This window comes from Terribacillus saccharophilus (assembly GCF_046592895.1).
Taxonomy (GTDB): domain Bacteria; phylum Bacillota; class Bacilli; order Bacillales; family Amphibacillaceae; genus Terribacillus; species Terribacillus saccharophilus_D.
Genome location: NZ_JAWVPU010000002.1, coordinates 1 through 115,343, shown reverse-complemented (window position 1 = coordinate 115,343; position 115,343 = coordinate 1). Strand labels below are relative to the sequence as shown.

Annotated in this window: 111 protein-coding genes and 2 other annotated features (1 of these 113 running past the window's edge); of the genes, 24 read left to right on the top strand and 87 right to left on the bottom strand. The window is 45.9% G+C overall.

The window, feature by feature from the left end; genetic code table 11:
* The 7 genes from uvrC to zapA all read right to left on the bottom strand — a co-directional run.
* Nucleotides 1-1,060, bottom strand: the 5' portion of a protein-coding gene (gene uvrC / locus SFC66_RS06260) for an excinuclease ABC subunit UvrC (RefSeq protein WP_411217862.1). It extends 746 nt beyond the left edge of the window; 1,060 of the gene's 1,806 nt are visible here — the first part of the coding sequence; the start codon lies at nucleotides 1,058-1,060; the stop codon falls past the left edge of the window.
* 78 nt (nucleotides 1,061-1,138) lie between these two features.
* The gene (gene trxA / locus SFC66_RS06255) at nucleotides 1,139-1,453 is read right to left on the bottom strand and encodes a thioredoxin (protein ID WP_411217861.1); all 315 of its coding nucleotides are present in this window, start codon (nucleotides 1,451-1,453) and stop codon (nucleotides 1,139-1,141) included.
* A gap of 99 nt (nucleotides 1,454-1,552) precedes the next feature.
* Nucleotides 1,553-1,957: a DUF350 domain-containing protein gene (locus SFC66_RS06250; RefSeq protein ID WP_038562084.1), complete on the bottom strand. Its 405-nt coding sequence runs from the start codon at nucleotides 1,955-1,957 to the stop codon at nucleotides 1,553-1,555.
* A gap of 20 nt (nucleotides 1,958-1,977) precedes the next feature.
* The gene (locus SFC66_RS06245; RefSeq protein WP_411217860.1) at nucleotides 1,978-4,320 is read right to left on the bottom strand and encodes an endonuclease MutS2; all 2,343 of its coding nucleotides are present in this window, start codon (nucleotides 4,318-4,320) and stop codon (nucleotides 1,978-1,980) included.
* 24 nt (nucleotides 4,321-4,344) lie between these two features.
* Complete coding sequence (gene polX, locus SFC66_RS06240; protein WP_411217859.1) at nucleotides 4,345-6,060, bottom strand: DNA polymerase/3'-5' exonuclease PolX; 1,716 nt, start codon at nucleotides 6,058-6,060, stop codon at nucleotides 4,345-4,347.
* Between the two features lie 64 nt (nucleotides 6,061-6,124).
* On the bottom strand, nucleotides 6,125-6,691 hold the full coding sequence (locus SFC66_RS06235; protein ID WP_411217858.1) for a CvpA family protein: 567 nt from the start codon (nucleotides 6,689-6,691) through the stop codon (nucleotides 6,125-6,127).
* Nucleotides 6,684-6,959, bottom strand: a complete 276-nt coding sequence (gene zapA, locus SFC66_RS06230) for a cell division protein ZapA (protein ID WP_411217857.1) — start codon at nucleotides 6,957-6,959, stop codon at nucleotides 6,684-6,686. The genes SFC66_RS06235 and zapA overlap by 8 nt, the downstream gene beginning before the upstream one ends.
* 123 nt (nucleotides 6,960-7,082) lie before the next feature.
* Here zapA and rnhC point away from each other — a divergent pair, with 123 nt between their 5' ends.
* Nucleotides 7,083-8,054 carry a ribonuclease HIII gene (gene rnhC, locus SFC66_RS06225; RefSeq protein WP_411217856.1) on the top strand — a complete coding sequence of 324 codons (972 nt, stop codon included), beginning with the start codon at nucleotides 7,083-7,085 and terminating at the stop codon, nucleotides 8,052-8,054.
* Here the strand turns inward: rnhC and SFC66_RS06220 are convergent.
* From SFC66_RS06220 to SFC66_RS06200, 5 genes are all read right to left on the bottom strand, one after another.
* Nucleotides 8,051-8,356: an HNH endonuclease gene (locus tag SFC66_RS06220; RefSeq protein WP_411217855.1), complete on the bottom strand. Its 306-nt coding sequence runs from the start codon at nucleotides 8,354-8,356 to the stop codon at nucleotides 8,051-8,053. The two genes, rnhC and SFC66_RS06220, sit on opposite strands and share 4 nt — an antisense overlap.
* 51 nt (nucleotides 8,357-8,407) lie before the next feature.
* Nucleotides 8,408-8,896 (bottom strand): GNAT family N-acetyltransferase, encoded by a 489-nt coding sequence (locus tag SFC66_RS06215; protein WP_411217854.1) that lies wholly within the window; start codon nucleotides 8,894-8,896, stop codon nucleotides 8,408-8,410.
* A 584-nt stretch (nucleotides 8,897-9,480) separates the two neighbouring features.
* Nucleotides 9,481-11,907: a phenylalanine--tRNA ligase subunit beta gene (pheT, locus tag SFC66_RS06210; RefSeq protein ID WP_411217853.1), complete on the bottom strand. Its 2,427-nt coding sequence runs from the start codon at nucleotides 11,905-11,907 to the stop codon at nucleotides 9,481-9,483.
* A 14-nt stretch (nucleotides 11,908-11,921) separates the two neighbouring features.
* Nucleotides 11,922-12,956 (bottom strand): phenylalanine--tRNA ligase subunit alpha, encoded by a 1,035-nt coding sequence (gene pheS / locus SFC66_RS06205; RefSeq protein ID WP_411217852.1) that lies wholly within the window; start codon nucleotides 12,954-12,956, stop codon nucleotides 11,922-11,924.
* Nucleotides 12,957-13,294: 338 nt separating this feature from the next.
* Complete coding sequence (locus tag SFC66_RS06200) at nucleotides 13,295-14,035, bottom strand: TrmH family RNA methyltransferase (protein WP_411217851.1); 741 nt, start codon at nucleotides 14,033-14,035, stop codon at nucleotides 13,295-13,297.
* Between the two features lie 95 nt (nucleotides 14,036-14,130).
* Here SFC66_RS06200 and sspI point away from each other — a divergent pair, with 95 nt between their 5' ends.
* Entirely contained in the window at nucleotides 14,131-14,343 is a 213-nt protein-coding gene (gene sspI / locus SFC66_RS06195; RefSeq protein WP_411217850.1) for a small acid-soluble spore protein SspI, read from the top strand.
* 120 nt (nucleotides 14,344-14,463) lie between these two features.
* Nucleotides 14,464-15,054 carry a lytic transglycosylase domain-containing protein gene (locus tag SFC66_RS06190; RefSeq protein WP_411218702.1) on the top strand — a complete coding sequence of 197 codons (591 nt, stop codon included), beginning with the start codon at nucleotides 14,464-14,466 and terminating at the stop codon, nucleotides 15,052-15,054.
* A gap of 34 nt (nucleotides 15,055-15,088) precedes the next feature.
* Here SFC66_RS06190 and SFC66_RS06185 read toward each other — a convergent pair whose 3' ends face one another.
* Together SFC66_RS06185 and SFC66_RS06180 are read right to left on the bottom strand one after the other, a co-directional pair.
* Nucleotides 15,089-16,168 (bottom strand): M42 family metallopeptidase, encoded by a 1,080-nt coding sequence (locus SFC66_RS06185; RefSeq protein WP_411217849.1) that lies wholly within the window; start codon nucleotides 16,166-16,168, stop codon nucleotides 15,089-15,091.
* Nucleotides 16,169-16,186: 18 nt separating this feature from the next.
* Nucleotides 16,187-16,675 (bottom strand): dUTP diphosphatase, encoded by a 489-nt coding sequence (locus SFC66_RS06180; protein WP_411217848.1) that lies wholly within the window; start codon nucleotides 16,673-16,675, stop codon nucleotides 16,187-16,189.
* 113 nt (nucleotides 16,676-16,788) lie between these two features.
* Between SFC66_RS06180 and SFC66_RS06175 the strand changes: the two genes are divergently transcribed.
* Nucleotides 16,789-17,163, top strand: a complete 375-nt coding sequence (locus SFC66_RS06175; protein WP_411217847.1) for a hypothetical protein — start codon at nucleotides 16,789-16,791, stop codon at nucleotides 17,161-17,163.
* A 32-nt stretch (nucleotides 17,164-17,195) separates the two neighbouring features.
* Here SFC66_RS06175 and SFC66_RS06170 read toward each other — a convergent pair whose 3' ends face one another.
* From SFC66_RS06170 to infC, 5 genes are all read right to left on the bottom strand, one after another.
* Nucleotides 17,196-17,768 carry a TVP38/TMEM64 family protein gene (locus tag SFC66_RS06170; protein ID WP_411217846.1) on the bottom strand — a complete coding sequence of 191 codons (573 nt, stop codon included), beginning with the start codon at nucleotides 17,766-17,768 and terminating at the stop codon, nucleotides 17,196-17,198.
* 79 nt (nucleotides 17,769-17,847) lie between these two features.
* Entirely contained in the window at nucleotides 17,848-18,108 is a 261-nt protein-coding gene (locus tag SFC66_RS06165) for a DUF1294 domain-containing protein (protein ID WP_411217845.1), read from the bottom strand.
* A gap of 58 nt (nucleotides 18,109-18,166) precedes the next feature.
* Nucleotides 18,167-18,523 (bottom strand): 50S ribosomal protein L20, encoded by a 357-nt coding sequence (gene rplT, locus SFC66_RS06160; protein ID WP_411214511.1) that lies wholly within the window; start codon nucleotides 18,521-18,523, stop codon nucleotides 18,167-18,169.
* Nucleotides 18,524-18,562: 39 nt separating this feature from the next.
* Nucleotides 18,563-18,757 (bottom strand): 50S ribosomal protein L35, encoded by a 195-nt coding sequence (gene rpmI, locus SFC66_RS06155; RefSeq protein ID WP_411217844.1) that lies wholly within the window; start codon nucleotides 18,755-18,757, stop codon nucleotides 18,563-18,565.
* 26 nt (nucleotides 18,758-18,783) lie between these two features.
* Complete coding sequence (gene infC, locus SFC66_RS06150; RefSeq protein WP_411214513.1) at nucleotides 18,784-19,308, bottom strand: translation initiation factor IF-3; 525 nt, start codon at nucleotides 19,306-19,308, stop codon at nucleotides 18,784-18,786.
* A gap of 79 nt (nucleotides 19,309-19,387) precedes the next feature.
* Nucleotides 19,388-19,507, bottom strand: a sequence feature (ribosomal protein L20 leader region).
* A 189-nt stretch (nucleotides 19,508-19,696) separates the two neighbouring features.
* Here infC and SFC66_RS06145 point away from each other — a divergent pair.
* Nucleotides 19,697-20,188 (top strand): DUF1648 domain-containing protein, encoded by a 492-nt coding sequence (locus SFC66_RS06145; protein ID WP_411217843.1) that lies wholly within the window; start codon nucleotides 19,697-19,699, stop codon nucleotides 20,186-20,188.
* Nucleotides 20,189-20,644: 456 nt separating this feature from the next.
* Here SFC66_RS06145 and thrS read toward each other — a convergent pair whose 3' ends face one another.
* From thrS to SFC66_RS06060, 17 genes are all read right to left on the bottom strand, one after another.
* Entirely contained in the window at nucleotides 20,645-22,591 is a 1,947-nt protein-coding gene (thrS, locus tag SFC66_RS06140) for a threonine--tRNA ligase (protein ID WP_411217842.1), read from the bottom strand.
* 322 nt (nucleotides 22,592-22,913) lie between these two features.
* Nucleotides 22,914-23,723: a sporulation protein YtxC gene (ytxC, locus tag SFC66_RS06135; RefSeq protein WP_411218701.1), complete on the bottom strand. Its 810-nt coding sequence runs from the start codon at nucleotides 23,721-23,723 to the stop codon at nucleotides 22,914-22,916.
* A 112-nt stretch (nucleotides 23,724-23,835) separates the two neighbouring features.
* Nucleotides 23,836-24,771: a primosomal protein DnaI gene (gene dnaI, locus SFC66_RS06130; protein ID WP_411217841.1), complete on the bottom strand. Its 936-nt coding sequence runs from the start codon at nucleotides 24,769-24,771 to the stop codon at nucleotides 23,836-23,838.
* Between the two features lie 21 nt (nucleotides 24,772-24,792).
* Complete coding sequence (locus tag SFC66_RS06125; protein WP_411217840.1) at nucleotides 24,793-26,148, bottom strand: replication initiation and membrane attachment family protein; 1,356 nt, start codon at nucleotides 26,146-26,148, stop codon at nucleotides 24,793-24,795.
* A 29-nt stretch (nucleotides 26,149-26,177) separates the two neighbouring features.
* On the bottom strand, nucleotides 26,178-26,642 hold the full coding sequence (gene nrdR, locus SFC66_RS06120) for a transcriptional regulator NrdR (RefSeq protein WP_411217839.1): 465 nt from the start codon (nucleotides 26,640-26,642) through the stop codon (nucleotides 26,178-26,180).
* A 141-nt stretch (nucleotides 26,643-26,783) separates the two neighbouring features.
* Complete coding sequence (fabF, locus tag SFC66_RS06115) at nucleotides 26,784-28,019, bottom strand: beta-ketoacyl-ACP synthase II (RefSeq protein WP_411217838.1); 1,236 nt, start codon at nucleotides 28,017-28,019, stop codon at nucleotides 26,784-26,786.
* Nucleotides 28,020-28,192: 173 nt separating this feature from the next.
* On the bottom strand, nucleotides 28,193-28,567 hold the full coding sequence (speD, locus tag SFC66_RS06110) for an adenosylmethionine decarboxylase (RefSeq protein ID WP_411217837.1): 375 nt from the start codon (nucleotides 28,565-28,567) through the stop codon (nucleotides 28,193-28,195).
* A 238-nt stretch (nucleotides 28,568-28,805) separates the two neighbouring features.
* Nucleotides 28,806-29,837, bottom strand: coding sequence for a glyceraldehyde-3-phosphate dehydrogenase (locus tag SFC66_RS06105; protein ID WP_411217836.1), 1,032 nt, complete (start codon nucleotides 29,835-29,837; stop codon nucleotides 28,806-28,808).
* Between the two features lie 106 nt (nucleotides 29,838-29,943).
* On the bottom strand, nucleotides 29,944-30,540 hold the full coding sequence (gene coaE / locus SFC66_RS06100; RefSeq protein ID WP_411217835.1) for a dephospho-CoA kinase: 597 nt from the start codon (nucleotides 30,538-30,540) through the stop codon (nucleotides 29,944-29,946).
* A 13-nt stretch (nucleotides 30,541-30,553) separates the two neighbouring features.
* Nucleotides 30,554-31,378, bottom strand: coding sequence for a DNA-formamidopyrimidine glycosylase (gene mutM, locus SFC66_RS06095; protein ID WP_411217834.1), 825 nt, complete (start codon nucleotides 31,376-31,378; stop codon nucleotides 30,554-30,556).
* A gap of 21 nt (nucleotides 31,379-31,399) precedes the next feature.
* Nucleotides 31,400-34,036 (bottom strand): DNA polymerase I, encoded by a 2,637-nt coding sequence (polA, locus tag SFC66_RS06090; protein ID WP_411217833.1) that lies wholly within the window; start codon nucleotides 34,034-34,036, stop codon nucleotides 31,400-31,402.
* Between the two features lie 92 nt (nucleotides 34,037-34,128).
* Nucleotides 34,129-35,502, bottom strand: coding sequence for a two-component system histidine kinase PnpS (gene pnpS / locus SFC66_RS06085; RefSeq protein WP_411217832.1), 1,374 nt, complete (start codon nucleotides 35,500-35,502; stop codon nucleotides 34,129-34,131).
* Nucleotides 35,502-36,197 (bottom strand): winged helix-turn-helix domain-containing protein, encoded by a 696-nt coding sequence (locus SFC66_RS06080; protein ID WP_411217831.1) that lies wholly within the window; start codon nucleotides 36,195-36,197, stop codon nucleotides 35,502-35,504. The genes pnpS and SFC66_RS06080 overlap by 1 nt, the downstream gene beginning before the upstream one ends.
* A gap of 133 nt (nucleotides 36,198-36,330) precedes the next feature.
* Nucleotides 36,331-37,269, bottom strand: coding sequence for a malate dehydrogenase (mdh, locus tag SFC66_RS06075; protein WP_411217830.1), 939 nt, complete (start codon nucleotides 37,267-37,269; stop codon nucleotides 36,331-36,333).
* A 21-nt stretch (nucleotides 37,270-37,290) separates the two neighbouring features.
* A complete protein-coding gene (icd, locus tag SFC66_RS06070) occupies nucleotides 37,291-38,562 on the bottom strand; it encodes an NADP-dependent isocitrate dehydrogenase (protein WP_411217829.1) in 1,272 nt (423 codons plus the stop codon).
* Nucleotides 38,563-38,636: 74 nt separating this feature from the next.
* A complete protein-coding gene (gene citZ, locus SFC66_RS06065) occupies nucleotides 38,637-39,755 on the bottom strand; it encodes a citrate synthase (protein WP_411217828.1) in 1,119 nt (372 codons plus the stop codon).
* 174 nt (nucleotides 39,756-39,929) lie between these two features.
* Complete coding sequence (locus tag SFC66_RS06060) at nucleotides 39,930-40,394, bottom strand: DUF441 domain-containing protein (protein WP_411217827.1); 465 nt, start codon at nucleotides 40,392-40,394, stop codon at nucleotides 39,930-39,932.
* A 47-nt stretch (nucleotides 40,395-40,441) separates the two neighbouring features.
* Between SFC66_RS06060 and ytvI the strand changes: the two genes are divergently transcribed.
* Nucleotides 40,442-41,560 carry a sporulation integral membrane protein YtvI gene (gene ytvI / locus SFC66_RS06055; RefSeq protein WP_411217826.1) on the top strand — a complete coding sequence of 373 codons (1,119 nt, stop codon included), beginning with the start codon at nucleotides 40,442-40,444 and terminating at the stop codon, nucleotides 41,558-41,560.
* Here ytvI and SFC66_RS06050 read toward each other — a convergent pair.
* From SFC66_RS06050 to dnaE, 7 genes are all read right to left on the bottom strand, one after another.
* Nucleotides 41,557-41,949, bottom strand: coding sequence for an FxsA family protein (locus SFC66_RS06050; RefSeq protein WP_411217825.1), 393 nt, complete (start codon nucleotides 41,947-41,949; stop codon nucleotides 41,557-41,559). The genes ytvI and SFC66_RS06050 overlap by 4 nt on opposite strands.
* Before the next feature lie 96 nt (nucleotides 41,950-42,045).
* Entirely contained in the window at nucleotides 42,046-43,806 is a 1,761-nt protein-coding gene (gene pyk, locus SFC66_RS06045) for a pyruvate kinase (RefSeq protein WP_411217824.1), read from the bottom strand.
* Between the two features lie 33 nt (nucleotides 43,807-43,839).
* Nucleotides 43,840-44,799, bottom strand: a complete 960-nt coding sequence (gene pfkA / locus SFC66_RS06040) for a 6-phosphofructokinase (protein ID WP_411217823.1) — start codon at nucleotides 44,797-44,799, stop codon at nucleotides 43,840-43,842.
* 185 nt (nucleotides 44,800-44,984) lie between these two features.
* Nucleotides 44,985-45,938: an acetyl-CoA carboxylase carboxyl transferase subunit alpha gene (gene accA, locus SFC66_RS06035; RefSeq protein WP_411217822.1), complete on the bottom strand. Its 954-nt coding sequence runs from the start codon at nucleotides 45,936-45,938 to the stop codon at nucleotides 44,985-44,987.
* Nucleotides 45,935-46,792 (bottom strand): acetyl-CoA carboxylase, carboxyltransferase subunit beta, encoded by an 858-nt coding sequence (gene accD, locus SFC66_RS06030; RefSeq protein WP_411217821.1) that lies wholly within the window; start codon nucleotides 46,790-46,792, stop codon nucleotides 45,935-45,937. Before accD ends, accA begins: the two co-directional genes overlap by 4 nt.
* 153 nt (nucleotides 46,793-46,945) lie before the next feature.
* Entirely contained in the window at nucleotides 46,946-48,184 is a 1,239-nt protein-coding gene (gene ystJ / locus SFC66_RS06025; protein WP_411217820.1) for an NADP-dependent malic enzyme, read from the bottom strand.
* 100 nt (nucleotides 48,185-48,284) lie between these two features.
* Complete coding sequence (gene dnaE, locus SFC66_RS06020; protein WP_411217819.1) at nucleotides 48,285-51,554, bottom strand: DNA polymerase III subunit alpha; 3,270 nt, start codon at nucleotides 51,552-51,554, stop codon at nucleotides 48,285-48,287.
* A 125-nt stretch (nucleotides 51,555-51,679) separates the two neighbouring features.
* Between dnaE and ytrH the strand changes: the two genes are divergently transcribed.
* Together ytrH and ytrI are read left to right on the top strand one after the other, a co-directional pair.
* Complete coding sequence (gene ytrH, locus SFC66_RS06015; protein ID WP_411217818.1) at nucleotides 51,680-52,012, top strand: sporulation membrane protein YtrH; 333 nt, start codon at nucleotides 51,680-51,682, stop codon at nucleotides 52,010-52,012.
* Nucleotides 52,012-52,515, top strand: coding sequence for a sporulation membrane protein YtrI (ytrI, locus tag SFC66_RS06010; protein WP_411217817.1), 504 nt, complete (start codon nucleotides 52,012-52,014; stop codon nucleotides 52,513-52,515). Before ytrH ends, ytrI begins: the two co-directional genes overlap by 1 nt.
* Here ytrI and SFC66_RS06005 read toward each other — a convergent pair.
* The 3 genes from SFC66_RS06005 to SFC66_RS05995 all read right to left on the bottom strand — a co-directional run bounded on the left by SFC66_RS06005 (nucleotide 52,512) and on the right by SFC66_RS05995 (nucleotide 55,654).
* Entirely contained in the window at nucleotides 52,512-53,453 is a 942-nt protein-coding gene (locus SFC66_RS06005; protein ID WP_411218700.1) for a DHH family phosphoesterase, read from the bottom strand. The two genes, ytrI and SFC66_RS06005, sit on opposite strands and share 4 nt — an antisense overlap.
* A 21-nt stretch (nucleotides 53,454-53,474) precedes the next feature.
* The gene (locus SFC66_RS06000) at nucleotides 53,475-54,791 is read right to left on the bottom strand and encodes a DRTGG domain-containing protein (protein WP_411217816.1); all 1,317 of its coding nucleotides are present in this window, start codon (nucleotides 54,789-54,791) and stop codon (nucleotides 53,475-53,477) included.
* A gap of 182 nt (nucleotides 54,792-54,973) precedes the next feature.
* Complete coding sequence (locus SFC66_RS05995; protein WP_411217815.1) at nucleotides 54,974-55,654, bottom strand: metal-dependent hydrolase; 681 nt, start codon at nucleotides 55,652-55,654, stop codon at nucleotides 54,974-54,976.
* A 104-nt stretch (nucleotides 55,655-55,758) separates the two neighbouring features.
* Here SFC66_RS05995 and SFC66_RS05990 point away from each other — a divergent pair, with 104 nt between their 5' ends.
* The gene (locus SFC66_RS05990; protein ID WP_411217814.1) at nucleotides 55,759-56,856 is read left to right on the top strand and encodes a M24 family metallopeptidase; all 1,098 of its coding nucleotides are present in this window, start codon (nucleotides 55,759-55,761) and stop codon (nucleotides 56,854-56,856) included.
* A 40-nt stretch (nucleotides 56,857-56,896) separates the two neighbouring features.
* Here SFC66_RS05990 and SFC66_RS05985 read toward each other — a convergent pair whose 3' ends face one another.
* Entirely contained in the window at nucleotides 56,897-57,814 is a 918-nt protein-coding gene (locus SFC66_RS05985) for a LysR family transcriptional regulator (RefSeq protein WP_411218699.1), read from the bottom strand.
* A 131-nt stretch (nucleotides 57,815-57,945) separates the two neighbouring features.
* Between SFC66_RS05985 and SFC66_RS05980 the strand changes: the two genes are divergently transcribed.
* From SFC66_RS05980 to SFC66_RS05965, 4 genes are read left to right on the top strand one after another with little or no spacing between them, the layout of a single operon-like run.
* On the top strand, nucleotides 57,946-59,118 hold the full coding sequence (locus SFC66_RS05980; protein ID WP_411217813.1) for an iron-containing alcohol dehydrogenase: 1,173 nt from the start codon (nucleotides 57,946-57,948) through the stop codon (nucleotides 59,116-59,118).
* A gap of 10 nt (nucleotides 59,119-59,128) precedes the next feature.
* On the top strand, nucleotides 59,129-60,472 hold the full coding sequence (locus SFC66_RS05975; RefSeq protein WP_411217812.1) for a cytosine permease: 1,344 nt from the start codon (nucleotides 59,129-59,131) through the stop codon (nucleotides 60,470-60,472).
* Entirely contained in the window at nucleotides 60,469-61,566 is a 1,098-nt protein-coding gene (locus SFC66_RS05970; protein ID WP_411217811.1) for an S-methyl thiohydantoin desulfurase family protein, read from the top strand. Before SFC66_RS05975 ends, SFC66_RS05970 begins: the two co-directional genes overlap by 4 nt.
* Nucleotides 61,563-63,140 (top strand): hydantoinase/oxoprolinase N-terminal domain-containing protein, encoded by a 1,578-nt coding sequence (locus SFC66_RS05965; RefSeq protein ID WP_411217810.1) that lies wholly within the window; start codon nucleotides 61,563-61,565, stop codon nucleotides 63,138-63,140. The genes SFC66_RS05970 and SFC66_RS05965 overlap by 4 nt, the downstream gene beginning before the upstream one ends.
* Nucleotides 63,141-63,212: 72 nt before the next feature.
* On the opposite strand, the gene ald is transcribed toward SFC66_RS05965, so the two are convergent.
* Nucleotides 63,213-64,328 (bottom strand): alanine dehydrogenase, encoded by a 1,116-nt coding sequence (ald, locus tag SFC66_RS05960; RefSeq protein WP_411217809.1) that lies wholly within the window; start codon nucleotides 64,326-64,328, stop codon nucleotides 63,213-63,215.
* A 485-nt stretch (nucleotides 64,329-64,813) separates the two neighbouring features.
* Between ald and SFC66_RS05955 the strand changes: the two genes are divergently transcribed.
* Complete coding sequence (locus SFC66_RS05955; RefSeq protein WP_411217808.1) at nucleotides 64,814-65,011, top strand: hypothetical protein; 198 nt, start codon at nucleotides 64,814-64,816, stop codon at nucleotides 65,009-65,011.
* A 22-nt stretch (nucleotides 65,012-65,033) separates the two neighbouring features.
* Complete coding sequence (locus SFC66_RS05950; protein WP_411217807.1) at nucleotides 65,034-65,213, top strand: hypothetical protein; 180 nt, start codon at nucleotides 65,034-65,036, stop codon at nucleotides 65,211-65,213.
* Nucleotides 65,214-65,543: 330 nt separating this feature from the next.
* On the opposite strand, the gene SFC66_RS05945 is transcribed toward SFC66_RS05950, so the two are convergent.
* The 12 genes from SFC66_RS05945 to refZ all read right to left on the bottom strand — a co-directional run bounded on the left by SFC66_RS05945 (nucleotide 65,544) and on the right by refZ (nucleotide 78,266).
* A complete protein-coding gene (locus tag SFC66_RS05945) occupies nucleotides 65,544-66,743 on the bottom strand; it encodes an acetate kinase (protein WP_411218698.1) in 1,200 nt (399 codons plus the stop codon).
* A gap of 105 nt (nucleotides 66,744-66,848) precedes the next feature.
* Entirely contained in the window at nucleotides 66,849-67,847 is a 999-nt protein-coding gene (locus tag SFC66_RS05940) for a class I SAM-dependent methyltransferase (protein WP_411217806.1), read from the bottom strand.
* 113 nt (nucleotides 67,848-67,960) lie between these two features.
* Nucleotides 67,961-69,325: a 2-hydroxycarboxylate transporter family protein gene (locus SFC66_RS05935; protein ID WP_411217805.1), complete on the bottom strand. Its 1,365-nt coding sequence runs from the start codon at nucleotides 69,323-69,325 to the stop codon at nucleotides 67,961-67,963.
* Nucleotides 69,326-69,589: 264 nt separating this feature from the next.
* The gene (locus SFC66_RS05930; protein ID WP_411217804.1) at nucleotides 69,590-70,297 is read right to left on the bottom strand and encodes a response regulator; all 708 of its coding nucleotides are present in this window, start codon (nucleotides 70,295-70,297) and stop codon (nucleotides 69,590-69,592) included.
* Nucleotides 70,290-71,888 carry a DcuS/MalK family sensor histidine kinase gene (gene dcuS, locus SFC66_RS05925; RefSeq protein ID WP_411217803.1) on the bottom strand — a complete coding sequence of 533 codons (1,599 nt, stop codon included), beginning with the start codon at nucleotides 71,886-71,888 and terminating at the stop codon, nucleotides 70,290-70,292. Before dcuS ends, SFC66_RS05930 begins: the two co-directional genes overlap by 8 nt.
* Before the next feature lie 111 nt (nucleotides 71,889-71,999).
* Entirely contained in the window at nucleotides 72,000-72,437 is a 438-nt protein-coding gene (gene ytfJ / locus SFC66_RS05920; RefSeq protein WP_095217238.1) for a GerW family sporulation protein, read from the bottom strand.
* A gap of 14 nt (nucleotides 72,438-72,451) precedes the next feature.
* Nucleotides 72,452-72,997, bottom strand: a complete 546-nt coding sequence (locus tag SFC66_RS05915) for a DUF2953 domain-containing protein (protein WP_411217802.1) — start codon at nucleotides 72,995-72,997, stop codon at nucleotides 72,452-72,454.
* An 86-nt stretch (nucleotides 72,998-73,083) separates the two neighbouring features.
* Nucleotides 73,084-73,278, bottom strand: coding sequence for an alpha/beta-type small acid-soluble spore protein (locus SFC66_RS05910; RefSeq protein WP_095217236.1), 195 nt, complete (start codon nucleotides 73,276-73,278; stop codon nucleotides 73,084-73,086).
* A gap of 75 nt (nucleotides 73,279-73,353) precedes the next feature.
* Nucleotides 73,354-74,556, bottom strand: coding sequence for a tRNA uracil 4-sulfurtransferase ThiI (thiI, locus tag SFC66_RS05905; protein ID WP_411217801.1), 1,203 nt, complete (start codon nucleotides 74,554-74,556; stop codon nucleotides 73,354-73,356).
* Nucleotides 74,557-74,560: 4 nt separating this feature from the next.
* A complete protein-coding gene (locus SFC66_RS05900) occupies nucleotides 74,561-75,700 on the bottom strand; it encodes a cysteine desulfurase family protein (RefSeq protein WP_411217800.1) in 1,140 nt (379 codons plus the stop codon).
* Between the two features lie 80 nt (nucleotides 75,701-75,780).
* Nucleotides 75,781-77,472 carry a septation ring formation regulator EzrA gene (gene ezrA / locus SFC66_RS05895; protein ID WP_411217799.1) on the bottom strand — a complete coding sequence of 564 codons (1,692 nt, stop codon included), beginning with the start codon at nucleotides 77,470-77,472 and terminating at the stop codon, nucleotides 75,781-75,783.
* A gap of 155 nt (nucleotides 77,473-77,627) precedes the next feature.
* Nucleotides 77,628-78,266: a forespore capture DNA-binding protein RefZ gene (gene refZ / locus SFC66_RS05890; protein WP_411217798.1), complete on the bottom strand. Its 639-nt coding sequence runs from the start codon at nucleotides 78,264-78,266 to the stop codon at nucleotides 77,628-77,630.
* 119 nt (nucleotides 78,267-78,385) lie between these two features.
* On the opposite strand from refZ, the gene SFC66_RS05885 reads away from it, so the two are divergent.
* Nucleotides 78,386-78,871: a GAF domain-containing protein gene (locus tag SFC66_RS05885; protein WP_411217797.1), complete on the top strand. Its 486-nt coding sequence runs from the start codon at nucleotides 78,386-78,388 to the stop codon at nucleotides 78,869-78,871.
* A 34-nt stretch (nucleotides 78,872-78,905) separates the two neighbouring features.
* Here SFC66_RS05885 and SFC66_RS05880 read toward each other — a convergent pair whose 3' ends face one another.
* Complete coding sequence (locus tag SFC66_RS05880; RefSeq protein ID WP_411217796.1) at nucleotides 78,906-80,732, bottom strand: sensor domain-containing diguanylate cyclase; 1,827 nt, start codon at nucleotides 80,730-80,732, stop codon at nucleotides 78,906-78,908.
* Nucleotides 80,733-81,120: 388 nt separating this feature from the next.
* Between SFC66_RS05880 and rpsD the strand changes: the two genes are divergently transcribed.
* Nucleotides 81,121-81,723: a 30S ribosomal protein S4 gene (gene rpsD / locus SFC66_RS05875; protein ID WP_411217795.1), complete on the top strand. Its 603-nt coding sequence runs from the start codon at nucleotides 81,121-81,123 to the stop codon at nucleotides 81,721-81,723.
* Nucleotides 81,724-81,952: 229 nt separating this feature from the next.
* Here the strand turns inward: rpsD and SFC66_RS05870 are convergent, their stop codons facing one another.
* Nucleotides 81,953-82,156, bottom strand: coding sequence for a hypothetical protein (locus SFC66_RS05870; protein WP_411217794.1), 204 nt, complete (start codon nucleotides 82,154-82,156; stop codon nucleotides 81,953-81,955).
* 122 nt (nucleotides 82,157-82,278) lie between these two features.
* Between SFC66_RS05870 and SFC66_RS05865 the strand changes: the two genes are divergently transcribed.
* Nucleotides 82,279-83,142 carry a manganese catalase family protein gene (locus SFC66_RS05865; RefSeq protein WP_411217793.1) on the top strand — a complete coding sequence of 288 codons (864 nt, stop codon included), beginning with the start codon at nucleotides 82,279-82,281 and terminating at the stop codon, nucleotides 83,140-83,142.
* Nucleotides 83,143-83,186: 44 nt separating this feature from the next.
* Here the strand turns inward: SFC66_RS05865 and SFC66_RS05860 are convergent, their stop codons facing one another.
* The 3 genes from SFC66_RS05860 to tyrS all read right to left on the bottom strand — a co-directional run bounded on the left by SFC66_RS05860 (nucleotide 83,187) and on the right by tyrS (nucleotide 86,252).
* On the bottom strand, nucleotides 83,187-84,149 hold the full coding sequence (locus SFC66_RS05860; protein WP_411217792.1) for a DUF2382 domain-containing protein: 963 nt from the start codon (nucleotides 84,147-84,149) through the stop codon (nucleotides 83,187-83,189).
* 185 nt (nucleotides 84,150-84,334) lie between these two features.
* Nucleotides 84,335-84,847 carry a YflT domain-containing protein gene (locus SFC66_RS05855; RefSeq protein WP_411217791.1) on the bottom strand — a complete coding sequence of 171 codons (513 nt, stop codon included), beginning with the start codon at nucleotides 84,845-84,847 and terminating at the stop codon, nucleotides 84,335-84,337.
* 121 nt (nucleotides 84,848-84,968) lie between these two features.
* On the bottom strand, nucleotides 84,969-86,252 hold the full coding sequence (gene tyrS / locus SFC66_RS05850; RefSeq protein ID WP_411217790.1) for a tyrosine--tRNA ligase: 1,284 nt from the start codon (nucleotides 86,250-86,252) through the stop codon (nucleotides 84,969-84,971).
* Between the two features lie 49 nt (nucleotides 86,253-86,301).
* Nucleotides 86,302-86,507 (bottom strand) — a binding site (T-box leader).
* 188 nt (nucleotides 86,508-86,695) lie between these two features.
* On the opposite strand from tyrS, the gene SFC66_RS05845 reads away from it, so the two are divergent.
* Nucleotides 86,696-89,401: a transglycosylase domain-containing protein gene (locus SFC66_RS05845; protein WP_411217789.1), complete on the top strand. Its 2,706-nt coding sequence runs from the start codon at nucleotides 86,696-86,698 to the stop codon at nucleotides 89,399-89,401.
* Between the two features lie 34 nt (nucleotides 89,402-89,435).
* On the opposite strand, the gene ccpA is transcribed toward SFC66_RS05845, so the two are convergent.
* Nucleotides 89,436-90,431, bottom strand: a complete 996-nt coding sequence (gene ccpA / locus SFC66_RS05840) for a catabolite control protein A (protein WP_411217788.1) — start codon at nucleotides 90,429-90,431, stop codon at nucleotides 89,436-89,438.
* A 170-nt stretch (nucleotides 90,432-90,601) separates the two neighbouring features.
* The gene (locus SFC66_RS05835) at nucleotides 90,602-91,696 is read right to left on the bottom strand and encodes a bifunctional 3-deoxy-7-phosphoheptulonate synthase/chorismate mutase (protein ID WP_411217787.1); all 1,095 of its coding nucleotides are present in this window, start codon (nucleotides 91,694-91,696) and stop codon (nucleotides 90,602-90,604) included.
* Between the two features lie 165 nt (nucleotides 91,697-91,861).
* Here SFC66_RS05835 and pilM point away from each other — a divergent pair, with 165 nt between their 5' ends.
* Nucleotides 91,862-93,985: a pilus assembly protein PilM gene (gene pilM, locus SFC66_RS05830; RefSeq protein ID WP_411217786.1), complete on the top strand. Its 2,124-nt coding sequence runs from the start codon at nucleotides 91,862-91,864 to the stop codon at nucleotides 93,983-93,985.
* Nucleotides 93,986-94,013: 28 nt separating this feature from the next.
* Here the strand turns inward: pilM and SFC66_RS05825 are convergent, their stop codons facing one another.
* The 11 genes from SFC66_RS05825 to SFC66_RS05775 all read right to left on the bottom strand — a co-directional run bounded on the left by SFC66_RS05825 (nucleotide 94,014) and on the right by SFC66_RS05775 (nucleotide 104,009).
* Nucleotides 94,014-94,286, bottom strand: coding sequence for a YrhK family protein (locus SFC66_RS05825; protein WP_411217785.1), 273 nt, complete (start codon nucleotides 94,284-94,286; stop codon nucleotides 94,014-94,016).
* 6 nt (nucleotides 94,287-94,292) lie between these two features.
* Nucleotides 94,293-94,631 carry a bacillithiol system redox-active protein YtxJ gene (gene ytxJ / locus SFC66_RS05820; RefSeq protein WP_411217784.1) on the bottom strand — a complete coding sequence of 113 codons (339 nt, stop codon included), beginning with the start codon at nucleotides 94,629-94,631 and terminating at the stop codon, nucleotides 94,293-94,295.
* Between the two features lie 59 nt (nucleotides 94,632-94,690).
* Nucleotides 94,691-95,125, bottom strand: coding sequence for a YtxH domain-containing protein (locus SFC66_RS05815; protein WP_411217783.1), 435 nt, complete (start codon nucleotides 95,123-95,125; stop codon nucleotides 94,691-94,693).
* A 30-nt stretch (nucleotides 95,126-95,155) separates the two neighbouring features.
* A complete protein-coding gene (locus SFC66_RS05810; protein WP_411217782.1) occupies nucleotides 95,156-95,644 on the bottom strand; it encodes a DUF948 domain-containing protein in 489 nt (162 codons plus the stop codon).
* Between the two features lie 162 nt (nucleotides 95,645-95,806).
* Entirely contained in the window at nucleotides 95,807-97,111 is a 1,305-nt protein-coding gene (murC, locus tag SFC66_RS05805) for a UDP-N-acetylmuramate--L-alanine ligase (protein ID WP_411217781.1), read from the bottom strand.
* Nucleotides 97,112-97,356: 245 nt separating this feature from the next.
* A complete protein-coding gene (locus tag SFC66_RS05800; protein ID WP_411217780.1) occupies nucleotides 97,357-100,344 on the bottom strand; it encodes a DNA translocase FtsK in 2,988 nt (995 codons plus the stop codon).
* A gap of 177 nt (nucleotides 100,345-100,521) precedes the next feature.
* Nucleotides 100,522-101,121: a YtpR family tRNA-binding protein gene (gene ytpR / locus SFC66_RS05795; RefSeq protein ID WP_411217779.1), complete on the bottom strand. Its 600-nt coding sequence runs from the start codon at nucleotides 101,119-101,121 to the stop codon at nucleotides 100,522-100,524.
* 1 nt (nucleotide 101,122) lies between these two features.
* Entirely contained in the window at nucleotides 101,123-101,944 is an 822-nt protein-coding gene (locus SFC66_RS05790; RefSeq protein ID WP_411217778.1) for a DUF1444 domain-containing protein, read from the bottom strand.
* A gap of 18 nt (nucleotides 101,945-101,962) precedes the next feature.
* On the bottom strand, nucleotides 101,963-102,280 hold the full coding sequence (locus tag SFC66_RS05785; protein WP_411217777.1) for a thioredoxin family protein: 318 nt from the start codon (nucleotides 102,278-102,280) through the stop codon (nucleotides 101,963-101,965).
* Between the two features lie 110 nt (nucleotides 102,281-102,390).
* On the bottom strand, nucleotides 102,391-102,918 hold the full coding sequence (locus SFC66_RS05780; protein ID WP_411217776.1) for a DUF84 family protein: 528 nt from the start codon (nucleotides 102,916-102,918) through the stop codon (nucleotides 102,391-102,393).
* A gap of 23 nt (nucleotides 102,919-102,941) precedes the next feature.
* A complete protein-coding gene (locus tag SFC66_RS05775; protein WP_411217775.1) occupies nucleotides 102,942-104,009 on the bottom strand; it encodes a M42 family metallopeptidase in 1,068 nt (355 codons plus the stop codon).
* Between the two features lie 143 nt (nucleotides 104,010-104,152).
* On the opposite strand from SFC66_RS05775, the gene SFC66_RS05770 reads away from it, so the two are divergent.
* Nucleotides 104,153-104,470: a PepSY domain-containing protein gene (locus SFC66_RS05770; protein WP_093728778.1), complete on the top strand. Its 318-nt coding sequence runs from the start codon at nucleotides 104,153-104,155 to the stop codon at nucleotides 104,468-104,470.
* Nucleotides 104,471-104,509: 39 nt separating this feature from the next.
* Here SFC66_RS05770 and trmB read toward each other — a convergent pair whose 3' ends face one another.
* Nucleotides 104,510-105,148: a tRNA (guanosine(46)-N7)-methyltransferase TrmB gene (gene trmB / locus SFC66_RS05765; protein WP_411217774.1), complete on the bottom strand. Its 639-nt coding sequence runs from the start codon at nucleotides 105,146-105,148 to the stop codon at nucleotides 104,510-104,512.
* A gap of 86 nt (nucleotides 105,149-105,234) precedes the next feature.
* Between trmB and SFC66_RS05760 the strand changes: the two genes are divergently transcribed.
* On the top strand, nucleotides 105,235-105,519 hold the full coding sequence (locus SFC66_RS05760) for a YtzH-like family protein (RefSeq protein ID WP_411217773.1): 285 nt from the start codon (nucleotides 105,235-105,237) through the stop codon (nucleotides 105,517-105,519).
* Here the strand turns inward: SFC66_RS05760 and SFC66_RS05755 are convergent.
* The 5 genes from SFC66_RS05755 to pepV all read right to left on the bottom strand — a co-directional run bounded on the left by SFC66_RS05755 (nucleotide 105,516) and on the right by pepV (nucleotide 110,534).
* Nucleotides 105,516-106,301, bottom strand: coding sequence for a phosphotransferase family protein (locus tag SFC66_RS05755; RefSeq protein WP_411217772.1), 786 nt, complete (start codon nucleotides 106,299-106,301; stop codon nucleotides 105,516-105,518). The genes SFC66_RS05760 and SFC66_RS05755 overlap by 4 nt on opposite strands.
* 164 nt (nucleotides 106,302-106,465) lie before the next feature.
* Complete coding sequence (locus SFC66_RS05750) at nucleotides 106,466-107,380, bottom strand: NERD domain-containing protein (RefSeq protein WP_411217771.1); 915 nt, start codon at nucleotides 107,378-107,380, stop codon at nucleotides 106,466-106,468.
* 6 nt (nucleotides 107,381-107,386) lie between these two features.
* Nucleotides 107,387-107,938, bottom strand: coding sequence for an RNA 2',3'-cyclic phosphodiesterase (gene thpR / locus SFC66_RS05745; RefSeq protein ID WP_411217770.1), 552 nt, complete (start codon nucleotides 107,936-107,938; stop codon nucleotides 107,387-107,389).
* Nucleotides 107,935-109,119 (bottom strand): MFS transporter, encoded by a 1,185-nt coding sequence (locus SFC66_RS05740; protein WP_411217769.1) that lies wholly within the window; start codon nucleotides 109,117-109,119, stop codon nucleotides 107,935-107,937. Before SFC66_RS05740 ends, thpR begins: the two co-directional genes overlap by 4 nt.
* Nucleotides 109,119-110,534, bottom strand: a complete 1,416-nt coding sequence (gene pepV, locus SFC66_RS05735) for a dipeptidase PepV (protein WP_411217768.1) — start codon at nucleotides 110,532-110,534, stop codon at nucleotides 109,119-109,121. Before pepV ends, SFC66_RS05740 begins: the two co-directional genes overlap by 1 nt.
* A gap of 156 nt (nucleotides 110,535-110,690) precedes the next feature.
* On the opposite strand from pepV, the gene SFC66_RS05730 reads away from it, so the two are divergent.
* Nucleotides 110,691-110,909 carry a DeoR family transcriptional regulator gene (locus SFC66_RS05730; RefSeq protein WP_411217767.1) on the top strand — a complete coding sequence of 73 codons (219 nt, stop codon included), beginning with the start codon at nucleotides 110,691-110,693 and terminating at the stop codon, nucleotides 110,907-110,909.
* 60 nt (nucleotides 110,910-110,969) lie between these two features.
* On the opposite strand, the gene SFC66_RS05725 is transcribed toward SFC66_RS05730, so the two are convergent.
* Nucleotides 110,970-111,692 carry a pseudouridine synthase gene (locus SFC66_RS05725; RefSeq protein WP_411218697.1) on the bottom strand — a complete coding sequence of 241 codons (723 nt, stop codon included), beginning with the start codon at nucleotides 111,690-111,692 and terminating at the stop codon, nucleotides 110,970-110,972.
* A gap of 3 nt (nucleotides 111,693-111,695) precedes the next feature.
* Entirely contained in the window at nucleotides 111,696-113,342 is a 1,647-nt protein-coding gene (locus tag SFC66_RS05720) for a putative polysaccharide biosynthesis protein (RefSeq protein WP_411217766.1), read from the bottom strand.
* Nucleotides 113,343-113,448: 106 nt separating this feature from the next.
* On the opposite strand from SFC66_RS05720, the gene SFC66_RS05715 reads away from it, so the two are divergent.
* On the top strand, nucleotides 113,449-114,717 hold the full coding sequence (locus SFC66_RS05715) for a BaiN/RdsA family NAD(P)/FAD-dependent oxidoreductase (protein ID WP_411217765.1): 1,269 nt from the start codon (nucleotides 113,449-113,451) through the stop codon (nucleotides 114,715-114,717).
* A 50-nt stretch (nucleotides 114,718-114,767) separates the two neighbouring features.
* Here the strand turns inward: SFC66_RS05715 and SFC66_RS05710 are convergent, their stop codons facing one another.
* Nucleotides 114,768-115,298, bottom strand: a complete 531-nt coding sequence (locus SFC66_RS05710) for a GNAT family N-acetyltransferase (protein WP_411217764.1) — start codon at nucleotides 115,296-115,298, stop codon at nucleotides 114,768-114,770.
* Nucleotides 115,299-115,343 lie beyond the last annotated feature (45 nt).

The following is a 115,343-nucleotide window of genomic DNA, read 5'->3' as shown; positions in this document are numbered from 1 at the left end:
GCGAGAATTTTTCTTTGATAGCGATTTTTGCATTCTTATGCGCAAGCTCCACAAGTTCTTTTTTCCGGCCGCGATACGGAATGGCGACATCCGTTTCCAGGAGCTGCTGCAATCCCTCTACATTCGTGCCGATCGGTACAAGCACTTGTTTCGGCAGCAAATGATTCTGGTGCAGATAGAAACGTCCGACAAAGGTAAGGAAAGTTTCTTCCGGTTCATCGAAGAATGGGAACATGCTCACATCACGTTCGATCAGCTTGCCTTGACGGATGAAGAATACTTGGACACACATCCATCCTTTATCGTAAGCAAAACCGAATACATCGCGGTCTGTCTGATCTGTCAATGTCATCTTCTGCTGCTCCATGACAGACTCGATATGCTGGATTTGATCCCTGAGTTCCTTTGCTCGTTCGAAATCGAGCTCTTCAGAAGCTTCTTGCATCTTTTGCTGCAAGTCTTTCTTGATTTGATGATGCCCGCCGTTCAGGAATGTCGTGATGTTTTGTACGATATTCCGATTGGTCTCCTGTGAGACAGGATAGACACAAGGTCCAAGGCATTGATGCATGTGGTAATACAAGCAAACGCGGTCCGGCATCGTGTTGCATTTGCGCAGCGGATACAGTCTGTCCAGCAGCTTCTTCGTCTCACGTGCTGCGATGACGTTCGGATACGGACCGAAGTATTTGCCTTTATCTTTTTTCACTTTTCGTGTCACCAACAATCGTGGCTGTTCTTCTGCTGTGATTTTCAAATAAGGATATGTTTTATCATCCTTCAAGAGGATGTTATATTTCGGATCATATTTTTTGATCAAATTCATTTCAAGGATGAGTGCTTCGATTTCGGAGGAGGTGACAATATATTCGAAATCCACGATCTCCGCGACAAGACGCTGTGTCTTACGGTCGTGTGCACCGGTGAAATAAGAGCGCACGCGGTTGCGGAGGAGCTTGGACTTTCCGACATAAATGACCGTCCCATTTTTATCCTTCATCAGATAACAGCCAGGCTGCGGCGGCAGAACAGCGAGTTTATCAGTAATCGTCTTGTTCATTCGCTTTCCCCTTTTTCCAGTGCTTTACATAAAGGAACCCTTGCTGCAGGATTGCAGCAAGGGATCTGGAGTCTATGCTTACGCGTGTTTGTTAACTAGTTCTACAAGTGCTTCTTTTGGCTGGTAGCCGATCACTTGGTCCACAACTTCGCCATCTTTGAATAGAAGCAATGTCGGGATGCTCATAACGCCGAATTTACCGGCAGTTGCTTGGTTTTCATCAACGTCCAATTTAACGATTTTAACTTTATCGCTCATTTCGCCGTCGATTTCTTCCAATACAGGTGCGATCATTTTACAAGGGCCGCACCAAGTTGCCCAAAAGTCAGCAAGGACAAGTCCTTGACCAGTTTCTGTGTTAAAGTTTGCATCCGTAGCATTTACAATTGCCATATTACATTCCTCCTAAATAAAAGCTTTCATCGAGTATAGCACTGCTGCAGTCTGGAACGCTACTAGTTTGCTTAGAAGCACCCAATCCTAAACATTTTGCTAAATACTTGCTCCTATAACATAAGATAATCCTACCGAAATAACAAGCGATATAAATCCGACAGCGCGATTATCATTGGCTATCTCTGTATCGATTTTGTATGTTGGTGTCAGGAATTCAAAAATGAAATACCCGATCAGCAGCATGACAAAACCGATGGAGCTCCACATGATGCTTTGCAATATGCCGTCATTATGCTCATAGGAAAAGCGCAGTACATTTGCAATACCAAACATCTTACCGCCTGTTGCCATCGCAACAGACAAATTCCCGCGGCGAATTTCTTCCCAGTTCTTGTAGGAAGTCACCAGCTCGAAAATAGCCATGAACACGATGATGCTCAGTACAGCCACACTATAGCGTGCAGCTGTCAGCACGATCGTATTTTCCCAAAATGACTCCATCACCCGAATTCCCCCGCTCATCACTGAAATTCAAGCACAGTCACACCGGTTCCGCCTTCACTCATGCCGCCGGAACGATAATTTTTCACTGCACGATGACGTTTGGCGAATTCCTGCACGCCTGTCCGCAGTGCACCCGTTCCCTTGCCATGGATGATCGATACATGCGGGTACCCTGCCAAAAGCGCATCATCCACATATTTTTCGACGCGGCGCAATGCATCTTCGTATCGCTCCCCGCGTAAATCCAGTTCCGTGCTCACATGATAGGCGGAGCCTTTTACGGTTGCAACTGGCTTTTCTTTTAATACGTCCTGTCTCTTTACGAATTCGATGTCTTTTCGTTTCGCTTTTATTTTCATAATTCCAATTTGGAGCAAATATTCTTTGTCGCTGACTTTCTCGACGACGGTTCCTTTTTGTCCAAGTGTGAGCAGTAGTACTTCGTCACCAGGTAATAGCTGTTTGGATTCCTTCGTTTGCGGAGCTGCTTTTGTGCCTTTTTTGGCAAGCTCAGGAGAAGCATCTTCGAGCCGTTTGCGGGCTTCGATGATTTCGTGTTCTTTGACGCTTGCTTGGTTTTTCATCGTCCGCAGGGAAGCAACGATTTCTTCTGCTTCCTCCCTGGCTTGTTCGACAGCTTTGGCTGCTTTTTCTTCGGCTTTCTGGTACAAGCGTTCACGCTTGGCATCGAATTCCTGCCACTGCTGCTCCAAGTCGCGTTTCAATTTCTCTGCTTCTTCAAGCTGTGCTCTTGCAGTTTCATAATCGTGCTCTGCTTCCCGGCGTGATGTTTCCAGAGATGCGATCATGTTTTCCACACTTTTCGAATCGGTGCCGATCAATTCTTTGGCACTATCGATGATCGATTCTTTCAATCCGAGACGTCTGGAGATTTCGAAGGCGTTACTGCGGCCAGGTACACCGATGAGCAAGCGATATGTCGGCCGCAATGTCTCTACGTCAAACTCCACGCTTGCATTAACGACACGGTCGCGATTATAGCCATAAGCCTTCAGTTCGGGATAGTGTGTCGTTGCAACAACAGTCGCACCGCGTGTGATCGTTTCGTCAAGGATGCTCATGGCAAGTGCCGCGCCTTCCTGCGGGTCGGTTCCGGCTCCAAGTTCATCGAATAGCACAAGCGACCTGTGATCGACTTGCTTGAGTATATCAACGATGTTCACCATATGCGAGCTGAACGTACTCAGGCTCTGCTCAATGGATTGTTCATCACCGATGTCGGCAAATACTTCCGTGAAGACGGCCATTTCCCCACCATCCAGCGCTGGTACTTGAAGACCGGATTGTGCCATCAGAGTAAACAAACCGATAGTTTTGATTGTGACCGTCTTACCACCTGTATTCGGACCTGTGATGACGATTGTCGAATAATCCTCGCCAAGGTCGATGTCATTCGCCACAACTTGGTCCTGGTCGATCAGCGGATGTCTTGCCTGTTTTAAATGAATGATGCCTTTGTCGTTCATTTTCGGCATCGAACAGCGCATGACGGAACCAAGTTTTGCACGTGCCGAAATGAAATCGATCTGTCCGAGGATATCGATATTGGTCAAAAGGATTGCTTCATCTTCAGCGACACGCATGCTGATTTCCTTCAAGATACGCTCGATTTCCGCTTTTTCCTGTGACCTTGCTTCCTGCAGCTGGTTATTCAAATCAACTACAGCTTGCGGCTCCATGAAGAGTGTCTGTCCGGAAGAAGACTGATCATGGACGATTCCGCCGATGGCGCCGCGGTATTCCTGTTTAACCGGCAGCACATAACGGTCATTACGTATCGTGATGATCGAGTCCGACAGCATCTTGCTTTTGGATCTTGTATAGGACTCGAGTTTTTCCCTTACCCGGCTTTCGTTCGTACGGATCTTGGAACGAATCCCGCGAAGCCGTTCAGAAGCGCTATCCATCACACGGCCGTGATCATCGATGGCACTTTTGATATGGCGTTCCAAATCACTCAGCGAGACAAGCTGATCGACAAGGCTGCGGATGATCGGCAGCTCAGGCTCTTCCAGTTCCTCGATGAAATGCTTCAAGTTCTTTCCGCCATAAATCGTACTGGCAATATCCAAACACTCGTTGGCGTTCAAAATACCGCCGATGACAGCGCGCTTGACACTTGCATGGATATCATAAATGCCGCCAAGCGGTATACCGCCGTGCAGCCGGACAATCGAAGCTGCTTCATCAGTTTCTGCCTGCAGCTGTTCCACTGTTTCCAAATCCGTTGCCGGAGCTATTTGCAAGACTCTTTTCTTACCCAGAGTGGACGCTGCCTGTTCGCTCAATTTCTGTATGATTCTATCGAATTCCAGTACACGGAATATTCGTTTATTCATGTTTTCCCCCCACTTTTCAAGCTGTTATGTGCGCTGAAAAAGTTTCATCAATTGTTCTTTGGACCATGTATTGATGACAGTCTCCGGTTTCAGCCAGCCTTTACGTGCCATCGCCACCCCGACTTCCATGAAGGAAAGCGTAGCATAGCTGTGTGCATCGGTGTTCACCGCAATCTTCACACCAAGCTCCTGTGCTTTTTTCAAATAAGTCCATGACAAATCCAGACGGTTAGGATTGGCATTCAACTCAATGACTGTACCTGTCTCGGCAGCTTTTTCAATCAGCCATTCCGGATCTGCCGCATATCCTGCTCTTCTGCCAATCAAGCGTCCGGTCGGGTGCGCAATCACATTCACATTCGGATGCTCAAGTGCTGCGGTCAGGCGTTCTTTGATTTGATCTGCTGACTGTGTAAAGCTGGAGTGAATCGCTCCGATGACATAGTCCATCTCTGTCAGGAAGTCATCGTCAAAATCCAAACGGGCATCAGGCAGGATGTCCATTTCGACTCCTGCAAAAATATGAAAATCTGGATATAGAGCATTGATGCGTTCGATTTCTTCCCGCTGTTTGCGCAGCCGCTTCTCATCCAAGCCATTCGCTACTTTGAGATATTTGGAGTGATCGGTGATTGCGATATAAGAATAACCAAGTTCCATCGCCTGCTTTGCCATCTGTTCAATCGACTGGGCGCCATCGCTCCATGTCGAGTGCATATGCAAATCTCCCCTGATATCAGAAAGCTGGATGAGCGGCATTTCTTGTTTAAAGCTTTCCAGTTCACCCTGGGCTTCCCTGACTTCAGGCGGGATGAAGGTTAAACCGAAGTGTTTGAAGAAATCTTGTTCCGATTGGAATGTTGTCAGTTTTCCCGTCTCCACATCCTCTACACCATATTCACTGATGCGCTCGCCACGTTTTTTCGCCAGCTGACGCAAGGCGACATTATGGTCTGCAGATCCTGTAAAGTGATGCAGCGTTGTAGCAAATGCTGCTGGTTCGATCATGCGGAAGTCAACATTTATGTCATAGCCTTCTTCTAAAGTTACCGATACTTTTGTGTCACCTTTGGCTATGACCTCTTTTAAATTATCGATTGTGAGCAGCTGTTCCTGGACGCTGCTTGGATCATTGGTTGCTATGATATAATCCAGATCCTTCACCGTCTCCTGCATGCGGCGCAGGCTGCCAGCGCGGGCGTATTGCTCGATGTTTTCCAATGAATTCAGGAAGGTTTCGATTTTTTCGGCAAGCGGCAGCATGATTGCAACCGGGATACGTTCTGGTCTGGATCCCACATTGGCAAGGCCGTCCAATATCTTTTCAGCTGATTTCTTTCCGAATCCGCTCAACGATGCGACTTTACCTGATTCAACCGCTTCTTTCAAGCTTGCCGCATCAATCACACCTAGCTCTTGATACAACTTGGCTAGCTTCTTCCCGCCAAGACCAGGCAAGTCAAGCAAAGGAACGAGCCCTTCCGGCACTTCTTCCTGCAGCTGACGCAGCGTATCGGATTGTCCGTCTTTGATATATTCTTCAATGACAGCTGCAGTCCCTTTGCCAATGCCATTCAGTGCAGTGAAGTCGCTGATTTCGTCAATGGATTGATCATTTGCTTCCAGCGCTGCCGCTGCTTTTCGGTAAGCGGATACCTTGAATGTATTTTCCCCTTTTAGCTCAAGATAAATTGCGATTGTTTCAAGTAATTTCACAACGTCTTTTTTATTGATAGCCATTTGTCTCATCCCTCCAAAACAAGGTAGAAAACCCTTGCGCAAGATGCCGCAAGGGTTAAGCATTTTAGCCCATCAACTGGATGGGTAATTTATTTGCAACATGGTTCAGCCATAGATCCTTTATTTCGCCTGAAATATATGGTGTATGCTCGACGATCCACGCTGCGAGTATGGACTTGTCCAGTGCTTCCTGCATTGGCGTGATCGGCAGCAATACCGATAAATACAAAATCACAAATACAAGCAGGTAGATTTCAACGAATCCCAGTGCGCCGCCAAGAAGCTTATTGACAGAACGCAATATCGGCAGATCTGCTATGAAATCGAGCATCGATCCGATGATATGCAAAACTATCTTCGTCGCGAAGAAAAGGATTGCGAACGCAATCGCATTGTAGAAAACTTGATCAAGCGGCACAGCTCCGAATATATTGGACCAGACACCATCGGATGATACATCCGGATATGGGATCCATAACTCGAGCTTTGGTGCAAGTTGATCATAATAAACAGCTGCTACAATGAATGATACGATAAAGCTTGCCAAGTGGAACAGCTGCATGATGAAGCCCCGCTTCAAGCCGACAAAAACGCCGAATATGAGCAAGGCGATGATGAGTAAATCAATCATTATCCTTTCTTGCCTCTTTCCTTGTGATAGAGCCTAGCAATTGTGCATAGTCTTCTTTCAGTTTCAAATAATCATTCGTTGTATTGACAGCTGTCAAGACAGCCAGTTTAGCGGTATCAAGATTCGGGTTCGCTGCTGCGATCTCCGACATCTTCTGATCGACAAGGCTCGCCACCATGCGCATGCGATGTGCTGGCTCTTGTCCGACAATTGTATAGGAGCGGTTATGTATCTCCACCGTAACACGTGTTTTATCTGACTGGGACACGTTATCCCCCCTCACTTCTTCTATAATACTAATCTTAATATTAACATGAAGGTGTCGATTTAGGAAACTATTCTGTATACGCGGGCGGCATGCTATACTAATTGTCAGATTGGAGAGATGAACGTGGGACAAATCGTTTTGCAATTAGCGCTTGATACAATCCAGCAAATGAAGGAAACTTACAGATCCGCCGAAAAAGCAGCGCCTCCAGGGGCAGTCTTTTCAGCAAAGACGCCAGGCTGCTCCATTACCGCTTATAAATCAGGAAAAGTCCTTTTCCAGGGTAAAAATCCGGAAAAGGAAGCAGATAAATGGGGAAGTGCCCCAGCAGGTCCGAAACCAGGTGTCAAGGAGCACAAGCATCCTGGGCCTAAGGGACCCGCAGGCCCAAAACCAAGTGTTAATGATCACAGATACGCTCCTGCTCCGGCTTTATTCACTTCTTCTCACATCGGCTCGGATGAAGCCGGTACCGGAGACTTCTTCGGTCCGATCACGGTAGCGAGTGTGTATGTAGATCAAAGCCAGTTCGCTCTTTTGAAAGAGCTCGGCGTCAAAGACTCCAAGCTTTTGAAAGATGATGCGATTCAGCGTATAGCCAAAGATCTGATGCATGTGGAGCTTCCTTACTCCTTGCTTGTGATGCGCAATGAAAAGTACAATCAGCTGCAGCAGCGTGGCTGGTCACAGGGGAAGATGAAGACGATGCTGCACCATCACGCCATCCAGAAGCTGCTTGCCAAATTGGCACCGACAAAGCCGGAAGGAATACTGATTGACCAGTTTCAGCTTCCCGCAACATACATCAAGCATCTTGCAACGGAAGGAGAAAGACTGCAGCAGAATGCCTACTTCATGACAAAGGCAGAAAGCCATTCCCTTGCAGTTGCCGCAGCTTCCATCATTTCGCGTGCCAGCTTCATCAAAGAAATGGATAAACTGTCCAAGCAAGCAGGATTCACCATTCCCAAAGGAGCGAGTGCCGCTGTCGACCAAGCAGCCGGCCGCCTCATCCGGACACACGGGCGCCAAGCCTTGCCAGTATTCACAAAAATGCATTTCGCCAACAGCGTCAAAGCGGAAAAGTACGTTTAACGTCCATATCCGCGGCGACTATTGGATTTCCGGGTCCGCACCAGCCTGCCCGCCGGCTGCTTGCGGATCCATTTAATATATTTGGACAGTTTCTCATCCGTTCTGAGTGCTTCCAGTGAACAAAGCCGGGCCGCAAGCTCTTCATTCGTATACAAAGCATGGATTTGTTTATGACATGGAATACAGATCATAGCCGTATCCAAAAACGTTCCGCCCATTTCTTTCGGAACCAGATGATGCTCTGTCAAGGTGACCTCATCCCGACCGCATAGCTCGCATCTGCCTGTTTGCTGCCTTGCCATCTTCATCCCCTCGCTTGTTAACAGTATGGACAGGAATTCTGTCTTTTAACGTTATACTTCCCGATAATAGCGGAGTATCACATGAGTTTCTCCCGTATCCTTTACACTTTCCCTCTGCTCTTTACACAGGAAGCCCGTTGCTTCATAGAATGGTATGCCATGCTGGTTTCCTTCCTGGACAGATACCCATTGACAAGATGCACCTTGCTGCTTATGATCTTGTGTCAAAGCTTGAAGCAGCATAGTACCAGTACCGAAATAACGGTCTTTCTCATCAACGTAAAGTACAAACACTTCACTTGTATCAGGTGTCGTCACGCTGCCCCCAATGACACCGACGACTTCATCCGCTCTAACAGCAACGTAACCATAGCCGCCGCTGGCAATATCTCGCTTCACTCGAGCAAGGTTATACCATTGATCGATAGTTTGCTGTTGAGTTTCCTCACTTAACTTTTCTTCTACTGTCTGTTTCCAGCCTTCTGCACAGATACGAGCAATTGCTTCTGCATGCAGCAAATCAGCTTTGATAATACGCACGGACTCTCCCCCTTTATGGTTGCCCTCTATTCTAGATTATCTAAGTAAAACAATCATTTTAAGCGAGAAAGGAGATTAGGGAGAAAATACAAGGTCACTCTATATAAATTCTCTGGATACTGATAGCACAATACACCGAAATAGCCTCATACCCCTCTTGATTTTTCTTATTTATGTAATCCGAAAGCTTCAATTGAAACTCGATAGTGAATAGATTATCCATGAGATTCTCTTTATCATAGTCAATTCGTAGTTTTTTCTTCCACACTTTTTCTTTGTTTTATCCTACGAACTAATCCACCTAAGATACTAATGCCCGCTAAAATCATCAACCCCGGCCCAATCCTGCCTCCTTGAATGATACCGTATACACTAATAAGTAAGAATATGACCAACAGTACCAAGTATGTTATGTCTTTTAAAGTAAGACGCATTCCCATCCCTCCCTAGTACACTGCTAATAATACAATACCACACCCTTATGTAAAAAATTACATATAAGGGAATTAGCTAACAAAGATCCTTTAGCCTTCTTCATATAAAAAAGGGTAACAAAGCTTTTCAGCTTCATTACCCTTTTAAACTTAACTTCTTAATTCCGCACCATGCTTCTCTTTCACATTTTCAATGATGCTGTTATAGGATGCTTCCACTTCTTCATCTGTCAGCGTGCGTGTTGGATCTTGGTAAAGCACGGTGTAGGCGATCGATTTCTTGCCTGCTTCCATATGCTCTCCTTGATAGACATCAAAGATCTGTACTTGCTGTACAAGTTCTCCGCCTGCTTCGCGGATGGTGCGCTGGATGTCGCCTGCATGTGCTGATTCATCGACAACCAATGCGATATCCCTCGTAACAGAAGGATGACGCGGGATGGTGCGGAAGCTTGGTTCTTCCTTGTATTGACCCAACAAATACGCGATATCCAAATCGAAGGCATATGTTTCTTTCAGGTCGAACGCTTTTTGAACTGTCGGGTGCAGCTGGCCTACAACTCCGACGGTACGGCCATTATGGCTAACAGTTGCTGTACGGCCTGGATGGTAGCCATCTACTTGCGCTTGCTGGAAGACTGGTTCCAGATCCAGCTGTGCGAAAATGCCTTCTACAATTCCTTTTGCCACATAAAAGTCGACTGCTTTTTTCTCCTGCTGCCAAGGCTGTTCCATCCAAGCACCAGTCAGTGCACCAGCAAGACGCGCTGTTTCGGTCGGCTGCTCGGAAATTTGTTCCTCTTTGGAAAGGAAGACACGACCAAATTCGAAGTAGCCCAAGTTCTCTTGTTTACGAGCGACGTTGTAGGAAAGTGTATCCACAAGTTCTGGAATGATGCTGAGACGCAAATGGCTATGTTCCTCACTCATCGGCATTTTCAGCGCAACCGGATAAACTGTTTCTGCTTTCACATCCGGACTGACGAGCATCTCTGTGCGCGCTTTGCTTGTCAGGGAGTACGTGATCGTTTCCATCAGTCCTGCACCTTGCAAGTATTGCTTCAGCTGACGCTTCAAGTATTGCTTTGTTGTCAGTTTACCAGCGGATGCTTCCCCTTCAGGCAATGTGTACGGGATATTATCATAGCCATAAATACGGGCGATTTCCTCGAGCATATCCTCGAACAAGCTGATGTCACCGCGTCTTGTCGGGATAGAGACAGTGAATTCACTGCCATTCTGTTCGAATCCGAACTGCAGTCTTGTCAGGATGCTCGCGATTTCCTCATCTGAAATTGCTGTACCTAGACGGTTATTGACACTGGCAGTATCGATTTTGACTTGCTTTTCCTGACGATCAAGCTCATCAAACTCGACGACTCCTTGTGCAATCTTACCGCCCGCATATGCAGCAAGTAGACGTGCTGCATATGCACCTGCTCGTTTCACGCGATTCGGATCGATACCTTTTTCATAGCGTGCGCTCGCTTCACTGCGCAAGTTATGATGCTTGCTGGAACGGCGGATGGCACGTGCCTCGAAGTAGGCTGCTTCCAGCAATACTGTTTTCGTATCATCGGAAACCTCAGAATTAGCTCCGCCCATCACACCTGCAAGCGCGATTGGTTCAGAACCATTTGTGATGACAATCTCATCACCTACAAGCGTACGTTCCTGGTCATCCAGCGTCTGGATTGTTTCGCCCGGCTTAGCCGTACGCACAACAACCTCTTTGGTTGCTACTTTGTCGTAATCAAACGCATGCAGCGGCTGTCCGTAAACAAGCAATACATAGTTTGTGATATCGACAACGTTATTGATCGGGCGAATGCCTGCTGCCATCAAGTAATTGCGCATCCAAAGAGGTGATGCGCCAATTTTTACGTCTTCGATGACGAACGCGCCGTAATACGGGTTAAGCTCACCGTCTTCCACTTTCACAGATACAAGATCAGCCGCTTTGCTGTCGCTTGTCTGATATGTTTCTTCCGGCTGCTTGACTTCTTTGCCAAGGATGGCTGCCACTTCATAGGCAACACCAAGCATGCTCATCGCATCGGCTCGGTTTGGTGTCAAACCAAGCTCAAGGATGACATCATCCAGATTAAGCAATTCCGCTACTGGAGCTCCAACTTCCGTATCCTCTGGGAAAACGAAAATACCATCCGCAACATCTTTCGGAACGAATTTCTCATCGATGCCTAGTTCCTGCAGCGAGCAGACCATGCCATGCGATTCCACACCGCGCAGCTTCGCTTTTTTGATCTTCACGCCGCCTGGAAGACGCGCTCCAGGAAGTGCTGCTGCGATTTTCTGCCCTTGGGCGATATTCGGTGCACCGCAGATGATTTGATACGTCTCTGTGCCAACGTTGATTTGGCAAAGATTCAGCTTGTCTGCATTCGGATGCTGCTCACAGCTTTCCACATAGCCGACAAACACGTTCGTGCTTTCCGGTGCCACACGCTCGATACCTTCCACTTCTATACCTGAGCGCGTGATTTTCTCCGCCAGCTCCTCTGGTGAAATATTATCTATGTCTACATATTGTTTTAGCCAATTTAAAGATACATACATATTTTTGCCTCCCGTTATGCCTTATGGTATTGCGATAGGAATCGGACATCATTCGTGTAGAAGTGGCGGATATCATCAACGCCGTATTTGAGCATCGCAATCCGCTCCACACCCATACCGAATGCAAATCCGGAATATTCTTCCGGATCATAGCCGCTCATGCGCAATACATTGGAATGCACCATGCCCGCACCAAGGATCTCGATCCAGCCGGTATGCTTACATACGTTACAGCCTTTACCGTCACAAACCTTACATGTCACATCCACCTCGACAGATGGTTCAGTGAATGGGAAGAAACTCGGACGAAGGCGGATTTCACGGTCTGCTCCGAACAATTTGCGGGAGAATTCCAGCAAAACGCCTTTCAAGTCACTCATCCGAACGTTCTTATCGATAAGCAAGCCTTCAATTTGGGTGAATTGATGGGAATGCGTTGCATCATCGCTGTCACGTCGGTATACAATACCCGGGCAAATCATTTTGATCGCTTTGTCCCCGTTATACTCACGCATTGTGCGCGCCTGGACTGGGGACGTCTGCGTACGCAGGAGCAAATGATCGGTGATATAGAAAGTATCCTGCATATCACGTGCCGGGTGGTCCTGCGGCAAGTTCAAAGCCTCGAAATTGAAGTAATCGGTTTCCACTTCCGGACCTTCCTTGATTTCAAAGCCCATGCCAAGGAAAAGATCTTCCACTTCCTCGATGATGCTAGTCAAAAGATGCGGGCCGCCTGTCTTGACGGGACGTCCTGGAAGGGTGACATCGATTGCTTCTTTTTGCAGCTGTTCATTCAGTGCTGCTTCTTCCAGTAAATTTTTCTTGCTGTCAAGCGCAGTCGCAATCGCCTCACGGACTTTATTCGCCAATTCCCCGATGACTGGACGTTCTTCGGGGGGAAGTTTCCCCATGCCGCGAAGCACTTCCGTGATCGGGCCTTTTTTGCCTAAGTATGCGACACGCACATCTTGTAAACTCTGCAGATTATCTGCTTGCTGCACTTTCTCGATGGCTTCTGCTTGTAACGCTTCGAGTTTTTCTCTCATGCTTTTGCCTCCTATGATTTTTGAGCATAAAAAAAGCCCCTCCCTCCGAAAAGGGACGAGCTTTCATTCGCGGTACCACCCTTGTTGGTATATATATATACCCAACTTGAAGCTTGATAACGGATCTAGCAATCCGGTTACACCTTTACTTGTCATAAGACAAGGTCCCGGTGCCTGCTCCAGAGTGAAGGTTCATCCACTGCCGCTGCTGGCATGCTCTCAGTCAAGGCACACCTTCCTGTTGCTCGCGATCTGCAGGGATTACTGACTCTTTCCACGCATCTCAATATTGATCTTGTTTCATTATAGAAAATCCCGGGACATCTTGCAACCTGCTTTTACCTTTTCACCGTATGATACAGCAAAATTCCCGTTGCGATGCTCACATTCAACGATTCCGCTTTTCCGAAAATCGGAATTTTCACGGCCATATCACTTTGCGCAATCAAGCGTTTGTCGATGCCGGCACCTTCGTTTCCGACAAGCAATGCCGTTTTGTCCGGTGCTGTCAGATCGCGGTAATCAACTGCTCCTTCCAAAGCGGCAGCCCAAACCGTATAGCCGTTATCCTGCAGCTCAGGTAAAAGCAAAGCCAAATCCGCAGTCAGGACCGGTAAATGGAAAATGGATCCTTGTGTCGCGCGGATCACCTTGTGGTTATAACGGTCAGCTGACCCTTCGCCAACGTAAACAGCATCATAGCCTGCTGCATCCGCTGTCCGGATGATCGTACCCAAATTACCGGGATCCTGTACTGCATCAAGCAGCAGGATGCGGTTATGGCGTTTCAGTTTCTTATCCTGCATTTGGACTACAGCTGCGATTCCTTGCGGTGTCTCTGTTTCGGTGATCGATTTGAAGACATGATCGGACACGGAAACTGCCTCCAGATGTGACGCCCATTCCGGTTGTTCCGTTTCTTCCCGCAGTATGAGCTGATCGACTGTCCAGCCTGCTTTGATCGCTTCCTCTACAAGATGGAAGCCTTCTATCAGGAAAGTATTCGTTTTTATCCGGTCTTTTTTTCGTTTCAGTTTCTGCCACTGTTTCACTTGGGCATTTTGAGTTGATGTAATCAACGCACGTTCACTTCCTCTTTCTCGACATATCCTCTATCATACATAGTTTTACAAGCAGCGGTCAAACTATAAAAAAGTTGAGGAGGTGCTCATGCGTGGATATCAATATTCGCCGTGCCATTTATGCCAATATCAAAGACAATAATGAAGAACAGCTGGAAGCTACGATCTCAGACTCCATAGACGGAAGGGAAGTCCTGCTCCCAGGTCTCGGTGTTTTATTCGAGCTTATCTGGAAGAACGCAACTGATCAGGAAAAGCAGGAAATGGTCGATGCACTCGCTAAAGGCGTGCAATCACAAGCCTAAGAAATGGATTAAATAGGTCTTGTCCCCCAGGTACTTTTGAGCTACAATTGGACTATCAATATGTGACAGGAGATATGTTTTTTGGATACATCTTATCTGCTTTCCACACTTAGTCCGACGATGCTTGCTGCTTATCAGCAGCGTACAGCTCTTTCATCATCGTCAGCAGTCCCAAGCCAGTCTTTCAGCGATTTGCTCATGCAGTCGATGAATACTAGTCCGGTGCGACTTAATCCTTATGTATCAATGAGCACCATGACCCAGCCGCAAGCCTTACCGCAAGTGCAATCCGTTACAACGAACAGTGCGGACCGCACTCCCGAGAGTTCCGGCAATAAAAGAATCGATACTATCATCGCGGATGCTGCCAATAAATACGGAGTCGACGAAAAGCTTATCCGTTCCGTGATTAAAATGGAATCGAATTTCAATCCATCGGCGAAAAGCGGTGTAGGTGCACAAGGCCTGATGCAGCTGATGCCAGCTACCGCAGCTGGACTTGGCGTGACGAACAGCTTCGATCCCGAGCAAAACGTGATGGCGGGCACGAAATACCTGAAACAGATGCTCGACCGTTATAATGGCAATACAAGCCTCGCCCTGGCTGCATACAACGCAGGTCCTGGCAACGTCGACAAATATAATGGCATTCCGCCGTTTTCTGAAACGACGAAGTATGTAAGCAAAATAATGGGCAGTTATCTGGCTTAAAAAGACCAGCTTCCACTTGGGAGCTGGTCTTTCTTTAAGAATAAGTGATTTTTTCGACTGTATCATTATCCAATTTGCGGACTACGGCAGTCAAAAGCTTCACTGTATTATCATAATCATCTTCATGGAGCATGGCTGCATGTGTATGGATATAACGTGTCGGAATACCGATCGTCAGGCTCGGGACACCTTCCCCCGTCAAATGGATGCTGCCGGCATCCGTCGCACCGCCCTTGATTGTGTCATATTGATAAGGAATCGCAAGCTCCTCAGCTGTCTCTATGACCAAGTCACGTAATCCTTTATGGGAAATATGGGCTGCATCATATAATACGATCTGAGGACCCGCACCTAGCTTGCCTGTCGCTTCCCTATCACTGATGCCAGGTGTGTCACCTGCGATACCAGTATCGACTGCAAAAGCAATATCCGGACCGATTTTGTTGGCAGACGTCGTAGCTCCCCGTCTTCTTACTTCTTCTTGGACCGTTCCGACGCCATACACAGTCGCTTCTTTGTCTGTGTCATGCAGATTTTTCAGGACATCGATTGCGACGGCGCAGCCGATGCGGTTATCCCATGCTTTGGCCAAAAGCAGTTTTTCATTTTTCATCTTCGTGAATTCGAAGTAAGGCAGTACTGAATCGCCAGGGCGTACGCCGAATGATTCTGCTTCTTCTTTACTTCCGGCACCGATATCGATGAACATCTCCTCTATCGCAGCAGGTTTTTTCCGTTTTTCAAGTGACAGCAAGTGCGGCGGTTTGGAGCCGATGATTCCGACTAGCTCCCCATTTTTCGTATGGACTGTCACACGCTGCGCCAGCATCACCTGACTCCACCAGCCGCCGAGCGTCTGGAAATACAGAAAACCATTGTTGTCGATACGCGTCACCATGAAGCCAATCTCGTCAAGGTGGCCGGCAATCATCACTTTCGGTCCGTCCGCTTTGCTGCCTTTTTGTGTCGCAATCAAGCTTCCAAGATTATCTGTCGTTACCTCATCGGAATAAGGTGAAATATAATGTCGCATCACTTTGCGGATCCCTGCTTCATCTCCTGAAACACCTGGTGCATCCGTCAACCTTTTCAGCATCTGCAATTTTTCATTCATGATGTCATCCTCCTCGATTTAGTAGCCTTGGTCTTGTCTCGTATGATTCACTTCATTTTTTTGCTTATACGCTTCCAAGATTGACGCTTCGTTGAAGCCAAGCAGCTGTCCAAGCTTCAGGAAACTTTGGAAAAGTACATCATATGTTTCTTGGACCGGGTCGGCATAAAAAGCACCGATTGTTGAATACAGCTCCAAAAATGCATCCGTTTGATCCATTTCATCGCTGGATAACACTGCAGACTTATATGTAAGACCTTTATCAAGCCCGACTGACAGGATAAAATGCAGTCCATCGACATATTCCTCTAATACGACGCTTTGCTCGCTCGGACCTTTTCTGCTCCAAAATTTGAAACAGCGTGTCTCATTGGCCAGTTCCCCGACCTCGACTTGCAATGCCAAAATTTTCTTGCGGAAAAGATCATCACGATCCGCTGATTCCAGTTTTTCTTCGATATAAGCATCCAGCTCACGCTGTTTACTGAAAAGGTATTCGTAATCCATCGTTAAAACTCCTTCTTGCGTTATTCCTATGTAGGGAGGGTATAGTAAAACGGATGAAACTTCTTCTTTAGCGTAATCGTATCTATACAAAAAGTAAAGGAGGCCTGCTCGCTATGAAGATCATTTTTCTCCTTTTGCTTGCAGGTGCAGCAGTTCTATTGTTCTACACCATCATGAAAGCAAGAAATAACCCGGCCAATGACCGCTCCGGAACAGATGCCGAAGAAGTGGAATACCGGGAGCAATATGATCATCATTTCACCCTCTATTACCGTGGTTACAGGATGATCGGAAAGAAATATTTGCATCCGAGGGAGGACAGCATCGAAGTGACCAAGGTCGTGATGAACGCTGCCCAGCCAGATCGATTATCCGGCTTTTCCCGAAACGACTTATATAAAATGGAAGAATGTATCCTCAGTCACTTCCCTTATGCGCATATCGAATGGAAGCAGCCATTAAAAGATCTTGTCCTGACTGAAATATAAAAAACACTGGAGCTTGGTTAAGCCCCAGTGTTTTATGCGCTTTCCCTGAAAAACTCTTCCCATTTGATCGTGAATTCCTTTTTCCGCATCAAATAGATGCAGATAAGCAAGACGATCATGACCCCTGCAATCGCTGCTGGCGGCAGGTAACGAAGCCAAGTGCCGGCAAATGAATATGCCGCTGCCAATGGGATACTCGATAAAAAAGATGCTTTCCCATACGATTTCCAATTGCGATTCGTCTCCATCAAACAAACACTCGAGATGTGGAAGTGAATGAAAGGAACCAGCCGCATCAAAGCAACCTGTGATGTCGTAAAGCTCGTGTGTCTGCCGATCAATTTCTGTTTCAGCAGGAGGATCCTGTTCGCTGATCGCGGAAAACGCTGCGCGATGGCATAAAACAACATACTGGATGCCGTGATACCGATGATGGATAAAACGGTACCAGCGATGGCGCCGAACAGGATACCGCCTGAAATGCAAAGGAAAACGACAGGCAGAAACAAAGCAGGCCGCAGGAGATACAGTAGAATGAATAAAAATGGCGCAAACAACCCCCCGGTTGCGACGACTGTCAACATGACCGAACCTACCTGATCCATTGCTGCTCACTCCCTCTAAGTTGTCTCTAATACATATGACAGGAGACGAGCCTTTATGACAAGCACTTCGTATTTTATCTTACAAGAAGAAGAGAATGAGCAGGACATGCATGACGACAAGACATGGAAAGCCGAAGACGAACGCGTTATGCTTCGTTTTATGTCGGAACATCTGCATCCCGAGCCAGCCGCCAAGTGCACCGCCGATGATCGCTGTGATCCATAATCTCCGTTCACTGATGCGCCACTCGTGCGCCTTGGCTCGTTGTTTATCGATCCCCATCCAAGCGTACAGCAGAATGTTGACAACCAGCAGATAAACACTGATGAACAGATCCACTTATATCTTCCTCTCTATACAAAAAACCGCTATCGAAGGATAGCGGCTTTAAGAAAACTTATTTCAATGCGTCTTTTGCTTTAGAAGCAAGTTGTGCGAATGCTTTTTCGTCAGAGATTGCAAGCTCTGAAAGCATTTTGCGGTTTACTTCGATACCAGCAAGTTTAAGACCGTGCATCAAACGGCTGTAAGAAAGTTCGTTCATACGTGCAGCAGCATTGATACGTGCGATCCAAAGTTTACGGAAGTCACGTTTTTTCTGTCTGCGGTCACGGTATGCATATTGACCTGATTTGATTACTTGTTGTTTTGCAGTTTTGAATAGTGCATGTTTCGCACCGTAATAACCTTTAGCTAACTTAAGAACGCGTTTACGACGCTGACGCGTTACTGTTCCACCTTTTACACGTGGCATAGTATTCCCTCCTATAGGACAAAAAATTCTTTGATTTTATTATTTAGGTAGCATTTGTTTGATACGTTTAAGATCCCCAGCAGAAACAAGTGCATCTTTACGAAGTTTACGTTTCTGTTTAGTGGATTTGTTAGCAGCCAAGTGGCTTGTGTAACCGTGGTTACGAACTACTTTTCCAGTACCTGTTTTCTTGAAACGTTTAGCGGACCCTTTGTGGGTTTTCATTTTTGGCATCGTATTTCCTCCTTATATCCTTCGGCTTACTGTTTCTCAGCTATCGGAGCAAGCATTAGGAACATGCTGCGGCCTTCCATTTTCGGTTTCATTTCAACCGTTGCAACATCCTTGCACTCTCCAGCAAGCTTTTCGAGAACTTCTTGGCCTAATTCTTTATGCGTAATGGCACGTCCGCGGAAACGAACGGAAGCCTTTACTTTATCGCCTTTTTCAAGAAACTTACGCGCGTTGCGAAGCTTCGTGTTGAAGTCATGATCCTCGATTCCCGGGCTCAAACGAACTTCTTTTACGTTGATTATTTTCTGGTTCTTACGCGCTTCTTTTTCTTTCTTTTGCTGTTCGAAGCGGTATTTACCATAATCCATAATCCGGCACACGGGTGGTTTTGCGTTTGCAGCCACAAGCACCAAATCAAGATTTCTTGTTTGTGCAATTTCTAATGCTTCTTGACGGGATTTAACGCCAAGCTGGTCACCGTTTGAATCAATGAGTCGAACCTCACGTGCACGAATTTTCTCATTGATGTTCGTATCTTTGCTAATAATCATCCACCTCCAGGATATTTTGGGAAACTTATGATCGGGGACAAGATATCCGCCGCTTATCAGTTAAACATGGTTGTAAAAAAGCATAAAAAAAATGCCGGTACGCATACGGCACCCACACTTGTCCTAGAACACTGTTTTGTACCTGCCAACTGCCAAGCGGCGTCAATCAGGTGAGAAGTGGGTACTTCTGCTTGTCTCAGATCAATATTTATTTCACTTTTACAATCTTATCATAGCTGATGAATGCTGTCAATCATATTGAAGCCCAGTAATCCTGCTCAACTAATGTAACACATTCTTTGGATACTGACAACCTCTCGTTTCAAAATAATCCAGACGAAACATATTCCCCGTCTGATTCGTATGTAAACCAAGGGGTGATAAATGAATGCACAATAAGCTTGATATACCGAAAAGTCATGGCGAAAACGCCTGGGATATAATCGGGATCGGCAGTTATATTGCTACAGTCATATTTTTGATTACAATCTGGCGTACGCTGCCCGAGCAAGTTCCTCTGCATATGGGTTTGACTGGACATGTAGATGACTGGGCGGCAAAAGAAAGCCTGCTCCTCCTTCCCGCTATAAGTCTTGTACTTTTTATCCTTTTTCATCTATTGGAGAAATACCCTCGGATACACAATTATCCGGATCGTTTGAATGATCAAAACATGGCTGCTTTCTACCTGAATAGCAGAAAAATGGTGAATAAGCTGAAGAACATATGTGTACTGGTCTTTTGCTTCATCGATATGGAATTCAGTATGATCGGTTTAGGCTGGATTGATGATGGCAATGGATGGACGATGTTAATTATATTATCAGCAGTTTTTTATCCTATTGTGACAGGTATGATGAACCAGCGAAAAATAAAGTAATGAGAAAGGTTGAGTAAATGAAGAAAATGAGAAATGCACTTCGACCAGCAGCAGCATTCATTCTATTAGGTTCATTGATTCCAGCAACAATCTTGAAGCAATTCACAGAGATAAATCCTGAAATTTTAAATATGTGGATGTTCATCGCTATGATAACATCTTTAATATTAATAATTACATCATTTTTGTTTCCGGAAAAATGAATTTCCTAGTTTACTTTTTACAATTCAAAATCGCAGTTACACGCCTATACATTCCATGTATAAAGATAGCTAAAAAGCAGAAGCAACTATCTTCATCCTTACCACCGAATTAAGAACGTTAAAAGTCATGTGTAAGAAAAAAGTATAAATCCTGTCACCTTACAGCCACCTCGAACCATATAGTCTCTTCATCTACCTTATCAAACACAAAAAAATCCTTCCACCACAATAGTGATGAAAGGATTTTCTTCTCTTACTTACGCAATACCCGCTTCGCTACTTCATCCTTAATATCTGCAACGAAAGCTTTCAGATCTTTCGTTTCGGATTGTTGTTCTCCGTAACGGCGGATATTTACAGCTCCATCAGATACTTCCTGGTCGCCGACGACGATTTGGAATGGAATCTTCTGTACTTGCGCTTCACGGATCTTATAGCCCATCTTCTCATCGCGCTCGTCTACTTGTACACGGATACCTTCCATACGAAGGGCATCCTCTACTTGGCGTGCGTATGCCAAGTGTGCTTCAGGGGAAACCGGGATGATTTTCGCTTGGACTGGTGCAAGCCATGTTGGGAAGGCACCTTTGTATTCTTCGATCAAGAAGGCAACGAAACGTTCCATTGTCGATACAACACCACGGTGGATGACGACTGGACGATGTTCTTTCCCGTCTTCACCGATATATGTCAGATCAAAGCGTTCCGGCAAGTGGAAGTCCAACTGAACAGTGGAAAGTGTTTCATCTTTACCAAGAGCAGTTTTCACTTGAACGTCAAGCTTCGGACCGTAGAATGCCGCTTCACCTTCTGCTTCCACGTAATCAAGCTCAAGATCTTCCATTGTTTCTTTCAGCATTGCTTGTGCTTTATCCCACATTGCATCATTATCGACATATTTCTCTTTGTCTTCCGGATCACGATAAGAAAGACGGAAGGAATAGTCTTCGATTCCAAAGTCCTTGTACACAGCCTGTACCAATTGGACAACACGGATGAACTCATCCTTCAATTGATCCGGACGTGCGAAGATATGTGCATCATTCAATGTCATGGCACGAACGCGCTGCAAGCCGGCAAGGGCTCCGGACATTTCATGTCGGTGCATCGTACCAAGCTCGGCGATACGGATCGGCAGGCTGCGGTAGCTGTGCAATTCATTTTTGTACACCATCATATGATGCGGGCAGTTCATCGGACGTAGGACAAGGTCTTCATTGTCCATTTCCATCGGCGGGAACATATCATCTTTATAATGATCCCAGTGTCCGCTTGTTTTATAAAGATCTACACTGCCTAGTACTGGTGTGTACACATGGTCGTAACCCAGTCTTTCTTCCAAGTCGACGATGTAGCGCTCGATTGTACGGCGGATTGTCGCACCTTTTGGCAGCCAAAGCGGCAAACCTTGTCCGACTTTCTGGGAAACAGTGAACAATTCCAGCTCTTTTCCTAGTTTGCGGTGGTCACGTTCTTTTGCTTCCTCAAGCATTTTCAAATGGTGTTCCAATTCGTTTTTCTTCTCGAAAGCAGTACCGTAAATACGCTGCAGCATTTGGTTATCGCTATTACCTCTCCAGTAAGCGCCGGAGATGCTAAGCAGCTTGAATACTTTGATCTTCCCTGTGGACGGAACATGGATTCCGCGGCAAAGGTCGAAGAATTCGCCTTGCTCGTAGATTGTTACATCTTGGTCTTCCGGAATTGCATCGATCAATTCCAATTTCAAGTCATCACCGATTTCCGTGAACATCGCTTTTGCTTCTTCACGAGTGACAACTTTTCGGACGATCGGAAGGTTGGCGTCAACGATCCGCTGCATTTCTTTTTCGATTTTCGGAAGGTCTTCCGGTGTGATGCTAGCTTCCAAATCCATATCATAGAAGAAGCCATTCTCGATGACCGGTCCTACACCAAATTGCACTTTGCCATACAAACGTTTTACTGCTTGGGCAAGCAAATGGGCAGCTGAGTGACGCATGATTTCCACGCCTTGTTCTTGTTTCAGTGTCACGATTTCAATCGCTCCGCCATTTGGCAGCTCTGTGCGCAAATCGAATGCAACACCATCGACATTGACTGCGATTGCTTGCTTTTTCAAACCTGAAGAGATGGAGCCTGCAATATCTTCGCCAGTTGTTCCGACAGGGAATTCTTTCTTAGCTCCATCCGGGAAAATAAATTCTAATACTTCTGCCATTGTTTCTTCCTCCTAAATATAAAAAGCCCGTCCCTTTGCACACTGATCGTGTACAAAGGGACGAGCATTCATCACGTGGTTCCACCCTAATTCCCGGCAATATTTCACCGGCTCAAGGATCTATAACGCAGATCAGACGCCGCCGGTTTCACGTTGTCCCCCGGCAGAGCTGTAAAAGGCGGTAACAGCAAAGTTTGTGCAGGAAGCTTTCAGCCTGGGCTTCCCTCTCTAAAGCGCAAGTGGTTTTGCTATCATGTCCTTTATTGTCGCTTTTTCATATAAAATAAGTATAAGCGCTCATGCAGGAAAAAGCAAGGACATGCTAATAACGCGAGAAAGGAAATTGATGTAATGGAAGGTAGACAGCTCTTTCCTGGAAGATATTGATGACAGTTAGTGTTTTCGGTTCCGAAGGTTGATCTCCATATAGATAGATCTTTTGCGGAGACATGGCAATCAGCGGTGTAATATTCTTTTCTTGTTTGCCGATCCCTGCCAGGAATAGCGGTTCCTCTTCTGCATACGCATTGATTTCCTCATTTGAAAATCGTGTGCCCTCATCTTTATAGAAGGAAAAATCTTGCCCTTGTATGACATGGATCACTTGTGGCTGGACTGTTTTTTTTCCGATATATTCCCGCAAGTTTTCCACATATAGCTGATACTCTTCTTCCAGCTTATATTCTTCTATTGCATCCCCTACTATTTCGATGAGAGCTTCTTTGTATCCGCTGCTGCGAAATTGAATGACGGCATCATAAAATACCCGGAGGTGCTTAGCAGCTATTTCTTGAAAACTTTTAGTGATTCGCTGCCGCGGAAGGCTAGGTTCTTTAGCTTCTTCATACCTATCCCCCACGATCATCGTATGTGTCAGTTCAGCTATGCGCTTGATCGCTTCTTCATCCTTGAAATAATATACTTCCCTGGCAACTTGTTTGATCCAGTCTGTTTCCCGGTGATACAGGAATGTTTCAACCAGAGCCAACGCTATCCGCTGGTGGTAGCCATCGTGAATCGTCGCTGCATAGCCCCAGCGCTCATCTTCGTCCACATAAACCTTCTCCGTATTATCAAGCATGGTCAGGCACGAACAAAATGTATCCATTTCTTGCTTTGATTTGATAAACACTTTACGCAATATCAACCACCCTCGCCACTATCAACTGTTACAGTATATGGGCGAAAAATGGAATTATGAGCCAAAAAAAAGACAAGCCAGGTTTTGGCTCGTCTTTTATGAGTTAATCGTTTCTTCTGTTTTTCCCGAACAACGGAACCTCGGTTGCGACCCGCTTGATCCGTTCCATGATCCTGCCTGCCTTCACGCGCTCCACATCACCGCGGTTGGTCGTAGCAATCTGCTCTTCCAGCTGTGCGATCGAGTAGTTGGACGTGAAGAATACCGGCAGCCTTTCCATCATCCTGTAATGAAGGATGGAACCAAGTATCTCATCCCGGAACCAAGCCGATTGCGATTCGGCCCCGATATCATCAAGCATGAGGACCGGGGCTTTCTTGAACATCTCGACTTTCTCATTGACAGAGTCATCCTTCAGCGATGCTTTCATTTCACGGACAAACTCCGGCATATAAATAAGCATGCTGGATATATTCTTATCAGCAAGATCCTTGGCAATCGCTCCCAGGAAATATGTTTTTCCAACACCGAATGGACCATAGAAATACAAACCTTTCTCAGGAATCGCATCGTTCGTCTGCTCGAGGAACTGCAATGTCTTCATAATGGCTTGCTGACGTTCCGCATCACTGAGATCAAGCATCTCGGTCGATGCCTCCAGGATATCCTTCGGCATGTACAAGCTATTGATTCGTGATTGCTGCTTCTGACGTTCTTCGTGCTGCAAGCGCGAATGACATTTATCGTATGCAAGACGAATCGCTTTTCCTTCCACTTCCAACCTTGGTGTATAGCCGTTCAAAATATTGCGGCATTCATCAAGTGAAGGGCAATCCTGGCATTGCTTCGATTGTGTTGTATATTCATAAAGGCGCATCAGGTTCCGTTGGATATCCTGCTCAGTCAGCTGCGGGTTTGCTTCCAAAACGGACTTGACCTCGGGGTCTTGTCTCACCTGCTGCTGCATGCGCTCAAAATTCTCTTTGAAATTCTTATTTTCCTGCATCCATTTCTTTAATGACGCTTGAATGGGTTCCATACACACACCCCCTGCTATCACTTAAACCCGCTTTTTATTAGCATTGAATTTTTTAAGCATTTCTGCCACATCCACATCTGTCACAGCCGTACTGGCAGGTGCTTCCACCTTGCCTTTTTGATCGAACCACTCCGGTACCACTTCTTTACGCCCAGTATTTTTTCTTCGGGCAGCAGGCTGCTTGCTGCCACTTGCTGTGTTCCAAGGCTGGCTGCCGCTTTTTGCAAGCTCCATCGCTTCCTGTACGGTACTGACTTTTTTACGCGCCCAATGTGCCGCTATTTTCTCCATATAAGCCTTCGATAACTTCATATCGGACTTGAGCAGCACGTAATACACCAATACATTCATGATACCAGGCGCCATTCCTTGTTCGGCCATGACATCACGGATGATTTTCAAGTCCGCTGCGGCTGCTGTCCCATTGCCTGATATATCTTCCAGCAGCTGTTTTGGAGATATTGTCTCGAGCAGCTGGATGAGCTGTTCTTGCTTTGTTGTTGCTGTTATTTCTTGTTTGGCATCCTTTTGCGGAAGTTCCATCACTTTCGTTTCCGATGTTTTAGGACGGGCCAAAAACAGGTCGTGACAAGCAGCTTTGAACTCCGCAGGATTCAGCTCATGTGTATCCGAAACCGCCCAGAGCAATGCTTTATCCAACTCCGGCGATGTCAAGCTGTACAATACCGTCATCTGTTCCATCAGCTTCCGATTCCGCGGTGTAAGGATCAGTTCCGGTTCGAGCATCCGCTGTTTCAAGGATTGCTGCAGCCATTCGAAATCGACTACATCGGCTTCGATGGACGGTCCGCGCTGCTGATCGGAGCTGCTTGAAGCAGTCTTCAGCGGGGGAACATGGTGCTTAGTCAGCTGATCCGCCGAAAAAACGGCATCAAAGGACGCCGTGATTTCCTCTGCCTCTTCAGGAAGCTTTTCTTCTTTGATGAAAAGATCACGCATCTGCTTGAATCTACTTTCCCCTAATTGGTGATACAGCAGCTGGGACAGCATATCGTCCTCGAAAAAGCTATCGGGTGAGAAAGGCGCATACAAATCATACGTATACAAATTCTCTTCCCCTTGCTTTTGAAACGTGCGGATGAGACCAATCGCTTCCAGTTGCAGCCTTGCATCGTATAATTGATCCATTGGCATATCCAGCAATGTCATCAGCATATGATGCGTTTTCGGTTCACATGTACCGTGATGGACGACGAATTCGTTGACAAGTGTCTGGTATAAAGTCACCGCCTGCATTCCGAGCAATGGCTGATACAAATGAGTCAATGCTACCGAATATCCGTCTGGGAGCACCGACTTCATCCGTATCATATAACCATCAGCCGGCAGAAGCTTCCCGATATGCTGACTGTTCATACAATCTTTCCTTTCCTTCTTGCAAAGTCTTACTCTTTGTTATCGGTTTTGATCAAGTCTTTCAATTCATCAAGGAAGACACTGATATCCTTGAATTGCCGGTAAACGGAGGCAAAACGGACATACGCCACTTCATCCACATCTGAAAGACGTTCCATGACCATCTCGCCGATTTCCTTGCTTTGTACTTCTGATGTACCGCTGTTGCGCAGTTCTTTCTCTACTTCCGCTACGATATATTCAATTTGCTCCAATGCAACAGGACGCTTTTCACAAGCTTTGATCAAACCGCGCATGAGCTTTTCTTTGCTGAATTCTTCCCGTGTTCCTTCTTTTTTCACAACGATCAACGGTGTTGCTTCGATACGTTCGAATGTCGTGAAACGAAAAGCGCAGTCTTCACATTCCCTGCGTCGCCGGATGGAACGCCCTTCCTCGATGGGACGGGAGTCTAGTACTTTTGTGCTTTTATATTGGCAGTTTGGACATCTCATGCCGATCCACCCCATTACTTCCGCAAGCCTCGACAGGCTTCGCGCATTTGCGACACTTCTGTATCGTCTTTTTCCTATTCTACCACGATTGGAGCGAAAAATCGAAGCGTTCTTCCTTCAACAAAAAAAGGCAGCCGAGGGCTACCCTTTCCATTTTCGCAATGCAAGCACCGCGTTGTGTCCGCCGAAACCGAAACCATTCGACAAAGCAACTGTCAAATCCTTCTCCACTGCTTCGTTCGGTACATAAGATAAATCACAGTCAGGATCAGCATCCCGATAATTGATCGTTGGAGGCACGATGCCTTCTTGCAGTGCTTTAAGCGTGATGATTGCTTCAACAGCACCTGCTGCACCGAACAGATGACCTGTCATCGATTTTGTCGAACTTATCAGCACGTCACCGGCTGTTTCTCCAAATACTGTTTTTATCGCTTTAGTTTCAGTTTTATCTCCCTCTGGTGTACTTGTCGCGTGTGCATTTATGTAATCCACATCTTCAAGCTTCAAATCAGCCATCTGCATCGCCAATTTCATGGCACGGGCAGGACCAAGATAGTTAGGAGACGTAATATGATGTGCATCCGTTGTGGATCCATATCCAATTACTTCACCAAGGATGACCGCACCGCGTTTTTTCGCATGCTCCAGCTCTTCCAGCACTAAAATACCTGCCCCTTCCGACATGACGAAACCATCACGGTTGGCATCGAAAGGCGAGCTTGCAGTTTGGGGTGTATCGTTTTGCGTGCTCATTGCCCGCATTTTCGTGAAGCCTGCATATGCGAACGGCGTGATCGATGCTTCCGCTCCTCCAGCAAGGATGGCGTCTGCCAGCCCGTGCTTGATATTCAGGAAGGCTTCCCCGATCGCATGGTTCCCGGTAGCACAAGCAGAAACAGGTGCGAAGCTTGGTCCGCTGAATCCAGTCTTGATCGAAACGATTCCCGCTGCCATGTTTGAAATCATCATCGGCACCATGAACGGTGAAACACGTCTTGGACCTTTTTCAAGCATTGTGGCGTGATTATCCAGAATTGTATTCACACCGCCGATACCAGAACCGATATAAATCCCCACACGCTCCGGATCGACAGTATCGGCTGACAGATTTGCTTGCTCCATCGCCTGCACTGCAGCGCCGTATGCAAATTGGCTATACAAGTCATAGCGTTCGATCTCTTTTTTATCCAAATACTGCTCCGGATCAAATCCGCTGGCAGTTCCGCCGATTTGTGAAGCGATTCCGGCAAATTTCTCCGGATCCAATTGTTTGATGCCGGATTCACCAGCTTTGATATTATTCCAAAATGTCTCTACGTCCGAACCAAGCGGCGTAACAGCACCATATCCAGTAACTACGACACGTCTATTCAAAAACATACCTTCTTTCTAGCAGTAACTATTAGTACCTGCTATTATATCTGAAGTCCGATTAAATTGCGACCGTAAGCTTTTATCTCCATTATGTAGGCTTGCCATTTTCCTGGATGGAAATACAACATTAAAAAACCCCGCTCCTAAAAGGAACAGGGTTGGTTATACAAATATCAATGTGATTTCGGCTGTACTGCCACAGGACCCATGCCCCGCGGAAGCTCGGCTTTTTCACAAGTTTTGGCTTCAAGCGCGTCAACGATATAATCGGTTGCTACGTTCGGGTCAATGATGTTACCGCAAGTGTATACATCAATGCTGGCGTAGCCATGTTCCGGAAAACTGTGAATTGTCAAATGCGATTCAGAGATGATGACCACTCCGCTCACGCCATGCGGCGCAAATTTGTGGAAGGCAACCTCCCGTACTTCAGCTCCTGATTTCAATGCCGCATCGACGAAAATCTGTTCGATCAGCTGCATATCATTCAGCTTCTCTTCGTTACAATCCCATAGTTCCGCAATAACATGTCTTCCCATTGTATCCAATGTACTTCCCCCTTTAAATATTTACCTAAAAAATAGATGCGTGAATTGCCACGGGGGAAAGTTAGTCCAAAGAGGTCCTAACCCTTTAAGCAGTCACTTGATGCAAAAATCCTTCAGGAAAACAGTTTTGACTTTATGCTTGCCTGCACCAAAGATGCATGCAAAAAGAAGTATATAGTGTTTGTATCTGTTTGGCAAGCATACGTCCCAAAATTGATTCAAAAGGGGTAGTATTCATTCAGATGATTTCCGCTCGATCTTGTTGCAGGAGACTGCTCCCGACTAGCTGAGCCAAATCGACTACGCGGCAGGAATAGCCCCACTCATTGTCGTACCAAGCAATTACCTTTATCTTCTTTTCTTCCATGACGATGGTCGACAAACCATCGATGGTAGCCGATTGCGATGTTGTCGTGTAATCGATGGATACAAGCGGCTCTTCACTGAAGGAAATGATTCCTCGCATATCCGTTCCTGCAGCAGTCCGAAAAGCATCATTCACCTGCTCTGCTGTTACAGACTCCTCCACATCCACAACCAAGTCGACAAGCGAGACATTCGGAGTCGGAACACGCAAGGCCATGCCATGCAGCTTCCCCTTCAGATGCGGCAGTACTTCTGCCAAGGCTTTGGCTGCACCTGTCGTCGTCGGGATGATCGATTGTGTACAGCCTCTGGCCCTGCGCAAATCCTTATGCGGATTATCGATATTTTTTTGGTCATTTGTAAAGGAATGAACGGTTGTCATCAAACCATTCTTGATTGTAAAGTTCTCATCCAACACTTTGACAACCGGCGCTAGGCAATTCGTTGTGCAAGAAGCATTGGAAACGATGCTATGCACGTCACCTTGATAAACCTGGTCATTGACACCGATTACGATTGTAGCATCGACATTTTTTCCTGGAGCAGTTATGACAACTTTCTTGGCACCGGCATCCAGATGGGCAGATGCCGCTTCCTGTGAGCAGAATTTTCCTGTTGCCTCAATGACGACATCGACTTCCAGATCCCTCCATGGTAATAGCAGCGGATCCCTTTCCCCTACAACCAAAATCCTTTTCCCATCATATACGATTGCACCAGCTTCTGCCGTAATAGCAGCATCCAAATTTCCGTGGACGCTATCGTAGCGGAGAAGGTGAGCTAGCGTTTCTGCCGGGTAGGAAGCATTCACAGCTACTATTTCCATATCAGGCATTTCCATCGCCCTTCTGCATACCAATCGTCCGATTCTGCCAAATCCATTAATCGCGATACGAGTTGTCATCGAATTGCCTCCTTTAATGTGTCACACTATACTAATGATTTATGAAATAAGTATAACACATTAAAGGAAAAATGCGAATCAAAAAGGAGCCCTTTTTATAAGGCTCCTAGATGATGTTCCATTCTCTTAAAAGTTTTTCCAGCTGGACTTTCGTTTGCGCTTTACTCCCATTATTATCAATGACCGCATCAGCCCTGGCAGCTTTCTCTGATAGCGGCATCTGGCTGTTGATTCGGTCCAATGCCGCCTGCTCCGTCAAGTCATTACGAATCATCAATCTCTCCAGCTGCACTTGTGGATCGACCGTGACAACGACTATCTTGTCGACAAGATGCAGCTGATCCCCTTCAAATAAGAGCGGGATATCGAGAACGACTGCTGGGTGCTGCGTAAGCAAACGATCTCTGTCAGCAGTCATCCGTTCCCTGACAACAGGATGCACGATGGTATTCAGCTGCTCCCGCTTCTTGGGATCACGAAAAATGATGCTGCCGAGTTTAGGGCGGTCCAGTGAGCCATCCACCAGCAGGACATCAGATCCAAATGCTTCGACAATGGCAGCCAAAGCAGGTTCACCCGGCTCGACCACTTCCCGGGCGACTATGTCTGCATCAACAACCGGAATATTGCAGTCCCTGAATAAATTGCTCACGGTGCTCTTGCCGGATGCTATGCCTCCGGTCAAACCAATTACAATGCCCACGACTGGTTCCTCCTTAGTGCTGACATGCTGTGCAGATATGTGTGCCTCTTCCGCCCACTTTTATTTTGGCGATTTCACGGCCGCAGTTCGGGCATGGTGTTCCTTGCTGTCCATATACGAGCAACTGCTGCTGGAAGGTTCCGATTTTACCCTGGCTGTTCACATAACTGCGAATCGTGCTGCCGCCCTTTTCGACAGCTTCGAGCAGTGTCTCGGCCGCAGCCTGCTGAATGCGGATGAGTTCCATATCTTCCATGGAAGATCCGCGGCGTTCCGGATGAACGCCCGCTTTGAAAAGCGTCTCATCCACATAAATATTTCCCAAACCAGCCACCACCGACTGATCCAGCAAAATATTCTTGATCATGCGACTGCTGCGCTGCACCTTCTCCTTGAAGTAGTCCAGCGTGAACGATTCATCAAACGGTTCAGGTCCGACCAAAGTCAGCGGCGGAGTATCATATTCCTGTCCTTCCTTGAACAAATGCATCGTACCGAATTTGCGGACGTCGTTGTAACGAAGCTGTTCCCCATTCGTCAAGTGAAAGATAACATGGGTATGCTTGTCATCGGGCTCTTCCTCTGGTTTTACGGAGAACTTACCTTCCATCCGCAAATGCGATACAAGAACGTCTCCATCCAAATAGAACATAAGAAACTTGCCTTTTCGACCGATGGAACGGAATGTCTGCCCTTTGAGCCGCTCGACGAAATGCTCGACGCCTTCACCGAATTTAATTATTTTAGACCAGCGGACAGTCACATCAGCGATTGTCTTTCCGATCACAAGCTGTTCGAGTGTCCTCCTGGCTGTTTCAACCTCTGGTAATTCCGGCATTTCCTGTCCTTCTTTCCGTGCTTATTTCGCGTCGTACCATGTTTTGCCGTATGCATATTCCACTTTCAGCGGCACGTCGAGCTTCACCGCATGCTCCATGACATCCGGTACGACTTCTTTCAATTTCTCTATTTCGGATTCAGGTGCTTCCAAAATCAATTCATCATGCACTTGCAGCAAGAGCTTCGCTTCCATCTGCTCAGACTCGAGACGTTCTGCCAAATCGATCATCGCCTTTTTGATGATATCCGCCGCACTGCCCTGAATCGGTGTATTCATCGCTGTACGTTCTGCAAAACTGCGCTGGTTGAAGTTCCGGCTCGTCAAATCCGGTAGATAACGTCGGCGGTTCATGATTGTGGAGACATATCCTTTTTGCTTGGCATCCTGTACGATATCTTCCATATAAGTCTTCACACCCGGAAAGCTCTGCAAATAACGATCGATGAATTGCTGCGCATCTTTACGCGTGATGCCAAGGCTCTGGGACAATCCATAATCACTGATACCATAGACGATACCAAAGTTGACTGCCTTCGCTTGGCGCCGCATATTGCTCGTGATGTCCTTCTCTTCGACATGGAAAACATCCATTGCCGTCCGGCTGTGAATATCCATGCCTTCATTGAATGCCTCAATCAATTTTTCATCTTGTGCGATATGTGCCAGCACACGCAGCTCGATTTGGGAATAGTCGGCGGCAAAAATGACTGAGTTCTCGGTCGAAGGCACAAATGCTTGTCTGATTTTGCGCCCTTCTTCCAGCCGAATCGGGATATTCTGTAAATTCGGCTCCGTCGAGCTCAAGCGACCAGTCTGAGTCAACGCTTGGTTGAAGCGGGTATGAATTTTGTTTGTATCTTTATCGACCACTTTCAGCAACCCTTCGATATATGTGGATTGCAGTTTGCCCAATTGACGGTAAAGCAGTAGCTGCTGGATGATTTCATGCTTGTCAGCCAGCTGCTCCAGCACATCCGCTGATGTGGAGTAGCCTGTTTTTGTCTTTTTGATAACCGGTAAGCCGAGCTTCTCGAAAAGAATCGGACCAAGCTGCTTTGGTGAATTCAAATTGAATTCTTCTCCTGCAAGCTCATAGACTTTACGCTCGATCTCCGAAAGTCTTCCGCCAAGCTCTTCTTTCATCTCCTTGATTCGGTCGACATCCACTTGAACGCCAAAGTACTCCATCTCTCCCAAAATTGCAGCGAGCGGCATTTCCAGATTGGAGAACAGCTCCAGCTGCTCATTTTCCGACAGCTTTTCTTCTGCTTCTGGCTTCAGCTTGTATATGACCATCGCTTTCCGGCCAAGATGCTCACTGAAAGCCTCCAGATCCGGCACTTTCATTTTCGCGCCTTTTCCGTAAACTTCTTCGTCGTATAACACATCTTTCTTACCAAGACGATGTCCGATTGCCGGAATGTCATGGTGATTTTCCGATGGGTTGATCAAATAGGATGCCAATAACAAGTCAAAATCTGCATTCTCAAGCGTAATGCCATGATGCAGCAGCGCCACAACGGAACGCTTCACATCGAACACCCATTTTGCTTTGGAGCTGTCAGCAGCCCAAGCTTTGAAGACGTCGGATTTGTATGCCACATCCGACGGGATGAAATAAGCGCCGTTTTTATTGGCCAGACCGAAGCCTTCGATTTGCGCCGTATGGTAGTTATCCGTCAGCATTTCCACGACAAGCGCATCTTCTCCTGTGAACAAATCCCCCGTTATCTCATTGACGATTGTCACCTCCAGCGGCGTCAGCTCCTGGGATGCTTCTTCAGCTTCCCCTTCTTCTCCGATTCTTGCGAGCAATGACTGGAAGCCCAGGTCTTTGAAGAGAGCACTGACAGCAGCATTTTGATAGCCATCAAAATTGATGTCAGCAAGACTCACCTCGATCGGGGCATTCGTCTCGATCGTTGCCAGTTCACGGCTCATGAAGGCAGATTCCTTGTTGTCGGTAAGCTTTTGCTTGATGCTTTTGCCTGAAACATCATCAAGCTGCTCATAAATATTATCAAGCGTCTGGAATTGTTTCAGCAATTTGACTGCTGTTTTCTGCCCGACCCCGGGAACGCCAGGTATGTTGTCGGAGCTGTCACCCATGAGTGCTTTCATATCGATGATCTGCTCTGGTTTCACTTCCATGTTTTCAAGCAGGAAATCCGGCGTATAAGCGTCGATTTCACTGATTCCTTTGCGAGTGAGCTGAATCGTCGTCTTGTCGCTGACAAGCTGCAATAGATCTTTATCTCCGGAAATGACTTTTATTTCAAAATCACCTGCTTCAGCCTGCTTTGCAAGCGTCCCGATGATGTCGTCGGCTTCGTACTGATTCAGCTGATAATGCTTGATCGAAAAAGCATCCAGCAGTTCACGGAGCAGCGGGAATTGTTCGGAAAGCTCAGGTGGCGTCTTTTGGCGACCGCCCTTGTATTCTTTATACGTCTCATGTCGGAAAGTCGTCTTGCCTGCATCGAAAGCGACCAACAGATGCGTCGGCTTTTCATTTTCCAAAATGCGAAGCAGCATCGTCGTGAAGCCATAGATCGCATTGGTATGGATGCCTTTATCATTATTCAGCAGCGGAAGTGCAAAAAATGCACGATAAGCTATACTGTTTCCATCGATTAAAACCAATTTATTTGTCATACATAAAACTCCTTTGTCATCGTTCCTGTCCCTTTTCATTAGTTTACCATGTTTCTTTCCCGAAACAAAAAAGATCGTCCAGCTGGACGATCTTAGCCGAGTGCCTTTGGCAGACGGAGGGAAAAAGTTGTCCCTTTATTCACTTCGCTGCTCACCGCGATCGTACCGCCATGTGCTTCGACAACATGCTTCACGATCGCCAATCCAAGCCCCGTACCGCCGGTATTGCGGCTCCGGGCCTTATCGACTCGATAAAAACGTTCGAATATCCGATCGATGGAATCTTCCGGAATGCCGATGCCAGTATCCGTCACTTCCGCAAACACACTATCGTTCGATTGCGAAACCTTCAGCTTTACTTTGCCATTTTGCGGTGTATAGTTTACAGCATTGCTCAGCAGATTGATGACAAGCTGCTTCAGTCGATCCTCATCCCCGCGCATGACGGCGCTGTCGGGAAGTTCCAATTCCAAGTCAATCTGCTTGTTGAGTGCTTGTTGCTCGATCATCGGCATGATGGTATCGATCATGATCCGGAAATCAAGCCTTTCCACACGAACCTGCAATTCATCCTTTTCCAGGCGGGAAAGCTCAAGCAAGTCCTTCACCAATGCTTGCAGCCGCTGACTTTCATTATGAATGATGGTAATGAAACGCTCTGTCAGCTCTTTGTCTTCCAAAGCACCATCTTCCAAAAGCGTTTCGGAAAAGCCGCGTATGCTAGTGAGTGGTGTTTTCAGTTCATGTGACACATTGGCGACAAAGTCCTTGCGCATTTCTTCGACACGTTTCAGATCCGTGATCTCGTAAAATACGAGTACAGCTCCCTTTAAATCATAGGAGTCGTTAAAAATCGGCGCTGCCACAATTTCGAAGAAACGCTTTTCCTTTTCCCGCTGCAGTGTGAAAGCATCCCGCACTTTTTCTTCATAAAGAAAAGCTTCGGAGACGACATGGTGGATGTTGCTCTGTGAAATCGTATCATGATACACATGACCGATATAATCCTTGTCTTTGCCTCCAAATACAGACAGGAACTTTCTGTTGACCAAATGGACATACCCGCGTTCATCCACTAACATCAAGCCGCTCTCCATATTGTCGATCACCGTTTCCAGCTGATCTTCCTGCATCTTCTCAAGAAGTTCCAGCTCATGCAGATTGCGCGCAATCTGATTCACAGACCGGATCAATCTGCCGGCATCTCCGTAGAAGTTCTCATAATTCCTTGCTTTATAATTTCCCTTTACGAGCTCCTCCGCTACTTCAGCAGTCATGGAGACAGGTTTGATGTAGCGTTCCTGCAGACGATATAAAACCGAGATGATCAGCGCAGCGCCAATGAGCAAGGCGCTCCATAAAATGAACCATTCGGTCGTGATTTGCATAAGAATAAAACCGATTGCCGCAAAGATCAGCAGAATGAGCGATCCATAGACGGCAATCCCATAAGAGCTGCGATGCATTACTGCGGCTCCTCCATTTTATATCCCAAACCACGGATCGTTTTGATATACACCGGATGTTTGGAATCAGGTTCGATCTTTTCACGCAAATGACTGATATGCACGTCCACGATGCGTGTATCGCCGACGAAATCATAATTCCATACCGAACTGAGCAGCTGGTCACGTGACATGACCCGCCCTTTGTTCCTCGCCAAATATAGTAAAAGTTCGAATTCCTTGCGCGTAAAGCTCAAGGATTCCCCATTAATGGATGCTTCATATTGATCTGGGAAGATAGATAACCCCGAAATCTTGATTTCTCCGCTTTCCATGTAATTATCACTTTTATTGGTGCGGCGCAATATCGCTTTGATCCGGGCCACGACCTCTTTTGGGCTGAAAGGCTTTGTGAGATAGTCATCTGCACCAAGCTCAAGTCCAAGGACCTTGTCCAATTCTTCATCACGTGCGGTAAGCATGAGAATCGGTGTATCAACCTGTTTCTGCCGAAGCTGTTTGCACACTTCCGTCCCGTCCAATTCCGGCAGCATCAAATCAAGGACGATCATATCGTATGTATTTTGCAATGCTTTCTGAAGTCCGGTCATACCGTCGAAAGCTGTCTCCGTTTCAAATCCAGCTCTTTCTATATTGAATTGCAATAGCGTTACGATGGATTCTTCATCATCAACAATAAGTACTTTTTGTGCCATGGATACTAGCCCCCTCTATGCATCATCATACCTTTTTCCAACTGTAAAGTGAACCTTACGAATTCGCTTTCTCTGTTAAGAGTTTGTAAATATAAAAAAAACCTATCCATTTTTAGTGGATAGGCTCAAGCTTTTACTGCAAAACAGCCATGACTTTGCGTACCGAGTCTGCTGATTGATCAAGCTGTGACTTTTCTTCATCTGTCAGCTCAAGCTGAATGATATCTTCCAGCCCGCTTCCACCGATGATCGTCGGCACTCCTAGGAATAGATCGCTGTAGCCATATTCCCCTTCCAAGTACGCGATGGAAGGAATGACGCGACGCTGATCCTTCAGGATTGCTTCGACCATTACGAGAAGTGACGCTGCAGGTGCGTAATAAGCACTTCCGTTGCCCAGAAGGTTGACTATTTCGCCGCCGCCTTTGCGTGTACGCTCTACTATTGCTTGTAGGCGCTCTTGCGGAATCAACGTTTCCAGCGGAATGCCTCCAGCATAGGAGTAGCGAATAAGCGGAACCATATCATCGCCATGTCCGCCCAGAACGAAACCAGTGATATCCTTGACAGATAAGTTGAGCTCTTCGGCGACGAATGTACGGAAACGAGCTGTATCAAGTACACCTGACTGACCGATTACCCGATTGCGCGGGAATCCAGATGTTTTGTATACCGTATATGTCATTGCATCCACCGGATTGGTCAATACAACAATGATGCTGTTTGGAGAATACTTCACAACCTGCTCCGTTACGGATTTCATGATCTTGCTGTTTGTATTGACAAGATCATCCCGGCTCATACCAGGTTTGCGGGCAATACCTGCTGTGATTACGACCACATCGGAATCCTGCGTGTCTGCATAGTCTGCAGTACCTTTCACATGTGCATCAAATCCCTGCACCGGAGAGGCTTCCAGCATATCCAATGCCTTACCCTTGGTCGGGTCCTCCATATCCGGGATGTCGACCAAAACGACATCCGCCAGCTCTTTCTGTGCGATAAGGAATGCTGTCGTTGCCCCTGTGAAACCACTACCGATTACTGATACTTTTCTGCGTTTGATTGCCATGTTGTTTCCTCCTCCAACACATTAGTCCATATTTTTGATCAATTCATCCCCGAATTCGGACGTTTTCACTTCCGTAGCTCCATCCATCAAACGAGCGAAATCATAGGTGACGACTTTGGAAGCGATCGTTTTATCCATCGCTTTCGTGATCAAGTCGGCAGCTTCCCTCCAGCCTAGGTGCTCAAGCAAAAGCACACCGGAAAGGATGACAGATGACGGATTCACTTTATCCAAGCCAGCATATTTCGGTGCTGTACCATGAGTCGCTTCAAAGATGGCATGACCTGTTTCATAGTTGATGTTCGCTCCTGGAGCGATGCCGATTCCGCCGACTTGTGCTGCAAGTGCATCGGAAATATAATCTCCGTTCAAGTTCATTGTCGCTACTACATCGAACTCAGCCGGGCGAGTAAGGATCTGCTGCAAGAAGATGTCAGCAATTGCATCTTTGACAACGATCTTGCCCGCTGCCTCTGCTTCTTGCTGCGCTTTATCAGCAGCTTCACGACCTTTTTCTTCGACGATTTTATCGTACTGCTGCCATGTGAATACTTTATCACCGTATTCCGCCTCGGCAAGCTCGTAACCCCAGTTTTTAAAGGCGCCCTCGGTGAATTTCATGATATTGCCTTTATGGACCAGTGTCACACTTTTCCTGTTTTCTTGGATTGCGTAGTCGATCGCTGCGCGAACCAATCGCTGTGTTCCTTCTTCCGATACAGGCTTGATGCCGATACCGGATGTTTCCGGGAAGCGAATGTTATGTACACCCATTTCATTCTCAAGGAAATCAATGACTTTCTTCACTTCCGGTGAACCTTTTTGCCATTCAATACCAGCATAGATATCTTCCGTATTCTCCCGGAAGATGACCATATCCGTATCTTCAGGCTTCTTCACAGGTGAAGGAACACCTTTGAAGTAACGGACCGGACGTAAACAAGTAAACAAATCAAGCTCTTGTCTGAGCGCAACGTTCAAAGAACGGATACCGCCGCCGACTGGTGTCGTCAATGGACCCTTGATGGCGATCTTGTATTCCCTAATCACATCAAGCGTTTCTTCCGGTAGCCATTCGCCGGTTTTATCGAATGCTTTCTGCCCTGCATAGACTTCTTTCCATTCAATAGACTTTTCGCCTTTGTAAGCTTTATCAACTGCAGCTTCGAGCACACGGCTTGCAGCAGCCCAAATATCGGGTCCTGTTCCGTCTCCTTCGATAAATGGGATGACCGGACGATCCGGTACTTGCAGCTCTCCATTGGTTACTGTGATTTTGTTTGCTTCAGCCATGTTCTGATTCCTCCTAAGATAAAATCTGATACTCTATTAGTTTAGCAAAAAATTTCTTTGTTGTTGTAAAAATATTAGACTCTTTCTGCCAATGGTGTATACGTACGATGTGTTTCCCCGACATATTCTGCCCGCGGACGGATCAGACGGTTATCTGCATACTGCTCCAGGATATGTGCAATCCACCCAGAGAAGCGGCTCACCGTGAAGATCGGTGTGTAAAGATCATGATCGATCCCCAAGCTGTAATAAACGGTGGCAGAGTAGAAATCGACGTTTGCCGGAAGATTCTTTTCCCGCTTGACGACATCTTCCACTTTGACACTCATTTCATACCACTTTGTATGACCGGATAATTCTGTCAGTTCACGAGACATTTCTTTCAGGAATTTCGCACGCGGATCACCAGATTTATAGACACGGTGTCCCATACCCATGATTTTTTCTTTGTTTGCGAATTTCTTTTCCAAATAGGCTTCCACATTATCAATTTCGCCGATCTCAAACAGCATTTCCATCACTGCTTCGTTCGCACCGCCATGAAGCGGGCCTTTCAAAGCGCCGATTGCAGCCGTAAGACCAGAGTACATATCCGATAATGTGCCAACACAAACACGAGCTGTAAATGTAGACGCATTCAATTCATGGTCCGCATGAAGCACAAGCGCCTTATTCATTGCTTCGACTTCAATGTCTTTCGGCTCTTTTTCATTGAACATATAAAGGAAGTTCGCAGAATAGCTATAGTCTTCCCGAGGCGCTACCGGCTCCAGTCCGGCACGAATACGGGAAAATGCCGCAACCAATGCCGCAATCTGTGCTTGAAGACGAATCGCCTTGCGGTTGTTTGCTTCCGGTGTATTCACTTCTGCTTCCTCATCATATAAGCCAAGCAAAGAAACAGCGGTCCGAAGTGCTGCCATTGGATGAACCGCTTTCAAATCACAAGCCTTCAAATGTTCGATGACCGGCTCTGGAAGCTTCGATTGCGCAGCCAATTCCCCTCTTAGCTGGGCAAGCTGTTCCTCATTCGGCAGCTCATCATGCCATAACAAATAAATTACTTCCTCGAAACTTGAATTACTAGCAAGGTCATCAATGTTGTAACCGGCATATGTCAGTTGATCGTCAATGATTGAACTAATCTTGGATTCCGCCGCAATGATACCTTCAAGTCCTTTAACTACCGCCATGTTAATCTCTCCCCTTCAGTAAAAGTCAAATCGCTAACATGTGTAATAGAAACTTCAAAATTGCTAGATCTTTGAGTGAAGCACTTTCATTATAAACATAATTTTAAGGTTTGTGAAATGAAAACGTTTTATTATTTTTGTTTTCTTTATTGTTCGATTATTAATAAATTTTTGTCATTTTGTAAATAACCCGATGACCTGAAAGATTATATACGCAATACCCGCTCCGATAAGCGGCCCTACAGCAACTCCATTCAAAAGGACTACGGCGAGGATCGTACCGATTACAAGTGCCACGGTCACCTGTGGATCCGTTGACATCAAATTGACTCCGTACTTCCCTAGGACCGCAACCAATATACCGGCCGCCAATGCGACCCATGCATAATATGATTTCACGCTCGCATATAAATCTTTAAAGCCGATATCTCCGTTTGCAATCGGGACAAGCACGGCGATGGTGAGGACTGTTATCCCGATACTCAAGCCTTTGGAGGCAAGGAATGGAAACAGTTTGTCATCCAGCTGCAGCACTTTGATACCAAGCAGGATATACGCGGCAATCGTGATGGACTGATTTTTACCGATTATTCCCAATATGAGGATGATGACTAAAAAAATTGACGATGTGTTCAACAAACTAATTCCTCCAAACTTTCAGCTGACTAGATAAAGGATGTGAGCCAATGCAACTGACTACCCTTCATCAACTGCTCAGATTGTGTATTGTCCTGGGTTCTGCTGCCGGGAGCATTTTCGCGATTGTGCTGACTGCCCCTTATGTATATCCATTCATCATCAGCAGCATCCTGGCTATCCTGATGAATCCGATCATCCGTTTGATCGAGCAGAAGACGAACTTGAACCGGACGGCAGCAGTGGGACTGATTTTATTAACTTTTTTAGGATTATGTGTTGGCGGCCTTGCACTGGCGGTAAATGAAATTGCCCAAGGTGCAACGTATCTGGCTAAAAAGGTTCCTGTTCATTTCAATGATTTTGTGGGTTATATTCAAAGACTGGCAGAAATCTATGTTATTCCGTATTATGAAAAGCTCATGTCTTTTCAGCAAGGGTTGGGATCAGGTCAGCAAGAAGCATTCGATGAAAATCTACAGGCAGTCATACAGCACCTCTCCGCCACACTTGGAGATGGCATCCAAGCTGCACTGGAAGCATTCCCCATGATGCTTGGCAAAGCACCACTTTATATCAGCGTCTGCATCGTTGTCTTCCTGGGAACGTTCTTCATCTGCAAAGACTGGGAGAAGATCATAGCTCTTTTGGACCGTTTTCTTCCTGACTTGCTGGTTTCCTCATCAAAACAAGTTGGAAAAGGGATGGTAAGGGCATGCATAGGTTTCCTGAAGGCTCAAGCTTTGCTTTTAGGTCTCACATTCGTCATCATGTGTCTGGGATTCGCCATCCTGCGCATCGAGCATCCGATAGCCACGGCATTTTTCATCTCCCTAGTCGATGTTGTGCCGTATTTAGGGACAGGCATCGTCTTTGTCCCTTGGATACTTTACAGCTTCCTGACCGGAAACTTTTCTCTGACCATCGGACTGGCTATCCTTTATCTGGCCATCGTCCTGCAACGGCAGCTGATGGAGCCCAATTTATTGTCTGTTCAGATCGGGCTCCATCCGCTGGCAACGCTGATTGCCGTCTTTGCCGGTTTCCAGCTCCTTGGTTTCATCGGCCTGCTTGCCGGACCCATTGTGCTAGTCGTGCTACATACGCTCCACCATACTGGTGTGCTGCGTATCCTTTGGCTGTATATAAAAAATGGCAACCAGACTTAGCGGCGGTAAACCCGTATCGTATTTTTCGACACAAGCCGCATGAGAAGCGCCTGGACCCAATAACGAAGTCTTTTACGAGTGAAAGGCAGCAAAAATAATAAGCCGATCAAGTCGCTGAAAAAACCGGGCAGTAATAAAAGAAATCCGCCAATAAGTATGCATATTCCATTCAGGAGCTCATCTGTCGGCGGCTGGCCATTTTGCATTTGCTCCCTGGCCCTTTTATATGTCTGGATTCCTTCACGGCGGGCAAGCGCCACACCAAGCACACCAGTCGCTGCAATCAGAAGGAAAAGCCAAAGAAAACCGATTTTAGAACCAGCCCATATAAAGAAAATCACTTCTATGGCCGGAAACAATATAAAAAGAAAAAGTAACGCTTTTTTCATATGCAACGCTCCATTGATCAGAATAACTTTAGTTTAACACAGCATCATGGCAAATAAAAAAGGAGAGGACCGATGCCCTCTCCTTCCTTTTGTGCTTTATAGTACGCTCGCATGACCGTCGTAAATATCACCTTTGGCAGCATCGACTGTAACCAATGCACCGTTGGAGATTTTCGTTGTAGCTTCTGCCACGCCTACTACGACTGGAATGCCAAGGCTCAAGCCGACTACCGCTGCGTGCGATGTCAAACCGCCTTCTTCCACGATCAGGCCGCCTGCCTTCTCGATGGCAGGCATCATGTCTTTATCCGTACCGTACGTTACAAGGATATCCCCTGGCTGAAGAAGACGCTGCGCTTCGTCTGCATCCTTTGCAACGACAGCTTTACCATAAACACTGCCTTTACCGATGCCTTGTCCTTTGGCAAGGATGTCGCCAATCACATGGACTTTCATCAAGTTTGTTGTACCTGTTTCGCCTACTGGTACACCTGCAGCGATGATGATACGGTCCCCGCGTTGGAACAACTCGGTAGACAAACCAGTATCCACTGCAAGATCAAGCATGTCATCCGTAGATTCCACACGTTCACCCGTAACAGCTTGAACACCCCATACTAGGGAAAGTCTGCGGTTTGTAGCTTCATCGAATGTAACAGCTACGATAGGTGCTTTCGGACGATACTTGGAAATCATTTTCGCAGTGTAACCGCTGGAAGTAGCAGTAACGATCGCGCTGACACTCAAGTTGATGGCAGTATGACCGACAGACTGGCTGATTGCGTCTGTGATTGTCATATCGCTAGCCTTGGAGCGTTCGTCAAGAATCGCTTTGTGATCCAGCGCAGTCTCTGCTTTACGCGCAATGTTATTCATAGTGCGGACTGCTTCAACTGGATAGTTACCGGCAGCAGTTTCACCAGAAAGCATGATTGCGTCTGTACCGTCGAAAATAGCATTGGCCACGTCGGATGCTTCTGCACGTGTCGGGCGCGGGTTGCGCTGCATGCTGTCAAGCATTTGGGTTGCTGTGATAACTGGCTTTCCAGCGATATTGCATCGTTTGATCATTTCTTTTTGCGCCAATGGCACATCTTCTGCAGGAATTTCGACACCAAGGTCACCACGTGCAACCATCAAACCATCACTGACTTGCAAGATGCTGTCCAGATTATCGAAACCTTCTTGGTTCTCGATTTTAGGAATGATTTGGATATGACCAGCTTCGTGCTTTTCGAGCAATTCACGGATTTCCAAAACATCGGAAGGACGTCTTACGAAAGAAGCCGCAATGAAATCGACGCCTTGTTCGATACCGAATTCAATGTCGCTGGCATCTTTATCTGTGATACCTGGCAGATTCACGCTGACGCCTGGTACATTGACACCTTTTTTATTTTTAAGCAAACCGGAGTTCAATGCTTTTGTCTTGATTTCGTTGTTAGCTTTATCGATGTCCAATACTTCCAGTTCAATCAAGCCATCATCCAATAGAAACTTGGAACCGACATGCACATCGTTGATCAAGCCTGGATACGTTACCGAGAATCTTTCTTTGGAACCTTCCATCTCATTCATGGAAACGAAGATTTCGTCACCTTTTTCGATATGCGCTTCGCCGCCTTGCAAAACGCCAGTACGGATTTCAGGACCTTTTGTATCCAAAAGGATAGCAACTGTTTTGCCAGTGCGTCTTGAAGCTTCGCGGATATTCTTGATGCGGGCACCATGCTCTTCGAAATCTCCGTGGGAGAAATTAAGGCGTGATACATTCATGCCTGCCTCGATAAGTTCAACCAGTGTTTCTACGGACTCGGAAGCCGGTCCGATTGTACATACGATTTTTGTCTTTCTCATTATGAGAATCCTCCTTCAGTAGTGCAACAACTATTAAATCGATAATTCCTGGGACAGCCTGTACATGTCCATGTCGATCTCATGTTTTTGATCCAAGATTTCCAGAATATCATGATCCACAAGTTTATTATTCTGTATTCCTACCATGCGCCCGGATTTACCTTCCAGCAATATATCGACCGCTCTGCCGCCAAGTCGGCTCGCAAGCACCCGATCATTAGCTGTAGGGGATCCGCCCCTTTGCACATGACCTAGAATCGTCACCCTTGTGTCCATATTCGTAGCTTCTTCGATACGCTTCCCGAATTCAAAACCGCTGCCGACACCTTCTGCAACGATGATGATACTATGCTTCTTACCGCGTTCCTGCCCGCGTTTCAGACGGTCGATCACGTCATTGAAATCAGTAGGCTGTTCGGGGATCAGGATGCTTTCGGCACCGTCTGCAAGACCTGCCCAAAGGGCAATGTCACCAGCATGGCGGCCCATTACCTCGACCACATACGTACGTTCGTGGCTTGTAGCGGTATCGCGCACTTTGTCGATTGCCTCGATAACTGTATTCAGTGCTGTATCAAAGCCAATCGTAAAGTCGGTACCCGGGATATCATTATCGATCGTCCCTGGCACCCCGATACATGGATATCCTTTTTGCGTCAGCTTCTCTGCTCCGCGGAATGATCCATCACCGCCGATGACAACAAGTCCTTCGATACCGAAACGCTTCAGTTGTTCGATACCTTTTTCCTGTCCTTCATCCGTCTTGAATTCTTCGCAGCGCGCAGTATGCAGTATGGTACCGCCGCGCTGGATGATATCACCGACAGATCCGAGATCAAGCTGTTTGATATTGCCATCGATCAAACCTTGGTAGCCATTGTATATACCAAACACTTCCAAATCATGATAAATAGCTTTTCTTACAACTGAACGGATTGCCGCGTTCATGCCTGGAGAGTCTCCTCCGCTTGTCAGAACACCTATCTTCTTCATGCGCTCACCTCTGAGTAATTTCGATTATAGAACTTTTATACCCTTTCAAAGATAATCCTTATCAGACTTATTATCAAATAAAAACATATAATTTTCTTATTAAAAAAAGTAAGAGGAAAAAATCCGCAATAAAGCCTATGTAAATCGTTTACAGAAGTGGAAGATGAAGTCAGCTTTACACGCGCTTATTCAGAGAACGAACCCATATTACTGTATTTTTCCCATCTTTGTTCCAGCAATACTTGCTTGTCCAGTTTTTCAAGCTCCGTAAGCTGCTCTTCAATCACTTGATCCACAAGTTCAGCCTGTGCCGGCAGATCCCGATGGGCACCTCCGCGGATTTCCGGGATGATGGCATCAATGATGCCTAGTTCCTTCAAATCAGGTGCAGTGATTTTCAATTTTTCAGCAGCTTCCTTTGCTTTGCCGCCATCTTTCCAAAGAATGGAAGCGGCGCCTTCTGGTGATATGACGGAGAATGTGGAATTCTCAAGCATCAGCAAACGATCACCAACACCAAGTGCCAGCGCTCCGCCGCTGCCTCCTTCGCCGATGACGATACAGATGATCGGCACTTCAAAGCCTGACATTTCCATCAAGTTTCGGGCAATCGCTTCGCTTTGCCCCCGTTCTTCTGCTGCACGTCCAGGGAATGCTCCCTTTGTATCGATGAAGCAAATGATCGGGCGTCCGAATTTAGCCGCTTGCTGCATATGGCGCGCTGCTTTTCGGAAACCTTCAGGATGAGGCATGCCGAAATTGCGACGGATATTCTCTTTGGTCGTCTTGCCGCGCTGATGCCCGACAATCGTGACCGGGCGACCTTTGTATTTAGCAATGCCAGCTACGATTGCAGCATCATCGCCATAATAACGGTCCCCATGAAACTCCAGGAAATCAGTGAAAAGATGTTCCACATAATCGAGCGTCGTCGGACGCTCTGCATGTCTTGCCATCTGCACACGATCCCACGGTTTCAAATTCGTGTAAATATCATTTTCAAGCTTTTCCAGACGTGATTCCAGCTTAACGATCTCTTCTGATAAATCCAGATCGCTTTCCTTCGTGAATGACTTCAGCTCCGCAATTTTCTCGCGCAGCGCGATGACCGGTTTCTCGAAATCCAATACTTGTTTCATGATACGTTTCCTCCTGCTTGATGAATATCGAGGATGGTAGTCAGATATTTCTGCATATCATGGCGATTGATGACAGCATCCAGCTGTCCGTGCTCCAACAGAAACTCTGCGGTCTGGAAGTCTTCCGGCAATTTCTCCCGGATCGTTTCCTCGACAACACGCCTGCCAGCAAACCCGATCAAAGCACCGGGCTCGGCAAAGTTATAGTCCCCCAAAGAAGCAAAACTCGCGGAAACACCGCCATATGTAGGGTTGGTCATGACAGAAATCATCAGACCGCCAGTATCGCGGAAACGCTGTACAGCTGCGGACGTCTTGGCCATTTGCATGAGGCTCAAGGCGCCTTCTTGCATCCTGGCACCGCCGGATGCTGTAAAGATGATGAATGGTATGTTTGCTTCACGTGCTTTCTCGATTGCACGCGCAATCTTTTCCCCGACAACGGAACCCATGCTTGCCATGCGGAAGCGGGAATCCATGACTGCAACAGCAGTACGGAAACCGTTGATGGTACCCTCACCAGTTACGATTGCTTCTTTTAAACCTGTCTTCAGCTGGTCCTTCTCCAATTTCTGCGTATAGCTTGGGAATCCCAGCGGATTGTCGGTTTTTAATTCTGTATCATATTCCGTAAATGAACCTTCATCAAACAAGCTATTAATTCGCTCGTCAGAAGGCAATTGGTGATGGTGGCCGCAGTTCGGACACACATACAATTGTTTTCTCATCTCTTCTCGGTAGTAGATTTTTCCACAATCCGAGCATTTGAGCATGAGTCCCTCAGGAATATCTTGCTTCGCCTCTTCACTAGGCTTGGAAGCATGTTTCTTCTTGCTAAAAAAATCTTTAAGCAAGGTAATTCCTCCTTTTGAACAAACGCATCTAACTATTTATTGTACCATCATTTGCTTGGAAGTGCCCGTAAAATTCATCTATGTAAATACTTATAACCTGCTATAAGCAGACATTTTCCAACAATGGAAATGTCTGCTTGCACAGGTTGCCTATCAATCTTCGTCGATGATTGTCAACTGACGCGTCTTCTCCGCTACTTCTTCCGGATCAACTGTAATGCGGTTGACGCCAGTGTCCATCGCTGCTTTTGCCACTGCTTTCGCAACAGCTGGTGCAACGCGTGGATCGAATGGTGCTGGAATTACATAATCTTCGTTCAAGTCGCTTTCGTCGATCAATTCAGCGATCGCTCTAGCGGCTGCGATCTTCATTTCTTCGTTGATGCCAGTCGCACGAACATCCAAGGCACCACGGAAGATACCAGGGAAAGCAAGTACGTTGTTCACTTGGTTCGGGAAGTCGGAGCGGCCAGTACCGATTACGCGGGCGCCTGCTTCTTTTGCATCAGTTGGCAGGATTTCCGGATCCGGGTTCGCCATCGCAAAGATGATCGGATCTTTTGCCATTGTGCGTACGTCGTCTTTGGACAATAGGTTGGCCAAAGATACACCGATGAATACGTCAGCGTCTTTGATCGCATCAGACAGGCTGCCTTCCTGACGGTCACGGTTGGTGATTTTTGCTACGCGGTCCTTCATTTTGTTCATGCCCTCCGGACGACCTTCGTAGATCATACCTTTGGAATCACACATGATGACGTTGTTCACGCCAAGGCTGTGCAACAATTCAATGATTGCGATACCGGCAGCACCAGCACCATTTGCGACAACTTTGATGTTATCGAAGCTTTTACCAACCAATTTCAAGGCATTCAGCAAACCAGCAACCGTTACGATGGCAGTACCGTGCTGATCATCATGGAATACTGGAATGTCCGTTTCTGCTTTCAGGCGCTCTTCGATTTCGAAGCAGCGAGGCGCAGAGATATCTTCCAAGTTGACGCCGCCGAATGTTGGCGCCATCAATTTAACAGTTCGGACGATTTCGTCCACATCGTTTGTATCAAGCACGATTGGGAAGCTGTCTACTCCTGCGAAGCTTTGGAACAGGACGGATTTTCCTTCCATTACCGGCAGGGATGCTTCCGGACCGATGTTTCCAAGGCCAAGTACGGCAGAGCCGTCACTGACAACCGCAACCATATTGCCTTTCATTGTGTATTCATACACGTCATCCTTGTTTCGATGGATTTCTTTACAAGGTTCCGCGACACCAGGGGAATAAGCAAGGCTCAAATCCCTAGCATTGCGGACTGGGATCTTCGACTTCATTGTCAATTTGCCTTTATGTTCACGGTGTATTTTCAGAGCATCTTCTCGTAAGTTGGACATATTTTCTCATCCTTTGTGTAAGTTATAACATGACGGTCTATACAGACGTTTATACATTATAGGGACATCTTCCCACTGTGTAAAGAAAGGAGAATCATCACTATTCTGATACCGCGATGTTTTCCTTGCCGAATTGCTTCCTGAGCTCTCCGAGCATTTTTTGATTCAGCTCCAGGTGGTAGGACGCAGCTAATTGATAGCTTTTTCGCGTCTCCTTATGAACGACGATGACTGGCACATTGCCCGGATATTTTTTCGCACATTCGCGGACGATTTCCAAGACTTCTTCTTCATCGATGTCATTGTAACGGATGAAGAGCCGTTCCTTGCTTGGTTCCAATCTCTCTTCGGAAAACAACTGCCCTTCTTGCAATATCAGCTGTCTTTCCCCATTTCTTTCTTCAATCCGACCGACCAAGTCGAGCAACGCTTCTTCTTCCAAGAAACGCCCGATCTGCCGATGTAAATCCGGAAACACCACAGCTTCCATTTCGCCAGTCTCATCTCCAAGCGTCAGAAACGCCATCGGCTGCCCTTTTTTTGTCCGAATCGTCCGCTGCTGAAGCAGCACTGCTGCCACCCGGACTTGCTTTTTCAGCGGGAAGGATTCTGTCTGCTGCACTGTAATATGGCCGCTGCTGCGGAGATTACTACGATAGCTTGCGAGCGGATGACTGGAAATATACAAGCCGAGCACTTCTTTTTCGTACTTTAAAATGGCAAGCGGCGAAAAAGGTTCCTGTTCTTCATATGTGGCCTCGAATTCAACTTCTCCCAAGAGTGATGGCTGCTCATATAATTCCTTGAACAATTCCGCTTGCTCCATCGCTTTGTCGATGGTGGCCAATACTGCCGCTCTATTCTCATGGATAGTATCGAAAGCTCCAGCCAAAATGAGTTGCTCCAGTGCCGACTTACTTATGTTCACCCGTATGCAAAAATCAAAAAGATGCTTGAATGGACCAGCTTTGCGTGCTTGGACGATTTCCCGCACAACTTGGGCACCTATTCCCTTGATCGCCAGCAACCCCATCCTGATATGCTGATTTTCCACTGTATACTTGCCATAGCTTTTATTCACAGACGGGGCAAGCACCTTGATCCCGCTCTCTCCTGCTTCTCGCATATACTGGCGTATTTTTTCAGGCTGATTGGCGACCCCGCTCATCAATTCCGCAAAAAAGTTAGCAGGATAGTGCGCTTTTAAGTAGGCAAGCTGATATGCAAGATAGCTGTATGCAACGGCATGACTGCGGTTGAATCCATAATTGGCGAATTTCACGATCCAGGAAAATACTTCCTTTGCAGTATCGGCGCTGTATCCTTTTTCTATACTGCCTGCTAAAAAGCGGCTTTCTTCCTGTTCCAGTACTTTTGCGTCTTTTTTGCTTACTGCCCTGCGAAGCAGATCAGCCTCTCCCAGCTTGTAGCCTCCCATGGAAGCTGCAATTTGCATGATTTGTTCCTGATAGACGAGAACACCATACGTTTTCTCCAAAATTGGTTCAAGATTGGCATGCGGATAGCTTATTTTCTCTTCTCCATGTTTTCGTCGGATAAAGACTGGTATATAGCTCATCGGACCTGGACGATACAGCGCATTGACAGCGACGATATCCTCAAATGCCGATGGCTTCAGCTGCCGGAGCACTTGCTTCATGCCGCTTGATTCGAATTGGAACACACCATTCGTACGCCCTTCCCGAAATAGGCGGAAAGTCGCTTCGTCATCAAGCGGAACCGAATCCATATCCAATTTCCGCGGCAGGCCTTGCAGAACGTGATCCATCAATGTCAAATTACGCAATCCGAGGAAATCCATTTTCAATAAACCAAGCTGCTCCAGTTCCTTCATGGCAAATTGAGTCAATGCTACTTCTTCATGTCCGGAAGCGAGCGGCACTGTTTTCACTAGCGGGTCGGAGCTGATCACGACTCCTGCTGCATGCGTCGAAACATGCCGTGGCAGACCTTCCAGCTTCACGCCTATGCGGAATAGCTGCTTCAACTGATCTGATTCCTTGACATAAGCCGTCAGTTCTTCGGAAGACCGTAATCCAGCTGATAAGGATGAGGCATTATTCGGAATCAATTTGAGTAAGTAGCTTGCATCCGCCGGCGATATTTCCATCGTCTTGATCAGTTCCCGCAGAAGCGAACGGGCTGCAAACGTGCCGAATGTGATGATTTGCGCCACATGCTCCGCACCATATTTGTTTTGCACATAACGAATGACTTCATCCCTTCGGTAATCGGAAAAGTCGATATCGATGTCCGGCATCGAGATTCGTTCCGGGTTCAAGAAGCGCTCAAATAACAGACCGTATGCCAGCGGGTCGATTGCTGTGATCCCCAGTACATAGGCCACAAGGGATCCGGCTGCGGACCCTCGTCCCGGGCCGACGCGGATACCATGTTCCTTGCTATAACGGACAAAATCCCAAACGATAAGAAAATAATCACTGAAGCCCATTGTTTTGATGACACCAAGTTCATACGATAGCCTGTCTTTGGCATCTTGGCGGTTTCCGTACAGTTCCATCAGACGCTGCTCACATATTTCTTGCAGATATGTGTCTGCTTGTCCCCCATTTGGCACCGGAAAAGCTGGCAGATGACGCTGATCAAGTTGCAGCTGGATCGTACAGCGCTCCGCAATCATGCCGGCCTGAGCCAGCGCTTCTTCCCATAATGAACTTTCGGAGAGACCTTCCATTTCAGCCGCAGTGCGCAAATGATGCTTCAGTGCTCCCGTGTACTGCGATGGTTCCCAAACTGTACCTTCTTCCATTGCTGACAGACAATGATAAGCATCAGCATCTTCTTCTTGTACATAACGCACGTCTCCAGTAGCCGCAAACCGAAGCTGATGCTGCTTTTGCCAATTCATCAATGTCTGGTCATCCAGATTCTGTATCTCATCAGGACTGATTCCTGCGTATAAACGCTCCCCGAATATCGCCAGCCATGGATCGATTTGGAGCTGCATCAATGCGTGCGTCGGAACGATGGCAATGACGCCGTTCCGGTAATCATGCAAAGATGCAAGCGGCAGCGGCTTTGTCTCGTTTGTCTGTAAATATGTACTTAACTCCGCAAGTTGCTGATAACCTGTGTCATTTTCAGCGAGCAGTAATGTTTTCATCACTTGCCCTTCTGCCTCGACAGGTACATGGATACCGATGATCGGCTTTATACCCGCTTCCAAGCAAGCACGATAAAACGGCACGACAGCGTACATGACACCATCATCCGTTAAAGCGAGCGTCTCAAAGCCTGCTTCCTTGGCTTTTTTCACCAACTGAGGAATTTTGATCGTACTTTGAAAGAAGCTATAGCTACTCCTGATTTGAAGATGTGTAAATGTCATACATCATTACCGCCCTTTTTTCCACTCTCCCCATTATATACGAATTCCTTCAGACTTTGAAATGACTAACATAACTAGTCCTTTGCTGCCATAGGGTAGAAAAAGACTATTAAAAGGGGTTCAGTATGGAAGAACGCGTAATCATATCAATGATGCATTGTTACTTCATCGCACTCGGCGTTATGATCGGAGGCTGTTTCATCGGCAGCATCGGCGCATTTGCCACCGGCGAACCGCCGCTGACTGCCATCAAACGCATCTCCAGCGGTATCCGCATATGGGCAATCATCGCCGCAATCGGGGGTACATTCGATGCAATCAGCAACTTCGAAAAGGGGATCTATCAAGGTGCTACCTTTGATGTCATCAAACAAATCCTGATTATCGTCGCTGCAATGGGAGGCGTTAAAACGGCTCTTTTGATCATCGGATGGTTCATCCAGGAGGATGTCTCCTGATGCGGATACCGCCAATTTATAAACAAAGTGCTTGGCAGCGGTTCTTGGTTGGATTTTTTCTTGGAGGCATCGTTTCCTATTTTGTCTATTTGTTCATGTACGGAACACTATATGAAGAATGGGTGAATGAAAAAGCGGAAATGGAAGGTACGATTCACGATTTGGAACGGGATATCGAAGTGTTGAAAGATAATAATGAAGAAATGAACGAATTGAACCAAGAAGGGCTTATCATCGATGAAATCACCATTGATTTGGAGATGGATGAAAGCTTGGAGCTGGACAAACTGATCGAACATGAACTGAAAGAAGCAATCAAAGAGGAAGCACGGCACATGATCGGACGGAGTGTGAATGGCGCTGTGCAAAGCACACCATTATTATTGGGTGCAATTGAAAACAAAGTTTATAAACTGGATAATTTCCAATATGAAGTCACTGTCAAACAGCTGATCATCTCAGAGATCCTCTATTTGACAGTAACAGTGGAAAAAGCTATTTAGTTTGCATCGAAGTGACGGCAAATATCCTGTAGATCCTGTTCCAGCCTGTCTGCTTCCTCCCAGCTGTATACAGTGGCGCCAGAAGCAAATACATGGCCGCCGCCATTATATTTACCGGCCAAGCCATTGATGACAGGTCCTTTCGAACGGACACGCACCCGGATCTGTTCTTCTTCCTCGACAAAGAACAGCCATGCTTTGACACCTTCGATATTGGCAATCGTTCCGACGAGCTGACTCGTTTCCAAAGATGTCACCTGGTAGGTTTCCAGGATTTCTTTCGTAAGACGGATGCTGCTCACACCGGTTTCGTGCAAGGTGAGATTCTGCAGGATATATCCTTGCAGCCTAGCCAACTCCTGCCTGGAGGCATACATTTTCTCATATAATGCCGTGCGGTCGAATGGATACTTGACCAACTCACCTGCATAATGGAAAGTTTTCTCGCTTGTCGATGGGAATAAAAATCGTCCTGTATCACCGACAATCCCTGCATACAGCAGCATAGCTCCCCGCGTTGTCAGCTGCAGTTCCGGATGGGCTGCGTACAGCTCGTAAATCATTTCACTCGTGGAACTGGCTGTCGGAACAACCCATTGCACATCTCCATAACGATCCACTTCGGGATGATGATCGATTTTTATGATTTCTTTTGCCAACTTATACCGTTGATCGGAAATGCGCGGCTGGTTGGCTGCATCGCAGATGATGGCAAGCGCATGTTCAAATTCACTATTCTCTATCGTATCCATCTCTGCCAGGAAGGTTAAGGAAGGATCCGCATCCCCAACAACATATACCTGTTTTTCAGGAAACGACGCTTTGATGATCTCACTCAAACCCACTTGGGAACCGTAGGCGTCTGGATCGGGCCGGACATGTCGGTGAATGATGATTGTTTCATGATTTTTTATTCTTTCCAGGATTTTATCGTGCATCATATCCCCCTCCATCTATGCTCAGCGGTCCAATAGCTGTGCCATGAGCAGCGCTTTTGCAACTAATGTTTTCTTGTTACTATACACTTCGATATCCATTTTCGCCAGCTTCCGCCCAACTTCCAGAATGCGAGGCTTGATCAGGATGGTGCTATCCAGCTGGATGGGACGCAGGAAGTATACGGAGATATTATCGACAACCATATCCCCTTTTTTCATTTTCCGGACATAACGGCGGCTCGCCTCTGTGACAAATGTGTTCAATACACCTGTGGAAAGGCTGCCAAGCTGGTTCGTCATCTGAGGTGTCACTTTACCTTGGAAGACGATTTCCGGCGATTCATCTTCCAGTAAATCGATTTCCCTCGTAACCAAATCCTCGATGGTTTCCCCGATCTGCGGCTGCAGCTGGATTTGCTGCAGTGCTTTGAGCACATCCTGCCTGGATATCAGACCTTGCAGTTTATGCTGCTGATCGACTACCGGTATGATCTCGATGCCTTCCCAAACCATCATGTGCGCCGCGTAAGCAAGTGTTGTATGCTTTTGGACCGTTAGCGGATTTTTCGTCATCGCCTTCACGACGGATAACTGTCTGTCTTTGTTGATGATATCTTTAGACGTTACCATGCCTGTCACTTTATTCAAGCTGTTCGTGACCGGGTAACGTGTATGGGTCGTTTCTGCGTTGAAAGCATACCATTTTTCCAGGGTATCTGTTTCTTGTAAGAAGTATGTATGTTGTAAAGATGTATAAATATCTTCCACGACGATGATTTCTTTTTTTATCATCTGGTCATAAATCGCCCGGTTGATCAATTCGGCGACGGTGAATGTGTCATAGCTTGTGGAGATGACAGGCAGTTCCTTTTCATCTGCCAGCCGTTTGATTCTGTCATCCGTATCGAAACCACCGGTGATGAGCACGGCTGCCCCTTCCTTGATGGCTAGCTCATGCGCTTCGATCCTATTCCCGACAATCAGCAATGCGTCTTTTTGGGTATAGCGCATCATGGCATCGAGCTCCATTGCTCCGATGACAAATTTATTCAGCGTCTTATGCAGTCCATCCCTGCCTCCAAGCACCTGTCCATCAACGATACCGATGATTTCAGCAAAAGAAAGCCGGTCGAAGTTATCTTTGATTTTCGTCTCGATCCGGACTGTCCCGACACGCTCGATGGTGCTGACAAGTCCTTTGTTCTCTGCTTCTTTGATGGCGCGGTATGCTGTTCCTTCACTTACGTTCAATTCTTTGGCGATTGCCCGTACAGATATCTTCCCCCCAACAGGAAGGTTTTCTATATAACTGATTATTTGATTATGTTTAGTCGACATTCCTTCACCATGCTCTCATCTGTACTAGTCTTTTTTTATCTATTGTTATTGTACAGTTTTTAGGCGAAGGTTTCAATTTCCGAAAAAAATAGCTGCTCACTTAGTAAAAAACAATAAAAACATCTCTTGCATCACTATAACAGATCAAAAAAACAGCATCCCATCGACGGGATGCTGTTGCATTAGATTGTGATTGATTGTCCAGGTTCCAAATGGACGCCTTCACCAGGTTTCACTTTTTCAGCAAATGCCGCTCCATCTTGTTCAATCAACGGGAATGTATTGTAATGGATCGGAATGACTTTTTTCGCCTTGACCCATTCAGCGGCAATCAGTGCATCTTCCGGTCCCATTGTGAAATTATCCCCTATCGGAAGCAATGCCACATCGATGTCGTTCGTATCCCCGATCAGTTTCATATCCGAGAATAGACCTGTATCGCCTGCATGATAGACAGTCTTGCCTTCTGCTGTGAACAGGATACCTGTTGGCATGCCCATATAATGAGAGTTGCCATCTTCGTCTGTAATGGCGCTGCTATGGAAAGCTTGCGTCAGTTTCACACGTCCGAATTCGAATTCGTGTGCACCGCCGATACCCATCGGGTGCGTATTCAATCCTTGATTCCCTAAGTATACTGCCAATTCATTCGGCGCCACAACAAGTGCACCAGTGCGTTTTGCAATGGAAACTGTATCTCCTACATGATCATTATGTCCGTGTGTCAGAAGGATGACATCAGGATTGACATCTTCTGCTTTCAAATCACAAGTACCATTTCCAGTAATGAATGGATCTATCAATATCGTATGTTTATCTGTAACAATCTGTACGACTGCTTGTCCGTGGAATGAGATTTTCACGTCTCCAACCCCTTTTCATTTTTTCGCATATAGTGTACCACAGTTGCCACCGGAAGAAACGCAATACGTTTTTTGCTATACTGGAAACAAAGGAGGTTTTATTTATGCAACACAGAATCGATACATTATTACAACAGCTGAAAGGTAACAGCACAGACAGCGTGTTCATCACCTCCATGGAGAACGTATATTATGTGAGCAACTATTATACAGACCCGCACGAGCGCCTCGTCGCCGTCTTCATGGATCAAAAGGATGCGCCGCTGCTGATATTGCCGGCTATGGAAAAAGAAGATGCCATTCAAGCAGGCTGGAAGGAAGAAATGCTTACATACCAAGACCATGAGGATGTTTGGCAGCTATTCAAAGATTATCTGAAAGAGCGCGGCAGAACGCCTGCCTCCATGGCCATCGAAAAAGATCATATGTCGGTCATCCGGCTGGAACTGCTGCAGCGGATTTTGCCGGATACAGCATTCCCGAGTGCGACGGAACTGCTGCAGAACTTGCGGAATATCAAAGACAAAAAGGAATATACTCTGCTGAAACAAGCTGCTGTCCTCGCCGATTACGGTGTGAAGACAGGCATTGAAGCAATTGCTGCAGGTAAAAGCGAACTGCAGATCGTCGCTGAGCTTGAGTATGCACTGAAACAAGAAGGTGTGACCAGCATGTCATTTGCGACCACTGTTCTTTCCGGCGCAAAAACCGCTTCACCACACGGAGTACCAGACAGCAAACAAATCGCACCCGGTGACCTTGTCCTATTCGATTTGGGAGTCATTTTCGAAGGGTATTGCTCGGATATCACCCGCACTGTTGCCTACAAGCACGTAACGTCGGACCAGCAGCATATCCACGATACAGTCCGCATCGCACTCGAGAAAGCCACAGCAGCATCTCAAGTCGGAACTAGTATTTCCGAGATCGACAAAGCGGCCCGCGGTCACATCGAGCAAGCCGGCTACGGGGAATATTTCACACACCGCGTCGGACACGGCTTGGGTATCGGCGTGCACGAATTCCCTTCCCTATCCAGCAATAATACACAAGCTTTACAGGAAGGTATGTGCTATACCATCGAACCCGGCATTTACTTGCCAGGAGTCGGCGGCGTGCGCATCGAAGACGATATCTTCCTTACGAAGAATGGTCCTGATGTGCTTACGGCCTTTCCGCGTGAATTGCAAATCATCGGTTGATAGAAAAATGGGGCATCCAAAATGGATGTCCCATTATTTTTTAGCTGATATATAATGATGGATCCATTAAACTCCTTTCACTTCCCACATATTCCTCCGTCACTTCGATAAAAGCTTTCAATGCTTGAGACATGATTTTCTTTTTATGATAGCAAAGCTGCAAATCGATTTGAAAGTCTAGCTGACTACCTGCCAAAATAGCAATAGACCCTGCTTTCACTTCATCCTTGACGGCAATCAACGGCAGTGCAGCAATACCCAAACCTTTCTTTACACATTGTTTAATGGCTGCAATATCAGCTAGCTCCAATTTTTTTATGGCAGTTCTTTTTTCAGGATTCACAAATTCCTCAAATATATCACGGTAATCACATGGCTCGGTCAATAAAAGCTGCTCATGCTTCAACTGTTCATGCGTGTACCTACCTGCAGCCAGATTGCTATTGGGATGGCATACGATGACGATTGGTTCCCGCTTTAAATTTTTTATTACCAAAAGATCATCCTTCATTTTTTTCATCGATAACAATGCGATATCAATCTTGCCCTCGTACAGCAATTCTTGAAAGGATTTTTCGGAGATGCCGGGTTTGAATATGAGCTGTACATTAGGATAAGCCGATTGAAACCGATGCAGTATGTCAGGCAGACGATAACTGCATTGCGTTTCGGATGCACAAATCGTCAGCACCCCCTTTATACTGCTTCTTTTCGATTCAAAGTGATTCTCCGCTTCTTCAAGAGTATCGAGAATTTTATCAGTATATCCCAGGAATTCCTTGCCCACTTCAGTCAGATAAATCCTCTTGCCTACTCGCTCGAACAAATGAAATCCTAATTCCTCTTCCAGGCTTTGAATATTGGCGGAAACACTGGATTGTGCATAACCAAGCAGACGTGCCGTCCGTGTAAGATTAAGCTCCTTTGCTGCCGCTTGAAAGATTTTCAGCTGTTTCACTTCCAAGCTGTCTCCCTCCTTTATCGGCTCATCCGATTGGTCTTATCATAATTTCTCTATAGAATGATCATATCACGTCTGGTAATATATTTCTTAAGATTTTGATAATTCAGTTAAAGGAGGAACCAACTATGCATCCCTTATTTTCATGCCCTACTACAATAATGATGAAAAATGGTCTTTCACATTCTATTACTGCAATTCTTGCCGATTCTTATCCGGAAGTGAAAACTATCATGATAGTTAGCGACAAGGGCATTGTCCAAGCTGGTTTGATGGATGAAATTCTTTCTTCTCTGGAAGAACACGGATATGCAGTTCATCTTTTTACCGAAGTAAAACCGAATCCGCGTGAAGAAGATTGCGAGGAAGGATGCCGTCAATTCCGATTGACCAACCCGGAACTGGTCCTTGCCATCGGCGGCGGCAGTGTGATTGATACCGCCAAAGCAATCGCACTTGTTGGTCCGACAACTTACAACATTAATGATATGGTCCCAAAAATCCCCAAAGAAATTGAACCTGCCCATCTTGTCTGTATGCCGACAACTGCTGGCACAGGTGCTGAAGTGACAAGATCCTCTGTTCTTACTTTGGGAAAGTCATCTCATTTGAAGATCACACTTAAAAGCGAAAAAATACGTCCACAGCTGGCACTTATCGACCCCGTACTCTCTTATTCCGCACCAGTGCATGTAAAGATCTATGCTGGCGTCGATGCCTTCGTACATGCTTTGGAGAGTTATACCAATAAAAGGAGCAATCCTGTTTCTGACGTACTGGCAGTCCGCGCCATGCAGCTTGCATTTGAGAATCTGCCACTGATTCATCAAGACAAAGATGCAGAACCGGCACATGGAAAGATGATGGAAGCCAGTCTGCTGGCTGGTATGTCATTTGCTTCCTCTGATGTTGCCGCTATCCATTGCCTGTCCGAAGCATTGAGCAGTCTCTACGACACACCGCATGGTTTGGCCAACTCCATTCTTCTACTGCCTGTGATGACATATAATGCCGAAACAAGCAGTGATGTATACGGAAACTTATCAAGGGATCTTGGGATTGCATCCCCGGAAGAAACCGATGAAGAGGCAACTAGCAAGCTCCTAAGTAAGATTGCCTCCTTTGTCCAGCAATTGGAAATACCTTCCCTGCAATCATTGTCTTATGTCAAAGAGAAAGATTTTAAACAGCTTTCCGAAATTGCTTTTAAAAACGGTTCAAATATCAATAATGCTAGGGAGATGACGAAAAAAGATTATCTCACTGTTTTGGAGCAGCAGCTGACAGTGACGAAAATATAGGAGGGCCCACATGGCAGAAGATCAGAAAAAGAAGATCATTAATGATTATGAACGGGAGCCTGTACCAGAAAACGAACGTAAAGGCTGGCTTCGCCTCATGACTGTTTGGCTCGGTATTTCCATTGCGCTTTCAGCTACCGTCCTCGGCGGGACTTTGGGAAGCGGACTTTCCTTTCCCCAAGCTATGGCAGCTACTTTTATCGGCACCTTCATCTTAGCGGCCGGAAGCGCGTTATGCAGTGTGATCGGAAGCAAAACCGGTTTATCAACCAGTTTGATTGCTCGTTTTGCTTTAGGTAAGTATGGTTCTTATCTTGTTTCTGTAATCATCGCCATCTCCTTGTTTGGCTGGTTTGGAGTCCAGCTAAATCTATTCGGAACCAGTTTTCAAAATGTCATACAGAATATTTTTGGTATAACGCTGAACGCTCAGTTATTGGTTGTCGTTGGCGGCATCTTGATGACTACAACGGCGATGATCGGCTATAAAGCTATCGAAAAGCTCAGCATCGCCGCCGTTCCTTTGATGTGTCTCCTTTTATTCGCTTCTTTATGGCGAGTCATGCAAGAAAGAGATTTAGCAGAGGTCGTACAAGCGCCATTAATCGCAGAACCTTTGCAGCTCGGGGTAGCTATCTCTATGGTAGTGGGGTCACTGGCGGTAGGTGCAGTCATTGCGCCTGATATATCCAGGTATGCTAAGAGTTCCAAACATGCCGTATTCGGAGCATTCACCGGATTGTTCGTCGGATACAGTTTAGTACTCGTCATTGCAGCTATCCTGGCAAAAGCCACCCAAGAAACGGATATCGTCTCCATCATGCTTGGACTTGGCTGGGGAACGTCAGCTATGTTGATATTGATCCTGGCCCAATGGACGACGAATGATAGCAATCTTTATTCATCAGCTCTAGGTTTTGCTGTCATTTTCAAACGTGTACCAAAATTTGTCCTAACCATCATAGCAGGGGCAATCGGTACGATCCTTTCCATTCTAGGTATCTACGAGCACTTCACATCTTTCTTGAATTTCCTTAGCGTGCTGATACCACCAATCGGCGGTATATACGGTGCTGACTATCTTCTTAACCGAAGCAAATACCACTTCAAGAATCTCGACAAAATGAAAAATTTGATGTTCATCGGGATGACATCCTGGGTTCTCTCCTCAACGATTGCATTTATGACCACACCTGCACCTGTCGGATTTGGATTATTCGAAATCACCAAAGCACCTGGATTGGATGCCTTTCTATTAGCATTCGTTTTCCAATGCCTATTCATCTTTATGCATAGACGCTTTCAAAGGCAAACAGATCTACCAGAATATACCCCAAAGGAGAATGAAGCATGAGATATTTAGGAAAACAGGAAATAGAAGATATCGCAGTGGGCGCCGCTTTACTCGGCACAGGTGGCGGCGGAGATCCTTATATCGGAAAACTGATGGCATTGCAAGCGATAGAAGATTTCGGACCGATTAAATTATTAAGCTTGGATGAAGTTCCGCCCAGCTCTTTGATCGTACCATCAGGCATGATGGGAGCCCCCACGGTCATGATTGAAAAAGTACCGAACGGCGAAGAAGCGATTGCAGCTTTTAAATCTCTGGAGAAATACTTGGGTCAAGAAATTTTCGCTACCATGCCAATCGAAGCTGGAGGAGTGAATTCCCTTCTGCCGCTTGCTCTTGCTGCGCGACTGGGCTTGCCGGTGATCGATGTCGATGGGATGGGCAGAGCTTTCCCTGAATTACAAATGACAACTTTTTATCTGGATGATATTCCAGCCGCACCAATGGTCATTGCAGATGAAAAAGGTAATTCCGCTTTATTGACTACGATCAATAACGTCTGGGGCGAACGAATAGCACGTGTTTCCACGACTCAAATGGGCGGATCAGTCATGATGGCGATTTATCCGATGCAGATCGAACAGATTCGTCAAAGCGGTATCAAAGATATCCTTAGTTTTGAGGAGAAAATCGGCAAAACGATACGTCTTGCTAAAGCCAACAATCAAAATCCAATAGAAGAAGTTCTCCAGGCAACTGGCGGATTCGAACTTTTCCAAGGAAAAGTATCTGATATTGAAAGAAAGACAGTGACCGGATTTGCACGAGGAACTGCCAGTATAGAAGGTTATGGTGAAAATGCTGATGAGACGCTTACACTGCATTTTCAAAATGAACATTTGCTTGCCAAGACAGAAAAACGTTTATTATGTGTAACACCTGATTTAATTGCTGTACTGGATGCAGAAACAGCTCTGCCGATTACGACCGAGGGACTGCGTTACGGCGCCCGCTGTGTGGTGATCGGTATCCCAAGCCACCAGAAATGGCGAACACCTAAAGGAATTGCCACTTGCGGACCGGGTTATTTCGGATATGATGTCGAATTCCAGCCACTTGAATCACTCATTCGTTTGAAAGGAGCTGTAAAATGAAAAGCTATCGAATCGGAATAGATGTTGGCGGCACTCATACCGATGCAGTGCTTCTTGATGAGAACTACAGCGTATTGGCAAAAACAAAAGCTCCTACAACAGAAGAAGTATCACAGGGAATATATCGGGCAATGCAAACCGTGATAGCAGAAGCAGATGTAGATCGCTCCCTCATCGACTATGCCATGCTCGGGACGACGCATTGTACAAATGCCATCGTGGAGCGTAAACGTTTGAATGATGTGGCAGCGATACGGATTGGTGCACCTGCAACACTTGCAGTGAAGCCTTTGGTAGGAGTTCCTGACGATTTGAAAGAGATATTGGGAAAACACGTCTATTTAGTTAAAGGCGGACATGAATTCGACGGCCGGGAGATTCATGAACTGGATGAAACAGAACTATATCGCATCGCACATGAAATAGATGGAAAAGTGAATTCCATCGCCATCACTTCTGTCTTCTCCCCCGTATCTGATCAGCATGAAATGCGGGCGGCTGAAATCTTTAACGAAGTACTTGGCGACATCCCTATTTCCCTTTCAAAGGAAATCGGCAGTGTCGGATTACTCGAAAGAGAAAATGCGACCATACTCAATGCTTCTGTAGTAGCTGTTGCCACAGCTACAGCTGATGGTTTTGTACAAGCCCTTGAAGCGGAAGGTATATCCGCAAAAGTTTTCTTCGGACAAAATGACGGCACGCTCATGTCGGTGGAGTATGCGAAAAAATACCCGATACTGACGATAGCTTGCGGCCCTACCAATAGTTTGAGAGGTGCAACATATTTGACGGATGAAGCAGATGCGATCGTGGTGGATGTAGGAGGCACAACGACGGATATCGGCATCCTGATCAATTCCTTTCCGCGCGAGTCTTCACTTGCAGTCGAAATCGGCGGTGCACGCACGAATTTCCGGATGCCTGATTTGCTTTCGCTTGGTATCGGCGGTGGTACAATCATCAGACAGCAGGATGACGGGGAAATCACGATCGGACCTGACAGTGTCGGTTATCAGCTGTCTCAGAAAGGGCTTGTATTCGGCGGGGATACATTGACTACCACTGATATCATCGTTGCTTTGGGAAAAGCGGACATCGGAAATGCTGCATACGTCAGTCACTTGGATCCTCCGCTACTGGAAAAAGTATACAAAAAAATCATCAGCGATGTGGAGACAGCTATCGACAAGATAAAAACGAGCGCTGGTGATGTCCCTGTCATATTGGTCGGAGGAGGAAGCATTCTTTTGCCCGAGAAACTAAAAGGAGCTTCCAAAGTGCTGAAACCGGAAAATTATGAGGTTGCAAATGCCTTAGGGGCAGCCATCTCCCAAGTGAGCGGGCAGGTTGAACGGGTATTTTCTTTGGATAAGTTAGGCAGAGAGCAAACACTGCAGTCTGCAAAAGATTTGGCTGTCCAGGAAGCCATCTCGGCAGGAGCTGATCCCGAAAAGACATTCATCGTCGACTTGGAAGATGTGCCGCTTGCCTACTTACCAGGCAATGCCTCCCGTATACGCGTGAAAGCTGCTGGACCGCTGCTGCATCTGGCAGGAGCAGATGTGATATAATGCTGCCATCAAAAAGGCTGTCTCCCGAACACGGAAGACAGCTTTTTCACTTGCGATTATATATCAAACTGATCAGTTTAATAATACTTCGACTGATTGATATGTTAAATCATGCGCCTCTGCAACAGCTTCATAAGTCACAAAGCCGTCCAAGGTATTGATTCCTTTTGCCAGGGATTTATTTTCCTGACACGCTTTCTGGAATCCTTTATTTGCGAGCTGCAGGGCATATGGTACCGTCACATTCGTTAGTCCGATCGTGGATGTACGCGGCACAGCGCCCGGCATATTGGCAACCGCATAATGCAGTACATCATGCTTTGTGTATGTCGGATTATCATGCGTGGTTATTTTATCGGACGTCGCAAAAATTCCGCCTTGGTCAATGGCGACATCGACAACCACAGAACCTGGCTTCATACTGCTGATCATCTCTTCTGTTACTAGCTTCGGTGCTTTGGCACCTGGTATGAGAACGGCACCTACGACAAGATCAGATTCTCTAACAGCCTCGGCAATGTTCAAAGGATTGGAGACGACTGTATTGATCGAGCTGCCGAACAGATCGTCAAGCTCCCGCAAACGCTGCGGGCTCAAGTCCACTATCGTAACATCCGCTCCAAGACCAATCGCTATCTTCGCTGCATTCGTCCCGACGACACCGCCGCCGATGATCGTCACTTTTCCACGCTTCACCCCTGGTATGCCGGACATGAGGATGCCGCTGCCGCCATAGGGTTTCTCCAGAAATTGCGCACCGATTTGGGATGCCATCCTGCCGGCAACCTCACTCATCGGTGTTAGAAGCGGTAAGGAACGATCTTCCAGCTGCACCGTTTCATAAGCAATGGCAATGACTTTCTTCTCAATCAATGCATTCGTCAAGGAACCTTCCGCTGCTAGATGCAGATAAGTGAAAAGAATGAGACCTTCGTAAAAATAATCGTATTCCTCGGGGAGCGGCTCTTTCACTTTCATGACCATCTCATTGTTCCATGCATCTGCGGCTGCCGGTACAATCACCGCCCCTGCTTGTTCGTACTGCTCATCCGTGAAACCCGATCCAAGACCGGCCCCGGTTTCGATGAACACATCATGACCCGCATCATGCAGGAGTGTCACGCCAGACGGTGCCATGGCAACCCGGTTTTCATTATTCTTTATTTCCTTCGGTACACCAATCTTCATTCTGCTTACCTCCATTCCATATGTAACAGACTAACTTCCACCATCAGTATAGCACTTATCACAGCGATAAAAACGCTAAAAGCCGGTCCCCCTCGAACTTGGGACCAGCTTTTAGCGTTCATTATTTTGTTACTGTTTCAGAAAGACGAACAGTATCTCTCACAATCATGACTTCTTCGTTTGACAATGACCTTCACTGGTGAGTGAAACAGCATTATATCAACGTTTCTCTTATTAATTTAATGTAATCTACCATTTAGGTCATGGTTTGTCCAAGTATTATTTTTATAATTACATATATAGAAAGTTAGCAAAATTACAATTTTAGAGTACGTTATAATTGTTTGATATGCTTACATGAAATATTTCGACAAGATCCCCTAAGGATAAAGATACAATATAATTTCATATTTTATTATGTTATTTAGGTAATAACTCAAGCAATACTTAGTGCTATACCCAAAGTAGGTGTAGCAGCTGGTGCAATGGCAAACGTTTGGCTGCAATATAATCTTAAAACTGGTTACTTCAAAGTTAGAGATGGAACTGCTTTAGATACAGATCCAAATTTTATTTGGGGAAAGAGAACTGTTAAACTGTATAAAGAAAAATCCAGAAAACACTATTATCAACAAAAACTTCTAAAGCTTGGAGACAATACAATCCCGTTATTTAATGTGTAAGTCTAAAGAGGAGGCTAACAGCATGAACTACAAAGCACTTTGGATTACTGGATACATACTTTTCGTTTTAGCCCTAATTTTGGTGTTTTTCTTCGTGGCAGACGAACATAGATTTATCGGTTTTATTATTGCTGCTATTTGCTTAGGGATTTTTAGAATTGCTATATATCCGCTGAGAAAGAAATCTAAAAGTGTGAAGTAATTCAGCCTTTTAAAAGCTTTCATTATCAGACAACCGATGTATATTGGTTGTCTTTTTTACTTTCATTCAGTTTGGATCACGCATTAATATTCGTTTCAAATTCAGTTGTCTTATGCTTTAAAATATGGATCAGCAACCAGTTTCATTATGCTTCTAACTAAGCATTTAGGATTATTTTGCACATAAAAAACCTCCTCCTAATTATTAACTAGGAGGAGGTTTATCTAATTTAGGTCTTGGTTAGTCAGAGAGAAAATCAAGGTGAAAATCCACTTCATCTGCTTCTGATTCTGTCTAACGAAAACCCTATAAACCGTATAAAATCAAGGTTTATTTTGTTACTGTTTCAGAAAGACGAACAGTATCTCTCGCAATCATGACTTCTTCGTTTGTCGGGATTACAATGACCTTCACTGGAGAGTGTGGGTAAGTCAGGAATTGCTCTTTACCGCGAACATTGTTCAGGGATGGATCATAATAAACACCCATGAACTCCAATCCTTTTAGGACGCGTTCACGAACTGTCGTACTGTTTTCACCAACACCTGCAGTGAAGATGATGGCATCCACTCCGCTCATACGCGCTGCGTAAGAACCAAGATATTTATGGATTCTTTCAGCAAAGACATCAAGTGCAAGCTCAGCACGCTCATCGCCTGCTTCGGATTTGCTTTCGATATCGCGCAAGTCACTGGAGAAACCGGAAAGTGCAAGCATTCCGCTCTCTTTGTTCAACACATGCAATACTTCATCAGCGGTTTTGCCTGTTTTGCGCATGATGAATGGGATAAGAGCAGGGTCGATGTTACCGGAACGTGTACCCATCGTTACACCTGCAAGCGGTGTGAAGCCCATGGATGTATCAACCGATTTTCCGCCTTCGATTGCTGCGATGCTCGCGCCGTTTCCTAGGTGACAAGAAATCAAACGAAGCTGATCGATCGGACGATCAAGCAATTCAGCAGCGCGCTGGGATACGTATTTATGGCTTGTACCATGGAAACCGTACTTACGGATGCCATATTTTTCATAATAGTCATACGGCAAGCTGTAAAGATAAGATTCCGGAGGCATTGTCTGATGGAAAGCTGTATCGAAGACAGCGACAGCCGGAATATTTGGAAGAATTTCTTTGAATGCACGAATTCCTGTTAAGTTTGCTGGGTTGTGTAATGGTGCAAGCTCCGATACTTCTGCGATTTCTTCCATCACTTGTTCTGTGATAAGAACAGAATCGCTGAATTTCTCTCCGCCGTGTACAACACGGTGACCTACGCCGTCAATCTCATCCAATGAAGAGATTACGCCCGTTGAAGTCAGCTTTTCAAGCAACATTTTTACTGCTTCTTCATGATTTTCAATATCTTTAGTTGTTTCATCTTTTTCACCATTGAATTTGATAGTGAAGATGGAATCCTTCAATCCGATACGTTCTACGAGACCCACTGCCTTTACTTCTTCCTCAGGCATGTGGATTAGCTGGAATTTCAGTGAAGAACTACCAGCGTTGATTGCTAGAATATTACTCAACATGTTCAGCCCCTTGTAAACTTTTACGTACTTCCCTATTTTACCTGTGTCGACAAGCTGATTGCAAGATATGTCGAGGACTTGTTTTGCTTTTCATTAATTTTTTTAGTTTTTTAAAGCGGATAGCTCTTTCTCGAACCAATCATTGATCTGCTTCAGGACATTTGCCATTGCATTAGGATTTTTGAAGGATGGCAGTTGAACCAGCAATGCTTGCTTCGGAGCCGTAGTCAGCGATCCTTTTTTCTGCAGGATCAAAACACTTTTTGCCTGCGATTCATTTTTGAACATCGTATCCGGAAGCTGCAATAATCCCATGATATGGGCATGCTGCTGCAGGAATGTGTGAAGCGCACGAGCTTGATCGCTTTCGAAAAGGAAGTTCGGCACGACCAATAAGAGGTATCCGCCTTCTTTGGTGTAATGCAAGCTTTGTTCAATGAACAAATGGTGTGCATAAGAATGGCCTTCTTCTGCTTTCAATTCAAATTGCGCTGCCTGGATATCATCGGGATAATACCCTACCGGCAAATCACTGACGACAAGATCGACAGGTTCTAAAAGGAATGGACGCAAGCTGTCCTGATGGAAAAATTCCACTCGTCTTTCCTGCATATTGGCATTCATGACAGCAAGCTGGATCAACGTTGGATCGACATCGCTGCCATAAGCATGCACTTCCCTTTCCACTTGATTCAATACAGCAGTCAGCAAATTCCCTGTTCCTACAGCTGGATCGAACATACGGAAGTTTTCGTTATCTCCGACCAACTTATTCGTCAAATATCCAATCAGCATGGCTACGGTATCAGGTGTCAGCATATGCTGCTGCTGTGTTGCACCCTTCATGCCTTTCAAGATGGCCAACTGGATCCCTTTGCGGATTTCTTCTTTTTTATATTCCTGTTTATCGAATACTGCCGCTTGTGTATCAAGCTGCTGCTTCAAAGAAGGCTGTTCAGTGACAGCTTCCATGTCCCGATCCAATATATATTCCATTGCTGCACCAAGTGCATCAAGATAAGGTGTGTTATCATGCGTTTCCAGTGTCTCGGCCATTTGGTCAAGTGCTTGGTAAACCTTTTCGACATTCTGTTGTTCCACGTGTCTTTTCCTCCCATTTCTCTTACATCTGTCTTATTGTATCAAATGCTGCAGGCATAAGCGAGAACAGGCATCGCTGCACAAAAAAAGCCCAGCCGAAGCTGAGCTTTTCCTTAACCGAAGAAGTGCATCAATGCTGTCGCACCGATTACCGTAGCAGCGCCGCCAAGACGAGTGGAGATCTGCGCAAACGGCATCAATGCCATACGACCGGATGCAGATAGGATCGCAACATCCCCTGTACCACCAAGACCGCTGTGACATGCTGTAACGATACAAGCTTCCACAGGATACATCTTCATCAGTTTACCAACGAAGTATCCGGATGCAGCCATTGCAACTACAACAGCGATACATGTAACAGCGAAACCGATCGTGAACACACTCGCTACGTCTTCAAGCGGGATGAAGACGACACCCAGACCTACCATTAGCGGCCAAGTGAACGCAGTAGATACAAATTTGTATAGCTGCTGTGCACCATCTTGCATTTTTTGCGGCAGCAAGTTGCCGGATTTAATGATTGTAGCTGTCACAATCATTATGATTGCTCCTGACAATGTGAAGCCAGCAAGAACATGAATCCAATGCTCCACTACTTTACCAAAGACATACAGACTCATTGCAAGCAATACACCTGCACCCATCAAATTGAAGTTGATTGCTTTGTTTGTGCTTTGTTTTGCAGCTTCCAATACTTTATCGCCTTTATCGGAGCGGACAAGTTTATCATGACCTGCAAGGTCGGGACGTTTTTCACCAAGCTTCTTCATCAAACCAGCGATGATGATGGCACATACGTTACCAATGATGGCAGCAGGTACTAGCTGTGAAACGAATTCCCCAGCACTTCCGCCAAGAACCCCAGCATATCCAGCGGACAATGGCAAGATACCTTCCCCGATACCACCAGCTATGATTGGTACGACAATGTAGAAGAAAGCATGATGCGCGCTGTAACCGAACAGCATACCAACCAGTGTACCAGCCACTACTGCAGCAATCGTACCAGCCACAAGCGGTACGAACATACGAATGAAGCCTTGAATAAGAACTGTGCGGTTCATTCCAAGAATACTACCTACAACCAAACAAGCGATGTAGAAGTAAAGGAAGTTCGATCCGCTTGATGTCATTAATTTGTCAACAGCATCATACGCTGTTGTTGGTAAGGAATTGAAAAATACGAGTACGGATGGAACAAACAAAGATAAAATTGCTGGTCCTCCGATACTGTTGAAATACGGAATGCGATTCCCGATGTCCCCTAAAAGCATTCCCAGCACCATGATGACAGCGAAGCCGCCAATCATATCAGCAGGTATTTGATTTGTGTATGCAGCAATGATAACAATGATAGCTAATACTATATACACTGGAAGCGGCATAGGGCCGACAGTCCAATTCATGATTTTACCAAATCCTGACGGCTTTTGGTTGTTTGAATCATGATCGCTTGTATGCGATTTCATTTCCATTGATAATGCACCCCCTAAGTAGATACGACTATTCTAATTTAACTACAATTAACTGTGTTATTTTTTAACTAAACTAAATGATAGATAACTTTTGTAATCAAAAAAGAAGTTGTTATGACTCATTAAGAATATTGGCTTAAAGGGGCGAATTTATTCGTCTGAAAAGCAGTGATTGATTAATCCTGTCATGATAAAATTTTTCATGTCTATTACTCAGGATGATTTCCCAAGGCGACAAAAAAAGAAGCCTGAATCGGCTTCTCCTTAAATATACTGACTGATATGATGGGAAGTATTGGCATTCACCCTATATTTGAAGACTGGTCGTCCAATACTGCCATAATGCATTTCCACTTCCAGCAGCTGGACGTCTTCCAGGAACTTCAAGTACTTTCGGACAGAGACTTGGGACATTTCTGTTTCTTTTGCTATATCTTCTGTTGTGAAGAAATTATAACGGAAAGTAAGGATGCTGTTCCAGACAACTTTCAAGGTGCTCCTTGTCAGCCCTTTTGGCAGCTGTATCATCTGCTCCTGCTCAGGAAGCTGCAGCAGCTGGCTGTCCAGTTCTTGCTGTGTCATTTCTTCTTTATTGCTGAAGATCAGCTGACGCTTCCGGTAACCGCTCAATGCATGCTGGAAACGGTCGAACTCGAACGGCTTGATCAAATAATCAACAGCCCCATACTGCAGCGCCTCCCGGATCATCGGTTTCTCACTTGCAGCCGATATGATGATGGCATCCACTTTTTGATCGCGTTTGCGAAGCTCCTTCAGCAGTTCGATTCCGTTCTTCCCTTTCATATAGACATCCAGCAGCAAAAGATCCACCTCATTCTGCTGGATGAATTCCAAGGCTTCTTTATAATTTTGAGCCGCCCCGACGGCAGCGAATCCGCTCATTTGTTTGACATAGCGTTTGTTCAATTCGCTAACCATCGGATCGTCTTCCACGATCAGTACTTTAATCATTCGTTACATCCTCCTGTATATCATACGGCAGCTGGACGCTAAAAGTCGTTCCTTCACCGGGCTCACTTGTCAGGACAAGGAAGCCTCCCAGCTTATGCACGTAGTCCTCCACTTGATATAGGCCGAAACCTCGGTCGTTCCCTTTTGTGGAGTATCCTTGTTTGAAAATCTTTTCTTGCCGCTCTTCACTGATTCCTTTCCCTGTGTCTGTCAACTCAAGAAAGAGCAACCCATCTGTATACTTCATGGATAGCTGTACTCTTTTTTCAGGCTGCTGGTCGACGGCATCCACGCTATTATTCATCAAATTGCCGAGTATGGTGATCAGCATCTGATTGGTTTTTTCCGATGTATTCGGAATCGTGTCACGGCAACTAACTTCAAGCTGCACACCATTTTCCGCCATATAACTTTTCTTCCCAAGCAGGAAGCCTGCAAGGATAGGGTTTTTCAAGTGATGAATCATGGCAATGGTAGCAGACCGCTCCTTACCCGCGACGTTTTTCACATAGCGTTCCAGCTGATCGTAATCCTCCAGTTCAAGCAGCCCTAAAATCACATGCAGCTTGTTCATGAAATCATGCGTCTGCGCCCGTAGAGCATCGGCATACAGCATCGTGTCGGTGAGTTTCTCATTAAGATGGTTGTATTCGGTCCGATCAAGGAATGTGGCAATCGCACCTTCTGTCTTGCCTTTGATTTGAATTGGAATCTCATTCATGACCAGCGTCAGTCCATTATGTTCCACTTGCCGGCCAATCAGCGGTTTATTCCATGCGATAACCTGATGCAGCTTGGTAACCGGAAGCACATCATCCACATGGCGGCCTCTAAGTTCCCCTTTTATCCCCATTTCCTCCAGCAGTCTCTTGCCTTCCTTGTTGACCATCTGGATCTTCCCGTCAGTATCGACCGCTAACATACCGTCTTTGATCGATTCAAGCATGGCAATCCGTTCGCTTAATAGCGCCGCAATCTCATCCGGCTCCATGCCGTGCATGATTTGTTTGATTTTCCGTGCCAACAGGACAGCTCCGATGAGCCCGATGACCAAACTAAGCAGGGTAGCCAAATATAACGGGATGCGGTTGCTGCGAATGATTTCATTCAGCTCATTCATCGTGATGCCGACAGCCACGACTCCGACTTGTTCATCCTGTTCATTATATATGGGCGCAAACGCCCGTAAACTCAATCCTAATGTCCCTTTTGCCTTGGAGACGAATTCTTTTCCCTCAAGTGCTGGTTTTTCGTCACCGCCAGCGAATCGTTTGCCGATTTTATTCGGGTCGGGATGACTCAAACGGATGCTATCCATGTTCATCACAACGACAAAATCAGCGTCGGTGATCCCCATTGCTTGTTTGGTGAATTTCTGCAATGTTGCGGAATCCTCTTCGTCCGCAGCTTCCACCACTACTGGATCGACTGCTATCAGCTTAGCTGTCTGAAGGACACGATCCTGCTCTTGGGATTTGATATTATTACTCGTCTCGATTCCGATCATGACGAATGTTGTCGTCACCGCCAGAATCACGACAATGAACACCAATGCAGTCATCTGCGTCCGCAGATTTATCTTCTGTTTCAATTATAACCTTCTCTCTGTCAGCTTTCGACGTTGCAAGCTCAGTATCTTTAAATTATAGCGGAATAAAGTCAGATTACAAACTAAAAAAACCACCAACAGGCGGCCTTTTAGTCAATATATCGTTTCATCGTCGAATCGCTGCGATTTTTGCTGCTTTTTCTGTTTCGGATTTTGCTTCAGCATTTCCTGGATTTTCTCCACAGCAGCTGGTGCTGCTTCGATCAGTTTTTCATATAAGTGTGTCTGTTCATCCAAGTGGATCATCTTGACACCTTTATGGCCGACAATGAGGAAAGCAATCGGGGTGATGGACACACCGCCTCCGCTTCCTCCTCCAAAAGGCAGCTCCGTTTGCTCACTTTTACCTTGGGAAGCAGCATCAAATTCGCTCCCGCCTGCTGCAAATCCGAAGCCGACGCGGGAAACAGTCAAGATGATGCTTCCATCTGGAGTTTCCACTGGATCGCCGACTATCGTATTTACATCAATCATTTCCTTAAGGTTTTCCATTGCGGTTTTCATTAATCCCTGAATCGGATGATCCGCCATACTGCTCGCTCCTCCTATCTGCTTCTGGCATTGGATATGATAGCTTGCATAGCTTTCCCGGTACGAATGGACACTATGCATTGAAAGCTGGTACGGAAAAAGGAAGTATGAAAGACCGGCTCTACCTGTATATCAAAGGGCTGTCGTGATTGAAAATTCGACCTGATGACCTGATTCGCTATTCCCTTTAAAGTCCATATGAAACCGATCATTGTGCCAGTCGAGGCTGCATCTGACATACCTATCGTCGTGTGCCAACTAAATTGATCCACTTCTGCGTTTTTTCCAAGGCGCAGCAGATAGGGGAAAGCTTGCCGTATTTTTTGTAAGTCATCGAGGAAGCCGGTTACCTGCTCTCTTATCTCCTTGGCAGAAGCAGAAGCGGAATCGATGGAGGAATCCTGCTTCATTTGCCGGTTATGTACACAGATACCGAAAATTCGTATTTGGATGTTCCAATCTGGTGTATCATAGCGTATGAGTACCGTCACTTTAGCAAATAGCACCATGACAATGACCAACGCGATTGCAGCTATCCCGATACCGATGATCCACATCATTTCCGGCTCCTTTCCCCCACCATTTATACGTTTCCTTCACAGAAAAGGAGCAGCGTTTGCTGCTCCTTCATGCCATACTTATGAAATTATCTGCTTAATTGCTCTTGTGCTGTACGTACTAGACGTTTCGTGATTTCTCCTCCAACAGAACCGTTGGCACGAGAAGTTTCGTTTCCGCCAAGCTGTACACCGAATTCTTGTGCGATCTCATATTTCATTTGATCTAGTGCTTGTTGTGCTTGAGGTACTACTAGCTGGTTGCTTGAGTTGTTGTTAGCCATTGTGTGTCACCTCCTTGTACATGTAGCATGTGCCGACAAGGAGGTAAACATACAAATTTTCTTTATGGGAAGTTCTTACAATAAATCAGCGAATGGCGCCTTTTCTTCAGCAGCTGGAGATGCGGTGATGATTTCCGTTCCTTCGATTGCCCGCTCGAACTCAGCAGAGAAATCGATTGTACCTTCATACAAATGAACCTTTTCAAGCCGCGGTTTTGTTTTAGGCGCTTCCGGCACGAATACCGTACAGCAATCATCATATGGACGAATCGAAATATCATACGTATCAATCTGTTTGGAAATATCGATGATATCCGACTTGTCCATTGTGATGAGCGGCCGCAGCACCGGGTAATTCGTCACTTCATTGATCGTGTGCATGCTTTCCATCGTCTGACTTGCGACCTGGCCAAGGCTTTCTCCTGTAGCGAGCGACAGAATGCCATGTTTTTGGGCAATTCGTTCACTGATCCGCATCATCATCCGGCGCATGACGGTCATGCTGTAGCCGAAAGGTATTTCTTGGTGGACCTTCACTTGCAATTCCGTGAATGGCACCACATGGATCTTCACTTTGGCACCGAATTTGGATAGTGATTGCGCCAAATCGATCACTTTCTGCTTTGCCCGCTCATTGGTGTAAGGCGGGGAATGAAAATGGATCGCTTCAATTTCCACACCGCGTTTCATGGCAAGATATCCGGCTACTGGGCTGTCGATACCGCCTGAGAGCATCAGAAGTGTCTTGCCTGAGCTTCCTGCCGGCAAACCGCCAGGACCCTTTATCTTCTGACCCGTCACATAAGTTGCACGTTCACGTATCTCTACCATGATGTCCACACCGGGAGTCCGGACGTTGACGGGATACCCTTCACTGTTTTGCAGGACATATGCTCCGATACGCTGATTCATCTCTTGTGAATCAATCGGGAAGCGTTTATTGGTCCGGCGGCAGGAGATTTTGAAAGTCGTTCCAGCAGGATTGTCCAGCAGCAGCTGCAATGCCGCTTCCTTGATTGCTTGTTCTTCATTCTCTGTCCGAATTGCCAAGCTGAAGCTATGGATGCCGAAAATATGACGGCAAGCTTCCACGATCGGTTCGTGATTTTCCCCATGCAAATGGATATACATCCGATCACGTGTACGCTCCACTTTAGCTTTCGGGAAAGGTTTGATTTGGTCTTTCACGTTGTATTCCAGCTGTTTGGTGAAATGCTTCCTGTTTTTCCCTTTCAGTGCCATTTCACCATACCGAATCAATATATGATCATACTGCATAAATTCATCTCATCACTTTCTGTAAATGGGTTAATGTTTCTTCCAATACTTGCAGGAAATACACCACTTCTTCCTGTGTATTGTCATATGAAAAACTGACGCGGATAGCCGATTCCGCCTGTGCAGCGGGTACTCCGCAAGCTGTCAGGACGGCACTGGCATCACTATTCTTGGAAGAACACGCTGATTTGGTCGATACATAGATCTCTTTTTCGCCCAGTGCATGCACAAGCACCTCAGGCTTGAGACCAGGTACGGAGAAATTCACAATATGCGGTGCACCTGACGGCGGTGAGTGAAGGATGACACCATCGATTTTTTCAAGACCCGTCCAAAGCTTTTGTCTCAGCTCAAATAGCTTCGCAGGATGGTTCCGCAGTTCCTCCATCGCTAATCGCAGTGCTTTGACCATGGCGGTTATGCCGGGAAGATTCTCCGTTCCGGAACGAAGCGCCTGCTCCTGTCCTCCCCCGGATAATTGGGCGGCGATGTGTACATGTTTTGCCTTATAAAGCAGACCACTTCCTTTTACGCCATGGAATTTATGCGCAGATAGTGTACAAAGATCGATGTGGCTCTCCTTCAAATCAAGTGCGACTTTTCCGGCTCCTTGCACGTGATCGACATGATACGTGATTTTTGGATATTGTGTCAGCAACTTCCCGATCGTCTTGATCGGCTGAATCGTACCTAACTCATTGTTCACGTGCATCACACTGACAAGAATAGTCTCGTCCGTTATCGCTGCTTTTATTTTATCGGCAGTGACGTATCCGTACATATCCACATCCACGTATGTCACCTTGAAGCCTTGGGCCTCCAATTCCGCACATGTCTCCAGCACGGATGGATGCTCCACTGTCGTGGTGATGATATGGTTTCCCCAGCGTCTGTTCCGGTATGCTGTACCTTTGATCGCAAGGTTATTGCCTTCTGTGCCGCCGGAAGTGAAGAGAATCTCATCCTCCCCGACATGCAACAGCTGGGCAGCCTGTTTACGGCATGCAGTCAGCAGCTGCTCTGCACTGCCCCCCAGACGATGCAAGGAAGAAGGATTGGCGAAATACGTCTGAGCTGCTTCTGTATAACTGGCAAGTACATCAGGATACGGTTTCGTCGTTGCACTATTATCGAAATAAATCATCTTGCCATCTCCTTCTGTTCAAACTGTCTTTTACTAAAATAAAGCAATCCCCCACAAGTGGCAAGGGATTGCTTTATGTATCAGCTTGGAATCTTGATATGTTTCTCCAAACGCTCCAGCGCCTTTGGTTCGATATCTTGTAAAGCGCGGGCGGCGCGCTCCAAAGCTTGTTCATATTGATATTCTCGGAAAAGCTTCTCCGCCTCCGACATCTCCGCTGCCAGAATCGGATATTGGCTTCTATATCTGTTGGAATACTGAATCACGACTTCCGCCAAATAAGCTTGTTCAAGCAGCTGTTCTATCTTTTCGACAGTCATTGTGCTGATCTCCTCTGCCTGCAGCAGATTTGTCCGCACTTCAGCCATATCAAGCGGATGTGCTTCCAATACTTCCATGGTAAGCGACGTTTTCTCTTGACTTTCCTCCACCATGTTCCATACTTCTTGCGGAATGCCGGGGATGTTGCTCTTTTGCAGCTTTCGGCTGACGTCGTACAGATTCTGACGCATATCAGCAATCTTCTCTTTTGCTTCCAGTTCGTCTTTGCGCAAGGTCTTGATCTTTTCACGAATCGCTTCGTGTTCTTCTTCGATACCACTCAATTCACGGAATCCCGCTTCCAGCTCTTCTTTCAGCTTGGTATGGGATACGCGATCATCCCCGACCTCCTGCTGCAGCGTTTCAAGCTGTTTGATGAGCCTGGAGATCTTTGACTCAAGCTTCAAATGGAATTCGACATCATTATCCGTAAAGAAATAAGATTCCCGAAGCAAATCGATTTCTTCTTTTGTTTTGATGTATGCGTCTGTCTTTTTCTCGACGGCTTGGACATATTGCTCGAATTTAGAGTCAACATAATTCTTGGCAACAGCTTCATTCTCAAGCAGCTGGTACATTTCCTTTATTCGGTTCTCCAGCGCCGGAATGTAAATCGATGACTCTTCTGCATCTCCTGCTTCCAGCTGTTTGATGAGGAGATTCAATCGTTCTTTCTCTGCCTTCAGCTCATCTTCAAAACCTAGATGATGGATCCGGTAGCCCTCTTGCTTCATTTCACGGATGCCGCCCAATAAATCCGACACCTGTGCCGGCAGATCCTGCTTCACCTGCTTGTAAACTTGAGGGAAAGCCTCAATCTCTTCCTTCAGTGACTCCGTTCGCGCCTTCACGTCAGTGATGAGATGGTTGGCTTCGAAATAGTTGCCGGTTTCGATGAGTGAATGATAAGCAGCAAGCTGTGTACTTTGCTCAGCGATCGCTGTCTCGAAACGCACATCCGCTTTTCCGAATTGATGGCGATGCTGCGAAATCGTACGTTTCAATGTTTGAAGAGCAGGCTGCAAAGCCTCGGCTTGTTTCCGTGCTTCTTCTTCGGAAGCAAGCAGCTCGTCAAGCTCCCGGAACATCGCTTCTATCTTATCTTCCACCTGGGAGAGAGTGGCTTCCACTTTCTGCAGATGCTGTTTTGCCTTTTTGAACCGGTAACGGTCAGCACCTTCTTCCGCATCAAAAAGAGCCTCTTCTGTATCCGGAAGCTCTTTTGTGACGATATGATCCCAGCGTTCCTTCCACGATTCGAATTTTTCCTGCGTTTCACCGGACAAGTTCAACGCTTTCACTTTCGCTAACTCTTCCGACACATTGCGGGTCGATATATCCATCTTCCAGCTTTCAAGCCGGTCGACTTCATCATAAACTCGCTTTCTCATAATCAAGCCCAAGATGATCAAGGCGATGATTAGAATTATTCCTCCGACGATGTACAGCAATGTCCAGCCTCCTAACCAATACTCGGGAAAAAGGAGTAATACCCTAATAATCGTTATCTATTTTTTATACTAATATGATACCATGTAAACCGCAAATTTGGCTAAATTTTTTCAAATTTCTCAGGTATTTTCCATGTTTTTCCCTGCACTGTGCGTCAATTGGCTGATACTGCTTGCAAAGAGGAAGAGGGAACAGTCGCCAAAGTATCAATCCAATGGTGAATGCTCGATGTGTACATGCTGCAAAAATAGTGCTTGGACTCGTCCGTCAGCAGCATGCCTTTCATTTCCTTGCTCATCGAAAATGGTGCAGACAGCATGCCAGATAGCTGCATGTATAAATAAACGCCTTCCCGCTCCCGGATACCGACTGTTTCCAAGTAATCCCGGAAAGCCTGTTTCAGTGTGTGGCTCTCTTTGGCCAGGTACGTCACCGCCATTTCCCTGACGAACACCGAATCCAGCATCAGCTCCCGTTGTATGAAAGCCGTGAATTGATTCCGTGAGAGTTTATAATGTATAATTGCCTCAATTAATTGCTTCAGATAGGTTTTGGAAGATTCTTTTCCGCGCTTTTGAGCTGCTTTATCCAGTACAACCAGATATTCTTCGTAATACAGCACGACGGATGCTTCCAGAAGTCCTTGCTTACTTTTATAATAATAGTTGATCAAGGAGACATTGACCGAAGCTTTTCCCGCAATATCGCGGACTGATGTCCCATGGTAGCCTTTTGTGTAGAACAATTGACAAGCGGCGTCCATCACTTTCTGTTTCGTGTCATTTTTTTTCATTCTTCTCAGCTCCTTTACTTGTTGTATACGACGATGATTGCTGCTATCCTGCATCTTTCGCTCGCCAAATATCGCGCCTTCTGTCGAATTACCGAAATTATATAATGGGGGAAATGAATATGTTCGAAACAAAAGCTTACAGCGGTTCCCGTGAAAAAGATTATGAACTGCTTGTGAAACAACTCGATGCCTTGCTGACTGGCGAAGAAGATGAAATCGCCCACTTGGCGAATGCTTCCGCTCTTTTGAATCAGTTTTTGGATGATGTCAACTGGGTTGGTTTCTATCTTCATAAAGGAGAGGAATTGATTCTCGGTCCATTCCAAGGTCTACCTGCCTGTGTACGCATTAAAATAGGCAAAGGCGTATGCGGAACAGCTGTTGCCGAAAATAAAACACAGCTTGTAGCGGATGTCCATCAGTTCCCTGGCCATATTGCATGTGATGCGGCAAGCCAATCCGAAATCGTCGTCCCTATCGTCGTGAATGGCCAGTCTTACGGGGTGCTTGATATCGACAGCCCGTCCAAAAATCGTTTCGATGAGACAGACCAAAAATATTTGGAACAATTCGTCGGCATTCTTGTTAAGCATTTAAGCAAATAAAAAGACAGCTTCCGCTTGGGAGCTGTCTTTTTATTCATATGCAATATCTATTCTTGCCGAGCCGCTTGGCATCATACAGCTTGCTGTCCGCCTTGGAGAATAGTTGATGCACCGTTGGCCGGTCCGTATCCGTCCACGTGGATACCCCGCAGGAAACAGTGACCGCAGGACGTGTCGACCCTGCAATGCTTTTCACGAGGTGCTCCGCTTTACTGAGCACCTGAGCAGAAGACGCATGAGGCATGTAGATTGCCAGCTCTTCCCCGCCCCATCTTGCAGCTACATCAGCCGAGCCCATTGCATCCTTGACCAAATTGGACACTTGGATCAGCAAATAATCACCTGTATTGTGTCCATATGTATCGTTTACTTTCTTAAAGTCATCAATATCTATCAGAATGAAGCCTCCCTGGGCATCCTTCTGGATATGTTCCCTCATCCGTTCATCCAGATAACTCCTTGAACAAAGATTCGTGAGGTAATCCGTTATAACCAACTTCTCTAATTTCTCCTGCAGCATCGAATTGACGATCGATAGGGAAGAATGCTGCACAAGCGACTCGATGAGCCGGAAAGACTCGAAGGTGAAAAAGCTTGGGCTGCGATGCAGGACGAGTACAACACCTTGGAGCTGCTCCGATCTGATCATCGGAATCACCAGCAATGATCGAAATGGAATCTGCATTTCCGGATAACGTTCCTGGAAGTTGCTGATGAACATGGCTTCCCCTGAATTATCCCGGTAATGATGCGCAACTAGATCAAGGAACGGCTTAGACTCTTCATCAAAGAAAAAGCTGGTGCTTCCGTCCAAGACAGTATCTGCATCCTGGTCTCCCTTATATAAGATAAAACCGATTTCCTCTCCGCCAAATGTATCGCGAATCTGCTGATGCATCAGCGTGATGGTATCTGTCAGACGCAAATTGGCGTTCAGTTTTTTCGATGTTTCATTGATCAGCTGCAAATCACTGATCAGTTTTTTGGAATGCTGGTACAAGCGTGCATTTTCCAAAGCATTCCCTGCTGAATCAGCAAGCTTTGTTATGAAATCATGATCTGCTTTTGTATAGCGCATTTCTTTTGGCAGTGACACATGCAACACACCATATATCCCCTGTTTGCCATTCAGCGGTACATAATGATTGACCACTTGCCCCTCTCCGCTCATCTCCACTTGTACTTCCCCTGTCATATATGCCTTTGTACTGGCTTCATGGACAGAATAGTCATAAACGAGATTTTTGATCGGCAAGTCTGTATCTCCATGATAATCCTGAGCAAGCAGCAAAGCATATGCAAATTGGGGATACGTTCGCTGTAAAGTCGTAATCAAAACCGACAACACATCATGCATATCGATGCTTGCATGCAGATTGGTCGTGGCTTCATATAATTGGATAGCATGCTGCTCGTTTTCTTTTATTGATTGCAAATGAATCAATCGGTTGACGAAATTCCCTATTTCAAACGCCAGTTGCCTGCAATCGGGGATCCTCTCACCGCCTCCCCCGAGGTAAAGGAAACCTAGGAATTGTTCATCATGATGCTGCAAAGGCACAATCCGGTCCAGCGTATGCGGGGATTCCCTCAGCAGCTCCGGCATACAAATTTCTTGGCTCAAGTAACTGATTGACTGGCAGAACCCGCTTTGCCTCGGTCCCGCATAGCTAATGCGATCCAGTCGCTGCTGCCATTCATCATATATGTAGAGCGCCATGCAATCCGCCTGCAGAAGATTCTTCAGCTTATCTGTTATAAGTGCGAGTATCTCCCTGTAAGTATAGCTTTCTCCCGATACAAGGAGCTGGTAGAAATATAGCTTTGCTTGTTCAAGGTTGCTGTCCATTAGCCGCTCCATGTGCACCTCACCTAACATATTGGTATTTTTATTCTATTATATAAGATATTAGACTCAATTCTCAATGCATAACCTAGTTCTTTTTCCTTACAATGTACCACACTTCATCTTCTTTGCCGATTTGTCTTGACTATAGGCAAATAAAAAGCTTATAATACTCTTTGTGTAAAATAAATGGCGGCCTATGTGAACTCCCATTTGTTTTGATTTTGTTCCTTTCTTGGCAAGGCGATTTAAAGAAACGCATATGTTTCTCCTTGTTTCAGAAGGTGTATCGTGTAACTCTCTGCTGTCGGAGCGATGGTACATGAAAACATAATCGGCAAGTGAATCGAGCACACTCTGTTTTTATTTTATGCAAATAAAATAATAAAGGTGGAATTTATCCATGGCACGTTATACAGGTCCATTATGGAAAAAATCCCGTCGTCTTGGTATCTCCCTAAGCGGAACAGGTAAAGAGCTTGACAAACGCCCTTACCCACCAGGTCAACACGGTCCAAACCAACGCAGAAAGCAATCCGAATACGGCTTGCAGCAAGCAGAGAAACAAAAACTTCGTTACATGTACAACATGAACGAACGCCAATTCCGTCGTGTATTCGAGGAAGCTGGCAAAATGAGAGGTATCCATGGTGAGAACTTCATGATCCTTCTTGAATCTCGTCTTGATAACCTTGTATTCCGTCTAGGCTTGGCTCGCACTCGCAGACAAGCTCGTCAGATCGTTGGCCACGGCCACATCACTGTAGACGGCAAACGCGTAGATATCCCATCTTACCGCGTAAAACCTGGTCAAGTTATCGGTGTTCGTGAGAAATCACTTAAACTTGATATCATCGCTACTTCTGTAGAAGCGAACAACTTCGTACCAGATTACATGACATTCGATGCAAGCAGCCTGCAAGGAACTTACTCTCGTTACCCTGAGCGTTCTGAGCTTCCTGCTGAAATCAACGAAGCACTTATCGTTGAGTTCTACTCCCGTTAATTGCTTGCGAAACTCCGGATTGCCAAAAGGCATTTCCGGAGTTTTTTTATCCAAAGAAGCGCCTCGCTTTTAGCAAGGCGTTTTTTTTGTGTTTTGATTCTCACCATAGGTACGAATTACTTCCGCCCCTCCTGCTAGTTGCTGCTATCCTAATCTGAATTACCTCCGAGGCATGCATTATATTTTCTAATCATATAAGAACTTACAAAGGTACTATACTAATTTCTCCTTATTTATCCAACACCCATTCCCCTACGGCATTCTTAAGTGAATGGGCTGTATGAAATCCTTTGTTTTGTTCTTTCTGTGTTTCTACCGCTTCGGAATTCTTCACCGCGTATACACCAACCGTCTTGTCTGCTGCATACCATTTCTCTGTTATCAGCTCTATGTTTTGCAGAAAATAATGATGTAATTCCTGGCGATATAGCATTTTGTCTCATTTACCTTTTATACATAAGAGCAAAGGAAAAACATTAGTATATCTTCATTAAATTAAGTATGGGCAGCTTACATTTGCACATACTAAGGACAACTTTTGGGAGGTGCCATATAATGTATTATTACAAGGAAGAATTGATCAATATCATCAAACCTGACAAACCAGATCCTGCTGCGGCAAAAGTACTGCAGGAAATCCTGGGTGGACATTACGGAGAAATGCGTACTATGATGCAGTTCTTCTTTCAAAGTTCGAACTTTCGCGGTAAGCAAAAACAGTTCCGCGATTTGCTGCGCGGTATCTTTTTGGAGGAAATTGCGCATGTGGAGCTTGTGCAGAATACGATAAACGCATTGTTGGATGAATCTGGTGAGGGCGGCGCAGGAAACACAGCACCAGACGGAGCTCCGCTGTCTGGTCCGATCGAAGATACCCCGAATGTGAACCCGCATCATTACATCATCGGGGCACAATCATCAATACCATTCGACGCAGCAGGAAATCCATGGAATGGCTCCTGGGTGTACAGCCACGGAAACCTTGTTGCCGATTTATTGAACAACGTGGTTCTCGAATCAACTGGTGTACTGCAAAAGACACGTATCTACGAAATGAGTTCCAATGCTACGTTCCGTGAGACATTAGGTTTTCTTATCGTCCGTGACAATGCCCATCAAAATGCTTTTGCAAAAGCATTGGAAACACTTGGCGTCGATTGGGGAAAAACTTTCCCGATTCCGAATTATGATATCAATAAATACCCGGAATGCAAAAAGTTCGTCGATATGGGCTTCCATAATACACAATTCAATTTCCGTCTGGATCAGACCCGCATTGCCGAAATCATTCAAGGCACTGTACCAAGCCGCAATGGCGGCGAATTCAGTGTTTCGCAGCCGCCTGCTGGATTCCCTGTACCTGAGTTACCAGAACTTCCAAACGAGCATAGTACAGGATTATCCGATTTGAACCGCTGATTACATGTAAAAACCTCACCGGGAGCTTCCGGTGAGGTTTTGTATTATTTCAAGCCATTATTCTTTTTTGTGCTGTCTTTGATTTCGGCTTCTTCACGTCTTACTTTTTCATTGACGTGGACATTTTCTTGTACGTCTTTTTTGTTCACGACGATTTCTTCTTTGATGATGTCCTTTTTATCTACATCCACTTTCTCTTCATATACTGGAACATGGATGCCGTCTTTGCCTTCGTAAGCACCTGTTGATTTACCAGGCTCGCTCACTTTATTCACTGGGCGGCGCTCAATGTTGACTTCTTGTTTCGTTACAGGTACATCAAATTGTTCCTGATCGGTAACCGTGCGTTTTTCAACGTCCACTTCCCCGGATTTGACTGCATTCTTATCAACATCCACTACTTCTTCATGCAGTTCCATTTGCTCTGTCTGGGAAGCATTTGGCTTGGTTGTTTTATTTTTGTTCACACCAGTGAATGCTGTGTTGCCAGGCTGATTATTTGCAGCTTCTTTCGCTTGGCGATCTCCGCCTGCTCGCAATGTGTCATCCTCGCCTGTTGTCTTATCAAGACCAGGTTGAGCTGTCGTATCAGGTTGTACGTTACCAACTCCTGCCACTGGGCGGTACTTGTCTGTTACTGCTGTGTTAGTGCTTGTTTTAGCTTCCGACTGCAATTTGTCATTGACGGAAGGATCTACAAACAAGAGGATTTTACCGTTTTTCAATTCTTCTACATATTTATCTGTTTCTGTTTGATTCAAGTTCAATTCCTGCAGTGTTTTTTCTTCTGGATCATCTCCGGAGAACAAAGCGGATACCTTATCACCGAAGGAGCCTTTAGCTTCCTTGTACTTGACGCTCAATCTGTCAGCAAGGATGCTAGTTTCAGGTTTCTTGTCTGTAATGACAGTTAACTTGTTTTCTTGGATTCCCCTGGATTTCAATTCATTTACTCTTACAATCACGTCGTTTTCGTTTTGGAAGGTTTCGATTTTATGAGCTAGCATGTTGTCATTCCTCCTAATAAGTTGTTGATGTGTTGTATGGTATATGTGTTCCCGGTTGGAAATCATATAAACATAAAATTTTCAAGTGTTATTTTTATATTCTATGATTCTTTATTGGAAATACTGTTTTAAAAGTCTTTTAAGAACATATTTTCAGCATGGTGAATAATTTCAATAGATATACTTTATCTTCTAGTCTTATTCAATTCATTCGCATTTTGCTCATTCGTATTCGGTTCTGCATGAAGGCCGTCATTTGGTTTGTCCGCTGCATATAGTCCATCTGCAGTCATGCCTTGTTCCGCTTCTGACGCATGATCGCTGCGATCTTTCGGAGCAGATGCGGATTGTGCGGAAGTTCCTGCTGCCGCTGGTGCATTTTTTGCATATACTAGTACCTTTCCTGCTTTCAGTTCTTCAGCGTAGCGGTCTTTCTCAGTTTTTGACAAATTGAGATTTTTCAATACTTTATCTTCTGGATCGCCACTGGAGAAAAAGGATGCGAACTTTGTGCCGAAGGATCCATTCGCTTCTTTATAGTGAACATCCCTTTTGTCGCCAAGGATACTATCGGCGGGTTTCTTGTCGACAATGATCATGATGTCTTCTTCCGGTACCCCGGCTGAAATCAGTTCGTTCACTTTTACTATTGCTTCATTTTCGTTCATGAATGTTTGGATTGTATTTGAATTAGCCATGTTTTCTCCTCCTAATCGATTTGCTTGTTGTAAATGCTGAAGTGCTGCATGGTTTTTACATTCCCTTTGCCTTTTTTATGAAACATAAAAAGCACTGTCCGGCTGGGACAGTGCTTTTGGATTATGCGAATTTCAGTAGTGTATATTTTTTCTTTCCGCGGCGGATGATGATGAACTTTCCGTCGATACGATCTGTTTGTGTCAGTACGCGGGAGACATCTTCTGCTTTTTCACCATTGATGCGGATGGCACCATTGGTGATATCTTCCCTTGCTTGACGTTTGGAAGGAGAGATACCTGCTTCCACGAGCATATCCACAAGCGATTTATCTTCATCGGCTGCTGTATGGGACGGAACATCTTTGAAACCTTGTTCTATTTCTGCACCATTCAGAGTTGCAATCTCACCGCTGAACAAAGCCGCAGATATCTTGATTGCTTGATCCAGAGCTTCCTTGCCATGTACTAGCGTCGTCATTTCTTCAGCAAGCTTTGTTTGAGCCAGTCGTTTCTCTGGTTCTTTTTCGACGCTTTCCTCAAATGATGCAATCTCTTCAAGGGACATGAAAGTAAAGTATTTCATGAACTTGATGACATCGCGATCATCTGTATTGAACCAGAATTGGTAAAATTCGTAAGGTGTCGTGCGTTCAGGACTGAGCCATACTGCGCCGCCAGCTGTTTTACCGAATTTCGTTCCGTCTGCTTTCGTGATTAGCGGTACCGTCAGGGCAAAAGCCTTATCTTTGTCTTGATCTTCTTCATTATTACCAGCATGCGTCCGGCGAATCAATTCCATGCCAGCTGTTATATTCCCCCACTGATCGCTTCCGCCGATTTGCAGCGTCACATTTTCTTTTTCATACAAACGCAAGTAATCCAAAGACTGCAAAATCATGTATGTGAATTCAGTAAAACTAATACCGTTTGCCAATCTGGATTCAACCGAATCCTTTGCCAGCATATAATTGACACCAAAATGCTTCCCGATATCACGAAGGAAATCAATGATGCTCATAGCTCCGAGCCATTCCCCGTTATTTACCGCTTTGGCAGCATTATCGCCTTCATCGAAGTTCAGGATATTTGCCAGCTGCTTTTGGATAGCTTGGCTGAAACGTTCCACCGTTGCAGCATCGTTCAGATTACGCTCATCGGAACGTCCGCTTGGATCTCCAATCATACCAGTGCCGCCGCCGATAAGCGCGATCGGACGGTGACCTGCCTGCTGGAATCGTTTCAGCATCAGCATCGGCACCAAGTGGCCGATATGCAAGCTGTCTGCTGTAGGGTCGAATCCACAGTATAAGCTCACTTGATTCTCAGTCAGGTGCTTCTCCAATCCTGCATCATCACTTGTCTGCTGAACCAGACCTCTGTCTTTCAAATCTTGTAAAATCGACATGATTACCACTCCTCACTTCTAATTGAACACAAAAAAATCCCCGCCCCAAAAAAGGGACGAGGAATAACTCGCGGTACCACCCTTGTTGCAGTATGAACTGCCACTCGGTTTGCTAACGGATATACATCCGTCTCCTGCTTGAACAGGAGAAGCTCCAGCCTGTACTTGGCAAAACAACTGTATACTGACTCGCACCGGCCGTCAGCTCTCTGCAACAGGGAATCGTTCCGCTACTATAACCTTCAACGCAATATTTTATTAATGACTGTTCCTACATTATTACCATAATCGCAAGCAAAACGCAACACCCTTATTACCATATGCATCAAAACATTGCAACATTATTGCTTTTATGCTCAATATAAACATATAACAAGGATTATGGACTCACTACGAAAATTGACTAATATGGTATAATAGATAAACCAATTCGGGGGTGAAATATGCAAAACAAAGCATTATGGACGAGAATGAAGGAACGAATTGCCGAAGCTTGGAAAGCTGGGCGTATCCAGCGAAATTCTCGTATCACATATGACGTCATCTGGAACTTATTCCTCTTTTTCCTGCTATTAGCTGGCGTCGGGATCTTCTTTGCTGCCGGGGCGGGTGCAGGCTATTTTGCATCGCTTGTAAAAGATGAACCTGTCCGATCCTACGACTCTATGAAAGAAGAAATCTATAACTACGAAGAAACTTCTTCCATTTATTTTGCAGACAATGTGTTTCTCGGGAACATCAAGACAGACTTATACCGGGAAGATGTGAAACTTGATGATATTTCACCATATGTCATCAATGGCATCATCGCTACGGAAGATGACAATTTCGAGACCCATAATGGAGTTGTCCCGAAATCGATACTTAGAGCAGTGATGCAAGAAGCAACGAACTCAGAAACAAAATCAGGCGGCAGTACACTCACACAGCAGCTTGTCAAAAACCAAATACTGACGAATGAAGTGTCTTTTGAACGAAAAGCCAAGGAAATCATCCTGGCGATGCGCTTGGAAAAAGTGCTGAACAAAGATGAAATACTGGAAGCTTATATGAATATCGTACCATTCGGCAGAAACGCTTCCGGAGATAATATCGCTGGTGTACAAACGGCAGCGCAAGGTATTTTTGGCGTTGATGCCAAAGATCTGACTTTACCTCAAGCAGCCTTCCTGGCAGGATTACCGCAGAGCCCCTCAGCATATTCACCGTTCACCAACAGCGGAGAACGAAAAGAAGACACTGCACTGCAGCCTGGTATGAACAGGATGAAACAAGTTCTGAACCGGATGCTGGACGAAGGGTATATCGACCAAAAGGAATATGAGGATGCAATCGCGTATGATATCACGAAAGATTTCGCAGAAGCAAAACCGAAAACGATTGATGATTATGGTTATCTGACAACCGAAGTCGAACAGCGTGCAGCAGATATCATCGCCATCCAACTCGCTGAGCAGGATGGACATTCCGAAAAAGATTTAAATAATGATAATGATCTGAAGAACGAATATCTGGATAAAGCTGAACGCGATATCACGCAAAAAGGTTATCAAATCCACACGACGATCAATAAAGATATGTATGTCGCACAGCAGAAAATCGCAAAAGACTATGCGTATTACCAGCCGGATCACTGGGTGGAACGGACAAATAGCGATGGCGAGACAGAGACTGTTTCCGAGCCAATCGAAGCTGGTGCCATGATGATCGAAAACAGCACCGGCAAAATCCTCAGCTTTGTTGGTGGGCGGGATCACGATAAAAACCAAGTGAACCATGCCACCGATACGAAGCGATCAAACGGCAGTACGATGAAGCCGCTGCTTGTGTATGCTCCGGCCATGGAAGAAGGTACATTGCAGCCTGGTTCTGTCATTGCTGATGTGAGCAAGAAATTCTCCGTTCCAGGTCAATCGGCATGGAACCCTGGTAACTATGGCGGTACCTATCACGGACTGGTCTCGGCGCGAAAAGCCTTGGAACAGTCTTATAACGTACCAGCAGCGAAAGCTTACTTGAATATCCTGGATACAGACCCTGCAAGTAAGTATCTGGAGAAAATGGGTGTTACGACTCTGACAGAGGGAGATCATATCCAGCCGGCTGCTTCGCTTGGCGGTCTGGACTATGGTATGACAGTGGAAGAAAACGTCAACGCCTATGCAACCTTTGGTAATAATGGCGAATTTACCGATGCGTATATGATCGACTCCATCACGACAAAAGATGGGAAAGAAATCTTCAAACACAAATCCAAGTCGAATAAAGTGTTCAGTCCGCAAACAAATTATCTGATGCTTGATATGATGCGGGGTGTGTTGGATAGCGGTACAGCAACTTATGCGAATTCGCAGCTCTCCAATAAGAATGTCGATTGGGCAGGTAAAACCGGTACTTCCCAGGATTATCATGATGCTTGGTTCGTCGCTACCAATCCGAATGTAACCGTCGGTGTGTGGATGGGCTATGATAAACAAGACTCCATCCAAACATCAGGAATGGGATATAGCCAGCGAAATCAGCTTCTGTGGACGCAGCTAGTCAACAGTGCTACCAAAATCGATCCCGGATTGATGGCCCCGAGTGCATCATTCAAACAGCCGGATGGATTGACGAAAGCTTCTTACTGCGCAATCGGGGGCGGAAAACCGACTGACCTTTGTAAACAGGCAGGAATGGTCAAAACCGATTTGTTCGATGTAGATCGTGTCCCAACAAAAGCAGATGATAGTCTGATCAGACAGAATGGCAAAATCGTCCTCAATCCTGATTTTGTGAAAGCAAATGAATTGCAGGGTGTCAGTGTTGCACAGTTATTCCCTAATAATGAAAAAGTACAAAAAATGATTGGGAAAGCTTCAGGCGGCAGTGCAGCTGCCAAATCTGATGACAAAAAAAATACTGTCAAAACGAGTTCAGGTGCACCGCTTCCGCCGACTAATGTACAAAAAGCGGATAAGAAATTGACTTGGGCGCAATCAAAAACAGGAGACGTGAAAGGCTATCGCATCCTTCAAAAGCAAGGAGATTCATTCAAGCAAATCGGATTCAGCGATCAGTCTTCGTTTAACCTTCCTGATAATGATTCCACTTATCAAATCAAGGCAGTCGGCAAAGATGATAAGGAATCAGAAACCATCACATTATAAAAAAACTAGCGTATCCGATTGGATACGCTAGTTTTTATTTTGTCGAATTCCGTTCGATGATGCGATGCGGAAGGATGACATTCTTGTCTGATACTTCTTCTTTATTCATTAGTTTAGTCAACAGACGCATGGCAACGGCACCAATATCGTAAGTAGGCTGTACGACAGTGGAAAGAGTCGGACGCACCATCGTTGCCAGTCTCGTATTGTCGTAGCCAACCACTTCGATATCTTCCGGTACACGCAATCCACTGTCCTGGAAACCGTGGATGACACCAAGCGCCATTTCATCGGAAGAAACAAATACTGCAGAAGGACGTTCATTCAGAGCCGCAAGCTGTTTGGCAGCTTCCAAACCGGAATTATACGTATTGTTGGCTTTAACGATATATTCCTGTTTCACTTCAGCATTATTCTCGGTTACAGCACGAAGGTAACCTCTGTATTTCTGGTTATTCGTTTCAGCTTCTGCTGTCCCTGCTACAAATGCCGGATGCTCATTATTATGGTCGATCAGCAATTTCGTTGCCTCATATGCTGCTTGCTCATAGTCGATTGCAACAGATGGAGTGTCACCGATTCCTTGTACATTCGCCGCAATCACGATCGGTACAGGTGACTTCTCGAACTGCTGCAGCAATTCGTCACTGATTTTGCCGCCCATGAATACAATACCGTCCACTTGTTTTTCCAGCATGCTGTTGAATAATGTCAATTCTTTGTCTGGGTTTTGATCGGAATTGCTCAGGATCATATTGTATTTATACATTGTTGCAATATCCTCGATACCGCGTGCAAGCTCGGAGAAGAAAATACTGGAGATATCCGGTATGATTGCTCCGACCGTTGTCGTTTTTTTACTTGCAAGGCCCCTAGCTACTGCATTCGGACGATAACCAAGTTGCTCTATAGTACCAAGTACTTTTTTCCGAGTTGCAGGTTTTACGTTCGGGTTGCCGTTTACCACACGGGAGACAGTTGCCATCGATACGTTCGCTTCGCGGGCAACGTCGTATATGGTTACATTCATTGTGTCATTTCCTCCTATATACCTTACACGATTCCAATCATCTAAAGATGATAATAACGATTTGTATGTTTATTCACATATTCTTTACCCATTATACCAGAGTTTTGAACATTTCAGTAGAAAGAGATATAAAAAACCCTTGTACAACTGGGCAATATGGCTTACGGCGGTCATTCCCCGGACGGGACTCTGCTGGCATAACTGCTGTGTGCGGTTAGCTCTTGATAAAAGGCATCAAATCGCGGCAAATCCATCTGCTGGGCTGCATCGGAAAGAGCAACAGCCGGGTCCGGATGGACTTCGGCCATGATACCGTCAGCTCCAATCGCAAGCGCGGCTTTCGCTGCCGGTAGCAGCAAATCGCGGCGGCCAGTGCTATGCGTGACATCGACCATAACCGGAAGATGCGTCTCTTGTTTCAAAATCGGGACAGCCGTGATATCCAAGGTATTGCGTGTGGCAGTTTCATATGTGCGTATTCCCCGTTCACAAAGAATGATGTCATTATTTCCGCGGGAACTGATATATTCGGCTGCATGAATGAATTCAGAAATGGTGGAAGACATGCCGCGTTTCAATAGGATGGGCTTGTTGACATCTCCGGCCGCTTTCAGCAATTCGAAGTTCTGCATATTGCGGGCGCCAATCTGGATGACATCCAAATACTCGGCTGCCTTTTCAACGTCCTCTGGAGCTACAATCTCACTTATGACGGCCAAATCATATGTATCGGCTATTCTTTTCAAGATTCGGAGTCCCTCTTCCCCCAAACCTTGGAAATCATAAGGCGAGGTGCGCGGCTTGAAAGCTCCGCCCCGAAGCAGCTTCAAATTTTTCGCTTGCAGTGCCTCTGCAACTTTGGCAGTCTGCTGGTAACTTTCCACCGAACAAGGCCCGAAGATGAACTGAGGCACATCGCCTCCTATTTTTGTACCTTTGACATCAATCACGGTATTTTCCGGCTTCCGGCGCCGTGAGACAAGCATTGCTTTATGCATATCATCTTCTTGCAGTTCAAGGCTTGCTTTAAAGATTTCCTTGAACAGATGCTGCAGTGTGGCATCCTGGAAAGGTCCTTGATTATTATCGGCTATCACATTCAGCATATCCCGTTCACGCACTGGATCAAAACGCTTCGTACCCTGCTTTTTCTTCACTTCACCAATTTCCTGGACGAGCTTGCCACGTTTATTTATCATTGCCAAAAGCTCTAGATTCACTTCATCCAATTTCTTTCGCAAAACAGCTAATTCATCCATCTTCATCGCTCTCTCCCACTTTCTTTCTATTATATCCAGCTCAAGTAATTAGCAATCATTATAGCTAAAAGTTTACGCGCTGTCATCCATAAATAGTGTAGAATGAAAGAAGGAGTTTCATGTGGCATTAGCATTAAGTTAAATCTAATAGTTCAGTCAGAGAGGAATATTGTGTTGAAGGAACGAATTTTCGCCTTGGATATCGGAACAAGATCAGTAGTCGGCATGCTTTTGGAAGCAGATGCCGATGTTTATACAATGATAGATTACGAGATGGTGGAACATGATGAGCGGTCGATGCTTGATGGACAGATCCATGATGTAGTGGCTGTCGCCAAAGTCATTTCGGAAGTGAAGCATAAGCTCGAGGAAAAACACGGAAAGTTATACAAAGTATGTGTGGCAGCTGCAGGACGATCCTTGCAGACAAAACGCGTCCTGATACAACACGCAATGCCAGAAGGTGTATTGGACAATGAGCAGGTGCAGCATCTGGAGCTTAGCGCAGTCCAGCAGGCACAATATGAGATAGCGCAATCAAAAAATAAAAGCACAGACTACCATTGCGTCGGCTATTCGGTATTGCATTATCAAATCGACGGGCAGGAGATCGGTTCCCTGGTCGATCAGCAAGGCAGTGAGGCAAGCGTGGAAATCATCGCTACTTTCCTGCCAAAGGTTGTCGTCGAATCCTTGCTTTCGGCATTGAAGCGCAGTGATTTGGAGATGGATGCATTGACATTGGAACCGATTGCTGCAATCAGTGTGCTCATCCCGCCGTCCATGCGCCGTCTGAACGTAGCGCTTGTGGATATCGGCGCTGGTACAAGTGATATTGCCATCACCAATGAAGGGACGATCACAGCGTATGGGATGGTGCCTAAAGCAGGCGATGAAATCACCGAAGCCATCAGTGATCATTATTTACTTGATTTCCATGTTGCAGAAGCAGCCAAGCGGGATTGGGCTGAAAAAGGCGAAATCACGACAATGGATATACTAGGTTTCGAGCAGCAGCTGCTGGCAGAGCAAGTCGAACAAGACGTAGGTCACGCAGTCGAACGGCTGGCAAACGCCATTGCAGAAAACATATTACAACTCAATGCAGCTGCACCGAAAGCTGTCATGCTCGTCGGCGGCGGCAGTCAGACGCCAGGACTGGCTGTAAGGTTGGCGAAATTATTGGAACTGCCGGAGAACAGAGTGGCCATCCGCGGTACAGAAGCAATACAGCTGCTCAAGAAAACGGATAATGTACCCGAAGGCCCCGCTTTCATCACGCCGGTCGGTATTGCTTTGGCAGCAAAACAAAACCCGGTTCATTATGTCAGCATCCAGGTGAATGGACGCACTATTCGTCTTTTCGATATGAAGAAACTGACAATTGGGGATGCATTGCTGGCTGCAGGTACGCAAATTTCACGTCTTTATGGAAAGCCCGGAAATGCCTGTATGATCACGTTCCAAGGAAAGCCGCTTACATTACCAGGCTCTATGGGAAATCCCCCAAGTATCCTGCTCAATCAAAAGCCGGCAAACCTGGATTCACCGATTCAAAACGGTGATGAAGTGATCGTCGAAGCCGGAACGGATGGATTGCCAGCACAAGTGACAGTGCGTGATATCATCGGTGATATAGAACCAATCACTGTTTTTTATAATGGAACTGCATATCAGTCTAAACAGGTTGTACTAGTAAACGGACAGCCTGCTCACCAATCGCGCAGTCTCAACGATCGAGATGAGCTTTTAATTGAACGCACGACAATCATGGAAAGCTTTCTGCATGAGCATAAGCTGCCGCTGCCAGCATCAGCGGATGATGCGGATTATGATGTCTACATAAATGACAAGCTTATGCAGATCGAATCATTCAGTCAGGTGTTCACCATCAATGAAGTCCCGGCTCGTCTGCGTGATCAAGTGGGTGACGGAGACAGCATCCGTTTACAAGAGCGAAGAGACCCGACAGCTGCTGAATTGCTTGCTCATATCCAAACAGACAGCCAAGCAAACATGATTGTTCTGTTTAACGGAAATACGATCAAACTCACACCACCAGCAGCACAGCTTTATATAAAGGATGAACCTGTTGGGCAGGATGAACGGATTCCTAGCGGCACCAGGCTGCAAATGCGTGTTTCATCCGATCCTTTTATCATTCAGGACATCTTCCGGTTCGTCGATATTGATTTAACCAAGATCAGCGGTAATTTCAAGCTTTATAAAAATGGTTCACATGCATCCTTCCATGATGTCTTGTCCCCCCATGATAAAATTGAACTAACCATGTAAAAAAGCTGTACGCATTTGCGTACAGCTTTTATTGCTTTCCACTATATCGCTTATAGTGGATATCGTGAACGAGGCGAATTGTCGGGCGTATCAAGAGCAGTAAACTGCCTGCTGCAAAGAGCCAACAGCCTGCTGTTTTCATTGACTCATAAAGGAAAAGAAAACTGCCGACAAGAAAAATCAATCCGATCAAAAAATCATTCAGCATATATAATACTTGGTATGGCCGCTTAAAGAAAATACCGTATTGTCCGATTTGGATGACTTCTTCATTCTTTTGGTGTCTGTGTTCCTCTTTCATTTGAACTTACCTGGCATCCAATCTTGCTTCCTGTTCTTTTAAGGCGGCTTCTGTAATGTCGTGATGCGATGTGTGCCAAATGACTTGATTATTTTCAAATAATAGCGCTTGCGGTGATTCATGTTTCACGTCGTATCGTTCCGCAACCGAATTGGACAGTTCCCGTGCTTCTTGTACATACAATGTATAAACCGGCAGCTGCGTATCAAGGCTGTAACGGTCATATTCCTGCTTTGCCCTGGCACTGATCGGACATGTCAGGCTATGTTTGAGTAAGTAAAAAGCAGCTTCCTTATTGAGGACATCCTGCAGTTCTTCATCGTTCTGAATCACTTTCGCTTCCATTGTCCAATCTCCTTTCCAAATAAACAGACTCCTAAGCAAGCTGCTTAGGAGTCTTCGGTTTAAAGATCCTTATTTCGTTCAATCGTGGATTTCTGCTGTTCCATTTCTAACTCACGGGCAGCTTCCTCAATTGCACGAGCTACTTCTTCGGCAGCGTCGTCTGCTTCTTTGTCGTTTGAAGCTGTGTCATCTGCTTGATCTTTGGATTTCATGTTTTTCACTTTGTCTTGTACAGTTTGTGAAGATTCCTTCACCTTATCCGCTACGGCACGGGATTTTTCAGTGACAACATCTTTCCATTGCGCACCTTTTTCACTGTACTGTGTTTTCATCTCGCCTGCGCGCCCTTTCAGGGAGCTAGCTTGTTCCGTAATGTCACCGCGTAGTTCCTTGCCTGATTTCGGTGCAAGAACAAGAGCAGTAACTGCTCCGACCACGCTGCCGATGATTGAACCAATCAGAAAGTCTCTTCCGTTCGTCTTTTTCGTTGACATAGTGCATTGCCTCCTATCGCGTCGCTTGGTTTAATGGGATGTTTCTTTTACTGGTAATGGCTGCTCTGTCGGCTGTACTACAGGTACAGAGGCAGAAACAGCCTCATTTGCTTCATTCTGCTTCTTTTTCTTCCATAAGTCAAGTATAACAGAGCCCCACTTCAATACCTGACCAGTTTGTTCTGTATGCTGTTCTGCAGATAGCGCAACTTTGTTGGAAACATTGCGGATTGAATTGTTCAAACTGTTCACCGTATCGCCGATGCCTTCGATTCCGTCGACAAGTGTGTTGAGCTTTTGTGCTTTTGCGCCGATATCTTCTGCAAGATGATTTGTTTTGCTGAGCAACTCAGCTGTCTCACCTGTGATGCCCTGCATCTGTTTTTCGACGCCTTCCAATGTGCTTGCAACATCATTCAGTGTGCGGGAAGCAGCTTTCAATGTTTTTGCGAGGTAGATTACTAAGACTGCGAATGCGATTGCTGCAATCAATGCAGCGATGTACCCTAGAATTTCCATAATGATTAGTCAGCTCCTTCTGGTATGTAGTATGAGTAGTTCAAGCACATCTCATGCTTTGTACTCCTTTGTCTAACTACGTTATTCCCCCGATATACGCTGTTAAACATAAAAGTACAAATAAAAAAAGGGAGCAGGACTCCCTTTTTCAAGTGTAATGTATTATTGGACAGCTTGCAACGACTCTTCATAACGGGCCTGGAATTTCTGGATATCCCCAGCTCCCATGAATAGAAGAATGCTGTCTTCATACTTCTTAAGTACATGGACATCATCAAGCTGCAGCACTTCACAGCCTGGGATGAGCTCTTGCAGATCCTGAATTGTCAGGTTCCCTTTCGCTTCACGTGCAGAACCGAAGATATCACATAGATAAACGGCGTCCGCTTGCTTCAGACTATCTGCGAATTCCTGGAGGAAAGTCTTTGTCCTTGAGAAGGTATGCGGCTGGAATACAGCGACAATCTGCTTATCCGGGTATTTCTTTTGCGCGGACTCAATCGTCACTTCGATTTCCTTCGGATGATGCGCATAGTCATCCACCAAGACTTGGCTGCCCGCCTGCTTTTCGGAGAAACGGCGTTTTACACCTGTAAAACCGTACATCTCCTCCATTTGTTCAGGCGTCATTCCTTCCTGGTGGCATACAGCGACGACCGCCAAGGCGTTGAGCACTTGGTGGTTCCCAAAACCAGGAATGGTGAATGTATGATAGAAGCTGCCTTCGATATAAACGTCGAATGTCGTGCCGTTAGGCTCTTCGCGCACATCCTTCGCTTTATATGTGTTGGCATCATCAAAACCATAATAATGGATCGGAACATGCGCCTGTAAATCACGCAAATACGCATCATCTCCGCAAGCTATGATGCCGCGCTTCACTTGATTGGCCAGTTGCTGGAATGCCTGGAATACATCCTCGATATTCTTGAAATAATCAGGATGATCGAAATCGACATTCAGCATCACCGCATAATCCGGCTTATAAGCAAGGAAGTGGCGGCGGTATTCACAAGCCTCGAACACGAAATAGTCGCTTTTCGGCTGGCCGCTGCCAGTGCCATCACCGATCAAGAATGAAATCGGATGGGATTGCTCCAGTGTATGTGCCAAGAGCCCGGTCGTCGACGTTTTGCCGTGAGCACCTGTCACAGCGATGCTGCGGAACTTATCCGCATAAGCACCCAAGAAATCATGATAACGGTAAATCGGCAGACCCAATCTTTCAGCCTCCACGATTTCTTCATGTTCATCAGGAAATGCGTTTCCGGCAATGATCGTCAAACCGGATTTGATATTGTTTTTTGTAAACGGCAATATTGGGATATTTTTATCTTTCAGGGCCTGATCCGTGAAGAATACCTTCTCCACATCGGAGCCTTGGACTTTCTCTCCTGCATCATGCAGGATCTGCGCCAATGCACTCATACCAGATCCTTTAATACCAACAAAATGGTAAGTTGTCATAATAGGAACCTCCACGTAGTAATATATCGCATTTGTATGGTGTTAGTATAAGTATGTAATTTGTAGTGTGTCACATATACATGAAAAAAAGCATACTAGCAACAGTATAGCATTTTGTCTTCATAAATTGAATCCACAATCTTTTCTACCTGAGCTTTTTACAGTATATACAGTCTGCTTGCTGGTTGTGTCTGGAAATAGTAGAACAGCCTGGAAGGTCCCAAGGACAACATCCAGGCTGTCTTTCATTCCGCTTGGAGCTGAGCCAGCGAGACGAGGACATCCCGCGGCTTACTGCCTTTTTGTTCAGAAATGACACCACTCATTTCCATATGATCGATCAATCTTGCCGCACGGTTATATCCGATTTTGAATCGGCGCTGCAGCAAGCTTGCACTTGCACTGTTATGTTCGATGACAAATTCGACAGCTTCCCTGTACAGCTCATCCTCTTCTTCTTCGGTTTCGCGGCGTTCCAATAGGTCTTCATGCTGGAACAAGTATTCCGGAGGAGCCGTTTGTTTCACATGTTGCACAACCCGTTCGATTTCTTCATCCGATACAAAGGCACCCTGGATGCGCTGTGCTTGGCGTGCGCCATTTTCAACAAAGAGCATATCGCCTTTGCCGAGCAGCTTTTCGGCACCGTTGTTGTCGATGATCGTCCGGGAATCAACAGCGGATGAGACACTGAACGCAATCCGTGTTGGGATATTCGCCTTGATCAAACCTGTGATGACGTCCACGGAAGGACGCTGTGTTGCCAACAATAAATGGATTCCCGCAGCTCGTGCTTTCTGTGCGATCCGGCAGATGGCATCCTCCACATCTTGCGGTGCAACCATCATCAAGTCGGCGAGCTCATCGATGACAATGACCAAATATGGCAGCTTGTCAGCATAACGTCCTTGCTTTGTAAGCTTCTCGTTATAACGTCCGATATCCCGGACTCCTTCGCCGACAAATTTCACATAACGCTCTTCCATTTCATTTACCGCCCATTTCAAAGCAGCTGTGGCTGCCTTCGTATCGGTGATGACAGGTGATACAAGATGCGGCAGGTCGTTATATGGAGCAAGCTCGACCATTTTCGGATCGATCAGCAGGAATTTCACCTGCTTGTGATTGGCTTTATAAAGCAAACTGAGCAATATGGTATTGATACATACACTTTTACCCGACCCTGTTGCTCCAGCAATCAGTCCATGCGGCATTTTCTGCAGATCTGTGACGATAGGGTTACCGGAGATGTTCAAGCCAAGCGCTACTGATAGCGGCGACTCATTGTCCTGGAAATCCCCTGTATCCAATATCTCTTGCAAACCGACCATTTTGGAAACAGCATTCGGCACTTCGATTCCTATCGCATTTTTCCCTGGAATCGGCGCTTCCATACGAATATCCTTCGCTGCCATATTCAGTTTGATATCATCGGTCAGGCTCTTGATCTTACTGACTTTCACACCCATTTCAGGCTGAACCTCAAATCGTGTGACAGACGGTCCTTGCATCGCATTGACCACATGCGCATTGACATTGAAATGTTCCAAGGTAGTTTCCAACAAGTTGATCTGCTGGTCGACCCACGCATCATTTTCGATGGTCTGCTCCACGGGATCATTGAGAAGATGCATCGGCGGACTGATGAAATGCGGCTCTGTCTGCTCTTCTTTGACTTGTTCAGCAGATTCTTCTGTTATTCGATCCACCGTCGGTTTCGTTTTTTCCAAGCTCTTCCGTTTATCACGCGGCGTCATGAACACATTAAATGGCACAGGCTTGCGAATCGCATTACCTGACTCGCGAATATTCTCATTGCCTTTGTACGCTGTGCCCTTTGTTGTTTCCTGCTGTTCTGCTGAGTGTTCCGTATCATTGTGCTTTTCATCCGTCTGCTTTACTGCAGCTTGATATTCCGCTGCATTATCCTGATTCACAACATGCAACGCTTCCGGCTCATGATTCAGTTTTGGGGCTTCCGCTGGAACATCCCGCACTACGACTGAACGTGTATCCTCCATGTCTTGTCCATTTGAGATACTCTGTTCTGCTTCAGGCTCAGTCTCCTGCGATGCATCAAGTGACGTTTCAGGCTCACGATCCAGGATTGGAGCTTCTGCTGAAACCTCCCGTACTTGCTCTTCAAACGATGTTGGCGTATCCGCTATATCTCTATCTTCTGAGATACTCTGTTCTGCTTCAGGCTCAGACTCCTGCGATGCATCAAGTGATGTTTCAGGCTCGGGATCCAGGATTGGAGCTTCTGCTGAAATTCCATGCACTTGCTCTTCTAGCGATCCAGGCATATCCACTATGTCTAGTTCCGGTTTACCTTGTTCAGCAATAGGCTCACTTGCTGTCTCCTGTTGCTCACTATCCGGTGCTGTGATTTCCATTTCAGAAGCTTGGGATTTGTTGAGTTGCTCTTGCCCGATAGGATTTTCTTGCTCAACTGGGAGCTCAGGTGCAACTTCCTTCATAACCCCGAAAGCTTCATTTGTCTGATCCAATTCTTTTCCCAGCCTTGGGGCTGGTGTTGCAGCTGCTGATTCCTCGGCACTAATTATCGATTCCGGTGCTACGGTGACAGTTTCTTCCCTTTCGACTGTTTCCCGTATCTGGGCTTCCCCGGTTTCGGCTGATATAGGTTTCTCAACTTGTTTATCTTGGTGCAGATTGACGCTGATTTCAGAAGCCTGGGCTGCAATACGTTTCCAATCCGAACGTTCCTTGATCGAAGCCAACGTAACGACATCCTCAGCATCTTCTTTGCGCTTACGGAAACCATACACAGGAGATGGTACTTCTGTTGGCTGGAATGGTTTCTTATCGTCCTTTGGTTCGGGTCTTGGTCTTTGATGCGTCTGCCGCTGACGATAAGAAGCAGGCGCCCCTTCGGAAGCCTTATGTTTTTCAGCTTTCTGATCCGGTCTCGCTTGCTGCTGTGAGTCTCGACGCTGACGCTGTGTTTGCGGCTGTTCCGAGCGGCGCACCGGCCGCAGGTTTGTAACTGCTGGTTTGCCATTTTCGGATTCATCCGGAATCATCGGAAAGCGGAAAGCTCGTTCTTTCGGGTATGTATAAGCCATCTTTGCTTGTGGCTGCTGATTAGATTGATATTGTTTCTGTCCGTTTTGTTCAGAAGCGTTCCGTGATTTCAGCTCTGGTTCTTCGTCCACTACTACTTCGGTCATAAAAAAGTTGCTTAGAGCTTGCTTTAGACGCTCCCACATAATGAATCTTCCTTTTTCAGTATAATATCTTTATTTTAGCAGGTTTTCACAAACCGTGAATAGCTTTACCCTAAAAACATTCTGTCTACACTTAAAAAATAAGGCGGTCATACGCAAATTAAGTAAATTTTACCTAAAAAAACACCGAATACCATAGTATCCGGTGTTTTTCCTGTATTAAAACTCGAAAGCTTGACCAATTTCGTAAGAATCTTCCAGCACGTAAATCCCTTTTTCTTCTGGTGCATTCGGCAGACCCAATTCTTTTTGGGAGCAGATCATGCCGAAACTATCTTCCCCGCGCAAATTACCAGCTTTGATTTCCAAACCACTAGGCATGATGGCGCCAACTTTTGCGACTACCACTTTTTGTCCGGCATCGACATTCGGTGCACCGCAAACGATCTGGACTGTCTCATCACCAAGGTTGACTTGGCAGACACTAAGCTTATCTGCATTACTGTGTTTTTCTTTTTCTTGTACATAGCCGACCACGAACTTCGGAGTCAAGTCCACTTCGAATGTATCATCCAATTTGTTCTGACCGAAGATATCGCGGATTTTAGCTACGAATTCTTCATCGACTTGCACTTTGCCAGCAGTAGTGATCTTTAAGTATTCGGAAGCTTGGAATAGATTGTATCCAACCAAACCTTCCTTATCCGTGATTCGGACAATATCCCCGAAACGCTCTTCTTTGATGCTGTGACGATCTCCTTGCTTCAGAGCGATCAGCAGTACGTCACCGATACCTTGCTTATTGTAGAATGCTTGCATCTTACTTTTCCTCTCCCTTGGCAGACTCCGGTCTATTACGCGCCATAATGAACACTGGCTCCAATTTCTTGTCTTCATAAATGAATGGTAAAGATGTGATTGGTACACGGCCTTCTGCGAAATATTTCATGGTTACTTGTGCTAATATATCATAACCAGTCTTATTTTCAATATCCGCCAAGATGAGAACATCCTGATGGGGAACCGCTACAAGTACATCTCCTTTAGCATTTGCACGAAAACTTTCGAGTAGGGATTCATTCAAAATGCGGCTGGCATCGTAACCATCCTGTGTTGCGATGAAGTTGAACGAATTTCCCGCCACTTTATCTTCTTTTAGCTCAGTAGAGAGACTTCTGGCATTGAAGGCTGCGATTTCACGAAGACGCTCCACTGTCCAGCCTTGCTCTTCCATCATCGCCTCATCGATGAGCCGATATGATTTACCAAGATCCAGCGCATAATAAACCCTTGTTTCTGCTGTATGTTCGGAGTATACCATCTTCAATCCCGATTTGGTTTTCGAAGGGAAAGAAGTTGCCCGGATGACAGGGAAGACATGCTGCTCATTGCCTTCCAAGTGCTGTTCCTCGTGCATGACACGCAATGCCTCTTTTACATGCTGTTCCAGTTCATCGAGGGCTTTTTCGCCGCTTGTCTCATACTTGGCGATGATATTGGGAAGCGCTAGCGTCACACCTTCCTTCGTATCCTGCCATTCCACTCGGAATTTACTATTTTCCCGGTCGTAAGATGTACGCCAAGCAGGATCCTGCAGCCGATCTTCCAATTTTTGTTTCATTTTCAATGCCGTCATTTTCATAAGCTGTACTCCTTGCAGTTATTGCGGTAAAGAATCGATGAAGGATTGTATTTCTTCTTTCGTTTTACGATCTTTCGATACGAAACGACCGATTTCTTCACCTTTATTGAATGCGACGAAGCTTGGGATACCGAATACATCATATTGCTGACATACTTCGATGAATTGATCGCGGTCTACATGGATGAATTCAAAGTCGCTGTATGCTGCTTCGATTTCAGGCAGCTCAGGCTCGATGATGCGGCAGTCCGGACACCAATCGGCAGAAAACATCAAAATTGTTTTGCCATCTTGCAGTCTTTCTTGTAGTTGTGCTTCTGATTCTAAGTTTTTCATTTGTATTGCCCCCATTGATCGTTTTCTTTCATTTTATCAAAGCCCTGTGTCAAAAGCGAATATACTGCGTTGGAACTATTCTCGTCTTGTGATAAAAAAAGAAGCGGAAATCACGATTCCGCTTCTTTCTTTTGATTTGCCCTATAAAAGGCGTACTGACCTTTCAATAACAGACAAATATGTTCAAACATTGCTGTCCGTGACATATGTCCGTCCGTGAAAACACCGACCGCTCCCTCAGTTGTCGAAATATCCTGTTTACTTGTGAAAGCCCGCATGACAGGACCGAGTTCTTCCCCTGCCCGCACTGGCTCTGCAATGAATGCAGGCAGAAGCAGCTTCGCCCCGCTTGCACTCCATATATCATCACCAACTGCCAAAGCGCCCCAATTGCAAATATACAATCCGTCATCCATCTCCGTGACGCCGCCTTCAAGACCGATGCCGGCTTTTGCTCCTTCAAGTTTGCTGCAAGCGATCGCTCGTTTCATAGCACCCAATCTTGTTTCTTCATCGCTCATCGGCTGTGCGCTCACCCCAGAATCGACAGCCGCACTTTCCAATGTCCAGCCATCGCTGAACACAGCTGAAACTGCGTTCACTTTAGCAGGATTTTTTGATCCGATCATCATTTTCATTTGTCATGCTCCCCTTCCGGCTATCAATCGTTCGACGTGATTGTATCCACTGTCGACTGATCTGTCGCACGGACAAGCTTGACCAAAAGCTCTTTCGCAGCTGCATAATCATCAACATGGATGATGCTCGCGCTTGTATGCACATACCGGGAAACGATACCGATGACAGCAGATGGAACGCCTTCATGAGCCAAATGAACGCGACCGGCATCGGTACCGCCTTTGCCGACATAATATTGATAGTTGATATCATTGGATTCCGCTGTATCGAGTATGAACTCGCGCATATTCCGGTTCATGATCATCGTACCGTCGAAAATACGCAGTAATGCACCCTGTCCCAAATGACCGAAAGCCTGCTTATCTCCGCTTACATCATTGGCTGGCGATGCATCAAGCGCATAAAAAATATCCGGATTGATCATATTGGCAGCCACTTGCGCACCGCGAAGACCGACTTCTTCCTGCACTGTTGCGCCAGCATACAGCTGATTCGGCAGCGTCTCCCCGGCAAGCTCCTCCATCAATTCAAGTGCCAAGCCGCATCCATAGCGGTTATCCCAAGCTTTGGCCAAGATTTTCTTTTCATTGGCCATCGGTGTAAACGGCATGAATGGCACAATCTGCTGGCCGAGTCTTACCCCAAGCTCATGGACATCGCGCTCATCATCTGCTCCGATATCGATCAGCATGCTATCGATGGAAGCGGGTTTGCTGCGCTGCTCCGGTGTAAGCAGATGCGGTGGTGTGGAGCTGATGACACCTGGTATCGGTCCAGCCTCTGTCATGACTTGCACGCGCTGTGCCAGCAGGACTTGACTCCACCATCCACCTAGAGTCTGGAATCTGAGCAAGCCATTCGGTGTGATACCTGTCACCATGAAACCAACTTCATCCATATGTCCTGCTGCCATCACTTTAGGTCCAGTGCCTTTTTTCACGCCGAAGATGCCCCCAAGCTTATCCTGGATGATTTCATCTGAATAAGGTTTCAACCGTTCCTTCATGAACGCACGCATCAGCTGTTCATTACCTGGTGCTGCCTGAAGTTCTGTGAGCTGTTTGAATAAATCCAATGTTTTTTGATTCATGTATATGTACTCCCTTTTTGTCAGACTATTGTATATCCATTGTAAACTATCGGCCTTCAACATGCCATAAAGGTAGTTTCGTTTTATATTTCTTCGGTTATAAGCTATAATAGAACATAACTTATGTTGAAGAGGTGACCAAAATGGGCGTAAAGAAAACAGTGGCAATCGTAGGAGCTGGCCTTGCAGCTGGTTATTTGCTGCAAAAGCAGATTGCAAAACAACAGAAAGTGACTCCGGAAAAAGCACTTAAATTCGCTAAGGAAGCATTCAAGAAAGAAGGTCCTATCAGCGGGTCTTGGATTTATATGAAACCTGAAGAAAAAGTGAAGCACGGCCTGACATATACTGTTTACCGTGGCGGTATCTCACGCACAATCGACGGAAAACCTGCTCAATACGAATTCTTCGTTGATGCAGAAACAGGTTCAGTGATCGATGCAGTAGAATCAGCATCTTAATTTAATGGAAAAACCCGGCTAAATGGATTAGCCGGGTTTTTATTTGAATGTGGCCACACTTCGATAAATACGGTAGCCACGGGAGGAGAATTTCTCTTCATATTCCGTTTTTACATTAAGCGGATCGTTTTCTGCATGCAAATCAAGCTTCACTTCCTGCAGTACCATTCCAAATCGGGAGAAACTCGATAAGCTGTATTCGAATAGTTTCTGGTTATCCGTCTTGAAAATCACTTCGCCATCATCTTTCAAAACACCTTTGTATTGTTCCAAAAAGCTTTTATAAGTCAAACGGCGCTTTTCATGCTTATTTTTCGGCCAAGGATCAGAGAAGTTCAAGTAAATCGTATCCACTTCGTTTTCCTCGAACAGCTCCCTGAAGTCGGCAGCATTTTCATTGAGCAATCGTACATTGGGAAGTTCTGCCTCGGCAGCTTTCTCCACAGCTGTTACGATGATGCTTTTTGCCAACTCGATTCCGATGAAATTGTATTCAGGATGCTGAGCAGCCATGCCTGTGATGAATTGCCCTTTTCCAGAACCAATCTCTACTCGCAAAGGTTTATCATTACCGAATACTTCACACCATTTGCCTTTATGGTTCTTCGGTTCTTCGATGACAATATGATTGTTTTCTTTCAAATAATCGTCTGCCCAAGGTTTATGGCGCACACGCATATATCTCACTCCTATATCTGCCCTGTCCTTCTGCATAGTTTGATGCGAAAAAGCACACGCTATGCTTAAAGAAGGAGGGATAATCAATGTCACTTTCCGTTCAGAATCAACTTGGTCTGCTGCGGGATATCCTGAGCGAACATTGCGAATCATGCTGCGGGAGCAAGTCCGAATGCGAGCAAATATCCCGTTTGGCGCGTTCCATCTTGTCCAATAAATCAACTGATCAAGACGAGTTGCTCGCACTGCTTCCAAGTATCCATTCCTATAGTACCGCCGGTGAAAAAGCTGCCGATATCAATGCGCACATCACAACGAACCGAGAACAGCTCGAGGATTGGGTAGAGACAATCGACAGCTTTCAAGGTTAGGATATGAGCTGTTTGACTTCCATCATCAGCTGCGTCAGTTCTTTACCTTTACGCTCCAAGTTATCATCGCGCAAAGACATGATCACACGACCAGCCTCATACCAGTAAATTCGTCTGAGCAGTGCATCATCAAGCGGTTTCCCATATGCCTTCATCCAGTTTTCCCAATCAGGATACGGAACGTACTTCCTGAGCAGCATCCCGATGTCGGCTGCTGGATCCGCTATGAGTGCGCTGTCCCAGTCCACCAGATACAGCTCATCATGCTGACTGATCATCCAATTATTATGATCGATATCAAAATGACAGACAGCCAGCAACTGATCCGGCATTTCAGGCAAAAAACGCTCCAATCGCTCCAGTGTTTGCTCCAAAGCAGGCAGTCGATCTTGGAAACCAGCTGCTTTCTCCCGCAGCTCTTCCATTTTCGTTTCCGGCTGGAGCGGTTTTTTCCCCATACGCATGAGCATATTGAGCATTTCAGAGGAATGGTGGATTTTGCTGAGCAGTTTTGCCACGCGCGGACCGCTCATTTCGGCAATCGTAAGTCCCCGCCCGAGTAGCCATTCCTGCGCAGTAATGACGTCACCATTTTCCATCCGCTTTGTCCACACCAGTTTTGGCACAATACCTTCTGCTGAAAGAACTGCCAAAAATGGAGAAGAATTGCGCTTCAGAAATAACTGACGATCTCCGCTTTTTGCATAATATGCTTCTCCTGTCACACCGCCAGCAGGAGCAATCTTCCACTCATTTCCCAGTATGTGTTCTAACCAATTCACCGTTCATTCCTACTTTCCTAGTGCAATCGCTTTGCATTACTAGCTGTAAACAAGCCCAGCGTGACACAAGGCAAGTACATTCCCGAACAAATTCGACAGACATACTTAAGATTACAACATTTTCTATGGTTTTATCAATAAGATAGTGCTTAAAAACCATTTATTTAACTAAAAAATTCTTCCTTTTCTTCGGCTTCCCATTCTGGACGGGCAACCGCCTTTGTAAAGCTGTGCTCAAGGAGCACTTCACTTGCACGGAGCTGAATATGTTTCAAAGCCATTGGCTCTTGCCGCTTTGCCATCAGCCAAGCTGTATGTTTTTGACTGCCGATGAACTTCGTATTCCTTGGTTCACTGACGAATCTGATTTGGTTTTCCCTGCTCAAAACAGTTTTTTGGATAGGCAGATCGATGTCATATTTCCTTAAGATGCCCTGAACTAGCTTCTCCGTCCTGTTCAGGGATAACATTGGGTTGAGAAACGTGGTGAACCGCCCTTTTGCTTCCCTTTTCCATGTCCTCTCATCCGATGTCCAAAACAGCACTTCCGGCTTGTCTTCCAACACTGTGATGATCTCGATGCCCAGTGGATGGATCAGGATCGTTTCTGCTTCCATTGTCGTCTGTTTCACTTCGAAAACAGGTTTATACATGACAAAGAAAGTATCCGGGAATCGCTTCAAAAAGTAGCGAAGGATGGGATCTTTCTTGTATTTATGATCGATGAAAGAGAACTCCCCCAGTGTGGAAGTAGCCCACTTGAGTTGAAAATCAAAAAGTTCTTCCAAAAAGTCCTGTTTCAGAGCTCCTTCCGTCGGTGCAATATAAACTGGAGCGGGATTCTCTTCTATATCCTCCTCTTGATCCTTCTTGCGAAAAACTTGGTACCATGCTTTCTTGTTTGTCTCTTCCTTTTCCTCTTCTGGCAGATAAGGAGCAGGAGCAGCTTGCTGCTGTTCCCATTCCTTGTGCTTTTTCTCCCAATTCTCTTTTTTCAACTTGATGAATTGTCCAGGATATCGATAAGGATGCTGTTCATACCGTGATATATACTCATGCAGCTTAATCAGTTGCGCCACAATGCTTCACTCCTTTTCCAGATCTTTGACCAGGACAGGTACGTATTTGGGCCGCTTCCCTGGTTCGATACGGTAAAGCGTCACCTTCCCGACTTCAAACGGTGCAGAAACACGTTTATCCGGAAGCGGGAGCTTTCCTTCGACTGTACCTGATCCCCACTTTTTCCCGAGGGTGATGTGCGGCCGATACGGCCGATCTTCGGGCTCGAAGCCAGCTTTTCCGGTGCAGGCAATCACATTGCGATGCAAATCTCTAAGCTGCTCAAGAGGCTTGACACCGGCCCAGATGACACGTGGCTGCTTCGCACTGCCGAAGTTATCGATTCCCGACACTTCCAAGTTAAATGCCCTGCCAAAATCAGCTTTATTCCATGCTTCCTCCAGCCGACTGAATTGCTGTTCTGCCACCGGACCAAGGAATTGCACTGTAATATGGAATTCCTCCGGTCTCGGCCACATCTTCATCGGTACGTATGTTTTCAGTTCATCCTGCCACTGAGTAAGCTCTGCTTGCACTCGTTCATCTGCACCTATGCCAATGAAATAATGTGTACTCATGCTAATCCTCTTTTCCTTTCTGCTGTACCCTTCATTCTCTTTACAATAAACAAGATACCAACACCAATGAACGTCGTTACGGCGAATAAAGCATACATATGATAGACTGTCGCAACCTCCAGGATCATTCCACCCAACAAGTTGAATAATGCATTGCCAAGTCCTGTTCCGACTGCCGAGTAAAGCGCGATGGCAGTCGCTTGGACAGAAGATGGTGCAGCACTTCTGATATATAGCAGCGCAGCAGGCACATAGAGGCCGATCGATAATCCTTGAATGATGGTCGTGATGTAAATGACTGCAAGCGGCGGGTCGAACATATACAATACCCACCTTGCTCCGGATACAGCTGCACTTAATATGACAACATGCAGCACACTCATCTTCCCGATGACCACATGCGCCAGTTTCATGAACGGCGCTTCACTTCCTGCTCCCAGGAAGAAGGCAATGCCGACAGCGCTTAGTGTGCCTCCAGCCGCTAAAATGAATGTCCCGAAATAAAAATTATTTGCTAAAATCGGTCCGAATATCAGGAAATTGGACGCAAGGAAAAATAAGAAGGGTTTATTATTCCGTAATGTGCGCAATCCTTCTTTCATCGATACAGCAGCGATATCATAGCCTTGCCGCGGAAAATTCCGCAATGCCGGGAGTGCAAGCAGCAGACACACACCATAAGCAATGAAGATGGCGTCCAATGTCCCGACAAAATCAGTTATGTATCCTAATAAGAAAGAAGCTACGGCAAAACCGATGGCTCCCCATAATCGGATATTTCCATAAACGAGCTTATGCTGTTCGACAAAACTCAACGCCATGCTGTCCGATAAGGGGATGACTGCTGCTTGGAATACAGCGATTGCCAACATACCAAGCAATAATAAAGCATAATGATCATAAAATAAGTAAATGAATGCAAGCGCCGCAGCAGCAGTCAATGCTGCTGCCAAAAGACGCAATGGTTTTTGTGTATAATCACTGAGCATACCCCATACAGGCTCCATCACAGTATTCACTAAAGGGATTGCAGCAACAATCAACCCGACAAGCACAGGATCGATTTGTTTTTCTTCCCGCAAGAAAGTTGCCAGCAGCGGAAACAGCGCACCATTTGATAAGAAAGCAGCCAGATAAAAATATTGGAATGATCGGTATGTCCGCTTCACATCTGCTTGCATCAGTTGCGCGCATCCTTTGTCAGAAGATACAATGACTCAGCATAGATGCTGATGGCACGGAGCATATCATCCAGCAGGATATGCTCATCCTGCTGATGCGCACTGTCCGGCGCACCCGGGAAGAGCGGACCGAAAGCCACGCCTTTTTTCATTGCGCGTGCATAAGTTCCTCCGCCAATCGCCAGCATATCGGATTGATCACCAGTTTGTCGGCGGTACACATCCAGCAGTGTCGTCACAAGCGGATCATCTTTCTCCACATAAAGAGAAGCTAGATGAGATGTCTCACGGAACCCTGCACCTGCTTCTGCAAGCTCTGCAAACAAGCGGGATGTGACCGTGTCATATGCAGCCGTGACTGGATACCGGATATTGACACCGATTTGCCAAGCCTCAGCATCTTTCATACTGAATTCACCAAGATTAAGCGTTAATCGTCCCGATACGTCGTCTGCGAGTCCAAGATTGATTCCATTGCCATTGTAATCCTCGAACTTTTCAATGAGCCAGCTCAGTTTCTCCGTCACATTTCCGTGCAATGGAAGGGAAACAAGAAACTTAGCCAATGCCACTACACTATTGCTGCCTTTTTCCGGTGTGGAGCCATGGGCAGCTTTTCCAGTCAAGCTAAGCAGTATATTATTTTCTTTAGCTTCCGCATGTCCAGTCAGTCCTTTTGACGCCAGATAAGCTGTATAAGCCTCAGCGACTTGCTCCAATCCTTCTCCGGTCAATAATGCTTCTGCATGTCCAGGAACCATATTCAGCGCCTTTCCGCCTTCAAAGCGTTCCAGTCGAAGCATGTCGCTTTGTGCAGATACAGCTGGAAGAGAAATATAGCCATCGATGATTCCTTTTTCTGCGTAAATGAGCGGGAAATCCGCATCTGGCGTAAAGCCGGTATCCGGCATTTCTTCATGCTGGAAATAATGCTCCATGCACTGCCAATCACGCTCTTCATCCGTACCCATGATCAAACGGATGCGTTTCTTTGGTTCATATCCCATATCCTTCAGCAGTTTCATTGCGAAATATGCAGCTACAACCGGACCTTTATCATCCAATGTCCCTCTGCCGAAAAGACGATTTCCCGCCAATGTCGGGGTGAATGCCCCGTAGGTCCATTCCCCATCAGCAGGCACTACATCCAGGTGGCCAAGTACTCCGACCAATCCAGCTCCGCTCCCGTATTCGATATGACCAGCATAGCCGTCAACATACTTCGTAATGAACCCATCCGCTTCCCCTGCTTGCAGCATATACAAAAGCGCTTTATCGATGTTTTCACCAAATGGCTGTTTGTCTGTTTTTGTCGCTTCATCGTATACGCTTGGTATAGCAACAAGTCCTTTCAATACTCCTGTATATACTTCTTTATAAGCAGCTGCCTTTTCAAACCAGTCGATTCTTTCCATTCCTTTCGCCTCCTAAATGAATATTAATATCTTTGTAAAGGGTAATTAACAGAAAATTTAACCTATCTTCTAGCCTTCTTAGCGTAATTCATGTAAAATACGGGTAGAAAGAGATTTAGAGCACCAGATTCTTATGTAAAACTAAGGAGTGGTTTTTTGAATCAATCAACATCCCGAATGCTAAACCGTGTAAAAGCTGTCTATCTTTACATCAGAGAAAGGGACACAGTTTCTACTACTGAATTGGCTGAAGAGTTTGGTATTACGGACCGTACAGTACAGCGCGATTTAAACGTGCTGGAGTATAACGGCTTAGTACAAAGTCCTCATCGGGGGGTTTGGTCAACGACCTCAAAAAAAGTCAAGATCTCTTGATTCAAATCGTACAACCTATGTAACTACTTACCATTTAAGGCAAGCTGATCTGTAAGCAGATCAGCTTTTTTTTGTATCCTGGAACAGCATGTCAAGTTCCTCATCGGAAAGTTCCCTGTATTCTCCCAATTCCAGATCATCGTCCAGCTTCAGGCTGCCCATGCTCAGACGCTTCAGATAGACAACTTCCATCCCGACAGCTTCGAACATGCGCTTGATCTGATGAAATTTGCCTTCGGTGATCGTTATCTCGACTTCAGAAACCGGACCAGCATCCAAGATATGCAGGATAGCTGGTTTGGTCACATAGCCATCATCCAAGGTTACGCCTTGCTGGAACTGCTCGATCGTCTTTTCGTTCACTTCACCATCGATACGGGCATAATAAAGCTTCTGCACATGCTTTTTCGGTGATAATAATTGATGTGCGAGCGTCCCATCATTCGTCAAAAGCAGCAAGCCTTCCGTATCCTTATCCAAACGACCGACCGGAAACGGCTCAAATATACGATCCTCCGGCTGCAGGATATCGACGACTGTCTCATCCCGCTTATCTTCTGTTGCCGAAACCAAACCAGGCGGTTTATGCATCATCAAATAAATGAATTCCCTGTATTCAACCGTTTCCCCATTCACCTGCACATCGTCTTTTTTCTCATCTACATGAATGGACGGTGATTTGACATGAGAGCCATTCACCGTGATCGCTCCTTGCTTCAGGAGCGTTTTCACTTCTTTTCTGCTGCCAAAACCCATATTGGCGAGCAATTTATCCAATCTCATCATTTAACCCTTCTTTCTTTTCAATACGCGGTCAAGCAAGCCGATCCGGTTTCCGAGCACACGCTCGAGCAGAGTGGATTTATATGACAGAATCATATACACTCCCCCTCCGAGCAAGGCACAGATGGCGATGATTGCGGCCGATGCGATTTGTCCATCTTCGAATGTAATCGCGAACCCTAACAGAAACTTGGCAAGCAATACAACCACAGACATGATTGCAGTAAAGATTATGATCAGTATTGTCCGTTTTGCAAGCTGGCGCACAGGAAAACGCAGCACATGCTTCATTTTCAGGAAATTCAACATAGTCGCAATCCCGACCGCTAAAGCAGTACCAATGATGGCACCTTTTGCTCCGAACGCATGAATGAGCGGTATATTGAAGAAAATCTTAACTAATAACCCAGCTGTCAAACTGATGACGGAAAAGCGTTGTTCATTGATACCTTGCAGGATGGATGACGTTGTCGTGAATAAAGCAAACAGCAACGCTACAGGTGCATACCAAACCATGAGATTCCCTGCTCCTATGTCTGGATTCAGAACATCTTCCGTACCGTAAAAAGCTGTATATGCCTCACTTCCCAACAAAGCAATCCCGATACTGGCAGGCAGAATCAAGAAAAGTACGATTTGCAATGACTGGTTGATTTGCTGTAGGTATAATTTACGGTCATCCGCAAAAAATGCACGAGTGATGGCCGGCACTGCTGCCAAGGATAACCCGATGGACAATGTCATCGGAATCGTGATGATTTTTTGACCATAAAAGTTTATTACACCAAAAATATTCATAGCCACATCACCCTGACCAATCGCCTCCAATGCACGCGGCATCGTAAACTGATCGATGAATTGATATAATGATGTTGCAATTCCCGTCACAACAAATGGACCGGCATAGCTAAGTAATTCTTTAATGATCGTTTTGTCTGACATAGCAGCAGGACGAACGGTCTGCTGTCTCATTCTCAATTCCAGATGCGGTTTACGGGCACGCCAAAAGACATAGAGCACCGCGCACGAAGCAAGTGCACCGATAAAGGCTGCAAATGTCGCATATCCGACAGCTACGGCAGTATTTTGATGGAAAACATGTAAAGCAAGATAAGCACTGAGCAGCAAGAAAACAATCCTGGCTATTTGTTCCACCACAGTGGATACAGCGGATGGACCCATGGACTGGTTACCTTGGAAGAATCCTCTGACGATACTCATCGCAGGAATGACAAGGTTGGCGAAACTGACGAGCTTGATGACATATGCAACAGTTTCCTTCGTGAAACCTGACTTTCCATCACCAACACTCCACTGTGCAATCCATTCAGCACCAAAATACATGATAAGGAATGCTACAACACCTGTGGCTCCCATGATTTTGAAACCGGTACTGAAAACACGCTGGCTTGTCCGGTAATCCTCCAAGCCGTTGTATTTCGAAACAAATTTTGAAACACCTAACGGAATACCAACTGTTGAAATACTGATTAGTATATTATAAGGGGTATATGCAAGGTTGAATAAAGCTCCCCCAGAGGAACCTACCAGTGCATTGAACGGGATAACATAGATGATCCCGAGAAATTTCGACAGGAAAGTTGCCGCCGTAAGCAGCAGTGTCCCGCGAATCATTGTCGACAAAGCCATTATTTCACCTAACTCCTCTTTAAAATCCAATGAATCTATTTTATCATAAAGTAGACCTGATGGAAGAATTCGTTTGGATCCCATCAGCAGAAAGGAAGAAACAGCAATGAATTACGACGTAGTAGTGATCGGCGGCGGTCCATCCGGACTTATGGCAGCCATATCGGCAGCCGAGCATGGCGCAGCCACACTTTTGATTGATAAAGGGAAGAAACTTGGTAACAAGCTTGCAATTTCTGGGGGCGGCAGATGCAATGTTACGAATCGTCTGCCTCAAGATGAAGTAATCAAACATATTCCCGGCAACGGCAAATTTTTGTATAGTGCATTTTCCATCTTTGATAATTACGATATCATTGATTTTTTCGAAAATCTTGGTGTGAAGCTGAAAGAAGAAGACCATGGACGCATGTTTCCAGTCAGTAACTCAGCGAAATCCGTCGTGCAAGCATTGCTAAACAGATTGGATACACTTCATGTCCGCATTCGCACAGAAGCACCAGTAAAAGCGATTCACTATGGTGAACAAAGACATGAGATAATCCTGAAAGACGGTGAAAAAATCCATACAGGTGCTGTCATCGTTGCAGTCGGCGGAAAAGCCGTACCTCATACAGGAAGCACCGGAGACGGCTATGCTTGGGCCAAGAAAGCCGGACATACCATTACTACACTTTATCCAACCGAAGTGCCTTTGCTCTCCTCTGCTGCATTCATCAAGCAAAAGCAGCTGCAAGGACTTGCTCTGCGGGACGTTGCTGTAAGTGTATTGAACGAGAAAGGAAAAGCAATCATCACCCATCAAATGGACATGCTATTTACGCACTTTGGCGTTTCAGGTCCAGCAATACTGCGCTGCTCGCAATATGTTGTAAAAGAGCTGATGAAAGGCCGCCAAGAAGTTGATATCCATATCGATGCGATTCCAGGCAAGAAAGCGCACGTAATAATAGAAGAATTTACCCAGTTGATGGAGGAACAGCCTAAAAAAGCATTCCGTAACTTGATGAAAGGAATTGTACCAGAACGTTACTTGGATTTCCTTTTGGAAAAAGCTAACATACTTCCAGATACGAAAGCTGCGAATATTTCCCGGGAAAACGTTGAGCAATTTGTCAGCTTGTTAAAAGGCTTCGCTTTCCCTGTGAATGGTTCACAGCCGATCGAGAAAGCCTTCGTTACAGGTGGCGGCGTTTCCGTGAAAGAAGTCGTACCGACAACAATGCAATCCAAGCTTATGCACGGCTTATACTTTTGCGGGGAAATACTCGATATTCATGGGTATACAGGAGGCTATAATATTACCTCTGCCTTGGTTACAGGAAGGGTAGCTGGCATGCATGCTGCCTGGGAAGCAGCTTCTGCTACAAATTGAGAAAAACCCTCCATTTTCTAGGTGGAGGGTTTTTCTTTTTGATACATGCTTTATTTACCCAAGAACCTGGCCATAAGTAAAGTATCATGGTATTTGCCGTCACTTAATCTTCTATCATCTCTCAAACAGCCTTCAATCTGAAACCCATAGGATTCATAAAGAAGAATGGCGCGTCTATTGATGGCGAGCACAGATAAATTGATTTTATGTATTCCTTGCTTTTCTGCCCAGGTAATGACTTTTCCCAACATTTTTCTGCCTATTCCGTAACCCCAATGATTCTTCATTATAGCGATACCGAATGTAACTTGATGAGATAATCTTCTTAAAGCGTGCCCTTCGCATCTGCAATAACCAACTACTTTTCCTCCATCGCAAGCGACTAGACATAGATTGGTTGGTTCTTTTTGATCTGTTCTTATTATTTGTTCAAAATCCTCAGAAGATAGATAGTCCTCTCCTGCTTCCCTATCCATATTTTCTGTCTCCCCATCTGTTGTCATTCTTAGCATAGCCAATGCTTCAGCATCGCTTAATTCTGCTTCACGTATGACAAGCTTCCTTTGAATATCGTCATTCATCCCAGTTCCTCCTTTCTTACAACAAAAAAAACCCTAATCTTATCA

Bases quoted from the DNA above. Each gene is read 5' to 3' on its own strand.
- trxA (WP_411217861.1), bottom strand. From the start codon at position 1,453: ATGGCAATTGTAAATGCTACGGATGCAAACTTTAACACAGAAACTGGT.
- SFC66_RS06250 (WP_038562084.1), bottom strand. From the start codon at position 1,957: ATGGAGTCATTTTGGGAAAATACGATCGTGCTGACAGCTGCACGCTAT.
- SFC66_RS06245 (WP_411217860.1), bottom strand. From the start codon at position 4,320: ATGAATAAACGAATATTCCGTGTACTGGAATTCGATAGAATCATACAG.
- polX (WP_411217859.1), bottom strand. From the start codon at position 6,060: ATGGCTATCAATAAAAAAGACGTTGTGAAATTACTTGAAACAATCGCA.
- SFC66_RS06235 (WP_411217858.1), bottom strand. From the start codon at position 6,691: ATGATTGATTTACTCATCATCGCCTTGCTCATATTCGGCGTTTTTGTC.
- SFC66_RS06220 (WP_411217855.1), bottom strand. From the start codon at position 8,356: ATGGCAAGGCAGCAAACAGGCAGATGCGAGCTATGCGGTCGGGATGAG.
- pheT (WP_411217853.1), bottom strand. From the start codon at position 11,907: ATGTATGTATCTTTAAATTGGCTAAAACAATATGTAGACATAGATAAT.
- pheS (WP_411217852.1), bottom strand. From the start codon at position 12,956: ATGAGAGAAAAACTCGAAGCGTTACAAGCAGAAGCCATCGAGAAAGTG.
- SFC66_RS06190 (WP_411218702.1), top strand. From the start codon at position 14,464: ATGCTTGCTGCTTATCAGCAGCGTACAGCTCTTTCATCATCGTCAGCA.
- SFC66_RS06185 (WP_411217849.1), bottom strand. From the start codon at position 16,168: ATGAATGAAAAATTGCAGATGCTGAAAAGGTTGACGGATGCACCAGGT.
- SFC66_RS06180 (WP_411217848.1), bottom strand. From the start codon at position 16,675: ATGGATTACGAATACCTTTTCAGTAAACAGCGTGAGCTGGATGCTTAT.
- SFC66_RS06175 (WP_411217847.1), top strand. From the start codon at position 16,789: ATGAAGATCATTTTTCTCCTTTTGCTTGCAGGTGCAGCAGTTCTATTG.
- SFC66_RS06170 (WP_411217846.1), bottom strand. From the start codon at position 17,768: ATGGATCAGGTAGGTTCGGTCATGTTGACAGTCGTCGCAACCGGGGGG.
- rplT (WP_411214511.1), bottom strand. From the start codon at position 18,523: ATGCCACGTGTAAAAGGTGGAACAGTAACGCGTCAGCGTCGTAAACGC.
- rpmI (WP_411217844.1), bottom strand. From the start codon at position 18,757: ATGCCAAAAATGAAAACCCACAAAGGGTCCGCTAAACGTTTCAAGAAA.
- infC (WP_411214513.1), bottom strand. From the start codon at position 19,308: ATGATTATTAGCAAAGATACGAACATCAATGAGAAAATTCGTGCACGT.
- SFC66_RS06145 (WP_411217843.1), top strand. From the start codon at position 19,697: ATGCACAATAAGCTTGATATACCGAAAAGTCATGGCGAAAACGCCTGG.
- thrS (WP_411217842.1), bottom strand. From the start codon at position 22,591: ATGGCAGAAGTATTAGAATTTATTTTCCCGGATGGAGCTAAGAAAGAA.
- dnaI (WP_411217841.1), bottom strand. From the start codon at position 24,771: ATGGAACCCATTCAAGCGTCATTAAAGAAATGGATGCAGGAAAATAAG.
- SFC66_RS06125 (WP_411217840.1), bottom strand. From the start codon at position 26,148: ATGAACAGTCAGCATATCGGGAAGCTTCTGCCGGCTGATGGTTATATG.
- nrdR (WP_411217839.1), bottom strand. From the start codon at position 26,642: ATGAGATGTCCAAACTGCCAATATAAAAGCACAAAAGTACTAGACTCC.
- SFC66_RS06105 (WP_411217836.1), bottom strand. From the start codon at position 29,837: ATGACAACTCGTATCGCGATTAATGGATTTGGCAGAATCGGACGATTG.
- mutM (WP_411217834.1), bottom strand. From the start codon at position 31,378: ATGCCGGAATTACCAGAGGTTGAAACAGCCAGGAGGACACTCGAACAG.
- polA (WP_411217833.1), bottom strand. From the start codon at position 34,036: ATGACAAATAAATTGGTTTTAATCGATGGAAACAGTATAGCTTATCGT.
- pnpS (WP_411217832.1), bottom strand. From the start codon at position 35,502: ATGCATCGCAGCTCTTATGGGATTGCCGTCTATGGATCGCTCATTCTG.
- SFC66_RS06080 (WP_411217831.1), bottom strand. From the start codon at position 36,197: ATGGCACAAAAAGTACTTATTGTTGATGATGAAGAATCCATCGTAACG.
- mdh (WP_411217830.1), bottom strand. From the start codon at position 37,269: ATGGCAATCAAACGCAGAAAAGTATCAGTAATCGGTAGTGGTTTCACA.
- icd (WP_411217829.1), bottom strand. From the start codon at position 38,562: ATGGCTGAAGCAAACAAAATCACAGTAACCAATGGAGAGCTGCAAGTA.
- citZ (WP_411217828.1), bottom strand. From the start codon at position 39,755: ATGGCGGTAGTTAAAGGACTTGAAGGTATCATTGCGGCGGAATCCAAG.
- ytvI (WP_411217826.1), top strand. From the start codon at position 40,442: ATGCAACTGACTACCCTTCATCAACTGCTCAGATTGTGTATTGTCCTG.
- SFC66_RS06050 (WP_411217825.1), bottom strand. From the start codon at position 41,949: ATGAAAAAAGCGTTACTTTTTCTTTTTATATTGTTTCCGGCCATAGAA.
- pyk (WP_411217824.1), bottom strand. From the start codon at position 43,806: ATGAGAAAGACAAAAATCGTATGTACAATCGGACCGGCTTCCGAGTCC.
- pfkA (WP_411217823.1), bottom strand. From the start codon at position 44,799: ATGAAGAAGATAGGTGTTCTGACAAGCGGAGGAGACTCTCCAGGCATG.
- accA (WP_411217822.1), bottom strand. From the start codon at position 45,938: ATGAAACAAGTATTGGATTTCGAGAAACCGGTCATCGCGCTGCGCGAG.
- ystJ (WP_411217820.1), bottom strand. From the start codon at position 48,184: ATGTCCAACTTACGAGAAGATGCTCTGAAAATACACCGTGAACATAAA.
- dnaE (WP_411217819.1), bottom strand. From the start codon at position 51,554: ATGACATTTACACATCTTCAAATCAGGAGTAGCTATAGCTTCTTTCAA.
- ytrH (WP_411217818.1), top strand. From the start codon at position 51,680: ATGGAAGAACGCGTAATCATATCAATGATGCATTGTTACTTCATCGCA.
- ytrI (WP_411217817.1), top strand. From the start codon at position 52,012: ATGCGGATACCGCCAATTTATAAACAAAGTGCTTGGCAGCGGTTCTTG.
- SFC66_RS06005 (WP_411218700.1), bottom strand. From the start codon at position 53,453: ATGCACGATAAAATCCTGGAAAGAATAAAAAATCATGAAACAATCATC.
- SFC66_RS06000 (WP_411217816.1), bottom strand. From the start codon at position 54,791: ATGTCGACTAAACATAATCAAATAATCAGTTATATAGAAAACCTTCCT.
- SFC66_RS05990 (WP_411217814.1), top strand. From the start codon at position 55,759: ATGCAACACAGAATCGATACATTATTACAACAGCTGAAAGGTAACAGC.
- SFC66_RS05980 (WP_411217813.1), top strand. From the start codon at position 57,946: ATGCATCCCTTATTTTCATGCCCTACTACAATAATGATGAAAAATGGT.
- SFC66_RS05975 (WP_411217812.1), top strand. From the start codon at position 59,129: ATGGCAGAAGATCAGAAAAAGAAGATCATTAATGATTATGAACGGGAG.
- SFC66_RS05970 (WP_411217811.1), top strand. From the start codon at position 60,469: ATGAGATATTTAGGAAAACAGGAAATAGAAGATATCGCAGTGGGCGCC.
- SFC66_RS05965 (WP_411217810.1), top strand. From the start codon at position 61,563: ATGAAAAGCTATCGAATCGGAATAGATGTTGGCGGCACTCATACCGAT.
- ald (WP_411217809.1), bottom strand. From the start codon at position 64,328: ATGAAGATTGGTGTACCGAAGGAAATAAAGAATAATGAAAACCGGGTT.
- SFC66_RS05955 (WP_411217808.1), top strand. From the start codon at position 64,814: ATGGCAAACGTTTGGCTGCAATATAATCTTAAAACTGGTTACTTCAAA.
- SFC66_RS05950 (WP_411217807.1), top strand. From the start codon at position 65,034: ATGAACTACAAAGCACTTTGGATTACTGGATACATACTTTTCGTTTTA.
- SFC66_RS05935 (WP_411217805.1), bottom strand. From the start codon at position 69,325: ATGGAAATGAAATCGCATACAAGCGATCATGATTCAAACAACCAAAAG.
- SFC66_RS05930 (WP_411217804.1), bottom strand. From the start codon at position 70,297: ATGATTAAAGTACTGATCGTGGAAGACGATCCGATGGTTAGCGAATTG.
- ytfJ (WP_095217238.1), bottom strand. From the start codon at position 72,437: ATGGCGGATCATCCGATTCAGGGATTAATGAAAACCGCAATGGAAAAC.
- SFC66_RS05915 (WP_411217802.1), bottom strand. From the start codon at position 72,997: ATGATGTGGATCATCGGTATCGGGATAGCTGCAATCGCGTTGGTCATT.
- SFC66_RS05910 (WP_095217236.1), bottom strand. From the start codon at position 73,278: ATGGCTAACAACAACTCAAGCAACCAGCTAGTAGTACCTCAAGCACAA.
- thiI (WP_411217801.1), bottom strand. From the start codon at position 74,556: ATGCAGTATGATCATATATTGATTCGGTATGGTGAAATGGCACTGAAA.
- SFC66_RS05900 (WP_411217800.1), bottom strand. From the start codon at position 75,700: ATGATTTATTTCGATAATAGTGCAACGACGAAACCGTATCCTGATGTA.
- refZ (WP_411217798.1), bottom strand. From the start codon at position 78,266: ATGAAAAAAAATGACACGAAACAGAAAGTGATGGACGCCGCTTGTCAA.
- SFC66_RS05885 (WP_411217797.1), top strand. From the start codon at position 78,386: ATGTTCGAAACAAAAGCTTACAGCGGTTCCCGTGAAAAAGATTATGAA.
- SFC66_RS05880 (WP_411217796.1), bottom strand. From the start codon at position 80,732: ATGGAGCGGCTAATGGACAGCAACCTTGAACAAGCAAAGCTATATTTC.
- rpsD (WP_411217795.1), top strand. From the start codon at position 81,121: ATGGCACGTTATACAGGTCCATTATGGAAAAAATCCCGTCGTCTTGGT.
- SFC66_RS05870 (WP_411217794.1), bottom strand. From the start codon at position 82,156: ATGCTATATCGCCAGGAATTACATCATTATTTTCTGCAAAACATAGAG.
- SFC66_RS05865 (WP_411217793.1), top strand. From the start codon at position 82,279: ATGTATTATTACAAGGAAGAATTGATCAATATCATCAAACCTGACAAA.
- SFC66_RS05860 (WP_411217792.1), bottom strand. From the start codon at position 84,149: ATGCTAGCTCATAAAATCGAAACCTTCCAAAACGAAAACGACGTGATT.
- SFC66_RS05855 (WP_411217791.1), bottom strand. From the start codon at position 84,847: ATGGCTAATTCAAATACAATCCAAACATTCATGAACGAAAATGAAGCA.
- tyrS (WP_411217790.1), bottom strand. From the start codon at position 86,252: ATGTCGATTTTACAAGATTTGAAAGACAGAGGTCTGGTTCAGCAGACA.
- SFC66_RS05845 (WP_411217789.1), top strand. From the start codon at position 86,696: ATGCAAAACAAAGCATTATGGACGAGAATGAAGGAACGAATTGCCGAA.
- ccpA (WP_411217788.1), bottom strand. From the start codon at position 90,431: ATGAATGTAACCATATACGACGTTGCCCGCGAAGCGAACGTATCGATG.
- SFC66_RS05835 (WP_411217787.1), bottom strand. From the start codon at position 91,696: ATGAAGATGGATGAATTAGCTGTTTTGCGAAAGAAATTGGATGAAGTG.
- SFC66_RS05825 (WP_411217785.1), bottom strand. From the start codon at position 94,286: ATGAAAGAGGAACACAGACACCAAAAGAATGAAGAAGTCATCCAAATC.
- ytxJ (WP_411217784.1), bottom strand. From the start codon at position 94,631: ATGGAAGCGAAAGTGATTCAGAACGATGAAGAACTGCAGGATGTCCTC.
- SFC66_RS05815 (WP_411217783.1), bottom strand. From the start codon at position 95,125: ATGTCAACGAAAAAGACGAACGGAAGAGACTTTCTGATTGGTTCAATC.
- SFC66_RS05810 (WP_411217782.1), bottom strand. From the start codon at position 95,644: ATGGAAATTCTAGGGTACATCGCTGCATTGATTGCAGCAATCGCATTC.
- murC (WP_411217781.1), bottom strand. From the start codon at position 97,111: ATGACAACTTACCATTTTGTTGGTATTAAAGGATCTGGTATGAGTGCA.
- SFC66_RS05800 (WP_411217780.1), bottom strand. From the start codon at position 100,344: ATGTGGGAGCGTCTAAAGCAAGCTCTAAGCAACTTTTTTATGACCGAA.
- ytpR (WP_411217779.1), bottom strand. From the start codon at position 101,121: ATGCAAGCATTCTACAATAAGCAAGGTATCGGTGACGTACTGCTGATC.
- SFC66_RS05790 (WP_411217778.1), bottom strand. From the start codon at position 101,944: ATGAAAATGACGGCATTGAAAATGAAACAAAAATTGGAAGATCGGCTG.
- SFC66_RS05785 (WP_411217777.1), bottom strand. From the start codon at position 102,280: ATGAAAAACTTAGAATCAGAAGCACAACTACAAGAAAGACTGCAAGAT.
- SFC66_RS05780 (WP_411217776.1), bottom strand. From the start codon at position 102,918: ATGAAAATGATGATCGGATCAAAAAATCCTGCTAAAGTGAACGCAGTT.
- SFC66_RS05775 (WP_411217775.1), bottom strand. From the start codon at position 104,009: ATGAATCAAAAAACATTGGATTTATTCAAACAGCTCACAGAACTTCAG.
- SFC66_RS05770 (WP_093728778.1), top strand. From the start codon at position 104,153: ATGGGCGTAAAGAAAACAGTGGCAATCGTAGGAGCTGGCCTTGCAGCT.
- trmB (WP_411217774.1), bottom strand. From the start codon at position 105,148: ATGCGTGTGCGCCATAAACCTTGGGCAGACGATTATTTGAAAGAAAAC.
- SFC66_RS05760 (WP_411217773.1), top strand. From the start codon at position 105,235: ATGTCACTTTCCGTTCAGAATCAACTTGGTCTGCTGCGGGATATCCTG.
- thpR (WP_411217770.1), bottom strand. From the start codon at position 107,938: ATGAGTACACATTATTTCATTGGCATAGGTGCAGATGAACGAGTGCAA.
- SFC66_RS05740 (WP_411217769.1), bottom strand. From the start codon at position 109,119: ATGCAAGCAGATGTGAAGCGGACATACCGATCATTCCAATATTTTTAT.
- pepV (WP_411217768.1), bottom strand. From the start codon at position 110,534: ATGGAAAGAATCGACTGGTTTGAAAAGGCAGCTGCTTATAAAGAAGTA.
- SFC66_RS05725 (WP_411218697.1), bottom strand. From the start codon at position 111,692: ATGAGATTGGATAAATTGCTCGCCAATATGGGTTTTGGCAGCAGAAAA.
- SFC66_RS05720 (WP_411217766.1), bottom strand. From the start codon at position 113,342: ATGGCTTTGTCGACAATGATTCGCGGGACACTGCTGCTTACGGCGGCA.
- SFC66_RS05715 (WP_411217765.1), top strand. From the start codon at position 113,449: ATGAATTACGACGTAGTAGTGATCGGCGGCGGTCCATCCGGACTTATG.
- SFC66_RS05710 (WP_411217764.1), bottom strand. From the start codon at position 115,298: ATGAATGACGATATTCAAAGGAAGCTTGTCATACGTGAAGCAGAATTA.